63 protein-coding genes and 1 tRNA gene (1 of these 64 running past the window's edge) are annotated in these 115343 nt (G+C 42.8%); 13 read left to right on the forward strand and 51 right to left on the reverse strand.

Annotation, left to right across the window (positions count from 1 at the left end; genetic code table 11):
* Positions 1-5124: T9SS type B sorting domain-containing protein (locus tag WFY05_RS19410; RefSeq protein ID WP_340114587.1), on the forward strand; the 5124-nt coding region annotated here is incomplete at its 5' end.
* A 20-nt stretch (positions 5125-5144) separates the two neighbouring features.
* Positions 5145-6101, forward strand: coding sequence for a PorP/SprF family type IX secretion system membrane protein (locus tag WFY05_RS19415; protein WP_340114588.1), 957 nt, complete (start codon positions 5145-5147; stop codon positions 6099-6101).
* Between the two features lie 23 nt (positions 6102-6124).
* On the opposite strand, the gene WFY05_RS19420 is transcribed toward WFY05_RS19415, so the two are convergent.
* From WFY05_RS19420 to WFY05_RS19430, 3 genes are read right to left on the reverse strand one after another with little or no spacing between them, the layout of a single operon-like run.
* Positions 6125-6340, reverse strand: a complete 216-nt coding sequence (locus tag WFY05_RS19420; protein ID WP_340114589.1) for a (2Fe-2S)-binding protein — start codon at positions 6338-6340, stop codon at positions 6125-6127.
* Entirely contained in the window at positions 6340-6750 is a 411-nt protein-coding gene (locus WFY05_RS19425; RefSeq protein ID WP_340114590.1) for a secondary thiamine-phosphate synthase enzyme YjbQ, read from the reverse strand. Before WFY05_RS19425 ends, WFY05_RS19420 begins: the two co-directional genes overlap by 1 nt.
* The gene (locus tag WFY05_RS19430) at positions 6750-7532 is read right to left on the reverse strand and encodes an HD domain-containing protein (RefSeq protein WP_340114591.1); all 783 of its coding nucleotides are present in this window, start codon (positions 7530-7532) and stop codon (positions 6750-6752) included. The genes WFY05_RS19425 and WFY05_RS19430 overlap by 1 nt, the downstream gene beginning before the upstream one ends.
* A 195-nt stretch (positions 7533-7727) precedes the next feature.
* Between WFY05_RS19430 and WFY05_RS19435 the strand changes: the two genes are divergently transcribed.
* Positions 7728-7799, forward strand: a tRNA-Arg gene (locus tag WFY05_RS19435).
* Positions 7800-8041: 242 nt separating this feature from the next.
* On the opposite strand, the gene WFY05_RS19440 is transcribed toward WFY05_RS19435, so the two are convergent.
* From WFY05_RS19440 to WFY05_RS19510, 15 genes are all read right to left on the reverse strand, one after another.
* A complete protein-coding gene (locus WFY05_RS19440) occupies positions 8042-9625 on the reverse strand; it encodes a sulfatase family protein (protein ID WP_340114592.1) in 1584 nt (527 codons plus the stop codon).
* 193 nt (positions 9626-9818) lie between these two features.
* Positions 9819-11225, reverse strand: a complete 1407-nt coding sequence (locus tag WFY05_RS19445; RefSeq protein WP_340114593.1) for a sulfatase — start codon at positions 11223-11225, stop codon at positions 9819-9821.
* A gap of 175 nt (positions 11226-11400) precedes the next feature.
* Entirely contained in the window at positions 11401-12867 is a 1467-nt protein-coding gene (locus WFY05_RS19450; RefSeq protein WP_340114594.1) for a glycoside hydrolase family 125 protein, read from the reverse strand.
* A 52-nt stretch (positions 12868-12919) separates the two neighbouring features.
* The gene (locus WFY05_RS19455) at positions 12920-14935 is read right to left on the reverse strand and encodes a beta-L-arabinofuranosidase domain-containing protein (protein WP_340114595.1); all 2016 of its coding nucleotides are present in this window, start codon (positions 14933-14935) and stop codon (positions 12920-12922) included.
* A 17-nt stretch (positions 14936-14952) separates the two neighbouring features.
* Positions 14953-15948, reverse strand: a complete 996-nt coding sequence (locus WFY05_RS19460) for a glycoside hydrolase family 43 protein (RefSeq protein WP_340114596.1) — start codon at positions 15946-15948, stop codon at positions 14953-14955.
* Positions 15938-17800 (reverse strand): glycoside hydrolase family 127 protein, encoded by a 1863-nt coding sequence (locus WFY05_RS19465; RefSeq protein WP_340114597.1) that lies wholly within the window; start codon positions 17798-17800, stop codon positions 15938-15940. The genes WFY05_RS19460 and WFY05_RS19465 overlap by 11 nt, the downstream gene beginning before the upstream one ends.
* 428 nt (positions 17801-18228) lie before the next feature.
* Entirely contained in the window at positions 18229-19203 is a 975-nt protein-coding gene (locus WFY05_RS19470; protein ID WP_340114598.1) for a glycoside hydrolase family 43 protein, read from the reverse strand.
* 73 nt (positions 19204-19276) lie between these two features.
* Complete coding sequence (locus tag WFY05_RS19475) at positions 19277-20413, reverse strand: endo-1,4-beta-xylanase (RefSeq protein WP_340114599.1); 1137 nt, start codon at positions 20411-20413, stop codon at positions 19277-19279.
* 41 nt (positions 20414-20454) lie between these two features.
* Positions 20455-21909, reverse strand: coding sequence for an MFS transporter (locus WFY05_RS19480; RefSeq protein WP_340114600.1), 1455 nt, complete (start codon positions 21907-21909; stop codon positions 20455-20457).
* 97 nt (positions 21910-22006) lie between these two features.
* Complete coding sequence (locus WFY05_RS19485) at positions 22007-23917, reverse strand: endo-1,4-beta-xylanase (protein WP_340114601.1); 1911 nt, start codon at positions 23915-23917, stop codon at positions 22007-22009.
* A 27-nt stretch (positions 23918-23944) separates the two neighbouring features.
* Positions 23945-25699, reverse strand: a complete 1755-nt coding sequence (locus WFY05_RS19490) for a glycoside hydrolase family 43 protein (protein ID WP_340114602.1) — start codon at positions 25697-25699, stop codon at positions 23945-23947.
* A gap of 187 nt (positions 25700-25886) precedes the next feature.
* Positions 25887-27848: a carbohydrate binding domain-containing protein gene (locus tag WFY05_RS19495; RefSeq protein ID WP_340114603.1), complete on the reverse strand. Its 1962-nt coding sequence runs from the start codon at positions 27846-27848 to the stop codon at positions 25887-25889.
* A 36-nt stretch (positions 27849-27884) separates the two neighbouring features.
* Entirely contained in the window at positions 27885-29828 is a 1944-nt protein-coding gene (locus WFY05_RS19500; protein ID WP_340114604.1) for a RagB/SusD family nutrient uptake outer membrane protein, read from the reverse strand.
* 31 nt (positions 29829-29859) lie between these two features.
* Positions 29860-32925 carry a SusC/RagA family TonB-linked outer membrane protein gene (locus WFY05_RS19505; protein WP_340114605.1) on the reverse strand — a complete coding sequence of 1022 codons (3066 nt, stop codon included), beginning with the start codon at positions 32923-32925 and terminating at the stop codon, positions 29860-29862.
* A gap of 60 nt (positions 32926-32985) precedes the next feature.
* Entirely contained in the window at positions 32986-35136 is a 2151-nt protein-coding gene (locus WFY05_RS19510) for an alpha-glucuronidase family glycosyl hydrolase (RefSeq protein WP_340114606.1), read from the reverse strand.
* Between the two features lie 230 nt (positions 35137-35366).
* Between WFY05_RS19510 and WFY05_RS19515 the strand changes: the two genes are divergently transcribed.
* Complete coding sequence (locus tag WFY05_RS19515) at positions 35367-39440, forward strand: hybrid sensor histidine kinase/response regulator transcription factor (RefSeq protein ID WP_340114607.1); 4074 nt, start codon at positions 35367-35369, stop codon at positions 39438-39440.
* Here WFY05_RS19515 and WFY05_RS19520 read toward each other — a convergent pair.
* A complete protein-coding gene (locus WFY05_RS19520) occupies positions 39437-41056 on the reverse strand; it encodes a glycoside hydrolase (RefSeq protein WP_340114608.1) in 1620 nt (539 codons plus the stop codon). The genes WFY05_RS19515 and WFY05_RS19520 overlap by 4 nt on opposite strands.
* A gap of 294 nt (positions 41057-41350) precedes the next feature.
* Between WFY05_RS19520 and WFY05_RS19525 the strand changes: the two genes are divergently transcribed.
* Genes WFY05_RS19525 through WFY05_RS19540 form a run of 4 tightly spaced genes read left to right on the forward strand, consistent with a single transcriptional unit; the run spans position 41351 to position 51307 of the window.
* Complete coding sequence (locus tag WFY05_RS19525) at positions 41351-43621, forward strand: glycosyl hydrolase family 95 catalytic domain-containing protein (RefSeq protein ID WP_340114609.1); 2271 nt, start codon at positions 41351-41353, stop codon at positions 43619-43621.
* Positions 43622-43623: 2 nt separating this feature from the next.
* Positions 43624-45117: a sulfatase family protein gene (locus WFY05_RS19530; RefSeq protein WP_340114610.1), complete on the forward strand. Its 1494-nt coding sequence runs from the start codon at positions 43624-43626 to the stop codon at positions 45115-45117.
* Positions 45118-45162: 45 nt separating this feature from the next.
* Complete coding sequence (locus tag WFY05_RS19535) at positions 45163-48432, forward strand: DUF8487 domain-containing protein (protein ID WP_340114611.1); 3270 nt, start codon at positions 45163-45165, stop codon at positions 48430-48432.
* A 46-nt stretch (positions 48433-48478) separates the two neighbouring features.
* Complete coding sequence (locus WFY05_RS19540) at positions 48479-51307, forward strand: DUF8487 domain-containing protein (RefSeq protein ID WP_340114612.1); 2829 nt, start codon at positions 48479-48481, stop codon at positions 51305-51307.
* Between the two features lie 110 nt (positions 51308-51417).
* On the opposite strand, the gene WFY05_RS19545 is transcribed toward WFY05_RS19540, so the two are convergent.
* The 13 genes from WFY05_RS19545 to WFY05_RS19605 all read right to left on the reverse strand — a co-directional run bounded on the left by WFY05_RS19545 (position 51418) and on the right by WFY05_RS19605 (position 76427).
* A complete protein-coding gene (locus WFY05_RS19545; RefSeq protein ID WP_340114613.1) occupies positions 51418-52983 on the reverse strand; it encodes a sulfatase family protein in 1566 nt (521 codons plus the stop codon).
* Between the two features lie 98 nt (positions 52984-53081).
* Positions 53082-54725 (reverse strand): right-handed parallel beta-helix repeat-containing protein, encoded by a 1644-nt coding sequence (locus WFY05_RS19550; protein ID WP_340114614.1) that lies wholly within the window; start codon positions 54723-54725, stop codon positions 53082-53084.
* Between the two features lie 53 nt (positions 54726-54778).
* On the reverse strand, positions 54779-55987 hold the full coding sequence (locus WFY05_RS19555) for a glycoside hydrolase family 27 protein (RefSeq protein ID WP_340114615.1): 1209 nt from the start codon (positions 55985-55987) through the stop codon (positions 54779-54781).
* A gap of 15 nt (positions 55988-56002) precedes the next feature.
* Positions 56003-57382: an arylsulfatase gene (locus WFY05_RS19560; protein WP_340114616.1), complete on the reverse strand. Its 1380-nt coding sequence runs from the start codon at positions 57380-57382 to the stop codon at positions 56003-56005.
* Complete coding sequence (locus tag WFY05_RS19565) at positions 57379-58980, reverse strand: sulfatase (protein ID WP_340114617.1); 1602 nt, start codon at positions 58978-58980, stop codon at positions 57379-57381. The genes WFY05_RS19560 and WFY05_RS19565 overlap by 4 nt, the downstream gene beginning before the upstream one ends.
* A 15-nt stretch (positions 58981-58995) precedes the next feature.
* Positions 58996-60405 (reverse strand): sulfatase-like hydrolase/transferase, encoded by a 1410-nt coding sequence (locus tag WFY05_RS19570; RefSeq protein WP_340114618.1) that lies wholly within the window; start codon positions 60403-60405, stop codon positions 58996-58998.
* A gap of 108 nt (positions 60406-60513) precedes the next feature.
* Positions 60514-62223: a RagB/SusD family nutrient uptake outer membrane protein gene (locus WFY05_RS19575; RefSeq protein ID WP_340114619.1), complete on the reverse strand. Its 1710-nt coding sequence runs from the start codon at positions 62221-62223 to the stop codon at positions 60514-60516.
* A gap of 16 nt (positions 62224-62239) precedes the next feature.
* Positions 62240-65410 (reverse strand): SusC/RagA family TonB-linked outer membrane protein, encoded by a 3171-nt coding sequence (locus tag WFY05_RS19580; RefSeq protein WP_340114620.1) that lies wholly within the window; start codon positions 65408-65410, stop codon positions 62240-62242.
* A 392-nt stretch (positions 65411-65802) separates the two neighbouring features.
* Positions 65803-69879 carry a hybrid sensor histidine kinase/response regulator transcription factor gene (locus tag WFY05_RS19585; RefSeq protein WP_340114621.1) on the reverse strand — a complete coding sequence of 1359 codons (4077 nt, stop codon included), beginning with the start codon at positions 69877-69879 and terminating at the stop codon, positions 65803-65805.
* A 124-nt stretch (positions 69880-70003) separates the two neighbouring features.
* Complete coding sequence (locus tag WFY05_RS19590; protein WP_340114622.1) at positions 70004-71380, reverse strand: sulfatase-like hydrolase/transferase; 1377 nt, start codon at positions 71378-71380, stop codon at positions 70004-70006.
* A 7-nt stretch (positions 71381-71387) separates the two neighbouring features.
* Entirely contained in the window at positions 71388-73283 is a 1896-nt protein-coding gene (locus tag WFY05_RS19595; protein ID WP_340114623.1) for a sulfatase-like hydrolase/transferase, read from the reverse strand.
* Between the two features lie 117 nt (positions 73284-73400).
* Entirely contained in the window at positions 73401-74930 is a 1530-nt protein-coding gene (locus WFY05_RS19600; RefSeq protein WP_340114624.1) for a glycoside hydrolase family 28 protein, read from the reverse strand.
* A gap of 216 nt (positions 74931-75146) precedes the next feature.
* Positions 75147-76427: an outer membrane protein assembly factor BamB family protein gene (locus WFY05_RS19605; protein WP_340114625.1), complete on the reverse strand. Its 1281-nt coding sequence runs from the start codon at positions 76425-76427 to the stop codon at positions 75147-75149.
* A 237-nt stretch (positions 76428-76664) separates the two neighbouring features.
* Between WFY05_RS19605 and WFY05_RS19610 the strand changes: the two genes are divergently transcribed.
* Entirely contained in the window at positions 76665-77804 is a 1140-nt protein-coding gene (locus WFY05_RS19610; RefSeq protein ID WP_340114626.1) for a formylglycine-generating enzyme family protein, read from the forward strand.
* Positions 77805-77816: 12 nt separating this feature from the next.
* Here the strand turns inward: WFY05_RS19610 and WFY05_RS19615 are convergent, their stop codons facing one another.
* Genes WFY05_RS19615 through WFY05_RS19625 form a run of 3 tightly spaced genes read right to left on the reverse strand, consistent with a single transcriptional unit; the run spans position 77817 to position 81313 of the window.
* The gene (locus WFY05_RS19615; protein WP_340114627.1) at positions 77817-78698 is read right to left on the reverse strand and encodes a glycine betaine ABC transporter substrate-binding protein; all 882 of its coding nucleotides are present in this window, start codon (positions 78696-78698) and stop codon (positions 77817-77819) included.
* A gap of 13 nt (positions 78699-78711) precedes the next feature.
* Positions 78712-79632: a universal stress protein gene (locus WFY05_RS19620; RefSeq protein WP_340114628.1), complete on the reverse strand. Its 921-nt coding sequence runs from the start codon at positions 79630-79632 to the stop codon at positions 78712-78714.
* 31 nt (positions 79633-79663) lie between these two features.
* Positions 79664-81313, reverse strand: coding sequence for a BCCT family transporter (locus WFY05_RS19625; RefSeq protein WP_340114629.1), 1650 nt, complete (start codon positions 81311-81313; stop codon positions 79664-79666).
* Positions 81314-81907: 594 nt separating this feature from the next.
* Between WFY05_RS19625 and WFY05_RS19630 the strand changes: the two genes are divergently transcribed.
* From WFY05_RS19630 to WFY05_RS19645, 4 genes are all read left to right on the forward strand, one after another.
* Positions 81908-83512 (forward strand): arylsulfatase, encoded by a 1605-nt coding sequence (locus WFY05_RS19630; RefSeq protein WP_340114630.1) that lies wholly within the window; start codon positions 81908-81910, stop codon positions 83510-83512.
* 83 nt (positions 83513-83595) lie between these two features.
* The gene (locus WFY05_RS19635; RefSeq protein WP_340114631.1) at positions 83596-84585 is read left to right on the forward strand and encodes an HAD family hydrolase; all 990 of its coding nucleotides are present in this window, start codon (positions 83596-83598) and stop codon (positions 84583-84585) included.
* Between the two features lie 48 nt (positions 84586-84633).
* Positions 84634-85647 carry an META domain-containing protein gene (locus tag WFY05_RS19640; protein WP_340114632.1) on the forward strand — a complete coding sequence of 338 codons (1014 nt, stop codon included), beginning with the start codon at positions 84634-84636 and terminating at the stop codon, positions 85645-85647.
* A 24-nt stretch (positions 85648-85671) separates the two neighbouring features.
* On the forward strand, positions 85672-86928 hold the full coding sequence (locus WFY05_RS19645; RefSeq protein ID WP_340114633.1) for a BamA/TamA family outer membrane protein: 1257 nt from the start codon (positions 85672-85674) through the stop codon (positions 86926-86928).
* A 225-nt stretch (positions 86929-87153) separates the two neighbouring features.
* On the opposite strand, the gene WFY05_RS19650 is transcribed toward WFY05_RS19645, so the two are convergent.
* The 16 genes from WFY05_RS19650 to WFY05_RS19725 all read right to left on the reverse strand — a co-directional run.
* Positions 87154-89955, reverse strand: coding sequence for a bifunctional YncE family protein/alkaline phosphatase family protein (locus WFY05_RS19650; protein ID WP_340114634.1), 2802 nt, complete (start codon positions 89953-89955; stop codon positions 87154-87156).
* Between the two features lie 87 nt (positions 89956-90042).
* The gene (locus WFY05_RS19655) at positions 90043-90735 is read right to left on the reverse strand and encodes an L-rhamnose mutarotase (protein WP_340114635.1); all 693 of its coding nucleotides are present in this window, start codon (positions 90733-90735) and stop codon (positions 90043-90045) included.
* A gap of 33 nt (positions 90736-90768) precedes the next feature.
* Positions 90769-92733 carry a right-handed parallel beta-helix repeat-containing protein gene (locus tag WFY05_RS19660; protein WP_340114636.1) on the reverse strand — a complete coding sequence of 655 codons (1965 nt, stop codon included), beginning with the start codon at positions 92731-92733 and terminating at the stop codon, positions 90769-90771.
* A 78-nt stretch (positions 92734-92811) separates the two neighbouring features.
* Entirely contained in the window at positions 92812-95016 is a 2205-nt protein-coding gene (locus WFY05_RS19665; RefSeq protein WP_340114637.1) for a TIM barrel protein, read from the reverse strand.
* 5 nt (positions 95017-95021) lie between these two features.
* Positions 95022-96110 (reverse strand): sialidase family protein, encoded by a 1089-nt coding sequence (locus tag WFY05_RS19670; RefSeq protein WP_340114638.1) that lies wholly within the window; start codon positions 96108-96110, stop codon positions 95022-95024.
* Positions 96111-96122: 12 nt separating this feature from the next.
* Complete coding sequence (locus WFY05_RS19675; protein ID WP_340114639.1) at positions 96123-96770, reverse strand: DUF3826 domain-containing protein; 648 nt, start codon at positions 96768-96770, stop codon at positions 96123-96125.
* 47 nt (positions 96771-96817) lie between these two features.
* Complete coding sequence (locus tag WFY05_RS19680; protein WP_340114640.1) at positions 96818-100129, reverse strand: MGH1-like glycoside hydrolase domain-containing protein; 3312 nt, start codon at positions 100127-100129, stop codon at positions 96818-96820.
* Positions 100130-100135: 6 nt separating this feature from the next.
* Positions 100136-101068, reverse strand: a complete 933-nt coding sequence (locus WFY05_RS19685) for a glycoside hydrolase family 43 protein (protein WP_340114641.1) — start codon at positions 101066-101068, stop codon at positions 100136-100138.
* Positions 101068-102471: a glycoside hydrolase family 140 protein gene (locus WFY05_RS19690; protein ID WP_340114642.1), complete on the reverse strand. Its 1404-nt coding sequence runs from the start codon at positions 102469-102471 to the stop codon at positions 101068-101070. The genes WFY05_RS19685 and WFY05_RS19690 overlap by 1 nt, the downstream gene beginning before the upstream one ends.
* A gap of 3 nt (positions 102472-102474) precedes the next feature.
* The gene (locus WFY05_RS19695; RefSeq protein ID WP_340114643.1) at positions 102475-105651 is read right to left on the reverse strand and encodes a DUF6298 domain-containing protein; all 3177 of its coding nucleotides are present in this window, start codon (positions 105649-105651) and stop codon (positions 102475-102477) included.
* On the reverse strand, positions 105618-106283 hold the full coding sequence (locus tag WFY05_RS19700; protein WP_340114644.1) for a DUF3826 domain-containing protein: 666 nt from the start codon (positions 106281-106283) through the stop codon (positions 105618-105620). The genes WFY05_RS19695 and WFY05_RS19700 overlap by 34 nt, the downstream gene beginning before the upstream one ends.
* Position 106284: 1 nt before the next feature.
* Positions 106285-107982, reverse strand: coding sequence for a pectate lyase (locus tag WFY05_RS19705; RefSeq protein WP_340114645.1), 1698 nt, complete (start codon positions 107980-107982; stop codon positions 106285-106287).
* Positions 107983-107992: 10 nt separating this feature from the next.
* Positions 107993-109441, reverse strand: a complete 1449-nt coding sequence (locus WFY05_RS19710) for a pectinesterase family protein (protein WP_340114646.1) — start codon at positions 109439-109441, stop codon at positions 107993-107995.
* A gap of 2 nt (positions 109442-109443) precedes the next feature.
* Positions 109444-111237 carry a T9SS type A sorting domain-containing protein gene (locus WFY05_RS19715; protein ID WP_340114647.1) on the reverse strand — a complete coding sequence of 598 codons (1794 nt, stop codon included), beginning with the start codon at positions 111235-111237 and terminating at the stop codon, positions 109444-109446.
* Between the two features lie 29 nt (positions 111238-111266).
* Positions 111267-113111 (reverse strand): RagB/SusD family nutrient uptake outer membrane protein, encoded by a 1845-nt coding sequence (locus WFY05_RS19720; RefSeq protein ID WP_340114648.1) that lies wholly within the window; start codon positions 113109-113111, stop codon positions 111267-111269.
* A gap of 44 nt (positions 113112-113155) precedes the next feature.
* On the reverse strand, positions 113156-115343 hold the 3' portion of the coding sequence (locus tag WFY05_RS19725; protein WP_340114649.1) for a SusC/RagA family TonB-linked outer membrane protein. It continues 1043 nt past the right edge of the window; 2188 of the gene's 3231 nt are visible here — the last part of the coding sequence; the start codon falls outside the window, past its right edge; it ends in the stop codon at positions 113156-113158.

Consider the following 115343-nt stretch of genomic DNA (forward strand, 5'->3'; position numbering starts at 1 on the left):
GGTTCTTCTGACGCCTGCGGAGGTTTGACTTTCGATACAGATATTACTGCTTTCGATTGTTCCAACGTTGGTGATAATGCCGTAACATTAACCGTAACCGATGCGAACGGAAACTCATCGACCTGCTCGGCTACTGTAATTGTGGAAGATAATATTCCTCCGGTGGCATCCTGCCAGAATATTACCATTCAGCTCGATGCTTCAGGAGCAGCGGCAATAATTGCAGATGACATTGACGCCGGTTCAGACGATGCCTGCGGAATCAAATCGCTGGTTGCTAGCCAGACTGATTTTGACTGCTCAAATGTTGGAGCTAATACCGTAACACTGACCGTAACGGACAATAACGACAATGTATCAACTTGTGATGCTACCGTAACGGTAGAAGATAATGTTCTTCCCGTGGCAGTTTGCCAGGATATCTCAGTTCAACTGGATGCTTATGGCAGCGTGACCGTATCTGCCAGTGAAATAGACAATGGATCTAACGATGCCTGTGGAATTTCAGCATTAACCTTATCTCAAACCGAATTTGGCTGTGATGATGTAGGTGACAATGTTGTTACATTAACCGTTTATGATAATTCAAACAATACCTCAACATGCACGGCCACTATTAGCGTGGGAGATACGATCAAGCCCGAAGTTATTAGTGCGAGCGATCTTACTGTTGAGTGCGACGGAAATGGAAATACAGATGATTATAATGCATGGTTAGCCAATCATGGTGGAGCAACAGCTTCAGACATTTGTAATGGTGGAGTAACCTGGAGCGACAATGCTGATCAGCAGGTATGGATTGGTGACGATTGCAATAAATCAATAACTGTTACTTTTTCGGCTACCGATGTTAATGGAAACATAAATTCTTCTACTGCTACATTTACTATTGAAGATACATCAGCACCAACATTAACTATACCTGCTGAAGATCTGAGCATGGAGTGCTATGACTTCAGTAAAGTAGAAGATTGGTTGGCAACTGCAACTGCTTACGACACTTGTCAGGGTAACGTAACGGTTTCTAATAACTTTTCTGCTCCACAAAGCAACTGTAGTCAAACAATTACTGTTACTTTCACGGCTACAGATGGTTGTGGTAACACTACCTCAGCAACAAAAGCAATCTCTGTTAGTGATACTACATCACCGGTTCTTACTTTACCAGCTGATATAACTGTAGATTGTGATGCCAGCACCGATCCGCAAAATACAGGATCGGCCAGCGCAACCGACAACTGTGACGACAATCCGACTGTTACTTATTCTGATTTTGTAACTGAAGGAGAATGTGCCAATGGATCAGAGATCACTCGTACATGGACAGCTACCGATGTTTGCGGAAATACCGTATCACAAATACAAACTATTACAGTCCAGGATACAACTCCTCCATCATTCGATGGAACTTTACCAGCTGATATTACAGTTGAATGCGACGCTGTACCGGATATGGAAACGCTAACAGCAACCGATAACTGCGGAACGGCCACTGTAACGATGATGCAGGATTCAACTGAAGGAGATTGTCCAAATGAATTTATTATCTCCAGAACCTGGATTGCCAGTGATGCATGTGGCAACACGATTTCGCATACTCAGGTGGTTACTTTACAGGATACAAAAGCTCCGGAATTCAACGAAATTCTGCCGACTGATATTACAGTTGAGTGTGATGAGATTCCTGTTGCGGATACGCTTACTGCTTTTGATAATTGTGGTGAAGCATATGTTACTTTCGAACAGGATTCAACCCCTGGAGAGTGCCCGGTTCTTTATACAATAACAAGAACATGGACCGCCGTTGACGCCTGTGGAAATAGCACGGTACATAATCAGGTTGTAACCGTACAGGACACTAAAGCTCCTGAATTTAACGAAACTTTACCTGCCGATACGACCATTGCCTGTGGTGACGTTCCGACTCTGCATACTTTAACAGCTTCAGACATTTGTGGTAATGCTGTTGTAACGCTGAGTCAGGACACTTCAGTAAGCGAGAATTCCGGCGAACTGATCATTACCAGGACATGGACTGCTGCAGATGACTGTGACAATAAAACAACACACACACAAATTGTTACGATAAAAGGTTTTCCTGTTGAAATTACCGATGCGCAAAACCAGAAAGTCCTTTGTACCGGGTATGCGCAAACTGTACTGGAAAACTGGCTGGAAAATAACGGGGGTGCCACTGTATTAGAAGCATGTGGTGATGTTAGCTGGACTAATGACTTTACCGGTTTATCAGATGGTTGTGGCCCGACAGGAAGAGCAACTGTAACTTTTACAGCCACCGATGAATTTGGGAATGGTGCTTCAACTACAGCAACATTTGAAATTTCAGATCATATCAGACCTGCCATTACCAATCAAGCCTCTGATCTGACTGTAGATTGTAGTTCAGATGTTTCAGCTGCATTAGATGAATGGCTTGCAAATAACGGAGGCGCAAAAGCAGTTGACGCATGTAGCAAAGTTTCATGGGTAAACAACTTTACCGAACTTACTCATGGGAAATGTGGGGCTTTTGCAACTGTTACCTTCAATGCCTTCGATGCTTGTGGAAATTTTGTTAGCACTTCAGCAACCTTTACAGTCATTGACACTATTGCGCCTACATTCACCGTCCCTGCTGATGTTACACTTTACACCGATGAAAATTGCGAGTACGATGCAGGTATAGAGATAACCGGTGAGGTAACCGACGAATATGATGCTTGCGATACTGCTGAACTTGAAGTAACATATACCGACGAAGTTGTTCAGGGTGAATGTGCCGGAGAGCAGATCGTACTGCGCACCTGGAATGTTACCGACGGATGCGGAAATGCAACTACTGCTGTTCAAACGATCTCTGTTCGCGACAACATTGCTCCAACACTGAGCTGTAATCCAATGACGGTTTATACCGATGAAAGTGGAAGTCTGACACTGGGTAATACGGATATAGCAGAGCTTTATACCGTTTCTGACAACTGTTCAGCTGAAGAAGATATCACAGTTACCGTTTCTCAATACGAATTCGGATGTAACGACGCAGGTATGCAGGAAGGAATTACAGTGGTGATGACAGCTACCGACCTTTGTGGCAACGTATCGACCTGTTCTTCTGCAGTTACCGTGGTGGACACCATTACACCGATTGCAGTATGCAGCGACCTGACCATTGCTCTTGATGCTGACGGAAATGCCAGTATTACTCTGGAAGATATTGAAAACGGTTCGACTGATAATTGCTCAATCGACACAATGTACATCGACAAAACTGATTTTAACTGCGCCAACGTTGGTGAAAATGAAGTGGTTCTGTCGGTAGTAGATCACGCCGGAAATATTGGAACATGTACATCAACAGTTATCGTAATGGATACCATTGCTCCAACAGCTGTTTGCAGCGACATGACTGTTGCTCTTGATACAAATGGAAATGCCAGTCTAACCTTGGAAGACATTGAAAATGGTTCAACCGATAATTGCTCAATCGATACCATGTACATCGACAAAACTGATTTTACCTGTGCCAATGTTGGTGAAAATGAAGTCGTTCTGTCGGTAGTAGATCATGACGGAAATATTGGAACATGTACATCAACCGTTATTGTAATTGATACCATTGCTCCAACAGCAGTTAGCAGCGATATGACCATTGATCTGGATGCCAACGGTAATGCAATTATCACGTTAGAGGACATTGAAAATGGTTCGGCCGACAATTGCTCGATTGATACCATGTTTATCGACAAAACTGATTTCACCTGTGCCAACGTTGGTACAAATGAAGTTATCCTTACCGTTATCGATGCAAGCGGAAATGTAGCAACTGATACTTCAATTGTTACAGTAGAAGCTGGTGATGCAGACTGTGGAAAAGTTAGAGTATTAGCTGCTCCTGATACGCTCACCCTGGTTGTTTGTCCGGGTGGAATTGTGAACGGAGTGTTAAATCTGCTGGCTAACGACGAAGGCATTGGTACTTCAGGAGTAACAATTACTGCTGATAATCTTCCTGACAATGTACAGGTAAGTTTAACTGATGGTCAGGTATTGTATGCCAACGAAGAATCTTCGGAAGCTGTAATCCAGTTTACCTATACCATCTGTAGCAACACCGAAGGAGAAAATTGTTCATCCGCCGAAGCAACAATCTATGTTCAACTAGACTCAGATTGCGATGGTATTCCTGATGTAACTGATATCGACGACGATGACGATGGTATACCTGATGATGTTGAAAATGACAATGCATTAAATCAGTCAACGCTCGATTCTGATGGCGACGGTATTGTTGACCGCCTGGATATCGATTCTGACAACGATGGTATTGTAGACAACATTGAATGGCAATCAATGATTAAAGAAGGTGGTATTTATGATTACGTTGCACCTACTGGTAACGATACCAATGGTGATGGATGGGATGACGCCTATGATTCTGAAAATGGTGGAAATTGGTACCCGGCCTGGGATACAGATTTCGACGATATTCAAGACTACCTGGATACCGATACTGATGATGACGGAATTGATGATAGCGTTGAAGGTTGGGATGCAGCACCACATGATACCATTGCTGATGTACTACCTGCAGGAATTGATTCTGATAATGACGGTCTGTATGATGCCTATGATTCATACAATACCACAGATGAATGGTTAATCGGATTGAATGCAATCGGAAGTTTTGCTCCGCTTCAGGATATGGCACGTGACACAATAAATGGTATTCGCGACTGGCGTGATGATCTACCTCCTTTACCGAAAAGGAGGATTTCACCAGTAGAACTGATTATCCCTGAAGGATTCTCGCCAAATACGGATAACAAGAACGATTATTTCGAAATTCGAATGAATGAATCAGATCTAGACAACACCCTGTTTGGTGAAGAATATCCTGATGCACACTTATACGTGTACAACCGTTGGGGTAACCTGATCTTCGAAAAAGAGCACTATGGAAACTACGTTAAATGGGGAAGCAACAAGGCAGATGCCTGGTGGGACGGAAGGTCCGATAATTCAATGACCATTGGAAGTGGTAAAGTACCACCAGCCACCTATATTTACATCCTGATACTGGATAATGATAATGTTGAAAAAGGAACCTTGTTCATTAACTATTAATCCATAAAAACACAACAACAATGAAAACTTTAAATAACAAAAATCAAAAAGTGAATTTGAAAAATTGTGTACAATGGATAGTAGTATTCATGGTACTGATTTCAACAAATGTATATGCACAGCAGGAACCATCCTACACGCAATACATGTTCAATACGCAAACCGTTAACCCGGCCTACGCCGGATCGTGGGAAGCCATGGGATTTATGTTACTGGCACGCGAACAGTGGGTGGGCATCGACGGTGCTCCTTCGACCCAGACCTTTTCGTTCCAGAACCTGCATAAAAACGGTAAAACCGGTTATGGTCTGAACCTGATTAACGATAAATACGGTAAGGAAAAACGCTTTTCGGTATTTGGCGATTATTCGCACATGGTACAGGTAACAGACAACGTAAAGCTTCGTATGGGACTTAAAGCCGGATTCTCGGCCTATTCGAATAACCTGAGCAATTACCAGGTACTTACTCCTGACGATCCTTTTTTCCAGGGAGAAGTCGACTACAAATTCATGCCTAACTTTGGTATCGGATTGTTCCTGTACGACAAAGATTTCTATGCAGGGATTTCAATTCCGAAGATTGTGAACAATGAATTTGAGAACAACTACAACAACTACTCCAGCCAGGCCGAACTGCGCCACTATTACATCATGGGTGGATATGTTTTTGATCTCTCGGAAAAAGTTAAATTTAAACCAACCATGTTAGGAAAAATGGTTAAAGGTGCTCCGGCACAATTCGATTTCTCGGCCAATTTCCTGATTGCTGAAAAAGTGTGGTTGGGTGCGATGTACAGAACCGGCGATGCCTTTGGCTTCCTGGCTCAGTGGGTGATCAATAATAAATTACGGATTGGTTACTCAGTTGATTTTGCTTTTGGCGAGATTGGGGGTTATCAAAATGGGACACATGAAATCATGATTTCTTACGAGATCAGCAAAATTGCTGACGAGGTAATACACAGATATTTCTGATAATAATATGATTGATGTTGTGGCTAAAACCCGAGATCGAGCCTTTGTTGCTGGTCTTCGGGTTTTTTCTTTTTGTGTTCTTCCACAATGACATCGATTTCCATCAGGCAGCGGCCACACGAAGTTCCGGCCCGGGTATGTTCCTGTATCAACTCAATTGAATCGGCTCCTTTATCCAATACCTGCCGGATTTCTTTTTCTTCCACCAAATTACAAATACACACCAGTTTTCTCGCCATTATGCCCTGGAATTAATGAGGGTAACTATAATTCGACGTTGTTCGCGCGGACCATCAAACTCGCACAGAAAAATGTTTTGCCAGGTTGAAAGTCCCATTTTTCCCTGCACAACAGGAATTGTTTCGCTGGGTCCCACAATACCTGCCTTTAAATGTGAATCGCCATTATTGTCCTGTGCATCGTGTTCCCAAATTCCAGATGGCACCAATTTTCGAAATAAAGAAACCACATCATTCTGCACTGAATTATCCCAGTTTTCCTGGATCATTATTCCGGCAGTGGCTCCCTGAACATAAACATTAACCAATCCTGAATTGACTTCCGAACGTTGAACAATTTCGCGCACCTGCTCGGTAATATCAACTAAAACATCGTGTTCCTTTGTACTTACTCTAATAATTTCCTGCATTAATTCATTACTTTATTCTCTGCGTATACTTTTACAGAACGGAAGATCTGGATCACTGTATCGCTTTTCGGCAGTGTTGCATAGATCTTTTCCATAAACCGGCTTTCCATAAGAAACTGAAAAGACGGTTTAAAGTTCAAGTCGTATACCCACGAAAGCTGCATTACTTTTATATCGAGCTGACTGGCAACCGATGCTTTGTCCACCAGATCGCCTGCCAGCACCTGTTTGGCCACTGCAGGTGTTACCACAGAACCGACAGGCATCTCCCAGGTAAGCGTATGATTTGGTACCGATCGGGGCTTGGTATAATTATCGGTGATTACCTTTAAAATATCAAGTTTGTCAGCATCGCGAAGCAGTTTTGCCAGTTCCAGACCATCTCCTGTTACATCACGCGAAATTTCTCGTTTGTTGTGACTGAAAATAGCTGCAAGAACATCGGTTTGTTGTTGCTCCGATATATCACTTAAAAAATCATTTTCCCGAAGCACCTTAACCGAATATTCAGCATGATCTACGGATTTACTGTCGTTGAAGGTATTGAATTCAACCAACTGAGCGAAACGACCAATGTCGTGAAACAGCCCCGCACAAAAGGCCAGCGTTTGTTCGTCCTCCGATCGTCCGATTTTTTTTGCCAATGTTTTGCACAAATCGGCCACCCTTAATGAATGATCGTACTTAATTACAAAATTGTTCTGATGCTCCTGACTTAGTCCGGAAAACGACTCAAAATAGTTCTTGAAATTCGACTGTGTCCGGTTAACCCTTTCCTCCATTTATTCGCTTATAAATAATGCGCAAATCTAATCCAATATGTATTGCTGCGATATAACGCGTCGGGAAATTTATTAACACCTTAACATTTGACATGCATTTCATCGCTTATTTAGGGGCCTAACTTTAGCGATTCTGAATGAATGGAAAATAATGTTCAGGGATTGTGTAATTTTGCTATTTTTGCAGCCGATAAAGGTCCCATAGTTCAATGGATAGAATACAAGATTCCGGTTCTTGCGATCTGGGTTCGAATCCCGGTGGGATCACTTTTAAAACACTTAGCACGCACTGAACGAACACAATACATGTGTTCGTTTTTTATTTTGCCAATCACTGGTCAACCACTGCACAGTCAACTCCACATTTTCAGTTTTCCTTTTTATCTTTTTTCTTGAAAGAAAAATTTAGCTCCAATTCGAGTGCTGTATTGGACTTCAAGCGTAAAAGTAACTATCTACTAAACAGACTATTGGTTTTAATTTTCTGTGATACTAACTAAAACACTAATTTATTCCATCAGGTCAGCATCATAATCACTCTTGTTCACCCAATTAGTAGGCACTTCTTCACCTTGCATATAGCGGTTGTAATAGTTTCTGACTTCACCAAAATATTCATAATTATCGAAAACATCGCCATTGCCCAGTATCCTGGGATCGCCTTGCTTCCTCAATTTTTCAATCATCTCTTCATTCATACTGACTTTAAGTTCAGAAAAAGCTTCTTCTGATGCAAGATTTTTCATACAAAACGGATCCTCTTCAATGTTGTAAAGCTCTTCTGAAAGGCGTTTTCCAAAATTAAGTTGCCAGTACTCTAGTTGCCCTTTCATTCGGCGTGTATCAAGAATGTATGTCTTTGTTGGACTTCCATCGCAATTGAGATATCCGGTATCAGGATTTCCGGCCGGCCAACGTTCCGGTTTAAAATTGCGGATGTACAAATAATTATCCCGGATTATTCCCCGAATGGGATAGCCCTGATCATTTGGTCGGCCTACATCATGTCGCTCCTTCCCTATGAGCACAAAATCACGTTCGGGATTAATACTTCCGCCATTTTCTGAATAAAAAATATCAGTAAGGCTATTCCCTGTAATTGGCTGCATTCCAACTTGCTCTGCTGTCAATCCTGTTAATTCAAGATAAGTAGGAACAAAATCAATAAAATTCACAAAATCATCGACAACCCGACCCGGATTTTTTATGCCATCCGGCCAACTTATTGCCAGTGGCAAATGACTGGAATATTCGTATTCCTGCCCTTTAATTCGAGGAAATGGCATTCCATTATCGGCGGTTACAATAACAATGGTATTATCAAGTTCTCCTATTTCCTCCAGTTTTTGTAGCATCCGGTTCAAATGTGCATCAAAATGCTCTATCTCAAAGGCATAATCCAGCATATCTGCCCTTACGGTATCTCCATCGGGCCAGAATGAAGGAATTTCATCGATTTCGTCAATATTCTTGTTTCCCTTGTTTATTCCCGATTTAAACTCGTATTTCCTGTGTGGTTCGAAACAACCGTACCAAAAACAAAACGGTTTATCAGAAGGACGGGCAGCTAAAAATGCCTCAAAATTTGCCGCATAGTCATTGGTGGAAATGCCGGTGGTAATCGGGGGTGCTTTAAGTTCATCGAATTTGATTCCGGTAAGCTCCCTTTTTTTCCCATTTATTTGGCCCGGATTACCCGGAGCCCAGCCTTTCCCGACATTTCCAACGAAGTAGCCGTTCTCGCTAAGCACTTCAGTATAAGTTTTAAATTTAGACGGGAAATTGGGTGAATGGTTACAAGCTTCCTCCAGTTGCCATGTGTTTCGCCCGGTTAGTATGCACGAACGGGATGGCGCACATTTAGCATTGGGAGTGTAGGCCCGAGTAAACAGAATTCCATTTTGGGCCACACGATCAAATGCCGGAGTCTTGACCCATTCGCATCCGTAAGCACCAAAATGTTTCCAGGAAGCATCGTCAGCAATAGCGAAAAGAATATTGGGAGCTTGTTTTTCCACGGTTCCTTTACCTGGCTGACATCCACTCAAAATGATTACAACCAGAATTGCCGGTATTGAAATGAATTGTTTCATATTTGATTAGTGTTTTGTTCTCAATAACTCTATTTCTAAAATAGCTCTCGATCCAACATTAAGCTAAATTTCCTACTGAGCTTCTAATCCCTAAATTCGTATTAGATAGAAACAAGCAAAAGCTATTCATCTGTGCTTATTTATAAAGTACTTAATTCTATTCTTATATATTTTTTACCACCGACAGTTTTTTTTAGTTGCTTTGAAATTCAGGATTTAATGCTGTTGGTACCGGAGCCCCGGTTTCTTTTCTCCACCGTTCCAGCATTTCCAACAGCTCGTCCACTTTTTCGGGATTCGAGTTCGCCATGTTGTTTTTTTCCCCAATATCCTCTTTAAGGTTATATAATTCAATATCGTTATTTTCGAAATACTGGATCAACTTCCAGTCGCCATAACGAAGTGCTGATCCGGGACGAGTGCGAAATAATGGATCTTGAGTTGTCGTATCGTTTTTAACATACGCTTGCAAATAAATGGGGAAATGCCAAAATAGCGGACGCTCTTCAATGGTTTCATTTTTTGTAAGAACAGGTAACAACGATTCTCCGTCCAGAATTTTATCTTCTGGTTTCGAAATGCCGGCAACGGCCAAAATGGTAGGATAAAAGTCGAGATTCGTTACCGGGATTTCCGATTTTACTCCTTTTGGAATTTTCCCTTCCCAGCAAGCCACCATCGGTTCCCGAATTCCTCCTTCGTAGTATGATCCTTTGCCCGAACGCAATGGCCATTGTTTGGTAATTCCGTAGTGCCCGCCATTGTCAGAAGTAAACAGTATAAAAGTATTCTCTAACTTCCCCTGTTCTATGAATAGTGAAATAATTCTTCCAATTTGGGCGTCAACGTTTTCAACCATTGTAGCGTATTGAGCATTATTCTGCCCGTTCCACTCCGCTTTGTTTTCATACTTCTTAAGTAAATCTCTAACCGGCTGAATTGGTGTATGAACAGCATAAGGCGAGTAATACAGAAAAAAGGGTTCTTCCTGTACCGACGAGAGAAACCCGAGAGTTTCATCGGCAATAAGATTGGTTAAATAATAATCATTAGATGGAGGTGTTAGCGATGGAACACTTTTATAAGGCGGATAGTAACTTCCGGGGTTCCCGGTATGACTTCCTCCAATATTTACATCAAAACCACGTAATTCCGGATCATCAGTTAAATGCCATTTCCCGGCATGACAAGTGATGTATCCATGCTGTTTTAATATTTCAGGGATAAGCAGGTTATCATCAGGTATGTACTCGTTATTAGGTGTGGGAATCAGCTTGCGGTCTTTACTTTTTCCCCGGTCTGAATTACTTACCGTGTATATCTCATGACGTGGTGTCCACTGTCCACTCATTAAACAGGCCCTGCTGGGCGCACAATTCGAGGCACCGGCATATGCCTGGGTAAAAATCATTCCGTTTGCCGCAAGAGCATCAATATTGGGAGTTTCGTAGTATTCCGATCCCATGAAACCAACATCGCGCCAGCCCATATCATCGATATTAATCAACAAAATATTCGGCCGTTCTACTTTATCCTTTATCGGCGTACACTGAATATTCAGAACAAGAATGAATATAATGATTAAACTATAGTGTTTCATAAATCTAATTTTCTGCCTGAATTAGATAACTAGTATGGACAATTTTGGAGCCGAATGTATAATCGACTCTGTTGCCTTAACAGGATAAATCTTCTAGCAATTCTCCATTTCACTTGTTCAGAATACTTCTGAAAACATAATTCAAACTATCCAGTTAGCTGTTATCGCATTTAAATTATGACAAAATCTCTTCCTTGCCTTCATTAATTAACTTCAGCACCAGTTCTCCAAACAAAGTGTTAGCCCATGCAAACCATGAACGTGTGAATTTTTCCGGATCATCTTTATGAAAAGTTTCGTGCATAAAACCGGTGTCAGCATCGGTATTACGCAGCGTTTTTATACACCACCTGATTTCCTCATCTTCATTGCTGGTCATGGCACGCATAATAATACTCATCGGCCAAACCATATCGTATCCAACATGCGGGCCACCAATTCCTTCAGCAGCTTTTCCCTTAAAGAAATACGGATTATCCTCGCTCCAAACCAGGTTCCTGGTATTTTGATAAATCTTATCGTTTTTGTCAAGAAGTCCCAAATAAGGTAAAGCCAGCAAACTGGGCACATTGGCATCGTCCATAAAAGTACGGTTGCCAAAACCATCCACCTCAAAAGCATAAACTTCCCCGTGTCGTGGATGCTCAACAATTCCGTACTTTTCGATGGCTTTATCTACCTCATCAGCAAGCACTTCGCATTCTTTTGCAAAGGTTTTGTCTCCTGTTACTTCTTTACTTATTTCAGCCATCTGGCGAAGTGATACCACTGCAAATAAGTTTGATGGAATCAGGAATCCGTAAGTGGTCGCATCATCCGAAGGACGGAAAGTTGAGTTAATTAATCCTACCGGTTTAAGCGGACGACCGAAACCTCCGTTTGAAACGGTATCCAACTGACGGTCGGTTACCCGCAGAAATGAATATGGTCCCAATCCGTCCTTGCGTTGCTGTTCCTTGAAAGTCTTAACGATCAACTTAGCAGCTTTTTGCCAGTCGGCATCAAAAACAGAAGTATCGCCAGTCGTTTTCCAGTAATTATAGGCCAACCGAACGGTATAAGCCAGGGAATCGATTTCCCATTTTCGCTCGTGCAAACCGGGCTTCATGTCGGTATTGTCGCTCATCCAGTGCACTTCCTCTTCTTTGGTTTTGTTGAAGGCATTGGCATAGCGATCGAGCAAAATACATTGCGTTTGCCTGTTCACGACTCCGGCCAGCAAAGTCTTCAGTTTTTCATCCTGGTTGGCCAGCGGCAAATATGGCCATACCTGAGCCGTTGAATCGCGCAACCACATCGCGTGAATATCGCCGGTAATTACAAAAGTGTCGGGCTTTCCATTCAACGTTCCGTGTTCCACTGTAGTATCCAGTGTATTGGGGAAACAGTTTTCGAACATCCAGGCCAGTTTCGGATCTTTAATCTTTGTTTTGGCACTGACAATTGCGTCTTCCACAGCCTTCGATACAAAGTTACGCTCCCCTGAAGCCGGACGATTGCTAACGTAGTTTTTTCCAATCTTTGCTGCCCATACTGGTGAACTTCCGGCAATGCCAATTCCGGCCAATGTAACTGCTCCTGCTTTTATAAAATCTCTTCTGTTGCTCATATCAGTTTCTTTATTTTGTTCAAGTCGACTCATATTTGCCCAAATTTAAAATGAATTACGGGTAGTTTAGTTTTATGGTAATTCTTTATTTGTCCATGAGTTTATATACCGGGAATTGCGTAATTCTGAGCGTGGTGCAACCATAAGGAATTAAAGTGATCTCTTCCTCATTTTCATCCACAATTCGGTAGGGCCATGCCGGTGAGGGTGTTTTTCCTGCCATGTTCCGGTTTTCAGTCCAGATCGGCATTCTTCTCCCCTTTGTTTTTACAATGATTGGAGCATTCTTAAGATTCCATGGATTGGGTTGAATCTCATCAGCAATTTCGATGTGAAAATCGGTGTTTTCAACAGTCTTCTCCCAAATTGCATAATTCCATGGCGATTTTGGAAGCACTTCCCAAAAAGTATCATCGTAATCGTCTTTGGTCACTTCGCGCCACTCTTCCTTTATTTTGAGGGCATAAACCAGTGGTCCACGCTCAATCCCAAGCGACATTTCGTGCCAGTAACTAAAACGAAAATCCATTCCCAGGTGCAGTTCAACTTTATCTCCCGGATTCCATTCACGATTAAGAACGACAATCCCGTTTTGTGCTTCAACCTGCTGAGTTGCATCGTTTATTTTTATGCTGAACGATTTGCACCACTCCGGAATTCTCAGGTGAAACGGGAATTTTACCGCATCATCACTTTCAATGGTAAACTGAATTTGTTCTTTAAATGGATAGCCTGTTTCCTCTTTTATGGAAACCAACTCTCCGTTTGCAACCTTTGCAGTTACAGTTGTTGGACCATAAACCAGTGCTGCCAGTCCGTTGTCGGCAGTTGCATACCAGGTATTCTGAACGAACTTTGGCCAGCCCTGGTGCATGTTGGTCAAACAACAGGGATAACCCGTAGTAGTTCCAAAAACGTTTCGCCCTTGCCGATCGTTAAAGAAATTTCGTTCGTCATCGGAAACCTTGATCTGGTTTACCTGCTGAAAATATTGCTTACGCATGTAATCGTCGGTACTTTGGGTTGGCAGTACATTGTATGCGATCTTTTCAAGATAATCAGCATAATACACATCTCCTGTTATCGGCAGAATGTTTTCAAAACAAAACATCATTTCCACCGCTGAACACAATTCTGAACCTTGTGTCGGATCGTTTCCGTGCATGCGTTCATCGGCGCCGTACATTCCGTTTACAAAACCATGTACTTCCTTAATCGAATTCAGGCCTTTTTTTATCGATCCCAGGTATTTTTCTTCCGGATGTTGCTGATAATAAATGATCGGCTCTTTCAATCCCTGCGCAACATTCACACAGTGAAGATCGGGCAGCGGATTTAAACGTCGAATCTTATCACCGGCATAAACTCCTGTCCAGTCAAAAGTTTGTTTATGAATAATCTCCGCGAGGTCCAAAAGAAACTTATCGCCGGTAATGTTGTAGAGCCAGTACACCACAGCCAGGTTGTCGCCTCCCCTTCGGTTAGCCCAGTATGTCACGTAGCCCAACTCATTCTCAGGCAACATTTTCAGTTGGTAACGAAAATAGTTGGTCATCAAGGTAATTACACGTTCGTCACCCGTTGCAGAGTAATATTGCTGCAGCACTTTCAGCATCACCATTTTGGGCCACCAGTCGTTTCGCATTCCTTGTTGAGTACCCGGAATTTGTTCATAATTCTCAGGCAAAGGTCTTGGCCCGAAGTAACCATCTTCCTGCTGGTTTTCGATACTCCATTCGATCCATTTTTGAGCTTTGGCTTTTAGTTCATCATCATCAAGTAAATAAGCCAGTGGAACCAGCCCGTCGAGCCAGTATGGACCACGTTCCCAACCATCGCCGGTACCTCCCAACCAGCCGTTATTGTCGCCGCACACAATTTCGTAAATGCTATCGAGGTGACCGGTTAAACCATCGGCTTGAATTTTCAGCATTTCCTGCAGAAAGCCTTCTGCTTGAACGGCACCAATCGGTAATGCGGTGTATGGTTGTGCAACTAAAGGTGCCTGGTTGGTAATGTAATGCTCGTTTCTTTTTTCGTTGCCAAGCGTCACCTGAATGACAAGCAAAATGAGAACTGAACTAAGGTAAATCTGTTTCATTGGTATAGGATTTTTTATTAATCGAGTGGTCGCGACTGAACGCCTTCAAAACTAATTTTCACCGGTTTGATCAAACCGTTTTCGCCAAAGTACATGAGATCGATACAGGTTTCACGGTGGTTTCCGTCAGTTTCACCCAATGGCCGGCGATGATAAACAATGTAATATTCATCGGTTCCCGGAATATGAATTACGGAATGGTGCCCTGCTCCTGTTGCCACATTCGGATCCTGCTTCAATATCTTTCCAATTCTTTTAAACGGGCCAAAAGGCGAATCGGCAATGGCATAAGCCACACTGTAATCCGGGCCGGTCCAGCCACCTTCGCTCCACATAAAATAATACTTGTCATTGCGGATAAACATAAACGGGCCTTCAACATATCCTTCGGGCGTGATCTCCTTAAAAGTGATTCCATCTTCAAAGGGCACAAAGCCTGTAAAGTCGTCTTTCATTTTGGCAATATTGCAATGTCGCCAACCGCCGTAAATCATATAATACTGGCCGTCTTTATCGTGGAACACATACTGGTCGATAGGTTGTGCACCGTTATGAAATTTATCGAGCAGCGGTTTCCCGAGATAATCTTTGTAAGGTCCTTCGGGTTTATCAGAAACGCCAATTCCAATTCCACCTTCTTCATTATCGTTTTGAATATCGTTGGCAGCAAAAAACAGGAAGTATTTTCCATCTTTTTGAACAATGGCCGGAGCCCACATCGCACGCCAGGCCCACTTCACGGCAGTTGTGTCAATAATTCGTTCGTGTTTTTCCCAGCTTACCAGGTCTTTTGAAGAAAAGCAATCCATAAAAACCTGTTCGTTGTATGGCGCTGAGTACGTCGGATAAATCCAGTATTCGTTGCCAAAAACAATTCCTTCGGGATCGGCGTACCAGCCTTCAAAAACAGGATTATGGTTGTTGCCAACTCTCTTCTGAGCTTCTGTTTTAACAGACAGCAAACTCAAGCAAAAAAACAATAGTGCAAGGTTTCTCATATCTTTATTCTTCATAATCGAGCCAAACTTTCATTCTTCCTTCTTCTCGGTTATCCCACGCAAAATAAGGGATCATGGTAAAATTCGCATCACCGGTTTTTCCTTCAATTTCTAACATTCCATCCAGTTTTCCGGAAGCTTTCGTGGTTTTCAAAGTACTGGTTTTCGATAACTGAATTTTATCCCATTCTTTGTTGCTCTGATCGCTTTCTTCCACGCAATATACCAGCGGCCCTCGTTGGATGGCACGTTTGCCTACATTCGCTTCTACCCGTGGATCAGCTGCGACCACTTCCACCGGCATATCAAGAACAAGCGATAGTTTATCTCCCTTTTTCCAGTTTCTTTCCATAGCGACATAACCATTTTCTTGTTTACTTACTTTTTGTTTATTCCCATTTACTGAAAGCGAAAAACTATTACACCATCCCGGAATTCTCAAATTCACAGGAAAAATAGCTTCGTTATCAGGTTTAATCTCCATCTCGATGTTTCCGTCCCAGGGATAATTAGTATGCTGAACAAGCACAAGTTTTGTATTGCCAACTTTCATCTCAGCAGTACTTCCAACGTACAAGTTTACAAACACTCCTTTTTCATCGGAGGTGGCATAAATATAACTCCCCACAGAAGGTAAAAATCGCGAAACATTGCTGGGGCAGCAGGCACATCCGTACCAGGCACGGCGATGATGATGGCCTTCGGATTCCAGCGGATTTACATAAAAAAACAGGTCGCCTTCAAGTGAAACACCTGCCAGCACACCATTATACATCGAGCGTTCCATTACATCGATATATTTGGCATCCTGCGAAAACAGGTTCATGCGCTTGTTCCACAAAACCATCCCTATCGAGGCGCAGGTTTCACAATAAGCTTCCTTGTTCGGAAGGTCATAGTCCTTCGAAAAACCTTCATTCGATCCTGAACTTCCAATTCCTCCGGTGATGTACATATTCCTTTCCACCACATCTTCCCAAACACGTTCGAGTGCCGCAACATATTCCGGCAGATCCTTTTCAGCAGCCACATCCGCCATTCCTGAAAACAGGTACATAGCGCGTACAGCGTGTCCTTTTATATCCGAAATTTCAGAAACCGGAACATCATCCTGGCAATAAGCAGGGCCCCAATCCTTGTTGTCCCAAATAGCACCTTTGCCGTAACCATGACCGCGTTCTTCGAGCAGCCAGTAAGAAAGATCGAGGTATTTTTGATCTCCGGTTTCGTGGTAGAGTTTTACTAAAGCAAGTTCAATTTCTTCGTGCCCGGGCACCCAGTGCTTTTTTCCGGGACCGAACTTATTACAAAGGTAATCGGAAAAGTTGGTAGCCACAGTCAAGAAAGTGGTTTTACCGGTAGCTTTATGATGAGCAACGGCCGCTTCGATCATATGACCACCGCAGTACATCTCGTGTTTTTCCATGTCGGTCCACCGTTCATCCGGATGATTCAGAGTATAAAAAGTATTCAGATAACCATCCGGTTGCTGAGCTTTGGCAATGTAAGCGATCCACTTGTCGAGCAGCGCCTCAAGTTCCGGATTTGGATTATTTATCAGGGAATAAGCAATGCCTTCCATGGCTTTATATACATCCGAATCATCAAAATAAATCCCCTCGTGTCCGCCTTCCAAGAATCCGGCGGCCTTTATAAAATTATTGATGCGTTCGGTTGAATCCTGAGTTTGAGCGATACAGGTCACTAAAGTTGCATTCGCATGCGCTTTTAGGCGAGCATTCCAGAATTGATCGGTAATCTTTACCTGGTTAAACGGCACCGGTTGAGTAGAGTAAGATTGAGCAAGGGCATTTACACCTGTCAGAATGGCAAACAGAAACACTGCAGTTTTTATAAATATTTTCATTGATCAGTTATTTGAAAGATTAGTCCGTTGAATTTACAAATTACAACTGATTCTTCCCCTATTTCTCATTCGTTGTAGGTCCGTTAAAGATCAACTTGCACTGGCATTGATAAAATTTCATTTTTACTCTTCGCTATCCCAATTGCTGCTAAGAACGCTTAGATGGCCTTGGCTGAAGTAAAACATGACTCGGGATTTGAAATTGATTCCATTCTTTAAGCTAGCCAGTTATTTGAGCTACAAGTATAAACAAAAACAGTTTAAATCGAAATGATGGCTGATATTGAATATCTCACTTTTTAAAAACAAAGAAATGAATTATGGAATGCAACTTCTACACAACAGTCAACTAAATAACCCATAAAAAAAGGCTGCATCCACTAAGATACAGCCTACTACATTCTTGAGTAAATCCTATTTCCAACCAGTTACTTTATTCCTGTTCCTTCAATGGTTTGAATGGTACCATCTTCGTTATAATTTAACTCCACTACTTTCATACTGCGCAACCAGGTAAGGCCTCCCGATGGAACGCTGTCGTGGTGAAACAAATACCACTTGCCCTTAAATTCAACAATCGAATGGTGGGTAGTCCAGCCAACCACTGGTGTCAAAATCACCCCCTGATATGTAAATGGTCCGTATGGATTGTCGCCGGTGGCATAACACAGTTTGTGTGTATTTCCGGTGGAGTACGAAAAGTAATATTTTCCCCTGTATTTATGCATCCACGAGGCTTCGAAGAACCGACGGTCGTGATCGCCTGCTTTTATCGGTTCGCCATTTTCATCGAGGATAACAACAGCTTTTGGCTCTTCACCGAATTCAAGCATGTCGTCGCCTAATTTGGCAACACGCGCCGGAAGTGCCGGTTCATCATCTGCTGGTTCCTGACCGCACTCAATGGCTTTGTTATTGCGGTAACGCTGTAGCTGCCCGCCCCATAATCCGCCAAAATACATATAATGGCTGCCATCCTCATCTTCAAAAACACAGGGATCGATGGAGTAACTTCCTTTTATTGGTGCATCCTGCGGAATAAACGGACCTTCAGGTTTATCGCCGATTGCCACTCCAATTCTGAAAATATCGGTTTTATCTTTAAGGGGAAAATACAGGTAATATTTGCCCTTTTTATAGGCGCAATCGCTGTCCCACAACTGGCGCCCCGACCAGGGAATGTCTTTTACATCGAGCACCACACCATGATCAGTCACCTCGCCCTCAACATCATCCATCGAAAAAACATGGTAATCACGCATGTCGAAATGATCACCCAAATCGTTTTCAGGAATGCCTGATTCAATGTCGTGCGAGGGATAGATATAGATTTTCCCGTTAAAGACATGTGCAGCCGGATCGGCGGTATACAGCTTATCGACTAAATACCTTGGTTTCTTCATTCTAAACATCTTTAAAACCCGGGAGCCAAGGCGTACCATAGCTCCCGGGAAATCATAACTAAACTACTTACTACTAATACTCTGGTTTCTGTGCTTCTTCAATTAACTTACTTACTATGCTTTTGGGTTGATAGTCACGGTCGAACAAAAGTGGATAATCCGTGCGCCCCGGAACCGGGAAATTATTTTTCCACGAAGTGCCATCTGAAACGCCCCACAACGTTACACGTGAAATTACATCTGAGTGTTTCAGGAACAAACTAAAAAACGAAAGCATCCTGTTGTCCCATTTCTCCATTTCATTGTGCGGCACTCCTTCGGTGTAAGGATTGAGTTGTTGCTGATACTCGAAACTTGTGGCGATGTCGGCACCAACATCACGACGTGGATGTGGCAAAATCGACATGTCCAGTTCTGTGATCATTACTTTCATTCCCTCATTGCCATAGGCTTCAATAGCTGTTTCGTATTCGTCGAGCGAAGGACTGTCCATACCAATGTGTCCCTGCATTCCGATTCCATCGATACGAATTCCTTCGGCCTTAAAATCGCGAACCATTTTAACAACGGCATCTCGTCTTCCCGGATACCATTCGTTATAATCGTTGTAATACAGTTCGGCTTCAGGATCGGCTTCATGGGCAAACTGAAAAGCCAGCTTCACAAAGTCTTCACCAACAATCTGGTAAAATTTGCTTTTCCTCCAGCTTCCGTCTTCCATAAAAGCTTCATTCACTACATCCCAGCCTTTCACACGTCCTTTGTAACGTCCGACCACTGTGAAAATATGTGTTTTCATTCGCTCGATCATCACTTCACGCGAAACATCGTTTCCTTCGCTATCGGTAAAAAACCATTTAGGTGCCTGCGAATGCCAGATCAGGCAATGACCGGTAATGAACATATCGTTTTTTTCACCAAAATCGACAAACTGATCGGCCAATGCAAAATCGAACTCTCCTTCGCGGGGTTGAATCTCTTCGCTTTTCATGCAGTTTTCTGCCACTATTGCATCAAACTGCGTTTTAATTACTTCAACTCCGGCACTGTCCTTGCCGGTAATCTGCCACGCATTCATAGCTGTTCCAATGTAAAACTTACCCTTAAAAGCTTCTTTTAAAGTTTCGGGCGCTCGCATCGATGAAATACTGCACGACGTAAGTATGATCGTCATTAGAAAAGACAGTTGATACATTTTGATCCGTTTCATTGTATTTAGTTTTAGATTGATTTCTATTTATTATCTGTTTATCAAACTCTTTTCGACAACAAATCCTGTTGAATTTGAATTTCTTTGTTTTTATTGATCTCGTAGAAAAACAACAATACAACACCAATTAAAAATGGAATGGCGGGATAAATACTCACCAGCATTTTGGCTCCCTGTGCCACGCTTTCGGGCTGAACGAGTTCCTGCCCCGCTGAAACAGCATCTTTCGACACATAACCATAGAGTCCGAGAATTCCGGTAACAATCGCTCCACCAATTGCCAGTCCTGCCTTCAGACCTACCATCATGGCCGAGAAGATAATAGCTGTTGCCCGGCGGTTATTGATCCATTCGGAATAATCGGCCACATCGGCGATCATAGCCCAGAGAATAGGTGTTGTAACTCCGTAGAAAAACATGTGCAGGGCCTGTGCCAGAAACATCAAGCCAACATCTTTGGGATTGTAGAAAAAGAAAGAAATAACAAATAAGGTAGCAATAAACAGTGCAGTCCCAAAAACATCGCGTTTACCAAATTTGTCGGCTAGTTTTCTCGAAACAGCTATCCCAATCATTGAGAAAATTATTCCACCTGCATTAAATAAACCAAAGCCCGCAGACGGCACATCCGATTCAAAAAAGTTTAATCCGATACGGTTAAGAAAATCCAGGATGGGCTGAATAAAACTATGCAGCGCAACTTCATCAACGTAATTATTGAAATAGTAAACATACGATCCACCTTTCATGGCCAGTGTTATAAAAACCAGGATGGTAAGCGTTAGCATGATAATCCATGGCTTGTTTTTAAAGAGGTCGCTTAAATCTTCTTTTATAGTTGATGCCTGCTCCGGTTTGGGAATTATTCGCTCTTTCGTGGTAAGAAATGTGATCAGCAAAAGAACGGTTCCTATAATGGCCATCCAGGTCATTACGGCTTCAATCCCTGCGGCTTTATCGCCTTTACCTACATGCAAAATTATGGGCAACATAAAAACCTGCACAAAGAACTGGGCAAACATCACGGCTGCAAATCGGTACGACGACAAACTGTTTCGTTCCGACATATCGCCCGTTAAAACTCCGCTTAATGCCGAATATGGCAAGTTGTTAGCCGCATAAGTTAAGAGCAGAAGCGTGTAAGTTCCGGCTGCATAAATCAGTTTTCCTTTATACGAAAAGTTAGGCGTGGTAAAAGCCAGCAGAGCAATCACTCCCAAAGGAATGGCGGTAAACAATATCCACGGACGAAATTTTCCCCAGCGTGAATTCGTACGGTCGGCCAAAGCCCCTATTATCGGATTAAAAGCAAAAGCGGCTACCAAACCTACCACCAGCATAATAACCGATGCGTGTTCGTTCTGCAATCCATAAATGTCAGTATAGAAAAAAGCAAGGAAAGTAACCAGGGTTTGAAACACCAGGTTGGCAGCCAGGTCGCCAAGGCTGTATCCAATTTTTTCCAGTACAGAAACTTTCTGTGAAGTCGTATTCATTTCGTTTGGTTTTATTTTTCTATTCCATTCTACACATTTCTCGCACACTTTCGGAAAGGCTCTTTTGCTACTCTCCTTATTTGTGCTTACTCAATTCCTATTCAATCAATAGAATTTTCATGCTTGTAACCTTTTCTCCTGCAATAAAACGGCAAATATAAACGCCACCGTTCATCCTGTTTCCACTATTGTTTCTGGCATTCCAGGTATATTCATGTATCCCGGGATCCAGTTTATTATTTACCAAAGCTGTCACCTCTCGCCCGGCACTGTCCAGTATTTTTAAGCTAACACGCTCTTGTCGGTCTAATTTGAATTGAATTTTGGTTGAAGCGCTAAAGGGATTTGGAAAGCATTTAATCTCAACAGCATCCCGATGAGCAATTGCGTATTCATCGTCGGCGCTGAGCGGAGTATCTTTTACATATTCGGCCAGCCATGTTAATGCAGGCCGCCAACTTCCGTCTGCCCTCACCAAATAACAGGTTTCCTGCCACATCTCGTTTTCGATATATCCCCACAGGGTAATTCCTTTAATTGAAGGATGTTCCCATAGGAGCGGAAAAATTCTTTGATACAATTCCAATTGCTGTTGATCATCAGGTTCGCCCGTATTTCCGAGGTTCCCCAGATCAAGTTCGGTTATGTATATGGGCAAACCGATGGCTGCAATCCTGTTCAAATTAAAATTCAGCATCGAATTTGGCGTACCCTCCAGCGCAAATCTGTGCCCTTGAACACCCACTCCGTCAATTAATCCGCGATCGTTCAACAGGTTGATAATCTCGATATAGGAATTGGTGGCAGAGGTACTGTTTATGATCCCGTAATCGTTAAGCAACAGTTCTGATTCAGGAAAATATTTCCGGGCCAGTTCGAAAGATTTGATCACCCAATCCCATCCGGTTGTACCATCGCCCCCCAGTGCTTCTTTGTAGTTTGCCCTTCCGTTTAAACCATCAGGAGGATTATGACTTTTTAGCGGCTCATTCACCACGTCAACCATATCTGTTTCTGGATAACGCTCTCCACATTTCCTGATCCAGTATTCGATATATTTAAGCTGCTTATCCTGACCAAGACTCGATATCCAGGAGGGTTGTTGTGACCCCCAGATCAAGGTATGCTCCTTAAATAAAATGTTGTTCTCTTTGGAAAAAGCATAAAGTTCATCAAGCCCCGACCAATTCCAGTTTGTAGTATCTATGGTACCGGCAATACTTCCCCATTTCCCTTCATTTCCGGGCGTTAACTGATTCCACATTTTATCAAAAGAACGATCGCTTGAGGATTTCACGTTTCCAAGAAATTTAGGCTTTCCTTCGGCAAGAGGAGGACCGGGATATATTGGTTCTTCCGGCCATTCCACCGAGCCGGGAAGTTCATTGTCCAGTGCTTCAACCGTATAATAGAGATCAGCTTTTCCGAAAGCGATTTTATCTATTTCAAGCCCGTCTTCGCGACTGCCCAATTGAAAAGTAAGGGACAATTGGCTTTCCTCTACCACAAAAGGATCAACGGTGGTTCCAAAGAAATTGTGGGTAATATTTACCCATTTCCATAACTGCGAACCCGCACTTCCTGCTTCGTAAACTACATTTTTAATACCTGTAAATCCGGCACTGGCCATTCCGTTTACCATTACCCAATCGGCACCGTTAGTCAGACTTTTCTCGCCAAATCCCTTCGCACTGAAAAAACTGTCATCGTCGAAACCACCTGCCCCGACACGCATTCTCACAAATAGCTGGTACGACCCTGCACTCTGAAAATTTACCTGGCAAGTGATCACACTTTCTGCACCCTCGGGATAAGACTGGCCGGTGTAGTTTACATTGGTGGCCACGTATGTTACATCGCCATCAGTTTGAACCGAATAATTGCTCCCGACACTTCCCGATTCTGCTTCAACAATAACCGGTTTCTTCCCCAAATCACCGTCGCCTTGAGCAAATGCGGTGTAATTCAACAAAATCCATATCGATATTAAACTAAAAATGTACTTCATCTTCAACTATTTCTTCTGTATTTTATTTTAAGGTTGCAGATCGTTGGCAGCCGTAGCATGCAATCCAATCAGGCAACCGGTAAATCCTCCTGCAACATCGGTCGAAAGTATATCGCCCGAAACAATTCCTCCCAAATTCTTAAAATCAGTTCCATCGCTTGAATAAGCAAACTGATAATCATCTCCATCAGCTTTCACCTGCAAATTGATAGCGCCGTTTAACTCAATTTTTTCGCTGGCTATAAGTGTCGATTTGTGTTCTCCAACTCTTCCGGGCCATTCGTTGCGTACGAGCAAAATATAATATTCATCGCCCTTTTTGGTGATGCCAAATACATAGTTCGATTTTTCGTTTTGCAGACAAACCAGTCCGGCCAGGTCTTTCTCCGATTCCGGAATATATCCCATGGTCGTGGTAAACGAGAATGCTCTGTGCTGCTGACGGTAAAAAAGTGTGGAGGTGGGTTTTACCTCTGTAATGTTCACCTCAAAAGGATGTATCTGCAATCCTTTTTTCGTTTTGGAAATAAAATCTTCACGCGGACCTCTCAATCCAATCCAGCGATAATCGAGATTTTCTGACGAGAAATCCTCGGTGAAAGTAAAGTTTCCATTGGGCAAAAATCCATCTTTTCCCGTTTTGTTTTCAACTCCGTCAGGCATTTTTAGCCTGGGCTCCATCGGGATAAGTCCGTTTATAAAAACCGGGAAATCGCCCGACCAGTCGACCGGTAAAATAAATGTTTCGCGTCCTGTATTTACACGGTCTTTCTCGTTTGGTCGAACTGCCAGAAAAACACCGTAATAGTTATCGTCAGGTCCAACGACCAAATCGGCATGGCCGGCCCATTCAACCCTGTTCAACCTGTTTTTATTCAGGTAACGTTGTGATAATATCGGGTTATTTGGTGCAGGAGTATAGGGGCCGTCAGGTTTGTCGCTTACAAAAATGACTTCGCTGTGCCACCCGCCAGTTCCACCTTCGGCGCACATCAGGTAATAACGTCCGTCTTTTTTGTAAATATGAGGAGCTTCAATCCAAATTGGTTTTTTGGTGATGTCAACACCGCCATCGACAACAATTTTATCGGTGCCCTCTATCACCTGATCTTTCTCCAGGTCGTATTCCCGGATTTTAATCACACGGTGTCCCTGGTACAAGGTTTTCCCGGGATCGGGAGCATCGTTGTGTACCACATAGGCTTTTCCGTCGTCGTCGAAAAACAATGAAGGATCGATGCCTGCAAAGTTCAGTTTGTAGGGTTCGCTCCAACCTTTAAACGGATCTTTTGTTTTCACCACCATGTTACCCAAATCACCCGCCACCTGTGTGGTTATCATATAAAAAGTTTCGTTGTGAGGATTGTAACGGATTGCCGGTGCATACACTCCTCTGCTGATTCCCAGTTTGGCTATTCGCAGTTGTGATTTCCGATCGAGCACATGGCCGATTTGTTTCCAATTGACCAGATCTTTTGAATGAAAAATAGGTACACCGGGAAACATTACAAAGGATGAAGCGACCAGAAAATAATCATCGCCTCTTCTTGTTATGGAAGGATCGGGGTAGCAACCTTGCAGAATCGGGTTGTAAAACTCATCCGCCTCCAATGGGAATTCCTCATAAATTTTATCATTCCCCTGGTATATCGCCTCCAAAAAAACAGGGCTGTTTGTAACCTCGACTTTTGTATTATCCTGCCCAAATCCTATAACAGAGAAGGATAATACAAAAATGACGGTCAGCATCCATTTTTCCGGGCTGAATTCATTCTTCTTCATATAAAAAATAGCTTTCCAGTTTTTTAAAATGTATATCGTTTTGTTTCCAGACGTAGTGCTTAAATGACCACACAGATAAAAATGATTCTGCAGCCATCTTAAACGGTTCACTTTATTCCGGGAACAAGATTTAAGGAATAACTGCCGGTACCGGCAGTTATTCCTTTGTATCTAAAATCAGGTTTTATTATTCACAAGGATCACTGTACTCCGTAACAATTATATTATCGATATAAATTGTTTGAGTTGACTCCCCTGCATCAACTAAGACCCTTACATCCCCTGTTGATGTTTCTTTTGCCTCAAAAACGCGTGTATAATAGGCCCAATCGGTAGTGAGTTCAAAATTGCCCGAATAGAAGAAATCATCGCTTTGACCACTTGCCCATTGCGACGCCGACATTCGGAAGAATCCTTCTTCTCCGGCTGCTTTTGCCCAAAAACTTAATTTGTATTGCTGCCCAACAGTAAGTACTACTCCATCGGCGGCAATTTGTACATCCCATGGATTTCCACCTTTACCTACAACTTTCAACGACTTACTACCTTCATAGGCGTCTGCAGTTGTAACTTCAGCATTATCAGGTCCATTAAGTATGGTCCACCCTGTCATATCATCTTCGAATCCACCATTGGCGTACAGGCTTTCTTTAGGCACATATTCTTTCAGGCTTACTGCATCGATGTATAATGTTTGAGTTGACTCACCAGCATCTATCAGAACTTTTACGTCTCCTGTTGAGGTTTCCTTTGCTTCAAAAATGCGCGAATAATAAGCCCAATCGGTAGTGAGATTAAAATTGCCTGAATAGAAGAAGTCATCACTTTGGCCACTTGCCCATTGCGATGCCGACATTCTAAAGAAGCCTTCTTCACCGGCAGATTTTGCCCAGAAGGATACCTCGTATTGTGTTCCGACCACGAGTTCAACTCCATCAGCTGCAACCTGCACATCCCATGGATTTCCACCCTTACCTACAACTTTCAACGATTTCGAACCGCAGTATGCATCAGCAGTGGTAACTTCAGCATTATCAGGACCATTCAAAACAGTCCAGTTGTTCAGATCATCTTCAAAGCTTCCATTCGTTAATAATTCCGGAGAATCGCCAACAGGCACAGAAGCTCCCTGAATCAGGGTTACGTTGTCCACAATAAAAGGAACATCTGTGTATCCCATATCCAATACAATCCTGCTGCCACCTTCCAGTTCCTGTCCGGTAAATGTCCAGGCATATTGTGCCCAGTCGGTGGTAATCTCAACATCTTCGCCGTAGAAATAATCGTCGGGCCACTGAGAAACGGAAACCCTCATTTTGGCTCCATCCTGTTCTCCTTTAGCCAACAGAACAATGGTATATTCCGTATTTGGTATAAGTGCAATTGGATCGCTGGCAAACTGAGTTCTCCACGCATCGCTGGCAGCTCCCACAACTCTAACGGCTCTTCCGTAATAGGCATCTTCGCCGCTTACTTCGGTCATTCCATCGCCACCGTTCAATTTCGTCCAGTTGGCGAAATCATTGCCTGCACCGGCTTCAAGGTTACCGTTAACAATCAGGTTCTCGCCTGCGAAGAACGAGAATTTAGATTTTGAAGTACCATGCATGGTAGTTACCTCCACATTAGCCTGTTCGTAAGGTTCTAAATTAGGAACGGTTACTACAAGCTCGGTTTCAGTGTTTGAAGTTATGGTTGCATCTGCACCACCAATTTTAACCGTCGGGTTGTATTCGGTATTGAAAGACAATCCTCGAATGGTTAATTCCGATCCAACAGCCACTGCCGATGAGCTAATAGACTGAACAACAGGTGTTGGTCTTAACAGTACTTCAAATGCAGTTACCACACGGTATTGTGGCGCAATAACCAAAGTTATAAACGAATTACCAATTTTGGCATCTTCAGGAACAGTCAGGTTCAAGGTACCTCCATCGAAGGTAAACATAGCTTCTTCTGTACCGACAAAAGCAGACTGTACTGTTTCCAGGTTAGAACCCGAGATTGAAACCTCGTCGAGCGGATATGCAGATTCTACACTTAATCCGCTAATATTTACGGTAGCAAATTCATCGTCTTCTTTGCAGCCTGTTGTCAGTAAGGAAACTGACAAAATGCTTAGTAAAAGAATCTTTATATAATTTTTCATATCAAATATCTTTAATCGTTCTTATAAATGCCCATTCTAGTTATATCCCGGATTTTGGTATTCAGCTTTTTCTGCATCGGTCATTTCCAGAGCATCAAGTTGCCCCTGAGGAATTGGGCGCAGGTAGAGATAGTCAGGAATATCACGGGTATATTCAACCGGGGTATGATCACTGACTTCAGTTCCGCAAATAGTAAACGTTTCAGCAATTTCACTCCATTTTTGAGTGCGAACCAGATCGTACCAGCGATAACCCTCTCCGAACAATTCGCGAGAACGTTCTTCCAATACATAGTCGATATCGATGGTTTGAGGAGTAGCAGCGACCATTTCGGCACTGAAATCTGCTACCTTCTCAACGTTGTTTCCATTGTCCCATCTCCATTTTCCGGCACGAGCACGAAGTACGTTTAATAATTCCCTGGCCGACATGGAACCTGAAGCGCCTTTTACTGCTGCTTCCGCTGCCACGAGATACAGTTCAGAGAATTTAGCAATGTAAAACGGACGGGTAAGACCGGCGTTTGGTTGTCCCAAACCACCTTCATTATCGGTACGGTAGGTACCCATTTTCCATAGGCCGGGGTATGAACGACGGCTTATTCCGCTGGGCGCGATAACATAATCCGATCTGCCGGAGATTTCACCACCACCCATGTTGCCGCCATTATTGAAAGTTCCGCTGTAATTCGGAGTTTGGCTGTCATCCGGGAGGAAAGTTAGAATAGCATCACCCGGAACAACTTCCTGACCATTTGCATTGTACAACACGTCTACATCAGGAGCTGCACCATCCAGATTCCAGTTTCCGCGGTAACTGGTAACAAAAGTTCCGTCGTATCGCGAATCATGGGTTTTATCGGCAAAAGTTTCAGTAAATACTTCAATAGTCGGAGCCATACGAGTCCATGGACGACCATAGGATTGCTCAGCCGAACGCCAGAGGCTTTGAACCTGATCACCTGCTGCATCCAGTGCATTCATTACATAGATGTTACAGGTCACCATCCAAACCGCAAAGTTATCGGGTGCGCCACCACTACCATAAGTAAGGCTACCACCGTTGTAGTACTCGCTTTCCTGTGTATGATCGGCATACAAGAGATGTTCGCTGTTACGCTCATTTTGCGCGAGGTTTACATCGTAATAAGTTTCCTGCAAACCATAAGGTCCGGGATCGTTAATGGCCGCCATGGCAATATCGTAAGCCTGCTGGAAATACCATTGTGGATCATGTCCGTCAGGATCAACCCTGTCGGCTGCCGGATAAGTTGGAATATTATTAGGATTCTCTAACCACCATCCGTAAGTTAAGTAGGCTTTCGCCAGGAAAAGACGGGCAACAGTTTTGGTTACGGCGCCTGTTAATCTCGGATCGACAGGAAGATTGTCTACTGCATAATTTAAATCGGGGAAAATACACTTGGTATAAACCTCGGGAACGGTGTTGCGCACAGATATACGTGCCGGAGTTGCATTAAATTTTAACTCACCCGATCCCAAATCGAGAGGTACACCGCCAAAAGTCTGTACCAGCACGAAGTAATCGAATGCACGGAAGAAAGTGGCTTCACCAATTAAAGCATCCGAAAGGCCTACATCGGAAGCATTCTCAATGATTCCGCTGGCCGTATTGATATTCGTAAACATTACATTCCAAATGACATCCGAACGAGAGGTACTAGGCGTTAATTGTCCCTCGCCTGAATGATCATGATCTTTAAAGTTTGCATCGGCACTCTGTCCCCAGGTATACTCATCGGTACCTGTTTCACAGGTATTATAATAGTATGCCTGTCCGTAGATGTACCGGAGGTGCGCATACAAGGATGTTAAACCACCCATCACACCGTTTTCGGTTTTGAAAAAACCTGGCTCATAAATATTGCGTGGATGTTCATCAAGTATGTCAGTACACCCAACAACAAAGAACAGGGCTATAAAAGCTGCTCCTATTTTTGTGATTATTTTTCTTTTCATTATAGTATCTTCTTTAAGGTTACAAATTAGATTAGAATGTCAGGTTTATACCAAACAAATAATTCTTTGTGGCAGGAGTATTCGTACCAATCGTCAATAAACGTCGCTGGTAAGTTCCTGTAACTGCTGCATTCTCATTACCAAAAGAGTTGGTTTCAGGATCCATTCCTGATTCATCATGATAGGGTGAAAAGAAAACAAACGGATTTTGTGCCGAAGCATAAAGACGAAGTCTACTTATTCCTTTGTCTTTCAACCACTCGATATTTTCAAAATTATACCCTAAGGTAATTGTACGTATTTTCAGATAAGAGGCATCGAAGTAACCCAATGTACTTCCGTATTTAGGGTTGTCGTTACTTATCAATCCTTCCGGAGCAGGGTACTTTGCATCGTAATTTTCAGGTGTCCAGTAATCAACTTTTACATTGTTACGGCGACCTGTCATCATATTCAAATAACCTGATGAAGAATATAAAGTACTGATCAGTTTACCACCAACTTTAAAGGCTCCAACTATATTCAGATCCAAGCCCTTATAAGCCAAACGCGTATTAAATCCTCCCTGAAGATCGGGCTCGAGAGTAATGGGTTGACGATCGGCAGCTCCAATAGCTCTAACCGGCGAGCCGTCTTCATTGTATTCACCGGTATATTCTACTTTAATCATCCCCGGATTTCCGCCCGGTTCGTAAACATTCATGTACTCGTCACCTAATTGCCACAATCCAACTTTTTTATAATCATAAATTACATCAATTGGGTATCCGACAAACCACCAGTTTGCTTCATCTTTTTCCTGTCCCGAAGCAAGTGCTACCAGTTTATTACGGTTGGCATACAGGTTTACACCGGCTTCCCAGGTAAAGCCATCCAAATTATCGATGATGATTCCATTTAATGATAATTCAAATCCTTTGTTCTGGGTTTCTCCAATGTTGGCCATATAACTTCCTACCCCGGCTGTTGGAGGCAGGCTTAACCTCAAGAGGATATCTTTTGTATTTGTTACATAATATTCAGCGGTACCTGATAAACGTCCGTCGAATAAAGTAAAGTCGAGACCAAGGTTCACTGTTTCCGAATATTCCCAACCCAGATCGGTATTGGGCAACTCTGAAACGTAATAACCTACGCCGAATTCTTCGCCAAAGTTGTAAGGCCTTGTTGCCAAACGTCCAAGTGTTGCGTAAGGAGCAACTGCCTGGTTCGAAGTTTGTCCGTAGCCTGCGCGTAATTTCAACTGGTTGATGAAAGAAATACCTTGCATGAAACTTTCGTCGCCCAGGTTCCAACCCACCGAAACAGCAGGATAAGTGTGCCACTCTTTTCCATCGGCAAGTCGCGATGAACCATCAGAACGTACAGTTGCAGTTATCATGTAACGCCCATCGTATGAATACATTACACGGCCCATATACGACATCAATCCACTTTTTGAATATCCCTGATAATCGGGATTTATGGTGATCTCTCCATCAGCTCGCCCCAGGTTGTAAAATTGAAAATGATCGGCTGGAATGTCTCTTGCAGCAATGTATGAACTGTTGTAAGAATTTTCTTCGGCCGAATACAAAGCCACAACATTTACACTGTGTTTATCGGCAAACACACGATCGTAGGTCAACAAATTCTCTATTGCCCAATTCGTATTTATTGAATTGTTTATCGCTGCTGTTGATTCTGTTGTAGGGTTGATTGAAAATACACCCTGACCGGTGTAATTACCTCCATTAACCGTACGAAGGTTCAAACCAACATTTGCCCTGTATTTCAATCCTTCAACACCCGGGATTTTAAACTCACCATAAATATTATTGTACGTACCATATGCTTTGTCCTGGTCAATCCATTTATCTCCCAGGCCTTCTATAACTTCTTTGGAATACAAAAATTGTTCATCCGAAGGCATCTTTATGGTTCTCTTCCAGGTACCATCTTCATTATACGGATCGATAAGCGGCGAAGCACTTAATGTACTGTATAATCCCAGGTTGTTGCCGTCGGAAATAGAGAAACTGTTGTTGGATGAAAAACCTACACGAACATATTTTCCAATTTCCTGATCTAAACTGGCACGTAGCGAAATACGCTCATATTCCTGACCCGGTAAAACCGCCTCATCTTTATAGTATCCAACACCAAAACTGTATGAACCTCCCTGCGTACCACCTGAAACGCCCAGGTCGCTGCTGGTTACAATACCTGTTCGGTACAATAATTCCTGCCAGTTTGTACTGATATCGTCTGATTCCTCCAAAGAATTGGCATACTGGCCGCGTACTGCTCTAAGTTCAGCAAATTCAGGCCCGTCCATCATAGGGAATTCGATGGCATTTTTTACACCATAGTAACTGTTAAAGCTGAAGGTTGCTTTTTGGCCCTTGCTTCCTTTATTTGTTGTTACTAAAATAACACCATTGGCACCACGCGAACCGTAAATAGCTGTTGCCGATGCATCTTTCAAAATATCAATACTTTTAATATCGTTTGGATTAAGATCGCCAATAGAACCGGCAAATGGAATTCCATCGAGTACTACCAGCGGATCATTGCTTGCGTTCAACGAACGTGTACCACGAATACGAATTTGCATGGTTGCTCCCGGTTTGGTAGATGTTTGCGACATCTCAACACCGGCAACACGACCTTGTAAAGCCTGGGTGAAATTCGATGATGGCACTTCTCGCATCTGTTCTCCTCCTACTGAAGCAACAGATCCTGTAACAGCTTCTTTTCGTTGTGTACCATAACCAATAACAACAACTTCTTCCAAGCCCACTAAATCAGGTTGTAAAGTAACGTCAATTGTTGTTCTGCCGTTAACATCAACGATCTGTTGAATAAATCCTACATATCGAAAGTCCAGTTGTCCGTCACCGGGAACTTCCAATTCGTACTTACCATCAATATTCGTAACTGTTCCCACCGCGGTTACTCCAACAATAGTAACCGTAACACCGGGAAGCGGTTCCCCGGCATCATCTGTAACAGTACCACTAACCGTAACATTTTGTGCCAAAGCCACAGAATGTACGAGTAAAAAGAGCAATAGCATTAATACTACCTCTTTACAAAAAACACAGATTTTTTTCATAGTTAATAAATTTGATTGTTAGTCACTTTCTTATCAAAATAATGGTTCATATAGTTTATATTAATTGTGATGTGTCATATCGAATTTTAATTGCTTCAGCTTCTCCAACTGATGCACCGGTTTATCCAGTTCGACCGGTATTTCCTTTTCCGAGAATGTTTGGAAATACAACAAACAGGCATCGCGCCACCAAATGGCTTCTTTAACCTGAATATCAAATTTTTTACTTACCTCATCATAGCGTTGCTGATCAACGTATTTCGACATATTTTTCCAGGTTGCCTTGAAAAGTTTAGCCTGATCAACTCCTTCGCTGTACTTGTAGCAGAGTTCATCCCAAAGTTCCCGGCCGTTGCTCATGGTATAATCCCACGGAAGGTGATGAAACCACAGCAAATATTTATCGGGGCACAGTTGCGGATCGTCGAACATGATCTGTAATGGCTCGGCATATTGTTCAACAGCATTGCTCCCGGTTGACGAACGATTAAATCCGATTCCAAAATCGTCGGCTTTGTGGTAATATTTTGGCAGCCAGTCCGGACGCGCTCCGGGAATTTCGCACCAAGGTTCCGGCCCGTAGTGATGGCTCCATCCCATCAGGTGGTGTAGCCCCAGCGGAGTCATGTAGTTAACTACCGCTTCGCGCGATTCCATCATCACACGACTCATTTCGTGAATAAATCTTTTGTTTTGCGAAAAAGTCAATTCCAGCCATTCTTTGGCAATATCGCGTGCCGACAAACCGGGATCCCATGCCAAACGGCCAAAAACATACCAGTTGGCTTGTGCAAAATGATGTCCACACCAGTTGGTGTCCTGTCCGATGTTGGCTACTCCGGCAATGGCCGTAACCGGGTCGTTGAAAATATCGCCATTGGTAATTCGGGCTATTGTTGTATTTCTGCCTTTTTGATAGGTATCTGTATCCAGAAATTCTTCGAATAAGGTGCCAAGAAAAGCCAGATGATCAGAGAATCCGAGGTATTCTTTGGTAATTTGCAATTCGGGAACCAGCGTGGTTTGTTCCATTGCACCAAAAAGCGGGCTAAAGGGCTCGCGGGGTTGAAAATCAACCGGCCCGTTCTTCACCTGTATCAATACATTGCTGCGGAATTTTCCATCAAGAGGTTTAAATTCGTTGTAAGCTTGTTTGGCCCTGTCATCACCCGATGGATTGTATACAAATGCACGCCACATTACAATGCCTTTGTAAGGTTTTAATACATCGGCAAGCATATTTGCACCGTCGGCATGCGTTCGGCCGTAATCCTGCGGCCCGGGTTGTCCTTCGGAATTAGCTTTTACCAGGAATCCGCCGAAATCAGGTATCAGTTCATAAATCTCCTGAACTTTATTATCCCACCAGTTTTTCACCTCCGTTTTTAAGGGATCAGAATCAGGTAATCCGCCCAATATTTTTGGAGAAGAAAAATTCACCGAAAGGTATACCCGCATTCCATAAGGACGAAGCGCATCAGCCACAACTTTAACCTTTTGCAGGAATTCTTCTTTTAGTATGTCGGGGCTGGCATTTACATTATTTAATACCGTACCGTTAATTCCAACAGAAGCATTGGCACGGGCATATTCAATAATACGCGGATTAAGTTTTTCGGGCAAATCATCCCATTTCCAAATTGAATGACCTGCATAGCCTCGTTCAACGGTACCATCCAAGTTATCCCAGTGGTTTAATATTCGCCGATCATAGGCCGGAGTTTCAATTATTGGAGTTGAAGTAAGTTCTTGTGGATTTGTGCGTAATACACTGAGAAAATGATATGTGCCGTACAAACACCCTAAATCGGTATTAGCAGCAACCACTGTCATGTCTTTTTCAGGGAGATATTTAATTATATAACCTTCATTTCCTATTTCCTGAAAAGCTTCGGGATTGATTAACTCAGCAATAAAATCGTTTTTTATGGCACCAACACAGATGCTTCCGGCATCAGGTTCAGTCATAGAAGTGATTTCCTGATCAAATAAAATGCCCAGGCTGGATATAAGTTCTGAACGAATTAATGAAAAGGTGGGAGATTCTTCGGAAACAACCACAGATGAGATTTGTGGTCCTTCATATTCTGCCGGCAACAAAAAATTGGCAAACCATAATTTCGAGCCGTCTTCATTATTACCTGCCAAAAGGTAATTGGTAAATAACAGAAACAGTACAATAAAGACTTTTCTTTTCCGAAAAGAGTTCATCGACATAAATTTTAGGTTCGGATCGCTAGATCGCAGTTTTATTGATTAAATAACTGTAGGTAAAGTTACGGCGAAGGGGAAAAAGTAGCCTAACTCTTCTGTAACAGGTATTTTTATGCCTGTTACATCGCTTTTCTGTTCGTTACATATTGTTTATGATAGGTTACATGCACCAAAATCTAAAACTAAATTGCTACCTTTAAGCCATGTTCAGATGTGGTAATATGAATATGAGAAATTTCATTTTCGCACTGGCTTGTTTGATTCTTTTGCCATCCCTCGCAAACGCACAAAGCAACAATTTTTTTGATTACAACGAAGGCTTATCAAACAGCTTAATAAACGCAATTCACCAGGACCAAAAAGGATTTATCTGGGTGGCTACGGAAGATGGATTAAATCGTTTCGATGGCATTCATTTTAAAACATTTTTTGCAGCAGCCGACGATGACAACTCGTTAAAAAACAACTTTGTTACGGCATTGGGCGAAGACAATAAGGGCAATCTTTTGGTCGGCCAGATCAACGGGCTACAGATCTATCACCCTGAAAGTGAATCGTTTACCGAAATTCCTCTTTACGTTTCCGATGAACGTATTCACCTTTACATAACATCAATTATTGTTTGTGCCAATCGCTACATCTGGATGACAACTTCGGGTTACGGCCTTATTCGCCTGGATCAGACAACGGGACAGGTAGATTATAATGAATCGCTGAACAAACAACTTTGCAGCCCCTATTTAAGGGTAGTTTTTGAAGATTCGAATGGTGTACTTTGGATCGGCTCTGACAATGACGGGTTAAATGCGTACGACCCTGTAAGCGGAGAAATTCGCCTGTATACCGAATCGTCGGAAGATGGAAATGCCTTACCCAGCAATAATATTTCATCAATTTGTGAGGATGATCTCGGTTCGGTATATGTGGGCAGTTTAAAGGGAGGTTTGGTTCGAATAAACAAATCCGACGGGAAAGTGGAACCGATTCAATCGGATTTGCACGAGGAAAAGGAATTACCGGTAAAAAGTCTTTTGTTCGATTCGAAAAAACGCCTCTGGGCTGGAACAGACGGTTTTGGACTAAAACGCCTGAATCCACAATCCGGGCTCCTGGAAAACTATTCACCAAACACCTCTCCTTTCGATTTCTCGAAAAGTAAAATACATTCCTTAATTGAAGATAACGGAGGAAACGTTTGGGCAAGTGTTTTTCAGAAAGGACTGTACCTTTTTCCGCAAGCCCCCGAGATTTTTCGTCACTACGGTTATCATGCTTTTGGCGATAACAGCATCGGCTCGAGTTGTGTTACTTCCATCGTTGGTATCGACAATCAGCTTTGGGTTGGAACAGACGGCGATGGTGTTTACCGAATTGACCGATCTGATGAAAAGGTTCATCACCTGGTATTGAAAAACGAGAACGGTGAGATCGATGCCAATAACATTCTTACCATTCAACACGGTAGCGACGATTATGTATGGCTGGGAACCTATTTTAACGGCCTGCTGCGATTCGATAAAAAAACCGGAAAAATTAAAGTATACAAACACGATCCCGAAAATGACAACAGCGTGTGCAGCGATAACATTATCAGCATCGTTGAAGACCGGTCAGGAATACTTTGGCTGGGAACCCTGGGTGGAGGCATTTGCCGCTTCGATCCGAAAACTGACACATTTCGGCAGGGAATGACCGACAATGAAAAATTGAACAGCCAAATTCCCAAATGGGTCAATACCATTTTCATCGATCGTAAACAAAACTTCTGGATAGGAACCTATGTGGGCTTATTTTATTTTGACCCTCAACAAGAAAAGTTACGTCATTTTAATACGGCCAACGGAAATCTGAATCACAATACCGTACTTACAGTTCAATCGGATCATAACGGAAATATATGGGCGGGCACATACAACGGACTGGTAAAAATTAATGTAAACTCACTTGAAACGAGGTTCTACGATACAGGAGACGGATTGTGCAACAATGTGGTAAGCGCCATTAATGAAGACGAATTTGGCAAGATTTGGATAAGTACGCACAATGGGCTTTCGCGTTTTGACCCAAATAACAGCACGTTTACCAATTATTATGCTTACGACGGTATTCAGGCCAATGAGTTTTACCGGAACGCCACTTACAGAAGCGAAAAAAACGAATTGTTTTTTGGCGGAATTAACGGCATGACGGAAATTAAACGAAATTACCTCGACTATACCCGTAGAATTCGCGATGTTCTGTTAACCGAGTTTAGCCGTTTCAATAAACCTGTTGAAATTGGAGATAAATCAGGAAAACATATTATTCTGAACAAATCAATCGTTATCGCTGATACCGTTCTGCTGCACGAAAAAGACAATGTTTTTTCCATTGGATTTACTTCCGGGGAATTAGCCAATCAATCCCGAATATCGTACGAATACATGATGGAAGGATTTGATGAGAACTGGATAAAAACCACCTCGCTAAACCGGCGGGCCACTTATACCAACCTCAATTACGGCACCTACCTGTTTAAAGTCAGGGGCGCCGATAAAGGACTTTATTCCGATCCCCGTGAGCTTACCATTATCATTTACCCAAGCTGGTACAAAACCACATTGGCCAAAGTTTTATGGACAGTACTTTTCGTCCTATTATTTTTAGGTATCATCACCCTTTACCAGGAAATGATCAAAAGACGGCATTTAGAGAAAATGAATGAGATGAAAATGCAGTTCTTCATCAATATCTCGCATGAAATTAAAACACCGCTGTCTCTGATCATCGATCCGATTGAAAAACTGATGTTACAAAAAACCGACGAAAAAACCTCACGTCTGTATCAAATTATAGATCAGAATGCGCACCGGATTTCGCGTTTGGTGAATCAGCTAATGGATGTTAGACGTATCGATAAAGGAGTTATTCTTGTGAAATTTCAAAAAACCAATCTCTACAACTTTATTCTCGAAATTGCACAGTCGTACGAAATACTAGCCACTGAAAAGAACATCAATTTTAATATTCACGCGTCCGATGAATCGATTGAGGTTTGGATCGATCCGTTGAATTTTGAAAAGGTGATTCTTAACCTGTTGTCCAATGCCTTTAAATTTACGCCGGCAAATGGCACTATCGATCTGAACATAAACAGCACGGTTATGAAAACCGAGGACAAGAATTTTGTAGATGCGGTAAAGATAACGGTGAGTGATAGCGGCATTGGAATAAAAGAAAATGACCTCGAACGTATTTTTAATCGGTTCTACCAGGTAGAATCGAAAGATCCAAGCCACCGAGGCGGAACAGGAGTTGGGCTTCACTTATCCAGAGCTCTGGTCAATCTGCACAAAGGCACTTTAACCGCCGAGAACAGAAACGATGGCCCCGGGTCGCGATTTATTATTGAACTGCCACTTGGTAATGCCCACCTACCCGCTGAAGATCTGGTTAGCAGCGAAAATATACTACCTGCACCGATAAACCGTCTGCACCGGAATTTCTTCCCCGACTTATCGCAACTAACATCAAAAAACGGTAAGCGCATAAAAAAACTCAACAAAATTCTTGTGGTGGACGATGAGCAGGAAATACGCGATTATCTGGTGAATGAATTTTCTGATAAATACCATGTGATCAGCGCAGCCGATGGCAAACATGCCTTTGAATTGCTGATGGAGGAAAAACCCTGCCTGGTGATAACTGACATTATGATGCCCGAAATGGATGGAATAACCCTCTGCAAAAAAATAAAAAGTAACCTGCAAACCAGCCATATTCCGGTGGTTTTGTTAACCGCATTGTCGAAAGATGAAAATCGGGCGGAAGGCATAGAAACCGGTGCTGATATGTACGTAGTTAAACCGTTTAGCAGCGATTTTCTCAAAAAAATTGTCAGTAATATTCTTGAAAACAGAAGAAAAGTTTTTGAGCAGCTTAAATCCGAAAACGGGCAGTTTGATGTGGAACAGATCGAGTTGAAATCACACGATGAAATTTTGATGGAAAAAGTAATGACCATCATAAAAGACAACATCTCGAACGAGAAACTGAATGTGGAAATGCTTGCCGACGGTGTTGGCATCAGCCGGGTGCACATGCACCGTAAACTTAAAGAACTCACCAATCAGTCGGCACGCGATTTTATTCGTAATATCCGAATGAAACAGGCAACTTACCTGCTTACCAACAAAGACCTAAGTGTTAGTGAAGTGGCCTTCTCGCTGGGGTATTCCAACCTTTCGCACTTTAGTAATTCGTTTAAAAGCTATTATGGCGTATCACCCACCGAATTTGCCCATAAACAACGTGCAGATTAATTTCTAATTACCAATGTTTTTACAGAACTGGGACTCAATGTAAAATTCACTTCAGAGTTCGTAGCAGCCAGTTCCTCTTTTCCCCGGTTCTGAGAAAGCGATGTGGTATAAGTCGTTGCTGTTGAAAAACCATCAGGCAATTTAAAACTCATCTCAGCCGATTCAGTATCAGAAGCATTTACAAGAACCAATATTATTTCGTTTTCACCTTTGTAAGCAGTCACTGTAATACTTGCAGAAGCATTTTCCAATTGCGCATCAATACGCTCATACCCCGGCCTGATAAACTTTGAAAACTGCGACATGGCATAACCTCTTTTCAGAATAGTCCCACGGCTCGTTCCTTTTTCGCCATCACCCAAAAATGAATAATAGCGACGGATGTACCACCAAATGTAAGCGTTCCAGCTAAACTCCATGGCCGATTGTATTTCCGTGATCATCTCCATGGTTTCGTCCCAGATTATTTTCGGATCAGTATCAGCCGTCCAGTTGTCCGGATTATTTCCGCTATCCAGATTTAACAGGTGTTCCGTCATCCAGAGTTCTTTTCCATTTTGTGCCGCCAGCGGATAGGGAGTCAGTCCCGATCCATACAGGTGACCACCAACAATATCGAGATTCTGCTCAGCAACCGGATCATTCAGAATATCATCGGTGTAGGAATGTTTTGAATTCAGCGATTCGGCCGCCATTACTTTAGCTCCCTGAATGGTGCCGGCGTAATTTCTTACAAAGTCAAACATTTCTTCCGGCGTATACTCGCAGCCTTCATACGAAGCAGCCCAGTCCGGTTCGTTTTGAATAGATACCACATCGATTTTAGCTCCATTCTCGTCCATGAATTGTATAAATTCGTTGATATATCCGGCAAAATCGCTGTAATGTTCCTTCAGCAGCGATCCACCACCATTGGTGCTGTTGTTGCTTTTCCATTCGGCCGGCGGCGACCAGGGCGAAGCCAGCACTTTTACGCCCCGCTCATTCGCTCCTTTAATGCTGTTTACCAATCCGGCCCAGTCGTTCTTGATGGAAGAAAGGCGCACACGATACAATGAAAGTCCGAGTCCGTCATTGTCGGTACTGAATGCCAGATCCATTTCTGCAGAGGTGAGGTAATCCGTTCCCCAGATCATGTTAGCTCCACCAAAACCGGAAATGGTTTGATATGTAACTTCGGGATCGATAACAACAGAATTCTTGGGAATGGGTTTGCCTTCCTGTGCAATGATAACGGTGTCTGTGATATTTTCGCTTAGTGACTTTAATACAATTTGCTGACGATTTACGGTAGAAGTGCGATTTGTATTGTAATACACAGTTACAGTGGTTCGTGTGGTTTCACCATCAACCGCACCCGAACGAGCCGGTGTAACCGCGCTAATAAATTCCTTCCCTTCAATAGCGTCTTCGGCTTTAATGCTCCATTCTGTATACGCCCATTCCACTTCAATTTCGAAAGAACTGCCTTCATACGAAAGTTCCGATGTAGGAATAGTCGACTGAACAAACGAAAGTGAGGCCGTAACCGTGGGTTCATCTTCTTTGCTGCAGGAAAAAAGAACGGCTGAGATGACTCCAAATGCCAGAAATAGTTTTCTGTGAAATGTTTTCATAGTCAAGTTTGAATGTAAAAAGTACAATTAGATGCTAAAACTAATGGATATTTTTTAATCTATTGTATGATTTAAGTTGTGAGCTTTAATGTCAAGAAGAATAGAATTATTTTTAACAAGCGATAATAATATTTTCACCTCAACAGAAATACTTATGCTATTTTTTTAATATGTTTGAAATTATTTCAGAATATTATCCATTACTTATAAATTTCAACACTATCAAATTCCAATTGCTTATTTCGTTGCGATCATAGGAATTAGTACATTGAAAAATCAGATAAAACTAAATCGATGAAACTCTTTACTTTAACTCTTTTTATAGTTGTCTTATTTTCATGCCACGAACCTCAGAAGACTTTAAATACGACTGACCACAATTTGGTTTTCGATCAGCTTGCCGAAAAGTGGGACGAAGCCGTTCCGCTTGGCAATGGTATGCTGGGCTGTCTTATTTGGGAAAAGAATGGCAAACTTCGTTTTTCGCTCGACAGGGCGGATCTGTGGGATTTACGCCCAAAAGAAAACATCAACTTCAACGAATGGAAATTCAATGACGTATATAATTACTGGAAAACGGGAGACTATCAGACAGTGCACCAGCAGTTCGACCGCCCTTCGAATAACTACGCCGCACCGACAAAAATCCCGGCTGCTGCATTAGAGTTTGCTGTAGAAAAGTTGGGGAAAGTAAAACAAGTGACACTCGATTTACCCACTGCAAGCAGCACTGTTGAATGGGAAAATGGCACTATACTTAAAACTTTTATTCAGGCAGATAAATCGATTGGATGGTATCGCTTCGAAAATATTCCGGAAGAAATAAGTACCGAACTGATCGCGCCCGACTACCTGGGAGAGTTCGAAGAGAAACAAGGCGCTCAATCGCTCAGTCAATTAGGATACCCGGCCGGAACAATACAAAAAGAAGCCAACAGCATAACCTACAAGCAGAAAGGCTGGAATGAATTTACGTACGAAGTTCATGTTGAATGGCAAACCAAAGGACAGGTATTGGAAGGTTGCTGGTCGATTTCATCTCAGAAAGACCAAGCACAGAAAAGCGTTCCGGCTACAGAGTTGGTATCAATTGAAGGTTCAAAAGGATTTGATCAATCATTTAAAGAACACTTAAACTGGTGGAAAAATTACTGGGCTCAATCTTCGATTAGCATTCCCGATCCGCTTTTGGAAAAACAGTATTTCCTCGAAATGTATAAGTTTGGAGCAGCTGCACGCGAAAACACGCCTCCTATCTCGTTGCAAGCTGTGTGGACTGCCGACAATGGCCAGATACCACCATGGAAAGGTGATTTCCACCACGACTTGAACACGCAATTGAGTTACTGGCCTTCGTACGCAGGTAACCACCTTCAATTGGAAAAAGGATTTGTGGATTGGTTATGGAACAACCGCCCGGCATTTAAAAAATATACACGCGATTATTTTGAGGTTGAAGGACTAAACGTTCCCGGAGTTACAACTCTGGATGGAGAAGCTATGGGGGGCTGGATTCAGTATTCGATGGGGCAAACTGTTTCGGCCTGGCTGGGGCACAATTTTTACCAACACTGGCGATACTCCATGGACAGGGATTTTCTGAAAACGCGAACCTATCCATGGCTAAAAGACGTTGCCACCTTTTTCGAAAACATAGCAGTAAGTTCTGAATCTGGAGCTCATAAACTTAGGATGAGTTCAAGCCCTGAGATTCATAATAACTCTGCTAAAGCCTGGTTTCCTGAAACTACCAATTTTGACCTGGCACTCATCCGCTGGACATTTGAAAAAGCACAGGAATGTGCCCTGGAACTTGGTTTGAATGAGGAAGCAGAAAGGTGGAAAAAAGAATTGGAACTTTGGCCGGATTATGCCATCGATCCGGAAACGGGATTTATGTTCGCTCCGGGCTTTCCTTATGATGAGTCGCACAGGCACTTTTCTCACCTGATGGCCTTTCATCCGCTGGGATTGGTAGATGTTTCTATCGGAGAAGCAGATAAAACTACAATTGAAAATACACTCAAAAACCTTTCGAAACAAGGTTCTTCGGCGTGGGTCGGATATTCGTTTAGCTGGCAGGGTAACCTCTATGCCCGGGCATTCGACGGCGAAAAAGCAGCCGACGCACTACGCACTTTTGCTGAATGCTTCTGCTCAAAAAATTCATTTCACCTGAATGGCGACCAGTGCAAAGCCGGACATTCAAACTTTACGTATCGCCCGTTTACGCTCGAAGGGAATTTTGCTTTTGCCTCGGGGATTCAGGAAATGTTGCTTCAAAGTCACACAGGAGTTATTCAGGTGTTTCCGGCTCTTCCTGCCGGGTGGAAAACAGCCAGCTTCGACAAATTAAGAGCCAACGGTGCATTTGTTGTGTCTGCAGAACTGAAAGACGGTAGAACAGATAATGTCAACATCACATCAGAAAAAGGTGGCATTGTAGTCATTGCGAATCCTTTTAAAAGCGCTTTCAAGGTCAATCGAAAATACACGATGAAAGACAACATTATTTACATCAACACCAAAGCAGGAGAAACCATCCAACTAACTAAAAAGAACTGATTATGACTCATTCACTTAAACATGTATTTATTGTATTGATCGTTTTATCTTTTTGGGGCTGCTCCCCATCAGCGAATAAGGTAGAACAGCAGCAGCCGAATATCCTTTTGATCATTTCCGACGATCAGGGTTATGCCGACTTCTCCCCTTTTGAAAATCACTCTGCTGAGATTTCGACTCCCAACATGAATCGACTGGCAGAGAGTGGAATGATATTTACACAAGCTTACACAACGGCACCAGTTTGCAGTCCGTCGAGAGCGGGCTTGAATACCGGAAAATTTCAGTTTCGTTGGGACGAAAAAGCCGGCTGGGGACCAGGGCTACCCGACAGTGTACTTACCATCGCCGAATACCTGAAAGCTGCCGGTTACACCACGGCCAGAATCGGCAAAAGCGATTACGGTATAAACTACCACCGGTTCGATGTCAGGGAATATCCGTTGAACCATGGCTATGACCATTTTCTGGGTTTTAGTGCACATGCTCACGACTACTGGCTGAATTCGGAGGAGAGTGCCAAACGTACGCCCGATCCAAATGGAACCAGTGCACACCTTGGCCCGTTGATGAGTGACGAGGCATATAAAAGCTACGAAGATGGTTACCTGACCGATATTTTTACCGACGAGGCTATCAGCTATTTTAAGTCGAAAAAAGATCAGCCTTTCTTTCTCACGTTAGCCTACAATTCGGTGCATCACGTAATACACGAGGTTCCACAAAAATACCTCGACAAATACGAAGTGAAACCCATTCACAATTACGATCCCGACAGCATGGAAACTTTCGGAAATCAAAAGCCCGGTTCATATTCGGCCTATTACGAAAAATATACCCGGCTGGGGACAATTCAGGATGAGGATATGCGAAAATATTACCTGGCCAACCTTAACTGCCTCGATGATAATATCGGACGAGTTTTAGATGCGTTAAAAGCGGAAGGACTGGATAAAAACACGCTTATTATTTACATTTCCGACAACGGCGGTTCCCCGATCACAGGCGCTTTGAATGCACCGCTTTCGGCCGGAAAATATTCCTTATGGGAAGGTGGTATTCGTGTACCAATGGCAATTTCCTGGCCGGGAAAAGTAGAGGCCGGTAGTGTTCAAAAGAATTATGTTTCTGCCACCGATATTTTACCAACCATTACTGAAGCGGCCGGCATTAAGCTAACCGACCAAATGATTGACGGGAAAAACCTTTTAAAACCAGATACCGATCAGGAACGCCTAATGGTTTGGAAGTGGGGTAATACCTGGGCAGTTCGCAATGGCCCGTGGAAACTAACCAATACCAACGAATCGTGGGGAAAAGGACGTCCTTCGGCACAGTACATAAAGCCTGTTTCGAATAACTTTAGTCTGAAACTTTTCAACCTCGAAAACGATCCCGGTGAAAGGATAAATCTGGCTGAAGAAATGCCGGACAAAGTGGTAGAATTACAGAATTCATACAATAACTGGTGTTCCATAAATCTTGGAAAGTATTAGCCTCTCAAAAACCGGCCTTAACAACCATTTTTTAACCGTTTGTAAATGAACACAACAAAAAATCATAATCAGTACAAATTGAAATCTATTGCTTCATATAAAACTTTGTGCTTCCTTTTTACCTTGTTTCTACAAATTTCAGTATTTGCTCAATCCAATCAAATCAACCTTTCCGGAAACTGGACTGTAAAACTCGATCCCGAAAATGAATGGGTTAAAAAGGGAGATTGCAAAACCGAAGGCAGCATAATTCTGCCCGCTTCGCTTGCCGAATTTGGCTATGGTTTTAAAACCGACTCATCGGATTTTGGAATTCTGACACCATCGTATAAATACATTGGCAAAGCTTGGTATTCGCGCGAAATCGATATTCCTGCAAGCTGGAAGAACAAGCAGATTGAAGTATATCTTGAACGCGTTCTATGGGAATCGCGTGTGTTTATCGACGGAACGGAACTGAGCAGAAATGATGCACTCGGTACAGCACATGTTCATCAACTTGGCGAGCTAAAACCGGGCGTACACCAGCTGACTGTTTTGGTAGACAACGATATGATTCACAACATTGGCGACAAAGGACACGGCTACGGCGAATACACTCAAAGTATCTGGAACGGTATCGTTGGACGCATGGAAATGAAAGCATTTGATCCCGTTCATATCGCCGATGTACGCACTTTCCCTGAAATAAATGAAGATCTGCTGACACTGGAAGTGAACCTGAATACAGCAGCTAAAAAAGCAGTGGTTTTGAGTTACAACATTAAACCTCTTAATGAGAATTCGGAGGTTTTGCATGGAGAAAAAACCTTTCGACCAACACAGGGGCAACAGCAGTTTGAACTTGAAATACAGGCTGAGGGGAAACTTAAAAAATGGAGTGAATTTTCGCCAGAAGTGTATGAACTTGAAGTAAAACTGAGCACTGGCAAAAATTTGGATACACATGCTACCGAGTTTGGTTATTACGAAGTCAGCAAAAGCAAGCATAAGGTTCTCATCAACGGAAAACCCGTATTTCTTCGTGGCAACCTCGACTGTGTTCATTTTCCGATTACTGGATACCCGTCCTGCAATATTGAAGACTGGGAACGGATTTTCAATATCTACAAAGATTATGGATTGAACCACGTTCGCTTTCATTCGTGGTGTCCGCCCGAAGCCGCTTTTAAAGCTGCGAACCGTATTGGAATTTATATTCAGGCTGAATCATCAATTTGGATCGACTGGTGGATGAGCGTTGACAACACCGAACGCGGACGTCCCGAAATGAATACCAAAGGATTTCCAAAAGGACTGGGATACAATGTCTCGCGCGACAGTTTTGTGGTGGAAGAAATGAATCGAGTGATTGATTTCTATGGGAATAATCCCTCGTTTACCATGTTTTGTATTGGCAACGAGCTCGGTAATTCAGATTTTGATGTGATGAAAGAATGGGTGGCTGATCTGAAACAGAAAGATCCCCGCCGTTTGTATGCTGTTTCTACCGCCCGACAAATAACCGAAGTAGATGATTATTCAGCTACACACAGTCTGCATGGAATTGGCCGTACAAGAGGTTTAAACGGATCGCGAACCAATTGGGATTTCGAAGAAAATTACAGCAAAATGGATATTCCCATTATTGCGCACGAAATTGGTCAGTGGCCTGTTTATCCGCGATGGACCGAAATCGACAAATATACCGGAACGCAAATAGCCAGAAACCTGCAGGAAATGAAAGCACAGGCAGAAAAAAATGGCATTGCCGGTCAAAATGAAAAACTGGTACAGGCTTCGGGAGCACTCAACCAGATCATGTACAAATACGAAACCGAATCGTTTCTGCGGACCGAAAGTTGTGCAGGAGTCCAGTTGCTTAGTATGCAAGATTACCAGGGACAGGGTGAAGCGCTGATCGGCTGGCTGGATTGTTTTTGGGATAGTAAACAAATTACAACACCAGAGAAATTCAGGCAACATTTTACGACCACCGTGCCGCTGTTAAGAATGGAAAAAATGGTGTGGCAAAGCATCGAAGTTTTTACTGCGGAAGCTCAACTGGCACATTATGGCGATACCGATTTGAATGAAAAATGCAGCTGGACAATTACCGATAATTCAGGAAATGTTCTGGCTAAAGGAAAATTTGCACCTCAACAGTTTAAGCAGGGTTCTTTGAACGATCTTGGCAAAATCGTATTCAATCTGAACCAAATAACAACGGAACAGGAACTTGTGGTAAACATTGAAGTGGAAAATACCGGATTCCTTAACAACTGGAACCTTTGGGTGTATCCTGAAGAATTATCCGAGCTTGAAAATGCTGACGAAATAATGCTTTGTTCCGAACTCACCAACGAAGCACTGCAAGAGTTAAACGACGGGAAAATGGTACTACTAAACGCCAATAAACTGGGAACTGAAGAAAACTCGGTTGCGGCACATTTCTTCCCACTTTACTGGTCGCTGACCTTTTTCCCGGGGCAGGGAAAAACAAACATTGGCCTGGCTCTCGATGAGTACCATCCGGCTTTTTCTGAATTCCCAACATCCTATCATTCCGACTGGCAATGGGAAAGCATCAGCAAAAACAGCAAAGGATTTATTCTGAACGATCTGCCGGCGAAGTACACACCAATCGCACAGCCGGTTGATGATTTTCACCGAAACCACAAAATAGGATCGATATTCGAACTCAAAGTCGGGAAAGGAAAATTGTTGGTTTGTGGCTACGATCTGGGGACAGAACTCCCGGTTGCCCGACAGCTGAAACACAGTCTGCTAAGCTACATGCAGTCAGATGCATTCGATCCGAAACAAGCCGTGAGCAAAGAATGGCTGCAAAGTTTGTTTCCACGAATACCTACAGCCGAAAATGCACAGGTTGACAGCGATTTCGAAAATGCTATTTTCCACCTGAAAGCAGCGGCTAAGTTGGACAGCAAAAATGAAAACCTGCCATGGTCAAGAAATGAAGATCAGGTTATTGTAGCCAACGATATAAGCTATTCGGTAAAAGCCGACGGAATCTGGAAAGATGACCACATTTCGGCCTGGCACGGAAAAGAAATGGAAGTGAACCTGAAATGTCCCGACGGAATTCTTGGAACTTTGCTGGTACATTTCAGCGATTGGAACAACAACGGCAGAACCGGAGTGTTGGAATTTGAAGGTCGCAAAACAAAACTGGAAAAACATACAGGAGAAGGACAATGGGTGAAATTTCATGTGATGCGCGAAGATAGCAACGATGGCAGGTTAAAGCTTAAAACCAGTGCAATGACCGGCCCTAACTTAATGATCACTGAAATCATTTTACTAAAGGAATAAGTAAGTTCCGGAAAACCTGTAAATTAGGAGGACATAAACCAACAAAATGAAAACTAAACTAATCCTAATTCTTTTTTGTGCGGCTTCAATCTGGTCGTGTTCAAACCGGAAAGTTGCGCAGATTGACCTTTCTGGCGAATGGCAGTTCCAAACCGATCCGGACGATCGTGGTGAACTTGAAAAATGGTACAATACTGATTTACAGGAATCAGTCAGGCTACCGGGCTCGATGGTTGAAAACGGGAAAGGAAATGACATTACGCTGGAAACTAAATGGACCGGTGGTATTCAGAATCCGGAATGGTACAAGGATCCGAATTATGCGCCATATACCGATGCGGAAAATATACGTTTTCCTTTTTGGCTTCAACCCGATAAAAAATACACCGGCGCTGCCTGGTATCAAAAAACGATCACAATCCCGGCAAACTGGGAAGGAAAAAACATAAAGTTGAATCTCGAGCGTCCCCACTGGGAGTCAAAAATCTGGATCAACGGGGAGTATGTCGGCACACAGAACAGTCTGGCGACTCCACATGTTTACACGGTAAGTGCTTTACTTAAAATCGGAGAAAACACACTTACAATCTGCATCGACAACCGGATAAAAGAGGTTGATCCCGGCATTAATTCGCATAGCATTACCGATCATACGCAAAGCAACTGGAACGGTATTGTGGGAGATATTTCACTCCGCGCTTTTAATAAAATTTACATCGACGATATTCAGTTATTCCCGGATGCAACAAATAAAAATGTAACAATAAAAGCGACGCTAATCAACTCCGGAAATGAGTTACAAACATCCGATCTCAGTGCAGTTGCATCACTAAAAAGCACCGGAACCAAAAATGCAGCAAAGTCGCAAAGCTTTGAGCTGAATCCCGGAGAAAACGAAATCGAAATGATCTACCCGTTGGGTGAAGATGCACTGCTTTGGGACGAATTCAATCCGAATGTTTATGCCTTAACTGTAAATCTGAAATCAGGACGGGAAAGCGACAGCAGAACAGCTGATTTCGGACTGCGTGAATTTAAACCTGAGGATACAAGGTTTGTCATTAACGGGCGCCCTGTATTTTTGCGTGGAACACTGGAATGTGCCATTTTCCCCTTAACCGGCTACCCTCCCACCCAAACTGATTACTGGAGAAAAATATACACGGCCGTAAAAGCGCATGGATTAAATCATGTACGCTTCCACTCCTGGTGTCCGCCCAAAGCGGCATTCGAGGTTGCCGACGAAATGGGTGTTTACCTGCAGGTGGAGTGTTCGTCGTGGGCCAACCAAAGTACAAAACTGGGAAGTGGCCTGCCAATCGATAAATACATTTGGGACGAAAGTAAGCGCATTGTAAAAGCTTATGGAAATCATCCGTCGTTTGTGATGCTAGCCTATGGAAATGAACCGGGTGGTCCGAATTACAGGGATTTTCTCACTGAATTTGTGAATTACTGGAAAGCAAATGATAATCGCCGAGTGTATACAAGCGCAGCTGGCTGGCCGGCACTTCCGGTAAACCAGTACCACGATATCCCGGCTCCGCGTATTCAGGGTTGGGGAGAACAACTAAACAGCATTATTAATGGTCAGGCGCCAAAAACGGATTACGACTGGACAAATAAACTGCCCGGCGATGGAATCCCGGTAGTGAGCCACGAAATAGGTCAGTGGTGCGTTTATCCCAATTTCAAAGAGATAGAAAAATACACAGGTGTGCTGAAGGCCAAAAACTTTGAATTGTTTCAGGAAAGCCTGGAAGCCCATAACATGGGAGAGCTGGCAGACAGCTTTTTACTGGCATCCGGAAAAATTCAGGCTCTATGTTACAAAGCCGATATTGAAGCAGCTTTACGAACACCCGGATTTGCAGGCTTCCAGTTACTCGATCTGCATGATTTCCCGGGTCAGGGAACGGCACTGGTTGGTGTACTCGATCCATTCTGGGAAGAAAAAGGTTATATAAGTCCTGAAGAATACAGCAGATTTTGTAATCAAACTGTTCCGCTTGCACGACTTCAGAAACGGATTTTTAACGAAGGTGATTCTTTGCTCACCGATATTGAAGTAGCTCACTTTGGTGAAAAACCTTTGGAGGCCATCAATCCTTTATGGAAGCTTAAGGAGGAAGATAAAGTAATTGCGGAAGGTACATTGGGGCAACAAAACATTCCTGTTGGAAACTGTATTCAACTCGGAAAAATTGCTTATGAATTTCAACCCGAAAACCGCCCACGAAAAGTAACGGTAGAAGTGAGTGTTGGAGATTTTTCGAATAGTTGGGATCTGTGGGTGTATCCGGCTCAACTTTCCACTATCTCTGCAGAAATAATAGTGATTAATAAGCTGGATAAGCAAACCATTTCGGCCTTGCAAAATGGAGCTAAAGTACTGCTTTCAACAAAGAAAGGAAGCATTAAAGAAGGTTATGGCGGCGAAGTGGGAATTGGCTTTTCAAGCATTTTCTGGAATACCGCCTGGACAAACGGACAGAAGCCGCACACACTGGGGATTCTATGCGATCCCAATCATCCGGCACTCAAAGAATTTCCGACCGAATACCACTCGAACTGGCAGTGGTGGGATGCCATGAGTCATTCAAACGCTTTACGACTGGATGTTTTTTCAAAGCCCGTTCAACCGATTGTCAGGGTAATTGATGACTGGGTAACAAACCGCCCGCTCGGATTACTTTTTGAAGCCCGTGTCGGAAAAGGAAAACTACTGGTTTCGGGAGTTGATCTTACTACTGATCTTGAGAACAGGCCTGAAGCACGACAATTGAAGTTCAGTCTCGAAAAATACATGGCCGGCGATAAGTTCAGTCCTTCGGATGAATTATCGGTAAAAGAAATTCAGGAAATGTTTAACTAGTGTCTTGCCAAGTACAAACTGTCACTTGCCAAAACATCCCGATACATATCGGGATGTTTTGGCAATTTAAACAGCTAATAAATCCGTTGTATAATGTTATTGTCGAATAATTATTTTAGCTCCACCGCCTCGACATCCGAATTCGGGACACCAACAATGTCGGTGTATTCCTTAATCATTTCTTTCAAAACATCAGGATAGTTTTCTGCCACATTTTGCTGCTGCCCGATGTCATCACTTAAATTGTAGAGTTGATATTCAGGTGCGTTACCAATTTCAATGTTTACCGAAGTAATTTTTGCCGGGCCTTTGTACGGCGGGATCATCAGCCATTTGCCTTTACGGTAAGCTGTGCGTGATGTGGCTTCCAAAACCAGGTCTATCCGGCCTTTATCTGATTTTCCCATCAAAACATCGAGCATTTCACGACTGTCGGTAGAATTCACTTCTGTTCCGGTAAGCCTTGCAAGCGAAGCCAGCAGATCGATCTGGCTGATCAAAGCATCTGATTTAGCCGGGGTAATTTTCCCTTTCCAGTAAGTGACAAACGGCACACGTGTTCCAGCTTCAAACAAGCTGTATTTTCCACCTCTCAGTCCTGCTTTCGGATCGTGATCGCCAAGTCTTTCAACCGCATCGTCGTAATAGCCATCGTTCAACACGGGACCATTATCGCTCGAGAAAATAATCAGTGTATTTTCCAGGATTCCTTCTTCTTCCAGCGTTTTTACAAACTCACCAATACACCAGTCGGCTTCCACAATTACATCGCCACGCGGGCCAAGATCGGTACTTCCAACAAACCGTGGATTTGGCGTACGTGGAACGTGTGGTTGTTGCAGTGCATAATACAAAAAGAAAGGTTCGTCTATGTGCTGCTTCACATAATCCTGAGCTTTTGCCAGAAAATGATCGGCCATATCCACATCGCTCCATTTTGCCTTCTCTCCGCCCTTCATAAATCCGATCCGGGGAATTCCGTTTACAATTGAATTATTGTGTCCATGGTGCCAGCGCATGGTCAGTAACTCGGGATTATCTTTTCCGGTCGGCTCACCTTCAAAATTTTTCTGATAGTTCACCTCAATCGGATCGTTCGGATCCAGTCCTTCTACCAAACCGTTTTCAAGATATACCGTAGGAACCCTGTCCTGTGTAGCTGCCATAATGTATGAATAATCGAAACCTACTTCGTTTGGCCCCGGAGAAACATGCTCGTTCCAATTCACATGTCCGGTTCCCAAACCAAGGTGCCATTTACCCACGACTCCGGTGTAATATCCTTGTTTCTTCAACATTTTCGGAATTGTTACCTGTGCTGTGTCGATAATCAGCGGAGCAGTGCCGGGCAAGATCTTGGCATCTTTGTTTCGCCATGGATAAACGCCGGTTAAAATAGCGTACCGGCTCGGGGTGCACGTAGCCGAAGAAGCATGGCCATCGGTAAACATCACTCCTTCGTTGGCCAAACGATCCATGTTTGGCGTTTGAATTTCTGTGGCTCCGTAAGCACCTATATCTCCATATCCCAGATCATCCATGTAAATAATCACGATATTTGGTTTTGCGTCAGGCGACGTCGTTTCTTTTGTAGATTTACTATCTGTTGAACATGCAGCAAGCAGAATAGAAAATACCAAAATAACTGAATTAAAGGCAGTTCTGAGTTTATTCATTTTTATAAATTTTTCTGATTATACATTTTTAATCTTTGATCACTTCAAAGCGAAATCTCTTCTTTTTAATACGAGTTGGTTCATTACGGTGAATAGTATTATTTACATTGAATAGCTCCCAGATCCGGTAAGCCGTCAATTTTATTGCCAAAGTAATCATATTCTACATCTAACCCGATCGATAATCCAATTGGATCGCCCGGAATTGGTTCAATAGTTATCCCTTTATCTTTTATCAGATCAATATTATCAGGGATGTAATCCTCAGCGTTTAATCCACCAGGATTCTTAAATTGCGGATCGCCAAAAAAAGGCTGTGCATCCTGAATAATTACAGATTCCGGAATGATCCCACCTCGTTGATAAAGGTTATTCATAAATACTACATTCTGGATAGTTCCGGAACCGGAATTCACTGCTTCATTATCATTCACATCAATAGATTTACCCATGATGTAAAAAATGTTGTTGGCAATCAAAATCCCGTCGGTAGTTTTTGCAAACGAGAATCGCGTGTCGTATTCTTCTTTTACAAAAATGGTGTTATTATAAATGTATGAATTAAAAGGCCCTTTTCGTGGAGCTTTGCCCACATAGCCACTGGTCCACAAAACTTTACCGTCGTGAACAACACCTTTTACACCTTTTTGCCGATACCCGTCATTAATACTCACATTATACCGGTAACAGCAGTTGTGATCATTTCCAAGAATTTCGACAAATCCGCCCGAATTATTGACACTCAGGTTGTATTGAACCACCACATTTTTGCAATTGTAATCGATGTGGGCGCCATAGGAATCCATTTTCCCCCAGGCATTCATAAACTTGTTCTTCTCAATCAGTACGTTCTCACTTGTCCATGGCCAGATACCGCTTCCACGATTATGCATTCGAGGATCGGCATCAGAGCCGGTATAATTAGTAACATTTCCCCGTACCAATACATGTTTACACAGCCCCGGAACCATTCCGGGTCCGCCAATGTTTTCGAGTACATTATTTACTATTGTTAAGCTGTCGAGGTAGGATCGCTCGTCGTTTTTTACACTTCCAAATGCGCGTATTCCGGTGTGTCCGGTCATTTCAATTTTGCAATTTTCAATGGTTACATTTTTGATGCGCGCCTCGTTGTTTTTCATTCGAATGAATATGCCGTAACCCAGATTCGAAGTCGGATTCTGACCATCTTTCTCCACATTTTCAGTGGCAAAAATATGATGAATATGAAGATTGCTGAGTTTAATATTCGGATGAAATCCGGCATTTTCGGCTTCAATCAAAACACCGTATCGCAAAGTCTTAGCCTGTTCTTCAAAAGGTTCTCCGGCATCAGAGGTAAGTTCCAGGTTTTCGATTTGAATATTACTCGCATTGTTTAAATAAATGGCCGTTAAATAGCCCTTGGCATCAATTACCGGATTTGCTGAATTGCCGTCGTCAACAGCAGAATAAGAAGAAACAATAATCGGTTCATTAGTTGTTCCACTTCCTGTTATAACCAATTTCCCTTCAAATCTACTTCCTTCGGCAAGTAATACTTTCATACCCGGTTCAAGATGCGCATCATTTATCTTTGCCAAACTTTTCCAGGCCGTTTCAGGTGTCAGCCCGTCATTTAAATCATTCCCCGAACTGCTGTTCAGATAATACGCATTCATTTCCTCAGAGCTTTTAGCACAGCCGGCCAGTAATAGCGCCATTATCGAGAAAAATATAAATGCTCTCCTTTGTTTCTTCATTTTATATTCGTTTAGGTTATTTATATGATTTTCCTTAAATCAATCAGCTTAATTTATTCTACCAAAAGAAATTTGCAGTCGTGAGGATCAATTATAAATGCTGTTTTATCGCTTAAACGATACTTCTTTTCTGTATACACATCACGAGCATTGGCGCCTTTGTCAAATCCAAGTTCCGCCCGACTTAATCCTATATTCGTTTTTTGATCCGAAGTTGTATTAATGACCAGAATAGCGCTTTTTCCGTTTCGCAGATCTTTCTTCCACATCTCAACTCCATCTTCAGCATAAATAAACTTCCCTTGTTCCGTCGGATCCTGATTTATTGAAATGGCTGTTTTATTTGTAATCAAATTCTTCTCAGCTTTTGACATATTGCGCGGATCGTTACCTAAAAAAAGCGGGGAAGACATAATACACCACAATGCAAAATGCGATTGCTGTTCCGCCAGGTTCAGCCCATTGTCACCCACCGCCAGCATATCGGGATCATTCCAGTAACCGGCCCCTGCAAACTTCGCGGCTTCATTGTTAATGTGAGCTATTCCCATTACTGATCGGGTATATTTTGGATTGTTCCCTTTATCATTTACGGTAAAAAAGCCACCACCGGAAACTTTGGCTCCAATATCCCCGGTTGTTCTTGACATGTTACAGATCTCCGGATTCCATTCCCTGAATTTATAAGCACTGATACTTAAAACAATATCTCTTCCCTTTTCATCCAGAATCTTCCTCCATTTTCGGTAAATCTCCTCGGTCTTCTCTTCTGTCCAGCAGTTTCCCTCACAATCAAGTTCCAGTTTGCATCGGTCCACTTTCAGGAAATCAACTCCCCAGTCTATGAACTGGTCAATATGTAACTCTTCAATGTTGTATGCTCCTACCTCATCGCCACCGCAATCGTGAGTTCCTGGAACTGTGTGAAGGCCAAATTTCAATCCTTTTGAATGCGCATAATCAGCCAATGGCTTTATTCCATGTGGAAACTTTACAGGATGTGCCATCAAACTGCCATCATCTGCCAGTTTTGTATCTCTCCAACCACCATCGACAACCACAAAATTATAACCGGCATCTTTTAATCCCGACTCGGCAATGGCCTCAATACATTCGCGAACAATGTCCTCGTTGATGGAGTTTTTCCCAAAGTAGTTCCAGCTATTCCAGCCCATTGGCGGACCCGGGCACAGCGCTTTAAAATCCTGAGCCGTTGTAACAGAAAAAAACAAGGAAAAAACAATTAGTATCAAATTTTTCATGTTTTATACTTTGTGTCAATGTTGATTCACTTTAAAGTATTCTGAATCATTGTGTTCCGAAAGCATCAGATCAGTTAGTTCTTTTACAATCTCCGGATACTGATCAGCAACATCATTCTCCTCACCAATATCATTTTTAAGATTGTAAAGTTCTATGTCAGCATCCGGATTTTTATACAAATTCTTACGAACACCTTTCCAATCGCCCACTCTAATTGCTTCGCTGAGCAAATAATTTCGTGGATTGGTACTACCCGGCTTCCAACTGTAGTTATAATTAAAATATTCCCAGTACAATAATTTATGTTGTTCTTGATCTTGATTCAGCAAGGCAGGTAAAAAGGAGATGCCATCGATTTCTGTCGGCGCTTTGCATCCCACAAGATCACAGGCAGTTGGCAGAAAATCCCAGAATGCTGAAACATGATCCGATTTTGATCCGGCTTCGATCTTCCCGGGCCAACGCACAATTAACGGCGAACGGATTCCACCTTCATAACAGTCCGTCTTGTAACCACGAAATGGCCCTTGACTTCCAAAAAAGCTACTGATCTCTTTTACTCCCCCATTGTCGCTGGCAAAGAAAACAATGGTATTTTCATCCAGATTCAGCGAATCAAGCAAGGAAAATATGCGGCCAATATCCTTATCCATTCGGGTAGTCATGGCCGCGTAATTTTTTTGTTTCTCCGTCCAGCTTTCATTTGAATAGGGTTCATCATCAGGGACCTGGTATTTCCCGTGAGGGATAGTAAACGGCAGGTACAGAAAAAAAGGATTAGCTTTATTCTTTCGAATAAAATCGAGTGATTCCTCTGCAAACAGATCATGACTGTATTCTCTGTCAAGCATCACTTTTTCGTAATTCCACCAGAGATGATCGGGATAATATTCATGTGCCAACCGCTGATCGAGATAGCAAAACGAATAGTCGAATCCCTGTTTATTGGGGTGTCCCTCGTCACTTGGCCCTCCCAGTCCCCACTTTCCAATTATACCTGTTTTATAACCTGCTTCTTTCAACTTTTCAGCTACTGTTATGGTTTTATCGGGCAGTGGAAGATTTCCCTCGCTCGGCATGGCAAAGTTGCCTTTTACATAGCCGTGTCCTGTGTGATAACCGGTCATCAGTGTTCCACGCGAAGGCGCGCAAACCGTGCTACCCGCATAATGCTGTGTGAACAACATTCCTTCGGCGGCCATTTTATCAATATTGGGTGTCTTAATCTTTTGCTGGCCATAACATCCCAAATCATAAACGCCCATATCATCAGCCAGAATGTATATGATATTTGGACGTTCAGGATTTACCTTTTCTTCTGAATAAATTGGTTTGCTGCAATTTATAAACAGAATAGCAAACAATGCAATCCAGTATGTTTTTTTCGATGTCATTTATTGATTGTGTCTACAATTTCTAACATTTCTGCTTTTAACTCCTTCTTCCTGTCCTGATAATTTTTATCATCTGAAAGATTTGTCCATTCATAAGGATCTGTTGCATTATGGTACAGTTCTTCCGATCCGTCCAGGTATAAAATATAGCGCCAATCCTGCGTTCGATAAGAATAGGTTTGCTTCATTTTATCGCTTCGGTTTAATCCGTTGCCCACCATACTCAGTGCACCATTCGGACCATCCCATTCGTTTGTATCAGGATCTTCAAGAAAGGGAGTCAGACTGTGTCCGCACAAATTGATCCCATCAACACTTTTTTTGTTATCGCCTTCCAAATTACACAGATCAATCAAAGTCGGGAATATATCCACGAGTGAGGCAGGATGTTTTACTTTCGCTCCTTTTTTACTTTGCGGATTTCGCAGTATCATGGGAATGCGCGTACTTTCTTCCCACGGAGAATTTTTGAAAAGGTAATCCTTCTCTCCCATCTGCCAACCATGATCAGCGACCAAAACAATAATGGTGTTTTCCTTAAACCTGCTGTTATCAATGGCGTCAACCACTTTACCGATTTGCGCATCGGTAAAAGCGATACAGGCAAGGTAGGCCTGCAGAAAATGCTTCAATCCTTCCTCTGCATTACCATCATACGATTCCTTCAGGGTACGGTAATAGCGCAGGCCTTTCATTTCCGCCGGGTAAATGTCTTTATAATGCGTATCTGTATTATCGCCCGGTTTTATTTCTGAAAGCTGTATTTCATCGATGGGAAACATATCGAAATACTTTTTCGGCGCATAAAGCGGTGTGTGTGGCCGTACAAAGCCAATTCCCATAAAGAAGGGTTTTTCGCTGTTTTCGGCATCTAATTCTTCAATACGTTTTACCGCCCATTCCGAATGCATTTCGTCGGGCATCAGGTCGCGGACATCTTCTGATTTGTATTCGAGAAAATCTTTTTTCCCACGCGAATAAATCCACCCCGTTTTATTCCCGTGTGAAATGCTATCAGGGAAAGTAGGAACATCGGATAAAGGAGCAAACGAACCATCTATTGGCCCGATATTGCGATAGGGTTCAGGTACCGATGGATGACCGACCGGCTCGATACCATTAAAAGCCAGTGGGCCGTAATTGTTGATGTTGATTCCCCACTCCTGCCAGAAGTCTTTTCTATGGTGGTGAAGCAATTTACCACTTCCCATCACATGGTAACCGTTCCCGGAAAAGCACTCCATAATTGTTTTATTGTTCTGAAGTTCCGGAATATCTTTTAAGGCAGTCCAGCCGAAATCGCCCGAGGCAAAAGGATAAACTCCTGTAAATAAACTGTTGCGGGAAGGTGCACAAACCGGGCAGTTACTGTGTGCGTTGGTAAACGAAGTACCCGACTTCGCCAGTTTATCGATATTTGGTGTTTTTACCTGCGGATGACCGCCAAATGCTCCTTCATAGTCATTCAGGTCGTCGACAATAATAAACACCACATTGGGCTTTGTATTCGTTGTGGCCGGTTGAGCCTTTATCCGACCGATCCCGACTACAACAAATACGCCTGTTAATGCAAAGGCAAGAAGTTTATTAAGGTTCATTTGGTTTAGGTATTCTTAATCCTTTAGTTTTTCAAATCTGTCAGGATGCAGTTCGTTATACTTTTTATCCTCCCTTAAGCCCATAAATATCGGATCCTGCATTTCTTCACTCCATTTCCGGAACTCTTTTGTAAGTTCATCGACACGATCAGTATTCGATTGACTGACATTTTGCGCTTCTGAAATATCTGTTCCGAGATCAAACAGCATATTTGTTTCCCCTCCTTTTATCAGCAGTTTATCATCTCCCCGGCGAATGGCATAATCCTGTGCATCAAATTTTCTCCAAAATAACTTATCATGCGGGAGCGACTTGTTCTGGCCATTTAAATAGGGAATCAGATTTGTTCCGTCAATCTCATTTTTAAGTGATATTTCCTTACCGGTTTGAGCAATAATCGTTGCAAAAATATCAAGTGAGATTACAGGATTATCGTACACTTCACCTGCAGGAATCGTTCCGGGCCATTTCATGGCAAACGGTACCCGAATTCCCCCTTCAAACAAATCGCCTTTTTGTCCGCGTAAAACTCCGTTGTCCGAAGCGTTGTGGTTTTCCGGTCCACCATTGTCAGATAAAAATACTACAAGTGTATTTTCATCGAGATGCAATTCTGCCAGTTTATTCAATATGAGTCCGACCCCATCGTCAACTGCGCTTACCATGGCGGCGTAGGTTTTTCTTTTCTTCTCACTGATATTGTCGAACCTGCTTAGGTATTTTTCGGTTGCCTGTAATGGCGCGTGTGGAGCATTGTAGGCCAGGTAGATAAAAAACGGATTGTCCTTGTTTTCTTCGATGTACGAAACAGCTTCTCTCGAAAAAGCATCGGTCAGGTACTCTGTTTCATCTACTCGTTCGTAATTTCGAAGCAGCCGTGTTTTGTAACCATCGTATTGCGACTTTGCCTCGAAAGGATCATTCAGTGTCAATTCTTCAGGAAAATAACGATGACCTCCACTCAAAAATCCGTAAAAATCGTCGAATCCTCTTTTTAACGGGTGCAACGATTCATGAGCTCCCATGTGCCATTTCCCAATTGCCAGTGATTTGTATCCTGCTTTCCCCAATGCATCGGCAAGTGTTTCTTCGCTAAGTGGCAGACCCATTTCCAGATCGTTTGGTGCAAATAACGGATTTCTACTAAAACCAAAACGGTCCTGGTACCTGCCGGTGAGAAGACCGGCTCTGCTGGGACCACAAACGCAGTAACTTACATAGCCGTTGGTAAAGCGCACACCACCTTCTGCCAGTTTATCGATATGAGGCGTTGGAATATCGGTACAACCATTAAAACCCACGTCGGCATAGCCCATATCATCCACCAGAATCACTATCAGATTTGGAGGAACAGTTTTCTTCTCCTGGGTGCACGCTGCAGAAACAGCGGTGAGAAATAACATGTAAAGCAGCACTCTTTTCATATCAGCTCTTTGTGTTATTTAATTTGGACCTTGAATTTTTGTTTTAAGCTGTAAAGCCAGGGACCAAAAGTTATGGCCCCTGGATTCATCTAACCAAACAAAACTATACTAGTATCCCGGATTTTCCACTAAATTCGGATTATCAGCCAATCGACCTAAACCCATCGGAAAATAGTAGTTGCGCTCTGTGAAAGTTCTTATGTTTCCAAAATCGGCATCTTTAATTTTAAGGGTATACATACCTTCCTCAATATAGTATTCCCATGTTACGCCGTTAAATCCCTTGCCGTTTAATTCTTCTACAGCAATTCTCCAACGACGGATATCCCAGTAACGGTGTTCTTCGTTATATAATTCCACAAATCGCTCATTTCGAATATCTTCTACGGTAAGTGTTTCCTTATCAGGCATTCCTGCACGGTTCCTGATTTCATTTATCAGAGGCTTGGCTTCATCAGCTTTTCCCATTTCGAATTTGGCTTCAGCTGCGTTCAGGTACATTTCACCTGTGCGGAATACAATCCAATCGGAATCGTCTTCGCCATTATAAAGCCCTATAAGAGATTCGTTTACACGCTTTTTTAACAGGACACCGGCTTTAATTCTGTTCCTCCTGGGTGCTACACTAGGCCAGTCCGATCCATCAGGAATGGTTCCAATAGTTTTATTATGAACGTAAACTTTACCATCTCCCCACGGAGTTTCGGGATAGAAGGCATTGGCAAGGAAACGCGGATCTTTGTTTAGGATAATCTCATCCAATGAAAACTTATGATTTCCATCCAACATACTTCTGTCCCAAACAGCCGAAGTTCCGTCGTTGTACTCGTATTTTTCCCATGATTCCAGGTACATCCAGTGATTCGATCCCCATCCGGTTTGGAAACCATCGGGCATGCAATAGAATGTCCAGCCATGTCCTTTTAACAAACCGTAATCATAGACTTCTGCAAAAATAACCTCCGAGTTACCGTCGGTAATAAAAAGGTTGTGGTAATTTGTTTCAGGATCCGGATCTTCTCTGTACAACGGATGCATTCCACCGTTGATTACTGCCATAGATGCATCGTAAGCTTTCTGATAGTAAGAATCGGCTTCGCCAGAAGAGAATCCCAGAAGGCCATTTAACTGTTGCATGCCATATTTTGCAATACTACCTGCATACAACATCGCACGGCTTTTTAAGGCGTAGGCAGCCCATTTTGTCGGACGGCCAAAATTATCAGAACCATAACTTTCCGGTAAAATAGTTACCAGGTCATCCATTTCAGAAGCAATAAAATCATAAATTTCTTTTTCAGAATTACGTTCAACATACAACTCTTCAATGGGCTGATCAATACTCTGAGCTTCAGTGATCAATGGAACGCCACCATAGCGTTTCACCAGTTCGAAATACATAAAAGCTCTTAACCAACGTGCTTCCGCCACTTTTTGTGTTACCTCGTCCGGGTCGAAAGTAGCTTCCTGAAGGATCTCCATAATTTCGTTACAAGAACGAATATTTCCGTATGGCCAATAGTCGAGTCCGCTGTGGGCTCCATTTTCATCCATAATATCCATGGCCACATTATAAGGTGTCTGCCAACCGGCAAAAACATTTTGTTCTCCTCCAGTTACACCGAGATTTGCATGTCCCTCTCCTCCCGACTGAAAGCGTACATTGGCATAGATTTTATTCAGATAGGCGTCCACCAGGACCGGATCATTTTTTACCGCATCTTCTGAAATAATATTGGTTGGAGCAATGTCCAGTATATCACTACAGCTAAACAGAAGAGCGAATAATGGTATTATAAATAATATCTTTTTCATCATCTTATTCTTATTGAGTTTATAACGTTAATCTTATGCCGAAAGTTGCTGTTTTAACCGGCGGGTAATCACGGTTATTGGCACCGGTGATTTCAGGATCAAATGAATGTTTGTAAACACCCAGATTACTGATTGAAAATACATTTGAACCACTGAAATACACTACACAATTTTTAATTCCAATATTGTCCAATAATGATTTTGGCAAAGTGTAAGATAAATTGATGTTCTTGAGCCTCAGATAAGCGGCATCTAAATTCCAAAAATCATTTGCTGTATTGTTATTTGCTGTTGTTCCATTCTGAGTCACCGGAGGTAACTTAAAATCGTCGGGATTGGTAATATAATCCATTCCGTCAGCATCCTGACCAACAATCGCACGATATTTATAGTGATAGTCGATCGGAATTGATTCGTTGGAGAACGGTGCTCTTGCCGAGCCGCCAATCGAAACGATATATCCACTTCCTCCCTGCCACAGCATTCTTAAACTAAATCCTTTCCACTGAGCTCCCATATCGAGACTGTACATGGTATTAGGCAATCCGTTTTTACCAATTACTTTCTGGTCACGCCAGTCGATATAATCATCACCGTTGAGGTCTTTGTAAATGAGGTCACCAACTTTTATCGTTTGGTTTCCGGCTTGATCCTGGTCAATGGTATGGTTATCAATTTGTTCCTGGTTCATAAAAAATCCGTCTGTTACGAATCCCCACTGCCGGTCATCCCACTGGCCTTCATTTACATACCTGGCATTCCAAAGCTTATTGAATTCCAATGTTTCTTCATCCAGATCACCTGTTTCCGGCAACACATCTTCATCCAGTTCAACATATTTTCCCCTGGTCCATCCGATCATTGGTGAAATATCGTAGGAGAAGTCACCAATTTTGTTGTAATGTGTTAATGCAACTTCAATACCGCGGTTATCTCTTTTATTTAAGTTAGTTCTTGGCAAGCTTGCACCAAAGGTGCTTGGAACCTGTTCGGTCGGCTGTGCCAGGATATTTTCCCTAAGGCGGTAGAATGCATCAATCTCAAAACCCAAAAGGCCATCCCAGAAATTTCCATCCAATCCAATGTTACTCATTTTCATAGTTTCCCAGGTAATATTAGGATTAGCTAATCCTGCTGAAGCAATAATAGGTGCGGGAGCTGTACCAAATACATAAAAATTAGTAGAGATGGTGTAGCCCGTTAAATAATCGAACGAGGAAACTGCATCGTTACCTAATATACCGTATGAACCTCTTAACTTGAGGTTGTTTACTGCACTGAAATTCTCTTTGATAAAAGATTCTTCCGAAATCCTCCAGCCAGCACTAACACTTGGAAAGTAACCCCAGCGTCCTTCCGGCGGATATTCACCCGATGCATCAGCACGCATCGAAACCTCGAGCATGTATTTGCCGGCATAATCATAGTTTACACGACCGATGTAACTTACACGAGCCCTTTCATTAAAGTTCTCATTGTTGTCTTTACCTTCTTCAGAAGCATATTTTAGGAATGGTGCTTCAAAAGAAAGAACGTCTTTCCTCGATCCGGTCAAATCTGTATTTTTGTAAGTCCATGCTTCACCTACGAGTACAGCACTGATATTATGATCACCAATTACTTTGTCATAATTCAAGCTGATCTGTGGCAACATCTCATTCGATCGGTATGAATACACGCTCATGTTGTTCGAGTTCTGTGTTCCCCATTTTATCCATGGATCTTCTCCGGCCTGAGCTGCTATCGGATCGTACTCCCAAACATCGAAAGGTTTGGAAACGGTTTTTCTCCAGGTAAAACCATCTTCAAAATTTAAGCGTCCTTTAAGAACCAAGCCTTCAACAAAGGGGATATTGTACTTTAACTGAAGAGCTCCCTGGATCACATTATCTTTCTGATCGCGGTAACCATTGAAATCTGCCAACATTTGGTAATAAGGCGACCTTTGAAGAAATCCTGATGTTGCTGCTCGGGTTGGATCGGCTTCGTGTATTACAGGATATACCGGCTTCGCTGTTTGTAAACTGTTATACATATTATCAGCCGTTACATTAGTTCTGTAAAATTTGGTAGCCCTGTAGGTTAAATCCATGGTTACCTGTAAATCATCAGTAATTTGAGCATCGATGTTTGAACGAACGTTGTAACGGTTAAAATCGTAGTCTCCCGCTTTAAAATTACTCTCCTGATCCGTAAAGCCGGCAGAGACATAATATTTAATCTTTTTTGTACCTCCAGTAGCACTTATATTATGCTGTTGTTGCGGAGTCCAGTCACGATAAAGCTCATCACTCCAGTCGTAGCTTTTATAATCGGTGTTGTCCATCGTATTTATGAGTCTGTTCGCGTCAGGATCGTAGTGTACATGACTGGGGCTGTAATCATCCGGATTTAATCCGGATTCATGCAACAATTCCGCCCATTCTTTTGCGCCGACAAGATCGGGCAAGAAAGTGGGTTGCGTAAAAGATACATTCCCGTGATATGTAATTGTCGCAGGTTTCTCTGTCCCTCTTTTTGTTGTTACAAGAATAACACCGTTACCTGCACGTGCTCCGTAAATTGCGGCGGAAGCATCTTTTAATACACTTATAGATTCAATATCGTTTGGATCGACGTTAGCCAGACTACTTTCTATCCCATCAACCAGCACCAAAGGATTAGTTCCATATCCCCTGATATTTAAGGTTGTTCCATCTTCTCCCGGCAAACCACTGGTCTGACGTGTGTAAAGACCGGCCACCTGCCCTTGTAAAAGCTCGGTGGTGTTTGCCACCGGACGTTGAACAAGTTCTTCCGATTTAACATTACCCACAGCTCCGGTTAAAGTTGCTTTCTTTTGCACACCGTAACCTACGGCAACAACTTCTTCCAGCCCTATGGCATCCACCTTCATGGTAACATCAATTGTTGTTCGTCCATTAATAGGTTCACTTACACTTTGCATACCAATAAATGAGAACACTAAAGTCTCATTTCCGGAAACCTCAAGCGTGTATGCACCATCAGTATCGGTTATGGTACCAATGGTTTTTCCCTGCACAGAGACAGCAACTCCGGGAAGCGGTTCTCCGGCATCGTCTACCACTTTACCGGTAATTGTTTGTTGTGCCCAAACTGCTGAAGCCATAAAGATGGCCACGAACACCAAACACAACTTTCTAATCAAAATTTGATTTGTTTGTTTCATAAGTATTGATTTAGTTATATTAAAGAAACATAAATAGAAGAATCACGATTGCGATAAGTACTATGTATAAAATGACATTGACCGCTCGAAAAGAGAACAGGCTTTTGGGATAGTTTTTCTTCTTATCCATAAGCTTTGGTTTAGTTACAATAAAAACAATACCTCAAAGCTCAATATTTTGAATTTGCTTGAGGTATTTACATTGGGAAATGATGGGTGAAAATTCAATCAAACCTAACTTATTATACTTTTCACAAGAAGGGGAATAATCGGTCAACACAACACACAAAACGCTGATATTTAGAATATTGAAAAATCAATATCTGATCAATTCACTTATTTAAAATCTGTGTCGCAGTGCGAATGAAAAAATGGAAATCGAAAACATGCCCTTATAACTTTTGACGGTATTCGGTAGGTGTACATTTAAACTGTTTTTGAAAAACGGTCCGGAAATGTTTTACGTCGTTGAATCCAACATCGTAAGCAATTTCGGTGATTGTTTTTTCTTTATCGGCCATTAACTGAGCCGCGCGTTTTATTCTCAGCGATCGAATAAATTCTGCGGTAGAATATCCTGTCAAACTTTTCAGCCTCCGATATAATGATGATGTGCTCATGTGCATTTCGGAAGCGAGTGCATCGGAATTAAATTTCGAGTTTTGCAAATTGTCCTCAACAATGGAAATAGCATTTTCAATAAACATTTCCTCCGAAGAAGTTATCTCAACATCAGAAGGTTCCAAACGGACCGATTTACTGTATTTCTTTTGTAACTTTTTGCGTCGTGAGAAAATATTCTTGACTTTCTCGGTCAATAAAACCGGATCGAAAGGTTTAGAGATAAAATCATCGGCTCCGAGTTGTGTGCCAAGGAACCTGAACTGTTCATCATCTTTGGCGGTAAGAAAAATAAGCGGGATGGTTGATGTACTGTCATTTTCACGCAATTTCTTACAAAATTCAAAGCCGTCCATCTCCGGCATCATTACATCTGAAACGATGAGATCAGGTTTTAGTGTCAGTGCTTTCTCATATCCCTCTTTTCCGTTTTCAGCAGTTTCTACATGATATAAGGGAGCTAAAATGGTAAGCAGGTACTCTCTCATTTCCCGGTTATCTTCAACTACCAGTATACATTCATCCGAGGCAATTGCTTCAACAGGCTTATCCGGAAAGATATTTTTCATGACCACATCGCTAATGCCCGAGCGCTTCTTTTCGGCTTTGGGTTCAATAATTTCATCGGGTTTTAAATGTCCGGTTCCCTTTGGTATTGCAAGTGTAAACTGAGTAAGTTTAAAAGGCTCACTTACTACCGATAGATTTCCCTTGTGCAGTTCAGCAAAGTGTTTTGCCAGGGCCAGACCAATGCCTGAACTCCCATCCTTTTTGCTATCGGCTCCCCGGTAAAAGCGGTCAAAAATAAACTCAAGTTCGCTTTTGGGGATTCCGTGACCATTATCAGAAACCGTAAGCAAAACCTCCTCCTCTTCTTCATACAGCGCTACTTCAATTTTGCCATTTTCCTGCACGTGGTTAAAGGCATTGGATAATAAATTATTAAAGATGATCTCAATCTTATCCCTGTCGATCCAAAGATCAGTAGTATTAATCGCAAAATTAGTTTTGAATAGAATGTTGTTTATCTCGGCAAGTTCCTGAAATGGATAACATAATTCGGTAACAAACTCCACTAAGTTTGTTTTTGAAGCCGCCAATTTTTCGTTTCCTGTTTCCAGTTTTCTGAAGTCGAGCAACTGGTTGATCAACTTCATTAGACGAACTGAATTGTTATTGATGATTTTTATTTTGTGCTCGGTCTCTTCTGATAGCTGATATTCCTCTTTTTTGCGCAATAATTCTTTAAGCGGAGCCAGAATCAAGGTTAAGGGTGTGCGAAATTCGTGGGACAGGTTAGTAAAAAACCGCAGGCGCAACTCATGGATTTTCTGATCCTGCCGATGCTTCAGTTTCTCCATTTCGAGACTATTGGCAAGACGTACCTGTTTCACCGCATTCCATCTGATCACCGTAACAATTCCAACAATAGTAATGATGTAAAACAACAGTGCATACCAGGTTTGCCAGAACGGTGGTAGAATTTCAATGGTCAAAGTCGTCGGTTCTGTGTTCCATACATTATGGCTATTGGCACTCATCAACAATAATTCATATTCTCCGGCCCTTAAACTGTTAAAGTTCACAAACCTCCTGGTACCAAGATATTGCCAGTCATTATCATACTTCTCGAGTTTATACTTGTATAAATTACCGCCCTGAGCACGGTAATCGAGCGCCGAGAACCGTATTTCAAAATTGTTAAACCGGTAGGGAACTACAATTTTATCCTCATGAATTATGGACTGATCCATAACCACTTTCGAACCATACTTCTGATCAATGGAAACAGGTTCATTATGAATTCTCAGCTCCGTGAGTATAGGCTTATGCGCGGTAGGAAGCGCTTCTATTTTTCCGGGATTAAAGTAGGTAAGCCCATTTGAGCCACCAAAAAATATCTCGCCCTCCTGGTTTCGAAAAACTGATGCTTCTGTAAAGTTCTTTCCGCCAACACCATCCGTTTCCTTGTAATTTCGAATAGCAAGCTCCTGATCCTGATCTTCGATTCTGGAAATACCAAGGCTTGTACTAATCCAAATATTTCCATCCGAATCTCCTGAAATTCCTTTGATGAAATTACTGGCAAGTCCGTCTTTTTCGGTATACAATTTTAACGTAAAACGGGAATTCTCAGACTCTGATAATTTATTGAGCCCGTTTGGAGTACCGATCCACAAATTTCCGCGAATATCCTGATCGATGCAGGTGATGATGTTTCCGGTAAATTCTCCGTCAATCTCGAAGTTTTCTTCCGCCAGAATAACTGTGGTATCCGAAGGATCATAAAAGTGCAAACCATTATAAGTTCCCACCCAAATTCTTCCGCGGTTATCTTCGTACAAATAACTTATCCTGTCGCTGTTTAAATTACCAGATTCCTTGTCGTTTATATTGAGGGACTTAATCAACTTGTAGTCATTGGTTTTGTCCAGGATATACAATCCACTCATTAAACTGCCTAACCACAGTTTATCCTCTGCATCGATAATTGAAACGATCTGTCGCCTGTTCTCATAGTCCGGGTCAAGTTTTGGCCTGATCATTTGCGGAACATTATCTCGGAACCGGATTACATACAATCCCAGATTTGTTCCTACCCAAATAACACCGTCTTTATCCTCGTATAAATATTTTATGATTAGGAATCGGGACTTATTCACGCCCTGCGGATAAGGTACCGGATAAAAGTTTTCGCGATCGGGCGACCATACCAGGCCACTTCCGATAGTTCCCAGCCACAGATTTTTCTTCCTGTCGTCGACCACCGTCATTATGCGAGTATTCCGAAGTCCTTTAAAGCGTTCCGGATTAAATCCAACAGTTTTAAAGTCCAATTTAGGCGTAAGCACACATATTCCACCACCATTTGTTCCCAGCCAAAGGTTATGGTCTTTGTCCTCGAAAATATTTAAAACGGCATCATAATCCTTGTTCAGCGTTGCCCTGTTCTCAGGATAGATCTGATAGCGCTGAAAAACCTCCTTTGCAGGATCGAAATAATAAAATCCGTTACCCCAGGTTCCCAGCCACACCATACCATTATTATCTAAACATATCGATTCGTAGGCATTAACGTTTTCAATTTCATAACGTGTTCGTTCGTAGGTGTGCAAATCGAATCTGGTCAATCCTGACTCAGCTATCCACAAAACATTTCTTTTTGGGTCATATTTTATTTCATGACATACCATCGAAATATTCGGCTGATCTGCCTGTACGACACTTTCTTTTGTACTGGAGAATCTGTAAAGTCCACCACCGGTACCTACCCAAATATCTCCATTCAGGGTTTCAACAATTGAATTTATTGTTCCGCTTAAGTATCGAATTGATGTTTTCTTATTCTCATCATAAATAATCAATCCGTGGTTCCAGGTCCCCATCCAAATACGACCGTACTTATCTTCATAAAACGACAAAACCCGGCTATCCGGCAAAACTTCACTTTTATTCTTATAATTTGAAATGATATTTGAGAAGACCTCTTTATCTGCATCGTACTTACTTACTCCACCCGACTTGGTTCCAATCCAAATGTTCCCTTCACTATCGACAAACAGCGATTCAATGGATGGATTTACAAGGCTGTTAGAATCACCCGGAACCTGGTTAAAGATCTTAAAATCGTAACCATCGTAACGATTCAATCCGCCACGCGTTCCGATCCAGATAAATCCGTCGTAATCCTGAACGATCGAAGTTACTTCGTTATGCGACAAGCCATTATCTACAGTATAAAAGTTTTTAAGTAATTGTTCGGGCTGAGCACTAATTACAACTGACAAGTACATCAGAAAGAGGGTAAGCTGATATTTGATCAACCTTGTCATATCAGTTAATCTCATTCTTTAGTTCAAACAGTTTTTGTTCAAGAAACTTTCTAATCCAAAAGCAAAGCATCAACTTCAGGTTTTGCCAATATACTAATTCTATTGAATATGCCTGCCTGAAACTGTAATCTAAATATTCCTATTCAGGCTGAACCAACTGATAATGATTGTCATAAAGTTTTAACTGGCGTGCTTTCCAAACGGCACCTTCGAGAAATACCGGATGCGGAAGCGATACGTCCCAATCTCCCAGCTGTTTTAACAGCGATGTGGTAACATCGAGATGATCCAGCGCCACATTATTCTGTTCCGAAATATCTTTTGACAGGTCGAAAAGCAGGGGAAGTCTATCGGGTAAACGCACAAGTTTCCAGTCGCCCTGCCGGATAGCGGCACTGATGGTAAACCGCCAGTTAAAAGATTCATGAGGCGCACCGCTGGCTTTATCCTTCAAATAGGGCATAAGATTAACTCCATCGAATTTTACTTCGTCAGTTTTCACTCCTCCTGCCAGTTCGAAAAAGGTGGCAGCCAGATCGAGTGAAATTACGGGATTTTCATAGGTTTCTCCACCGGGCAAGTTACCGGGCCAACTCATTACAAAAGGAACATGAATACCTCCCTCGAGCAAAATGCCTTTTTGCCCGTTAAAGGGTGCATTGATCGATCCGTTAGAATCACACGGACCGCCATTGTCGCTAAGAAAAACGACCAATGTATTTTCGGCCACTCCATTCTCTTCCAGCGCCTTCATAATGCGTCCCACGTTAACATCGAGTCGGTGAACCATGGCACAATAAGTCCGTCGTTTTTTATCTGTAATGTGTTGGAATAATTCGAGGTCGGCGGCTGTGGCCTGCATGGGTGCATGTGGTGCATTAAACGAGGCGAACAGAAAAAAAGGTTCGTCTTTGTTTCGTTTGATAAAATCAACACATTCATCGCCTTTATCATCGGTAATATAGGTAATTTCCTGGGGTGTTTTGTAATTGCACTCAATCGGAGCTTTGTAACCTTTTCCGTCAGATAAAGCCGCAAAATAATCGTGGCCTCCGCCGGTGTAGCCCCAAAACTGGTCAAATCCGCGTTGTAATGGATGAAATTTTGGCAAGGTACCCAGGTGCCATTTCCCAACCAGTCCGGTGGTGTAATCCAAATTTTGCAGGCGTTTGGCAATTGTTGTTTCCGTGAGTGGCAAACCGTTATATTCTTCATCAAATCCCGGTTGAACACCACCCAGATTATTATCATGACCAAAAGTAACCTGGTTTCTTCCGGTCAGCATTCCCGCCCGTGAAGGACTGCATACCGGTCCCGAAACATATCCGTTAGTGAAATTGACACCGTTTTCAGCCAATCGGTCGATATTTGGCGTTGGTATTTGCGTGCTGCCATTCAAGCTAAGATCAGCAAATCCCAGATCATCGGCAAGTATGATGATAAAATTTGGCTTTTTATCCTGCGCCAATGCGGGTAAAACAAATGCTATCAATAACAATACTAACAAATTCTTCATTTTGGTTTTAGTTTCGGTTTTCGTAATTATTTGGAACAAGATTTAAACTCCCCAGGAAATCCATACAGGCGGCTTTTACATTGTAATTCCTGTCCGGCATTTCGTAAACTTCCCTGATGGTTTCGATAAACGGTTGCTTGTTATCGGTGTACATTAAAAAGTTTATCGCAAGCAAGGAGATATCGGGATTCGAAGATTTACAGGCTTCCATCAGTGCCTGTTCGGCGTTCCTGCTTCCCCAGTTTTGAAATGCAATCGCTGCAGCAGCTAACGAAACTGGTGGATATTCATCGCTGATGCTCTGTTCGATTTGAGGTTTATAATCTTCCAAAAACCCGGGAGGCTGGCTGCGTAATCCCATAATTGCCCAGTAGCGCACCACTTTGTTTTTATTTTGAAGTAACTGAATCTGTTTTTTAGTGACTTTCTGACCTCTAATTCCTGATAGCTTTGCAGCATTATAAATCTTTTCGAAAGGATAAGCTTTTTCGTTTAGTCGAAATTCGTAAGGTGTTTGCTTTTCCGAAATCAAACCGATCTCGTATTCGGGCAGAAACATGACATCGCGCGCTTTAAGCAATTCATCATCCAGTTGTTTTCTCATTCTTTGCAATACTTCCTTGTATTCCGGATTTCGGGCCAGATTATTGGTTTCCCACAGATCGTTTTCAATATCGAACAGATATTCCTCCGGTCGAGGTTCGAAATAACTTTGCTGAAGTGAGTCGAGCAGATGATTGTCATAATCGCTTCGCATCTGTTGTACTATCTCGGAAATGTACATGTAACGGATGTAACGCCCTTGTGGAATGAACGGCAAATAGTTGCGCGAATACAAAAATCGACCGTCTGAAATCGTTCGCACCATATCGATTCCGTTATCGGCGCGATCTGCCGACAAAACCAGGTGATCAACCGGTTTCGATCGGTCCTCACCCATTAGCACCCGTCCTTTAAGGTAATCGGGCATTTCTCCACCTGCCAGCGCAATAAGCGTGGGCGCAAGGTCTTCGAAACTAATCAATTCTTCGGTAACTACACCGGAAGTACCCCAGGGCGAAAGGTGCTTGTACATTTCAGGAAACCAGACAATAAAAGGCACACGGTAACCATAATCGATACCGTTTGTCTTTCCCCGTGGCTCTCCCTCGCCATGATCGGCATAAAAAAAGATGATGGTGCTGTCGCGCAGGTGGTCACCGTCAAGCCGGTCGAGCAATTCGCCAATCCTTTTATCGGTCAGTGAAATGGAGTTGTAAACACGTGCAAAGTGTTTACGCATCTCAGCACTTTCGCGGTAAATAGGTGGCATTTCAAAATCGGTTTCGGCAATTCGCTCATCCTCATCGAGTTGATCCCACACGTTTTTGGTGTACCATTCATAAGGCATCGTCATGGTCCGCGACTGATGCGATTCGTTAAAATTGAAAACCGCAAAAAACGGCTGGCCGGGCTTTCGGTTCCACCATCCTGCTTTTCCCGAACTCTCATTCCAGGCTTCTCTTATAAAAGCTTTTGGATTGGCCAAATTGTAATCGGTCTTCGAATTGTTGGTAACATAATAACCTTGCTGTTGCAGATAATACGGAAATCCCTTGATATAATCGGGAACCGGGTAATTACTTCGGTGATTGCCGGTACCGGTCTTAAAAGTGCGCACACCGGTTATTATAGTACTGCGGCTTGGCGAACATACGGTCCCGGTTGAAAATGCATTGGTAAAACGCACGCCCTCATCAGCCAGTTTATCAATTACGGGTGTATGTGCCACTACGTTCCCGTAACATCCAAAAAACTGAGGCGATGAATCCTCGATCGTTAGCCACAAAATATTGGGCCTTGTCTGTGCCTGAAGCGATAGCACAAAAAAAAGGAGACTGAAAGCAAGTATAGTTTTGTTCATTTTTAAGCCTTGTTAGTTTGATTTATTCCAAGTCCGCAGTCGAATAATCCCACAGGATAAAGATAGAACTATCAGCGCCTCAAATGAACAATATTTGTTTCAAATAAGGGGTGTTTTCTATTCTTTCAAATACGGTTGTTTTACAAGGTTTAGATAATTATCGCCGATAAGTACTTTACTCTTAGTGATTTTGGCAAAAATATCGGCAGGTACCATCTGAAAACAATTATTGATTAAAACTTGTGTTGAAGAATCTATCTCAACAATTGCTTTCTTTTCGAGTGGTTTGCCCGATCGAACATTATCAAGGATCAATCCATGGCAATCGGTAAACGAAAGTGAAGGTCCATCTTCGGTCGTAATATCAATGTTAGAGAAACTTAAATTTTTTCCGGTATGTGCAATAAATCCCAGTTCGGCTTTCATGTTAATATTGGTTAGAGACACTTCGTCGACCGGCATTTCTTCAATACCGGTTAAAGCTCCTGCTTGGTTCACATCCACTCCCGTGACATCGCTGATGTGGATATTTCTGAAAATGGGTGTGCGCTCGCTAACCGGCTCAACGCTGGTGCCTTTATCATAAAACAGATTAAAAATGAACGCCGTTTTCTGAATGTCGCGCATCACGATGTTGTTCACCCTGATATTTTCAACCACTCCCCCACGCCCGCGGGCCGATTTCAGGCGAATGCCATTATCGGTGCCATCGAAAACGCAGTTAGAAATGGTTACGTTTTTCACGCCACCCGACATTTCGCTGCCAATAACCACTCCGCCATGACCGGATAACATCACACAGTTGGTAACCGTGATATTCTCGCAGGGCTTACCGTAATCTCTGCCGAACTCGTCGCGTCCCGACTTGATTGTGACACAATCGTCGCCCACGCTGATAAAGCAATCCGATATACGAACATTGCTGCATGACGATGGATTTACACCGTCGGTATTATAACCGTCGTGCGGATTCGAAATGGTAATTCCATGCACGCGAACATCGTTACATCCAACCGGATTTACGGTCCAGAATGGTGAATTTTTTATAGTGATTCCTTCAATATCCACATTCTCGCATTCTATAAACTGGATAAAGGGAGGACGAAAAAAATGTGCTTTCTCATATTTCGTTCCTACAAGTTCGCGATTTTCATCGGCCCAGAATTCCTGGTAGGGTGTCAGGTCGACTTCACGGTCGCCTTCGTGTTTAAAATTCATGGTCTGGCGCACTGCTGCCCACCAAACTCCTCCGTTTCCATCGATTGTCCCTTCGCCTTTTATGGCAATATTTTTTGCGCCGTTGGCGTAGATCAGCGGCGAAAAGGTTTTCATAAAATAACCTTCATAGCGTACTTTTACGTAAGGCAAATAATCGTCAAAATTATCGGAAAACTGAATGTACGCACCCGCCTCAAGATGGAGTGTAATGTTACTTGCCAGATGAATGGGTCCGGTAAGGTAATTTCCGGCCGGAAAAAATATCGTACCTCCTCCCTGTACTGATGCAGTTTGTATGGCTTCGTTAATTACCTCTGTGGCTTTTTCGTTCCCTCTGGTATCGGCTCCGAGTTCAGCCACGTTGTACACTTTTGACTTTATATTCGAAATAAAAAGAAAAAGGATTAGGAATGATGTAATATTATTCATGACAATTGATTTTTTTATGCCGATTACCAAAAACAAACGGATAACTGTTTTATGTCCTAAATATACTATTAATAAGGCAATCGCTTAAAGCAATTCTTTGCGCCTGAAATTTAGTGACCAGACGTTTGAATTGCACGTTTAGATCGCTTCCGATACTTTTTTATATTTTGCCGTAGGCAATTACTCTTCCCGGAAAAACAAACTCTTTATTCTCAATTAGTTTTCCGATAAATCGGCACAAATCAATTTATTATCGTTGCGAATAAATACATGCTTATTGGCAAAGGCAGGATGTGACCAGGTTACGCCGCGAGGCAATTGCTTTTTTGTGGGTTCAATTAATTTTGCCCGGCTGATCTCGGTAAATCCTTCGGGTGATAATTCAGTAATAAGCAATTCTCCCTGTTCATTAAACATCCAAATTTTATCGTTGTGCTGAATAAAATGGATGTTTGCCCAGCGGTTCCTTTTCACGGCAGTTTGATCTTCCCAAATGCGGTCGCCGGTGAAAAAGTCCAAACAGCGTAACTCGCCGTAACTGTCGACACCATAAATGTATTTACCCAAAATTACCGGGGTGTTCATCACGCAATGTAAGGCATCAGTTTTACGTTCGCTTTCGCCACTCCGCTGCCACACTTTTTCGGCGCTGGTATAATCATCGCCCAGTTTTACCAGAATCGATCCACTGTAAAAGGCACTAACAAAAATATGATCGTTTGCTAAAACTGGTGTGGCAATACTCATTCCCGAACCCGTTTTCCAGGGAAAGCGCCAATAAACTTCACCGTTTTCAGGGTTTAAACCCGACAAACTGTGTTCGGTCCAGTTGACCACTACTTGCTTACCGTTTTTTTCGATTAACAGGGGTGCCGAGTAACCGGCTCTGTCCTCTAAATTGCGCCAGATTTCTTTGCCGGTATTTTTATTAAAGGCTACAATACATGCATTATTACTGCCACTTACATGGACAATAATCTTATCGTCAACAAGCAAAGGAGTAGCTGCGATTCCCCAAATCGGCATTACAATTTCGTATGCTGTATTGAGATTTTTTTTCCAAACCACCTCTCCCGAAGCCGCATCGAAACAAAATAAATGCCCCATGGTTCCCAACGAATAGACTTTTCCATCACGAATAACCACCGAAGCTCTCGGGCCGGCAGGGTAACCAACGCCGAAGTATTCGCAATCGTATGCAAATTCCCAAAGTTTAGCTCCGTTTTTCTCATCGAAACAAAGCACACGTTCTTGCTGAACGGGTTTTTCAATCCGGTCGCTTACATAAACTTTGCCATTCGCTACTGTTGGTCCCGAATAGCCCGGGCCAATAGTTACCGACCATTTTATTGGAATCGTATCCGATTCAAATTCGTTCAGAATTCCGGATTCATTCCAGACGGCATCGCGCTTAGCTCCGCGCCAATCGGGCCAGTCTTGTGCAATTACCAATGAACTTGCAATACTAAATATCAGAAATATAAGTACTCGTTTCATCACTGTTTATTTCCAGCAAATTTAATTTTTTATCTAACTCTTTAAAGGAAAATGCAGATGGAAAGCGGGCCTTTAATGGCAACTAGATTAGATAGGCTGAAATAAAAACTTCAAGACCTTTTCGCCTGCAAATATCAAATATGAAGCTACTTCGCCACTGTCTTATTCTGCCAATAAAATACCTTTAAACCTTTCATTGCGAATTGGGTTATTATCACTGATACAAATATTCCTGAAATGATAAAATCATTACTACACTTCCTCATAATTGCATTCATCTTTTTCTCCTGCTCGCCATCGAAAAGTAAAAAAGCAGAACAAGTTGTTGTCCGATCCGACACGATACAGACACAAAACAAGGAATTGAGTTGCTGCGAAGTAAATTCAAAAACACGATTTCTGACGGGTGCCGACACCACTCAGATAAAAGTTGATGCGGCAGGCCACGAAGGAATGGTTTTTATTGAAGGCGGTACCTTTGAAATGGGGGCCGATAACAATCAGGCACGCCCCGATGAATATCCAAAGCATCCGGTAAAAGTGAACAGTTTTTGGATGGATGTGCACGAGGTAACAAATGCGCAATTCTCAAAATTTGTAGAAGAAACCGGCTATGTTACTGTTGCCGAAAAGGACATTGACTGGGAAGTGATGAAAACCCAGGTTCCGCCGGGAACGCCCAAGCCATCGGCTGAAATGCTTAAAGCCGGTTCGATGGTTTTTACGCCACCTTCGCAATCTGTTCCGCTAAACGATTATTCGCAATGGTGGTCGTGGGTGGTTGGCGCCAGCTGGAAACACCCCGAGGGCCCCGAAAGTAATATTGATGGCCGGGAAAATTACCCGGTAGTTCATATTTGCTGGAACGATGCCGTGGCTTACTGCAAATGGGCCGGTAAACGTTTGCCCACCGAAGCTGAATGGGAATTTGCAGCGCGGGGCGGATTACAGAACAACATTTACCCCTGGGGAAACGAACACATTGAAGACGGTTCGCCAAAAGCCAATTCCTGGAACGGACACTTCCCGAATATGAATACCCAAAAAGATGGATTTTATGCCACCTCACCTGTGAAATCTTATCAGGCGAATGCTTATGGTTTGTTTGATATGGCAGGAAATGTGTGGGAATGGACACAAGACTGGTACGACATGAATTATTACCAGAGTTTGCCAACTGACAAAGTTACGGTCGATCCAAAAGGCCCGGATAAAAGTAACGATGCCCGAAATCCTTACGACGAGCGAAAAACCATTCGTGGTGGTTCGTTTCTGTGTAACGACAGCTATTGTTCGAGTTACCGGGTAGCGGCGCGTATGCCTGGCGAAATTTACACCGGAATGAGCCACACCGGATTCAGGTGTGTTAAAGACTAATAGCGATCTTGATTAGTAAATTTTTTTCCGTTCTTTGGTCAGGTTTTTCATCCACTGGTTAACCACAAACTCATTTTGCTCCATCCATTTTTTCACCCCGTTTACAGGATCCTCACTCACCCTGATTTCATAAACAAGGCTATTTAGCTGCTTTTCGGTGAGCTGCATACGTTCGAAGAAACGAACGGCGTTCGGATGTTTTTCTTCGAGGTTCTTACGACCAACAGTGTAGATCTTTTCTCTCTGTCCAAAGATATTATCCGGATCTTCCAAAAAACGAACATCATAGCGGGCAAAAATCCAGTGAGGTTCCCAACCGGTTACAACAATTTCTTTTCGGCGTTTAATGGAATCGCCCAGCTGTTCCACCATTTCTTCTTCGGAAAGTGCCAGCAACGAGTTCGGTAAGGAATATTTATCAATGGCTGCCTGTGCTTTTTCCATTACACCGGCTCCAGCATCGATTCCAACAATCGGGTGAGGATAATTTTTCAGATCGTCTATCGATTCCAGTTTACTGTAAGCCGGAACAACCAAACCTGTGCGCGCTTCAGGATAAGTAATCCCAAGCATTTCGAGTTGATTCTCGTTTGCTTCGATGTATCGTTTATGCGTTTCGGGCAACCAGGCATCGGTAAATACATCAGCCTCGTTATTGGCCACTTCATTATAAGCTGTTTCAACATCCGTCAGTTTTAACACCACATCATAATCCATGTGCTCCTCAAGCAAAACATACGACAAATAAGTGATGGCAACACTTTCCGACCAATCGGTATAAACAATTTTTAGCGAACGCTCGTCTTCAGGCTTAGTTCCCGTTTGGCACGACGAAAAAAATGCGAGCAGGATCAAAAGTGCTGTTGCTTTATTCTTTGAAAAAAATGGTATCATTTTATTGTTGGTTTTATTGGAAAATTCTTTTAAGAAATACAATGGCTTTGCTTCTGTCGTTTACAATCAGTACCGGAATATTTTTATCCGATTCAGCCAGTTTTTCAGATGTGGTATCGAGAAGGATATCCGCCAGTCCCGATTTCATGGAGGAGCCAATAATAATCATGTCTGCGCCGGTATTCAAAGCCTTTCTGTATAAAATCTGATCTTCTTCATTTTCGGCATCTACCGAATACGAAAATGCAATGTCCTCTGTATCGCGCTGGTATTGTTTTATAAATTTATTAAACTCTCTTGTACTGATTTTCTCGACGTACTTTTTAAGCTTTTCATCCGTTTCGGGGTCAACCTGCGGGAAGTATCCCACCGGCAATTTATGAGTATGATGACAAGCCACCTTGGCACCCGTTAACTCCTTTAAGCGAAAAGCTATTTGTAAAGCCATTTCGCTGGCTTTCGAAAAATCCATTCTTACCAGGAGGTTGTCGATGCGCTCATAAACCGATTCAGAAATCAACAATACCGATGATGGAATAATACCGATCACTTTTCGGACAATACTTCCGTTTCCCTGGTACCCCATTTTCTTCCCTAATAAAGTAAGCGTAATGTTGTTTTTCTGGGTGAACTTAACAATCGTTTCCATAGGATGACCTTCCTTTACTTCCACGTTGATGTTAACATCGGCATCCGAACTGCATTGCTCGTTAATTTTGTCCTGCAGTTCTTCCCGGATAATTTCAGGAACGGGTTTATCCAACTCAGGAAAAGCATCGAACAATTCTTTGGGAATATCGTAGGGCTTCATCACATGCAGGAAGGTTATACTTTCCGGTTTAATTTTATTTACCAGAAACCGTGCATAACGAATGAGCGAGTCATCCATCTCAGAGAGGTCGAGGCAGACCAGAATATGATTTAATCGATACATGCTTTAACTTTTAAAGGATTATAAATTGTCGTTATTCTTTTTTTGATTTTGAAACGCGTTGTTCTGTTCCCCGTTTTTGGATCATTTTTGAAATGGTTTCCAAATATTCTTTATGTTCTTTTTCGCGTTGTATTTCCATTAATCCCTGGTGCTCTTCGCGTAATCCTTTTAACAAACTCCAAACTACGATGAGCAAAATAATAGCAAAGGGCAAACCGGTTGAGATGGCTGCGGTTTGCAGTGCTCCGAGCCCGCCACCAATCAGTAAAACGGCTGCAACAGCTCCCTCGGTGAGCGCCCAAAAAATACGCTGAGGTACCGGAGCATCTAATTTTCCACCGGCTGTTAACGAGTCAACCACCAACGAACCCGAGTCGGAAGAGGTAATAAAAAAACTGGTTACCAAAATCACTCCAACTGTTGATGTTACTGCTGATATCGGGAATTGTTCCAGCAATACATAAAGAGATGTGGCAATATTATCGGTTACCGCACCTGCAATATCGGCCATTGAATTTAACTCGAGAAACATGGCACTTCCGCCAAATGTTGAAAGCCATAAAAACGTAAGTAAAGTGGGCACGATTAATACACCCAGCACAAATTCTTTTAGTGTTCGTCCTCTTGAAATACGTGCGATAAACATGCCCACAAATGGCGACCAACTCACCCACCAGGCCCAGTAGAAAACGGTCCAGTCGCGTTGCCAATCCGACTGCTGGTAGGTTTCTGTCCAGGTCGACAACTCAAAAAAGTTCTGAATATATCCGCCCAGGTTCTGAATAAACGAATCGAAAATAAAAAGTGTTGGTCCCACAATAATCATAAAAAGCAAAAAGACCGCTCCAATGAGCATGTTCAGTTCACTTAATCGTTTTACACCGCCGCTTAATCCGGCAATTACCGATCCTGTGGCGGCAAGCGTAATGACGGTAATCAAAATAACCTGCGAGGTTATGGTGTCGGGCATGTTAAAAAGGTGAGCGAGGCCGGCACTAACCTGTTGTACGCCCATACCCAGCGATGTTGCCAGACCAAAAAGTGTAGCCACAACAGCCAGCACATTAATTGCTTTTCCCCATGGGCCATATATTTTTTTCCCTAACAGCGGATAAAAAATGGAGCTGATGGTAAGCGGTAATTTCTTATTGAAAGTAAAAAAGGCCAGGGCCATTCCTACCAAAGCGTAAATACCCCAGGCATGCAATCCCCAGTGCAGAAAAGTAATTTCCATCGACAAGCGTGCTGCTTCCACGGTTCGTTCTTCGCCCCCCGGAGGATGTATAAAGTGATTAATAGGTTCACCAACACTCCAGAATAGGATACCAATTCCCATACCTGCACTAAAAAGCATGGCAAACCAGGCTCCTTTCGAAAATTCGGGTTTGGCTTTGCTTCCTCCCAATCTAATTTTGCCAAACTTACTAAAGGCTACATAAAGCACAAAGAAGAGAAAAACGTTCACGGTGATTACAAAAAACCAGCCGCCATAATCCGAAATTGAAGTTTGAATGGTTGAGAAGACCTTATTCATGGGTTCGCCAACAATCAATGTAATTGCAATAAAAAGAACAATTACTATCGCTGCCGGCCAAAAAACGGGTCCGTCTACATCAAAATACTTCTTGGTGCTTACCAGGTGAGCTTCTCCTTCGTGAGGTGCTTTTTCTTTTTTTGCCATAATGAAGTGTTAAATTACAAGCCTATTCTTTTCCTGATTGGTTTATGTTTTTAAAATCTCATGGATTTTCGTAAAAGACCACTCCAAATCATCCGGGATATTTAACAAGCAACGTTGTTTAAATCGTACACCTGTTCACAAAAAACATCCAATAAACATGTGCAAAGACGAAATTTCATTTGGTAGCAGAAAGCCTTTACAATAAGACTTTTTTTGGTGAAAAGCAAATATTACAGGGAATTGTAATTAAACAGCACTTTGGAAACTACCTAACAGATTGGCACAACAAGAGTACATTTCGCTTAAAAACAGTCCAATTTTTTCGTGAACGGCAACTAAATTCTTTTTGCAAGCTCAAAGAGTCAATGAAGAATTCTACTGTAATAATGACAGCATTTTCTATCAGATACGTGCCTGTTTATATTTCCATAGAATCTTCTTTACACTAACTCAAAGAGCATTTATCAGAGATGAGTAAAAAACGAATTCGAAGAACAGCTTATTAAGACCATATTTAAATTGCATTTTTTTCAAAATACACTTAACTTGTAATGAGACAGATAAATGTTAACATAGAATTTCCAATTTGTAATTATGAAAAATTTAAAATTTTCTTTTTTAAGAATGTCAGGTATTGGAGTGTTTGTAGTTCTTCTTGCCATGACCTCATTTGTAAGCCCCAAAAGTTTAAATGCACAGAACACCGAAAAACCAAACATCTTAGTGATTTGGGGTGATGATATCGGTACATGGAACATTAGCCACAATAACCGGGGAATGATGGGTTATCACACACCCAACATCGATCGTATTGCCAACGAAGGTCTTGCATTTACCGATTATTATGCTCAACAAAGTTGTACTGCCGGACGAGCAGCTTTTATAGGCGGAAATGTTCCAGTTAGAACAGGTATGACAAAAGTTGGGTTACCCGGTGCTAAGGAAGGATGGCAAAAAACGGATGTAACCATTGCAACAGTGATGAAAGGCCGAGGCTATGCTACCGGCCAGTTTGGTAAAAACCATCAGGGCGACCGTGATGAACACCTCCCAACAATGCATGGCTTCGACGAATTTTTTGGGAACCTTTACCACCTGAACGCTGAGGAAGAACCCGAAAACGAAGATTATCCGGGCGATATGGTACTAAAGAGCGGCAAAACTTTTGCAGAAACCTACGCTCCACGCGGGGTATTAAAATGTAAAGCCGATGGTAATGGTGGTCAAACCATTGAAAATACAGGCCCTCTTACAAAAAAACGCATGGAAACCATCGATGATGAAACGGTGGCTGCAGCTGTTGATTTTATTAAACGTCAGAACGAAGCAGGCAAACCATTTTTCTGTTGGTGGAATGGAACCAGAATGCACTTCAGAACTCACGTAAAAGAAGAACATCGTGGAATTTCAGGACAGGATGAATACAGCGATGGAATGGTTGAACACGATATGCATGTTGGACAGTTGTTGCAGGTACTGGATGAACTGGGAATAGCCGATAACACCATTGTTTTTTATTCAACCGACAATGGTCCTCATTACAATACCTGGCCCGATGCCGGTACAACTCCATTCCATGGTGAAAAGAACTCGAATTGGGAAGGAGCTTACCGAGTCCCGGCATTTATTCGCTGGCCCGGTCATTTCCCTGAAGGAAAAACGCTGAACGGTATTGTTTCGCACGAAGACTGGTTGCCTACTTTCGCCGCGGCTGCCGGTGATACCGATGTAAAAGAACGCCTGAAAGAAGGAACCACTATAAATGGCAGATCATACAGAAATTACATTGATGGCTACAATCAACTCGATTACCTTTCAGGTAAGGTTGAAGAATCACCTCGCCACGAATTTTGGTACGTAAATGACGACGGTCAGGTTGTTGCAGCCCGTTACGACGACTGGAAAGCTGTATTTCTTGAAAACAGGGGCGAGAAGTTTGGCGTTTGGATAGAACCCTTCGTGGAATTGCGTGTGCCTTACGTTTTTAATTTAAGACGAGATCCGTTTGAAAAGGCACTGCATAATTCAAATACTTACTATGATTGGCTCCTGGATCATGCCTTTGTACTTGTTCCCATTCAGCAACTGGCTTCACAGTTTCTCCTTACGATGAAGGAATATCCGCCATCGCAAACACCAGGTGCTTTCAATTTGAGCAAAATTGAAGAAATGCTTAATAATCCGGGTGGAGGCCATTAATTACATAAACTAATAAAATAGTGATTGCTCTGCTGTAAGTGTTCAGCAGGGCAATTATTTTAATTCATCAAAACTGAATCAAAATGAATAAATCCGTATTAATCTGGGTATTAATTGCTTTCATAAGTTGCACATCCCCTTCCGAGCAGGCAACAACAACATCAATCGTTGAAAGCGATCCTCTTTCACTTTGGAACGATAGCGAAGTAAAGACTGCAATCTCAGATTTTGTAAAGAATGTAAGTGATCAGAATTCCGTTGACTTTGTAAAAGTTGAAGACCGTATTGCTGTTTTTGATAACGATGGTACTTTGTGGTGCGAAAAACCGCTCTATATTCCGGTGGAGATCGAATTTGCCTATATAAAAAGTGAATATCCAAAGCACCCTGAATGGAAGGACGATAAGCTGTTTGCCGGTATTGTCAATAACGACCTGTCGGTTTTAGCGGATTATGATACAGGCACATTAATTGCCAAATTATTCGGAACACACGACGGACAAAAAGAAGAAGACTACAAAGATTTTGTATATCAAACATTATCTACTGTTCAGCACAGCAAGTTTAACCGCCCGCTAAAAGAAACAACTTTTTCGCCAATGGTTCAGTTGGTTCACTATCTGCAAGCTAACGACTTTAAAGTGTACATCGTAACCGGTGGCGAAATCACTTCTGTACGTACGGTTTCGGAGGAAATTTACAACATCCCGAAAGAGAATGTGGTTGGCAGCAGTGTTGTGCTAGAGTATGTTAGCAATGATACAGGTAAATATCTGGTCCGTACCGGAAAAATCCAGTCGGCGAACGACCAACAAATAAAACCACCTAACATAGAATTGCACATTGGCCGCAAACCTATTTTTGCTGCCGGTAACAGCGACGGCGACTACCAAATGATGGAATACACGCTTTCGGGCAGCGGACCATCAATGGCAATTTTGGTGCATCACAACGACGAAACACGCGAATACAGCTACATGCACGGCACTGAAAAAGCTGTTGAAGATGCTGACCAAAAAGGCTGGTATGTGGTGAGTATGAAAGACGATTTCAAAGAAATTTTTGGGAACTAAGTACACAGTCCTAATTTTAATATCTGTCGAATTAATAATAAATGCAAAATGAAATTTATTTATCTTCTGACCCTTATCTTCATCATAGTATCCTGTAATACAACAAATGAAAATATTTATTGGGTGAACAGCTACCAGGTAGATTGCGTTGGTGTTGGCCCGATGAAATGTATGTTGATCCAAAAAGGAAAAGCTATTGAAGATGGAACCTGGCAAAACTTCTACTCAAAAATTGAAGGTTTTGAATACGAGCCCGGTTTCATTTACAAACTAAAAGTAAAAGAAGAACAGCTCGAGAATGTACCGGCCGATGCTTCGTCAATTAAATATATATTGGTTGACGTACTTGAGAAAACAGAAGACTCAAAGTTAGGTCTTAACGGAACCTGGAATGCCCAGAAAATAAATGGCTCGATAATAAAACTGCCTTCTACACGCGGAGCAGGTGTTCTGCCAACCGTCTATATCGATATTACTAAGATGCAGATAAGCGGAATCGATAACTGCAATAATTTTACCGGAAGTATCAGCAAACTTAGTGAAAGTACAATCGAACTCGGTCCGCTGGCAGCCACTCAGAAAATGTGCCCCGACATGGCAATTGCCACTGCATTTAATAAAGCGCTTCAGGCTGTGAAGCAATACGAGCTTTCGGAAAACACGCTGACTTTTAAGGATGAAAACGGCAACGATTTGCTTGAGTTTACCAAAGGAACAGAAGCCAAAATTTTGTTGAACGATATTTGGGTAGCCGAAGTGGTTGAAGGCGAAGCAATAAATGATGAGGGGAAAGCCCCCCGCCTCGAAATCAACAGTACCGAATTAACGGTGTCCGGAACGGATGGATGCAATAACATTTCCGGAAAAATTTCCACGCTCACCAATTCAGAACTTGTTTTTGGGATGCTGGTCGGAACAAAGAAAATGTGCATGGATATGAACATTCCTGATAAGTTCAACAAACTTATTCCGCAGGTTCGTGGCTATAAAATTACCAACATGAAACTCTCGCTTTCAGATGAACAAGGCGAAGTTTTAATAATCATGAAAAAAGTAGATTAAACCAATAAATGAGTGATAAACCATATGACAAAAACAACATTAGCAATACTACTGACCATTTTTACATTCGTAGCTTTTGCCGAAAACACAGAAAAAGAAGATAAGAAAGAGAACAAAGAGAAAAACCTTTCGATCATTCCACTTCCTGTAATTGCATACAACCCAACTACAGCGTGGATGTTTGGAGTAGCACCTGGAGTAAGTTGGTTTATGGGTGATGCTTCAAATACAAGTATCTCTTCAGGTTTAGGCACATTAATTTATACAACAAAGAAACAGTTCATGTTTACCGCCAAAACGAATGTATTTCTGGAAGGAGACGACTGGAACCTTTTGGGCGACTGGCGTTACTTTATAACATCACAACCCACTTATGGCCTTGGAACCGGACCGCAATCAACAAAACCTGTAGGTCAGGGAATTGAATACGACGATGGCCAGTTTAGTGAACCAATCCCGGATGCGCAAATGATGGAGTTTAATTACCTGCGATTCCATGAAACGGTGTTGAAACAAATCGAGGATACCCGTTTTTTTGCCGGATTGGGTTATCATCTTGATATTCATTCTAAAATAAAGGATAATTTGCTTGATTTAGACGCTGATCCACCAATTATCACGAGTCATTACGGTTATCAGACACTCACAGGTTTCTCGAGTGAGAAATATACTTTATCAGGAATTTCCTTAAATGCTTTATATGACAGTCGCGACAATGCCATTAATCCGTATAGCGGAAGATATGCTTTTGTGAATTTACGTGTTAATCCGGAATTTTTAGGTAGCGTTAAAAGCTCCTCCATACTTTGGATGGAATATCGAGACTATATCCACTTGAATCCGGAACGCCCACGTCATTTAATAGGATTTTGGACTTATGGATGGTTTGTAACTTCAGGAGATGTACCTTACCTGGACTTGCCTGCCGTTGGCTGGGATCAGTTTGGAAGATCAGGACGCGCATATACACAGGGTCGCTTCAGAGGTCCGGATATCGTATATGGTGAGATTGAATACCGGTTCCCATTGCAAAAAAATAAAGAAACTTTTGGTGGAGTTTTATTTATAAATGCAACATCAGGAAGCAACCGAGCCGGCTCTAAAAATACAACAGGAAGCAACCTGGCTGACATTAACCTGTTTGAGTATCTGGACTACGCTTATGGAACAGGATTGAGAATAATGTTAAATAAAAAATCGAGAGCTAATCTGAACCTTGATTTTGCCTGGGGAAAATATGGCGCAAGTGGATTTTACCTCGGTATAAATGAAGTATTTTAACAATGTGAGGATTCAATTATTGAACCAGCACATGGTCCAACATGAATTTTCTGTAGATTATAATGTTACTAAAATTTTCTAAAATATGAAAACAACTTCGCTTGGAATCTTATTTAAATTAGTAATTCAACACTGAATTTTTTCATTGATATTAAAGTGTATAAATAAAGGCCGGAATTTAAAAGAAACGGAAGAATAATTATTCTTCCGTTTCTTTTAACCTGGTTAGTCATCTTTCTCACGATTCTCCAAACGGTACTCATCGCGTTCCTTACTTTCGCGTATCATATCTTCCTTATCATCCATTACGGGTGATTCCTCCAGTGTTTTCCAGTCGAAATTCTCATCAAACGGATCAAGTGCTTTTTGCGGATCAAAAATCCGTGAGTCGACTGCGACAGCACGGTAAGGTGTATAATCGGGATCAGAACTGAAGAAATCGGCAAGATCGTTTGCCCCGGCATCATACTGATTTAAATACGGCAGACCAAGGATATTCCAGAATGTTTTGAACAGGCTACCGAAACTGTAATGTACGTGGCTCACATAATCGCGTTTCACCCAGGGTGAGATCAACATCAGCACACTGCGGTGCGCATCTATATGATCCACGCCATTTTGTGCATCGTCTTCAGTGATCACGATCAACATATTTTTCCAGTAAGGCGTTTGCGAAAGGTATTCAACAATCCTACCCACAGCCAGGTCGTTATCGGCCATGTAACTTTCGCGGAAAGGATAACCGGCTTCAGGTCGATCACCTGCACCGTGATCATTCGGAAGAATCACAGTCATAAATGCAGGCATGGTATCCTTGTCGTTCATCCATTTCTCCTCAAACTCTTTTTTAAACTGATCGACACGGAACTGATCGGGTATCGCCATGTTATAAGTGGGATAATGTTTCGAAGTTCTATCCCAGATCGGTTGTGGTAAAGGATAATTGATATAGTGATGAATTCCTGCGTACTTGAACTCCTTCTCATAAAGTCCCGGCTCGAACATGATGCTGAAACCAAAGTTGTAAAAATCCACATCGTTACGTTCGAGGTGATCCCACATAGAACCGGCTTCGTTATAATCTTCCGGGTAAATGGCACCGGCCGTTCCATTCATGGCATAAATACCTGGCGCTTTTGAGTTGAATTTAAAACTTCGGTTTCCACCGTAACTGGCGGCAGTGCATGTTTCAGTCCACTCGTTCGGATAAGTATTTACCAACCAGCGATGACCGTCGGCACTCACATCCGAATCTACATAAAAATTATCCGACATGGCAAAATCCCGAGCGATCTTCAGGTGGTTTACCATTACATCAGCATTCTGAACTGAATCCGTTTTCTTCCAGTTATGAAAAGATACACCTTTCCCGTACCGGGCCAGTCCGGCTTCACCGTTTCCATTTTCAACCTGACCAAAAACCTCATCGTATGTACGGTTTTCCTTTGAAATAAATACAATGTGTTTTATCGGACTCTCCTTTTCTCCCGGATATAACGGAACCGGATTTTCCTTCCGTTTGGCAAATCGCGAATCTGAAGCTTTTTTAAAATTAAAATTATTGGCAATCACTTGAGCCGTCATGTTTTTTAGTTCTTCATTATTTGGAATATCTAGTACCTGAACTGTTCCTTTCATAAGCGATCCGATGTAACTTCCTTCATGGCCACGTTTAAAAGTGGAGCCTCCGTTTGGTCCGCTTCCAAATCCTTTGGCGTTAGAAACGATCAGTTTTTTTCCATCATTACTCACTTTTAGTTTTGCGGGAAACCATCCGGCAGGAATGTATCCCAACACTTCAAGTTTCTTCGCATCGACTACCCCTACAGCATTGATGCCGGAACAGGCCACAAAAAGTTTTTCCTGATCAGGTGAAAGCGCCAAACCAAAAGGAATTACGCCCCTAAACTGTTTGATTCTAGGATCAGGTTTAATGTATATGGTGTTGACCACGGTATCTTTTTCGATCGAGATCACTGAAATATTGTCGTTGGTTCCGTTGGTTACAAAAACAAAATCATCAGTAGCCACCAGCGAATTCGGACTGGCGCCTCCCACTGCCGGAATTCCTTCGACCAAATCGCCCACCAGATTTCCGGTTTTTGTCTTGGCAATCACTTCCGGTTTGTTCTGATCTTCAATATCGATTGTAAAAACCGAGAAAGCTTCCGGCGAGTTCATATCTCCCAGCCCGGGCACCGTTAAACTATCTTCGGTTACATAACCTTCCTTCATATCTTCACTTCCGTAGGCCGAGGTCGGGTATCTGCGTGCTTTTTCGCCGACATTTTCAGCTGTAATACCTTCGAGCATGCTGTACTGGAACATTCCAACGTTGGCCACATACACCTTTTTTTCATCGGGCGAAAGGCAAATACCAAAAGGATAGCGACCAACTGGGACATTGTGCTCCAGTTTGCCGCTTTCGGAATCGATGATCAGCATTCGAAATCCAATTTGATCAACAGCATACAGTTTTTTCCCGTCTTTAGACATTGTCAGATCTCCGATGTAACCATCAGAATAATCTTCTTCATCCGAAACAAAACTGCAATCTATACTTCCCGTCTTTTCGCCGGTTTCAAGGTCGAAAATATAAATGCAGTTTTCCTGCCCGCCGGCAACATACACCACGCTATTATCGTTGGAAACCGCAAGACCCATAAAGACCGAAGCCAAAACTCCTTTGTCGGTGGATGAACCGGGTGGAATCTGCTGAACTTCCGGATTATCGGAAAGAATATTCCGGATGATGGTGATCGACAGTGGATTAGTTCCAGAATTCGCTGTTATGGCTGTATTTCCATCTGGACTAAGTGTAAGCCCAAACGGATGTGGCGCCACCAAAATACTTTTACCTTCAGGTGTTAAAATCCGACCGTTGGGAATGATGGTTTCACCTTCGTTATCGATCTCTACATAACGATCGTCTGCAGGTGCATTTGCAATCCATGGATGGCCCTGTTTATCTTTTGAACAAGAAAAGAGAAGTACTGCAGAAAAAAGTAGTAAACAAAGATTTTTCATTTTCAGCTTGATTTATGCCGAATAAAAGTAATTAACTCAGCTGAACCGGTCTTTAACAAAAATCAATAAATCACTATTTGAGGTGGTTTATTCCACTTTTTCCAGAAAAACCCAGGTTTCATACGGAGCTGTTCCTTCAATTCCTTCCTGGTAAGTGGACATAATGTTATTCCATTCCATCATCCTAGGATTATTTTCCAGGGTAAGCGGATCCAACTCATCCAGAGTTTTATCAGCCGGAACTGAGATCACCAACAACAACTGTCTTCCATTTTTATAAACCAAAAGCTGCTGAAAATTGGCATTGCAAAAACCTTGAGCCACTTCCGGCCACTCATCAAATTGCGCGGCATGATAGTTCACATATTCTTGCTGAAGCGCGCTATCCTCAACCAGGTTAGCCGTCAGCAAGTAATTCTTCCAGGGTTTTGGTGCGGTAGTTGTATCAGGGCAACGACTGGCTTTGTCGAAAATGTACATGGGCGAATTGTAGCGTTTTATTTTAGCAGTTAAACCTGACTGTTTTATGGATGGCACTATCCCGGCAGTATCCGCTGCATTTCCAAACAGTACAACATGGTTTTTCCACTGGTAGCATTCCATGGGAGTCGCTTTCAGAAGATTCAGTAAGGCATTTTTTCCTACTTCATCTTTAAGGATAAATTCAATAGCAATACTGTTTGACTTTGACAGAACAATTTCTTCGTCCGTTTTTTTTTGATTTTTCTGACCACAGGCTGCAGTGATAAAAACGACAAGTAGAACAGGCAGGTATTTCATATTTTTCTTGATAATTAAATGTGTACAATTCTACTAATGAAACACATCTCTTTCTTTAAAATCCGCCGGATGGATATTGATTTTCTCCGGTTCTGATGCGGGGATAATATCCTTAAATTCATCTTCAATACCTGCATTTTCCATGATCTGTTGGGCTTCCTCTGAAAATTCATCTTCACGGAACGAATACGTTTCTTCAATGGTATTGTTGGTGCCATTGTCCATCAGCAGGTTGTTTTTCACGTAGTTTTCGCGGGCAACAATATCGTGGCATCTTTTGGTCCACAGGTGCAGCCACATCCATTTATAACTCGGATTTCCGATCACGTTTCGTGTGATGGTCAGGTAGGCCGATCCATCATCGGGATAAATACAACGTGGCCCGTTAAAAACATAGTTACCTTCCACTATGGTGCCGGGTTGCTCTCCTAACAGGTACAGAATTCCGCCATCGTCCAAAACCTGGTGCGTATCGCCGGCTTTGTTGTAACTGATGCTGTTGTTTTTAGCCAGTTTAGAAGCCGGAATACCTGAGTTCCCCCACCACCAGCCACAGACTATTGCACCGTATGGAGTGCCGGCAATATCGTTGTGTTCTATTTTGGTATTGGCAACAAAAAAGGAAGTAATGCCTTCCACCTGTCTAAAATCGAGGCTGACGTTACGAAGGTAATTGTTACTGACTGTATTATTCTCACAAAGGCCTTCAACACCTTTACCGTAAATGGCTCCATCGCCAATTTCGTAATGTTGCGGGTGACCAATACTTACGGCATTTCCCAACATATCGTGAAAATAGTTTCCTTCAATAAGACAATCTTTTACGTCATTCACCAGATTGATCGCAATGGCAGAACTGATGCCTTCAAAGCGGTTTCTGATAAATTGGATACTCTCTGCATTTTCAATTTGTACTGTACCTCGCGGAACATCGGTACTGTTGTATTTTGTGGGATGCCAGTTTCCTCCCGGAATGTATTTTACAGCCAGTCCTAAACTCTGAATCCCGGCAAATCCGTACGAATCAGCAACCTTCATAAGTGGCCAGTGATCGTTTGAAAAAGTAATGCCCTCAAAACGAATGTTTTCCGCTCTCTTCGCGTTCGACTCTCCTTTGACATGAATCAAACCTTCAGAGGTTGGGGCTATGATTTCTGCCTTTGCCATGTCTTCACCTTCGCTGTAATAAAATAGCGTTTTAGTTTTCCGATCGAAATAAAATTCACCCGGCGAATCGAGCAATTCTAATGCATTTCGAATCACGAAGCTTTTTTTATAGTTGATTTTCCCGGCCCAGGCCATTGTTGTAGCTATGGCTCCATAAGGTTGTTGCAATTTTACTACAGTTGTATCGCCAATCACTTCAATATCTCTGGCACACAATATTTTTTCAGTCCAGATATTGAATTGTACCAGCTCAATGTCTTCAGGATTGGAATAGGCTTTAATATCTTCAGAGCTAAATTTTATCCCATCGATGGCCGAACCGGCTCCAAATGCCCAGGGTTCATTTCCTTCAACAGTAAAACTACCCCAATCGCCTAAACCGTTAACAGGAATATCAGTACCCGCCATGCACTTTCTTTTGCCGTTGACAAAAAGCGTTCGAAGCTTAGTATCCCGATCAAGTGTTGCTTTGTAAAGATTTCCGTCAACCTGCTGCCAGTCCGATACTTTTACGCCACCATTTATTACAACCGTTGCATTCTCTTCAGCCATATAAACTGTTGGCGAATTATCAGTGCCTGAATCATCAGGTCCAAAGATTAGGGGCTCTTGCAAAAAATAATTACCTGCTTTAATTATTACCCGAATACCATCAATTGCGGTATCATTCCCTCTTAATTCCCTTGCTTTTATTTGCGCCTTTTGAAGTGTCTTTAAAGGCTTGGCTTTTGTACCGGGATTATTGTCGCTTCCGGTTGTCGACACCCAAATTTCAGTGGCATCGACCTGTAAAAACAGCATTATAAAAATTATAAAGATCAGGTACTTCATGGTTCTATTGGTTTTTATCCCGCTAAGACGCAATGATTTTAGCAACATTTCTTTGCGACTCTGCGTCTTTGCGTGAGTTTATTTTTTTTGAAAGATCGATTTTAAATATCGTGTGTTGGCTCCAAAATTCCCAACCACATCGCGCACATTGTTGGCATCGCGCGAACGTTCAATCACCAACCAGCCCGACCAGCCCATTTCGTCGAGTGTTTCTTTTACTTTATGCATATCGAGCCGAGTATTGTTCTCCAGCAAAACACCATCCGTGTCGGTACAGTGAATCTGGCAGATCCGATCCTTCCCTAATGTTTTCAACTCCTGATACAGATCTCTTCCGGCTTCCAGCGGATTCTGAAAATTGTAATATATTTTGATGGCCGGTGAGCCAATTTCTTCCAGTAATTCAATTTCACCTTTGGCATCGAGCGAAGTTTCAATACCGATTACCACACCGGCTGCTTCTGCTTTTTTACCTGCCATTTTTAAGCGCTCAACAATGGCTGTTCTGCGCTCAGGAAATTTGGTGAGATCACCTTCAACACCCAGTGGAAGGAAGGCAACTTTCACTCCTATCAGGTTCATGGTGTTGATGCAGTCATCGATCAATCGCTCAACACCATCGCGTGTTGGAAACGACTGTGAGTAAAAACCCGACATCGCCACCGACGAAAATTCAAGATCATATTCTTTTAACTTGTCCAGAAAGATCTTCCTTTCTATCGGATTTAGCATTTTATTGTCCCAGGTCGGTCGGATCCCCAATCCTCCCATATCGAGTTCAATTCCGTCGGCACCAATCTCAGCAGTGCGTTCAAAAACGCCCAGTTTCTGGCGTTTAAGGATCATCCAGTCGCAAACCGCAATTTTAAATTCACCTGATTTTGGTTTCCTCCCTGTTTCCTGATTGAATACCTGTACCAGTTCATCAAAACTTCGGATGGCGTTTTCAGGAAGCTTCTCTCCTTCCGTGCCAAATATTTTCATGTCATCAGCGGTTTCAACCTTAATGGCCGACTCATCAAGTTCGCCGTTTTTAGCAAATACTTTTGATTTATCCAAATTCAGTTGTTCAGCCATAAAATGATACATGGCTGTTCGTTTCGATGGACCGTAATCGTGATTCTCTTTTGGAAAATGTGCATTCTTAACGATGGCACCGTCATAAAATCCGTAAATACGTTTCAGAAACGGAAATTCCAGGTCAGGAACATTGGCCGTCCAGTCGCCGCCATCAGAAATGACCAACTGTGGCTTCGGTGCAAACATCCCGGCAAGTTCTACGTTATTGGTACCACCTCCGCAAAAATGAATCGGATTTCCACTTTCGCACGGACAGCCGCCATAATGAATCGCCGACATCATTACTGTTGGTACACTCACATCAATTCGATCGTCGATGGCTGACATCAGAATTGTATGGCTTCCACCGCCTGAACCTCCGGTAATTCCTACACGATCGGGATCAGCATAATCAAATGACAACAAATAATCAAGCATCCTGAAACTGTTCAGAGCCTGAATAGTATTGGCCATACTGGTCTGGTGCGATTCGTAACCTACCTGCAAGGCTGATTCTCCCCAGCCAAACAAATCGTAATTAACGGCCACGGCACCCATTCGCGCAAGGCCGGCACAACGCTTCTGAATTTGCTCGTTATATCTTCCATCCGGGAAATGACCATTCGGACAAAGTACAACAGGAATCTTTCCTTTTATTTTGGTAGGACGATAAATGGTACCCGCCACATAAAATCCGGGGAGTACTTCCAAACCGATGTTCTGCACCGAATATCCGTCCATTTTTCTTTCGTCTGAAAGAATTGGCTTAGAACCGGGCGACTCCGGCATTTTATCCAATCGAATGGCTTCCTCAATACATTCTTTTAGTTCATCGCGACGCGTTTCCCATTTACTTTTATTGCTGTAAAGCGAAGCCAGATAATCCAGCGTCTCTTTGGCATCGTCAACCGAACGTTGATGATAACGATAGCCCTGAATCTTGAATTTATTGGGGGCCCCGTCAGGAATAAAAATCAAATCGAAAGGTGCCAGAACATTGGTCAGTGTTTTTTCCACATCGGGGCGAAAATGCCAGTTGGCATAATCGAGCATCAATCCATCGATCGGATCTCCCGAAATGCGGAGTTTTACATCGTAGCGTTGTTCAATATCTTTCAGAACATCTGTTAACGGACGAGCATATTTAGTATCGGAAGTTTGCGCCAGAACCAATAAAGCAAACAGATTCAGCGTAAAAAGCAATATTGTTTTTCTAACAGCCATAACTTTTAATTTTCAGGCCACTTTTCATCGGTTATCGCTTGCGTTTTCAGTTTGGCAGGATCGATCACAACGTGTTTGATCCGCTCACGGCGCCAGGTGTAAACCACATGCACCATACCATCAGAAGCCTGAATAACCGCAGGATAAGAATACTGACTGATCTCAGAATCCTCCAACACAAGCGCGGCTTCCCAGTGTTTACCATCTTTAGAAACGGCTACATTCAAGGGTGTACGGTGTCCTTTACTCGCGCCAATTGGCGTTGCTACGTGGTTATATACCACCAGTTGCCGGCCATCCTGTAATGTCACGGCATCAGTTCCTGAGTTGTTGTTGGGTAATCCTGAAGGCTGCGTAAGCGACCAGCTTTTTCCATTATCGTCTGACCACGAAGTTACCAAAACACTGTTGCGGCTACGGCACAAAATCTGTAAACGTCCGTCCTCATGTTTCAAAATGCTGGGCTGAATAATATTATGGACTTTCGGATTATTGATCGCCTCGGTTTTCTCCCAGGTCTTTCCCCAGTCTTTGGTCATTTCAAAATGAACACGCCAACCGTCACCTTCCGTGCTGGTCGGGCAGATCAGTGTTCCGTCATCAAGCAAAACCGGTTTGTTTTTTACGGGTCCAATGTATCCTTCAGGCAATTTCTCAGGGTCCGACCATGTGTGGCCATTGTCGGAAGAACGCATCATCATTCCCCACCATGTGGATGGACTGGGGCCAACTTTATAGAATAACAGTAAATCGTCATCTGGAACCTGATACAAAACCGGATTCCAGGTCGGGTAACGCAGTGTATCATTTTGAACTCCGTTGGCCACTTCAACCGATGGTGTCCATTTCCCGTCTTCCAAATGGCTTACCCAGATCCCCACATTCGGATGTCTTTCATACTCTCCTCCAAACCAAGCGGCTACCATTCCTTCAGGCGTTTCGGCAATGGTTGATGCATGACACGATGGATAGGGCGCTTCAGTGTAGATAAACTCATCTACGATAATTCCCGTTTTCCATTTATTCTCACTGGTCACAGACTGACAAGCTGCCAATAAAACAAGACTGATCACTCCGACTATCAAATTTTTCATATCCATCACCTTTTAGTTATTCTTTTTCTCTTCCTGATTTCGCTTTACAAAATCCTTATAAAGTTGCCTCCAGTTGCGGCCATTGCTGTTCAAGTACTGCTCACATTTTGTTTTATAAATTTCAAAAATGGCTGAAATCTCCTTCATGTTCTTATAATCTACGGCTATTTCACGGGCTTCCTTGAGATAAGCCAGAATTTTAGCTTCCTCTTCTTCTGTAAGGTCGGGAACAATGGCATGATATCCTTTCATGGTGAACTGCACTTTGCCAATGGTATATTCATCCAGAATGGCTTCAACCTGTTCTTCGCTCAGATCAGCCCTCAATCCGTTCATCAGGTTTTCATGAATGGATTCCGGTTTAGCCGAATGTGAAATAATCATGCGATCCATTTCTGAAAGTTTTTCGCCCGTGCGAGGATTAATGCCTTCAGGAATTTCAGAAACCGGATGATCGTTGTGGTAATTTCGAACCGCCGTTAAATGCGTAGAAATAACTTTGACCAACCGTTGTTCTTTCTCCTGGTCATCCAGATTTAGCGATTCTACCCATTTAGTAGCTTTCTTTTCCTGATCGTTTAATTCCTGGGCTGACAGATTAAAAACAAAAAGAAAAGTAAAAATAAAGATGCTTAAGTATTTGATTACAGAATGATTCATGTACAATTTTGATTCGTGTTTAAACAATAGCAATAGATTTTCAAAAATTATAAATTACAAATCAGTCGGCCAATATTTTCAGTTTGTCCGACAAGTTTTCCATCTACCATGATTGACAGTCCTTTTCCCAGTTCGTATTTATCACCGGTTTTATCCCAAACGATCGTTAGTATTTTTCCGTGGTAAAGAATATTATCCAGGCAGAACCAATCCCATTTATCTTCAGGAATGAGCGGATTAACCTCAATTTTATCGTCACTCCGTGGTCGCAGACCAGCAAGTCCGGTAATCAGTAAATCATTAAATGTTGAATGGTTGTAATAACGGCTACGTTCCTGATCGCCTTTTAACCAGTAGCCTGTGGTTTCGTCGAGGTACTCGCCAATGTAGGGGCGACCGCGGTAGTACTGCGACTCCACGTAGGTTTCCAGCAGGTCGAAATACACTGAATCATTTACAATATTCTGATCGTAATTATTCAGCAGATTTGCCATTCCGGTAAGTGTTTGCGAGGTGGCAAAGGGCCAAACTGCCCCATCCCATTCACATTTACAACAACCATGTGTGCGAAATTCGGGGTGCCGGCGTTCGGCAGTTGTTAATCCAAACGGCGCTAAAAATCCTTCGGGATCAGCAATCTGCTCCCAGGCTGTTTCGTAACCTTTCTCAGGTAGGTTGAAATACCACGGAATGTATCCGATCGCCTCGCGAACATTGGCAAAACCACCCTCCTCTTTCACCGTTTCAAAAAAGTTACTTTCCGGGTTCCAAAGGTTTTCCTCCACAAGTTGCTTCATTGTATCGGCTTTGGCGGCATATAATTCTTCCCACTCCGAATTTCCGGCAAGTGCTGCCATTTTCGAAAGTGCCACTGCATTTCCGTACATATAACTGTTTATGGTTGGTCTGTCGTTTTTCACCCGTCGTCCACCAGAGATTTGCTCTTCCATGCCATCTTTTACATCCTCTTGCCAAAACATTCCCGTAGGTTTCCGTCGCTCCTCTTCCCACTTTCTGTAATCCACTTCCAGGTCGGGAAGCATGTCGAGAGCAAACACAGTATCGCCTGTTAACAAATAATAATTGTAAACAGCATCGGGTGTCCAGCTACTGAATTTGTGTAATTTATTCATCGGGCCGCCATCATTTCCGCGGTACCACACATTCAGATTTTCCTTCACATACTTCGGATTGTGCAGCCAGCGCGATTCATAGGTATGGTGTCCGATAGCACAGGCTATTAGGTTGTATTTATCGGAATACGACCGCTGCACCAAAAATTCGGTCATGGCCAGCCCCAATGGTGTCTCTTTAATGTGCTTACGGAGGGTCCACCATCGGTAGTAGAACATCTCTTCGAAATTATCCTGCGGACATTCAAACAGCGGAATATTCTTTTTCATCCATTCCCACGATTCCGAGTTTGGAATGAACTGAACGATGTTCTCATCTTCCATCCGGTTGAAATAATCCACGTAATGTTTGAAATCGCCGGTTTTTAAAATAGCCGCCGATTCTGCTTTTCGTGTATTCAGGCTTTTGATGTAAAAAGCTGCTTCCTCAACCGGTTTTCCTTTTTCGCTTTGTTCCACATCAAAATCCTGATCGGTTGGCGTGTCGGCATTAGGAAAACGTCGAACGTCACCCGTTCTGAAAACAATTTTATCGAGCTCGTGAACCGGTGCAAAAAACAAACGCCGAAGTACCTGCTCTCCGTTGAGGAAAACATTGTAGAAACGATCTTTGGTGGTTGCTTCAATCCTGATCGTGTATTCTTTCCCAGCTTCGTATTCCTGTAGATTATTAACACGGTATCCGGCCTTGTATTTCAGGTAACCGTCGTTATCAAAGATCAGTCGAATGGCCGCATTATTCTCAGCATCCTGTAACTCGATATCGAGTTTTCCAGTATTGTTCTGACCTGTTTTTATCGTAAATTCTACATCAGCTTTTTTAGTGGATGGAAACAAACGAGTGGCTTTGGCAAAGTCGAATTCATCTCTATCTTTTAGAGCAAGCCAACGATCGCCATCCTGCTGAACTATTTTAACAGGTGCCCAAAACGGACTGTAAATGTTCCAGCGATCCAGTTCGTTTCCCATTTCCATTTCAGAAAAAACGTCGTTTACCTGTTGTGCTTCACGGTCGAGAACAGGAACTTTGATCCGCGAAATCCACATGTCTTCTTTGTTCATGCTGTAGCTTACCCAGGCATTTCCGTCGGGCGGAGTTCCGTTTCCTTCCTGGATACCCCGAACATATTGCGGCCCGTACGATTTGTAGTTTCCGCCATATCGCATGGTGGTAATCTCGCCATTAACAAGCAATAACTTATCATATTCAAAACCGTCGTCGCTTAACGAAAGTGCCAGTGGCCAGCGAAATTCAGATGGGTTATAAACCGTTATGTATTTCCCGTCAGACATTTTTTGCCCCCAGATTTTTGCATTGGCATTTACGAAACCCGGTGCCCGCAGCGGAACCGTCCACGTTTTACCGTCGTCTTTACTTATTGCAGTAAGTGCATGTTTCCAGAGTCCCACTACTGTTCCGTCGGGAACGTGATAAAAGTTAAAGGCTTTGTACTGTTTCTGAATGGGAATGAGCGGATCATCGCGATCAGCTTCTTCCACCCACTGCTGCATTTGTAGCGGATCGGAAAGCAATTCGTCGCAGGCAGCAATAAAACCGTTATCAGAACTACTTTTATAGAAAGGAAAATCGGTATTGTCTTCATTCCAGCCGTGGTTGTACCGGATAAAATAAATCGGGCCAAACGTACCATCGTGGTAAATCTCGCGTACAACACGACCAATTCCATTACCGTCGTTAGGGCTGTCTTTTTCATTCAGCGAAATACCATAATAAGCCAGTGTCAGCAGGCGATCGTCGGAAGACACATAAAATCCCATCCGCTGGTGCATCACCGATATCAACTTTCGGGCTTTACCTTCCACACCCTCTTTTGTGGTTCCGTCGGGCACTTTATATTCCGGGAAAAGCGTTACTGGCTTTGTCCAGTTATATCCATCTTCCGATCGCAGCAGCATGGTTCTGCCGGGCGGAATGTGTTCTCCTACCGGATCGTTGAGGTAATGGTAGAAAAAGGTGTTGTTCCAGTAAGCCAGATTGGGGGCGTGATTGTAGGTCCAGCCCAAATCATCAGCCATTTCAGGCTGTTCGCGATTGGCTCGCATTACCTGAATGTTGTGCACGCCCAATGCCGGACTGAGCTGCCCGTGATGATAATCGATGTTCACCTGTTTTGTGCCCACATAATGGACAGTATCCTGCGAAAATCCCGGCCAAAAGGCTAATACCAAAACTAAAAGAATGCTATTTCTAATCCCTGTCATCATATCCTCTTACTTTTTCTCTTCCGATAGTTTGATCAGATTGTTCAAAACCTTTACATCCGCCATAAAAACTGTACCGTGCTTGTGTCCTTCGGGGAAACTTACCTGATCAGAAATGTCTTCGAAGGTTTTAAAATCCTTTGTCATTTGTGTTGAATAAGTCTTTTCGCGGTATGCATCGTAATAAATCAACCACTCATCCCCCAAATTCAATACAGTTGGTCCTTCGGTGAAATTATCAGTAAAAGGTTCCGAAATATTTTCCCACGGGCCAAGTGGAGTTTTTCCAAAAGCCACTTTCAGGTTTCGTTCGGGGCGTGTATTGTCTTTCAATACCAACACATAATCGTCCTTTCCCCGTTTCACAATCACACAATCGATCACACTAAATCCGGGATCGAGGTACAATTTTGTATCGGAAAAAATTTTGAAATCCTTTGTAGTTGTATAGTACATCCGGTGGTTATTGCGCTCTTCCTCAATGCCTTTTTCGAACTTAAATGGAATGGTTGATGCCCAAATGATGATGTACTCGTCTTTTTCATTGTCGTAGAAAAGTTCGGGCGCCCAAATATTTACGGTTGATGTATCGTAATCCATCACCGGAATAAATTCCTGCTCCGACCAGTTCACCAGGTCTTTTGAATTGGCATATCCAAATCCGAGATCGCCGCGCCACGAAGAAGTCCATACCATGTGAAAAGTTCCATCGGGGCCTTTTACCACTGAAGGATCGCGCATAACTTTTTGCTGCCCTACTTCGGGTGCCAGCCACGGACCACCGAGATCATTCCAGGTGTAACCATCGTAACTGTAGACCAGGAAAAGTCCTTTATCGGCCGGTTCGCGAAAGGTGCTAAACATGTAAACCTGCTTTTCGTTATTGCAGCCGAAAAGCAAAACAATAAACAACAGCGGAATTATATTTTTTAGTATTCTCATTATCCAATAGAATTTAGTACCAACACCCAATCGTTTCCATCGGCTACCTCCCCCGGAGGATCGAAAGCCTGTACACCTGTATTTTCAAAATCGCCAATGGTTGTTAACTCTCCGTTTCTTGGATTGAACCACCAGGCATTTACATTTTCGCCGGCAATTTTACCCATGGCTACATGAATTTCCCTTCCGTTGTACGTGTAAAGCATTGCATAATTTTTACCCCGGGTCGCTACCTGGTAATCGTATTTTTCACCCTGTCCTGATGCAATCAGCGACTGATCGGGAACACGCTCGAAAAACGGTTTCGAAAGCATCAGGGTTTTCAGGTACTGCATTTGACCGGCGCCCGGCATATCAATAGCCTCATCCCAATATTCTTTGGCACCGTATGCTGCACCTTCATCTTCGAGTCTATAAAACTGCATCACTGCACTGTTCCCATAGGTGTAGCCAAAAGCGCCTGCAAAAACCGACCAATAAGCGTAACGTCGCGCATCAGCATCGTTCCAAAAAGGTTGTAAAGTATCGTGCAGACCCTGCGGAATTCCTTCGTAAGAAGGTTCACCGTCGATCGTAGGTTTTAGTGGTTCCATGGCCAGATCGTGTTCCACATAGCGCCAGTTATCTTCACCAAAATTCCATTCAGTATCGTCCTGATCATAACGGCGATGTCCACTTTGGAACATATTGAAATCGAGCCAGTCCTCGTTATGAAACCATATTGAAGAGGTTGTACGACCACGCGGATGAAAGGTGATCAGCTGACGGTCACCAACAACAGCGTCTATTCCGGCTCCAAGGGCATTCCATGTTCTTGTGGAATCGCTGCCAAAAGTATCTCCTCCGTTTAGCCAGATAACATTGTCATTGTCCTTATATCTGTTGGCGATCCATTTGGCATAAACAGCTGCCTCTTCGGTAGAAACTCCGCCGTTTTTCACATTCGATCCCCAAACCGGAACCAATCCAACATACAGGCCTTTTTCTGCAGCCAGGTTAATAACATAATCAGCATGATCCCAAAAATCATATTGTTCCGGATCGTTAAAATCGCTGCCTTCTGTCACCAGCGGTTTGGCCACATTATTATCGATCAATGCTTTGTCGCCATAATAACTCTCGTATTCAAGCGAATGAAGTACCATGATCTGAATGACATTAAATCCTTTTTCAACTCTGTCCTGCAGATATTTATCAGCCTCCTCGCGGCTCAATTTGCCAAATAACAACCAGCCGGTATCTCCCAGCCAAAAGAAGGGATCTCCATCTTCTGTCATCAGGTAGCGGTTATTTTCTGAAACCTTCAGCAAAGGCAATTTTGTTGATTCATCAACCTGCTTTTTTTGAGGTTGTGAGCAAGCAAAAATTAGTAGTAATGCCAATATAAACAGACTTTGTTTCATGATTTACTTCTTTTGTATCCAGACAATTAGATTTTTATTTTCAGGCAAGTTTACTTCAGCCTTGCTACCGCCTTTCAATTCCAGTTTTTCATTCGATAATTTACCTGTTTCAGGTTGAATAAACTGAACTGAATACTCCCCCTTATATTCGCTGAGGTCAAGCTCAACCTGGTTTGAATTTTGAACGTAAAGAATCATTCCATTTCCTTCATCTCTCAAACCAAATGTCTTGTCATTACCTGTATCAAAAGGAAGCATATTGCATGCAGCTTTCATCAAGCCAGCATCAGTTTCTGCCGGGATAACCGGCATTGATCCACCCCCCATAAAAATAGCCCAGCCGAAACTTGGGTATCTTCCTTCAGAATAGATCACCGCTTTTTCGGGGAATTTCGTCCGATACTCGGAAACAGCCCTGTATACACTTGCAAACGAACGTTTCCCAGGTTTTACTTTACGGGCATGCTGACGAGGTGCCAGATTCACACCCCCCGGAGGTGCATACTCTGTGCCATCAGGACGATATGCCCAGTAACGAATATCGATGATGTCGATAACTTTTGAGCGAACCGGATCGGCTAAAATCGCATCCTGAACGTCTTTGGTGCAACTGAGTGCCACCAGCGCATCTTCACCGGTCTCTTCCTGCCATTCCGCAATCACATCAAGCCAGAATTCCATAAAATGCAAAGGCCCTGTATATTCTGCGCTTATGCTCTGAATTACATTCGACTGTCCTCTAAAATTGTCGAGGCACTGACGAATGTACTGCTTGTGCAATTCGCGGCGCACCGGGTGATTTATATCGTAAAACTGTTCGGCCAGGTAAATGCGTTTGTCGCCCGCATAAGGCGGTGGTTCCGGGAAACCGGTGTTATTGATATTGTTCGCCGGACGCCAGGGTGAATCGGCCCAGTGTGCACCGGCTTCTAAAATATTGTGCTGAAAATAGTTCTGATGAAATAACAGTTTCCCATTCCGGCCCGCCAGCTCAGCAAACTGCCTTAAGCGATCCCAATAAAACGGATCCGGTTTAGTAAGATCGTATTTGCTCAGCCGGTCCCAGGCTTCACCTTGTCCGCTGCGCGAAAATGGCTGTTCATAAAAAGGGGCCCAAACTTCTCCATCGAGGCGTTTTACCCGCTCATGATCATCGCGGCGACGATCGTACCACAAACCATAATTGTGGTGCATCATAAGCACATTGTTGGCTACCATTCCATCAACCACCTGCTGCAAATCGTCTGTATAACCACGTCCTACCCTACCCGGAACAAACCGAGTGATCGCAGGTTGTGCTTTTTTTGCCTCAAAGGGACGAGGATCACCGCGCCACCAGGGAACATTCATTCTACGGCCGGAAAGAACTTTTTCATCAAAAGTTAACCACCCGTTTTGCATGGTTACTTCTGTGGTTTTAGGTGCATTGGCAATGTCTTCACCTACCAATTCCTTTGCAAAAACTGCTCCGGCATGTTCCAAGGAAATTGGATTTCTGCTTGCTGCATCAGCAATATAATCTTTTAGTTGAACAGGTGGATTTAGTGATTGAGCAGTAAACTTTGCAGCCTGTTCAATCGTTGGGCTTGATGTAGATTCCCCTTCAAAAGGCAGAACTTCTTTTCGAAAATCTTTAATGTCTTTATTCTGTCTCTCGGCCAATTGGGCGAAGAACAAACTTCGCGGACTTATGTGGCTGTTGGCCTCGTACCAGAGGCCGTCCCCCGCAAATTGTCCCCATGCACCGTAGGCCCAGTTTTGAGTTGTGGGCGGTGCAAAGCATTCGATACGAGCTGCCGAGCATTGCCAAAGCATAGAACCTCCGGCATTCCATCCGGCGCCCTGGCCGTCCTGTCCGCGGTTTTTAAACCCAAGAGCCTGACCGTCGATGCTAACTATATCGTATAAAGTACCTGAAGCCCAACTATCAATACCACCGCTAAAATCGTGGGGATTCTTAGCTTCGCATTGTACAAAAGCATTGGGTCCGGCTGCCATAAAACCCGTGGCAAAGTCGTGTCGTCCGTTCTCGGCGTAGCACCTCAGAAAAAGCGTTTGCTGCCCCATCGTATAAAATGTGTTTCGGCGCTGACCGGCAATTTCAGAAACCGGTTCGCTTGAAATACAATCCTCAACCGTTATTTTACTTGCTGTTTCGTAAAGTGCCACAGCTGAACCTGCAAAATGCTTAAACTGAACTTGTCGCACCCAGGCATCCTGTAAATTCTCCATGGTAATGGCAAACCAGCAATGGTTTTCGTCTTTTATATTTTCAGGATTGAATTCCGATTCGAGTGTCAGATTCTCAATTCCGATATTAGTAATTCTTCCAGACCACGAAAATGTGTGTACCACTCCTCCACCAAATCTCTCGTCGATAGCAGTAGTCAGCGGCGCATCAACCGTAAGCATATTGTTTTGAACTCCGGTAATAGTGCGTTCCCAGCGAAGTATCCGCTCGCCGGGTTTCCAACCAAGCCAACTGGTTTCTCCACCATATTCATTCATTCCGAGCTCGTCGATCCATTCCTGGGTACAGGGCCGTTCAATAATTACTTTCATCCCTTTTGTAAATGCAGAAGCATCTTCCACGGGAATCTGATTGGCTCCCACAGGTATGTAAGCAGCAGCGATTGCGGTAGAATTTTCAAATTGAATATCTGATTTACCGTAAACACGAAAAAGTGTCGATCTGTCGGTACCGGTAGCTCTGACAATTGTTTTATTCCCACTGCCCCGAATAACAACTCCCGAAGCTGAGAGGGTAAATCTACCGGAAACGTCAAAAACGCCTTCTTCCAAAAGAACAGCACCACGAAATCTGTTTTCGTCCATCGGTAAAGCAGAAACATAGTTGATGGCATTCTGGATATCGGCAGTAGCATCGCCTGTTGTTGAAGAAACTACGACTTTTACCGGAACCGTTGAAATGGCTTCGTTTGATGCTTTGTAACCGCACCATGAATAATCGGGGATGGAATTGCCCAAACTATCGCTTGTATAATTTAGTTGTCCATCGCCCCAACGAAGCGATGGCAGCTCTGGTTTTTGTGCAAACGACAAAAAGGAAATGAGCATAAAAAAAGCAAGCAACACAGTAAAACTGTGTTGCCTCTTGAACTCTGTATTTGATCCTATTAGCGGTATCACTTTTTCTCTTCTTTCAATCGTTCTTCCCATGCTTTTCGTTCGGCCTGCAAATCGTAACCTCTTGCTGAAAGGTAATTGTTAATTCGCCCTTTGTATTTTCCGAACCAACCATGTTTTTCACGCGACGAACCACCATCGATGGCATGCTCTCTCGCTTCCACCAGCCAAACATATATTTGGTCTTTTTCTTCCTCCGTTAAGCTGGGGATCATATCCTGCATGGCTCCGTATGTCACATTCAGCACGTTGTAGGTTAATCCATCTTTCACCTGGTCGATCTTTTCCTCAGGAATTATTTGTTTTAACTGAGCTAAAAATGCAAAATGGTGGTCTCTTGTTTTCAGTTCCTGCTCGGCTTTACGGAGATCGATCTTTGCATCACGTAATTCTTTGTTGTCGGCATATTCTTCACGGATCTTCCCTACATCAGCATTCCGTGCTTCTTCTGCATCGTTCAAAAAACGGTAGTGTTCAACAATAATGTCGCGAACCTGAAACTTGATCGCATTATCCTCAAATTCCATTCCATCAACAATCTTATCGGCTCTACCAGTTATTACTCTGGTATATTCGTCATCGGCGGTTTCCTGGGCTTTTGCCTGAAAACCCGCAAGCAGGAGTAGAACTCCACTCAATATTATTATCAGTCTTCGCTTTATCATCCTATCTTACTCCTCCTTTTTTTGCCAAAGTATCGTGATTGTTTTCAAGGTCGGTCCAATCCACTTTTTTGGTCGGATCAATGCCATTTATGTATTTTTCGATGTTGGTGTAACCATCGTCATTACAATCTTCAACGGCATCGGAAGGATCGTTCGGATCAAGACCGAGTTTGGTATATTTTTTCTCCCATTCATCGGGCATACCATCATTATCCGAATCAGAATAAGGTGTTCCTTCATATTCGGGATAACCTCCCACCTGACGAATATCGGTTATGATTCCTTTCTTCCAGGAATCTCTTCCCAGGCGGCGGTGTTCAAACTGATATAGCGAGTCAACTTCGGTGTAATCATCAAAATTAATTTCATTGGTTTTTACCTGACGAAGAATTCGCTTATCAACCGGATCACGCTTAGGCAGGTTTGCACCAGCGTTTTCAACTACAAAATCATAAGCCTCGTTTGCATCCATAAGGTGTACATAAGGCATTTTGAACGGTTTGTTCGATTTTAATTGCGGCAGGAATTCTCCGGCACCGTCCATGTTTTCAATCTGAATTCCCTTCCAGTTGTTATTTGTGATTTCGGGATAACCTTCCATGATATTTCCTTCGACCCAAACCTTACCGTAAATTTTTGTTCCACCCAGTGTATAACGCGATTCGGGCTTAACAAAACGGTGACCTACCGGTTGATCTTTGGGTGTTACCGGACCCGGTTTGTAGTAGTTATTAATCAACTGGTACCTGGTACTGTAATCTCCTCCGTCCATTGTGCGGTGATACCAGTTGTTCACTACATTATTCACGAAATTGAAGGTACCGTTCATCCCCACCGACGGGTTACGTCCGGTATTATTGGTCCAAAGGTTGCGGACAAACATAGAATTCTGGCCCCCAAGCGTACTTCCAAAGGCATGATTATAGGTATCGAGTCCTTCAGAAAAAATGGAGTTCTGGATGGTAATATTTACGGTTGAAAGTTTATGCCGTGTTGCTTTCGGATTATTAGGAGCATCGGTAAACATGTGTCGATACAGGGTCATGTTTTCATCCAGTCCCCAGGAAGCTGAAATGTGATCGAGAATAATATTTCCTACCGGATTTCCACCAATCGCATCATCACGACGTCCTACCCATGTTGCGCCTCTACGGAAACGCATATGACGTATAACCACATCGTGCGTATTGATCAGGAATGATTCGCCTGCCATACACACACCATCTCCTGGTGCAGTTTGCCCGGCAATTGTTATGAACGGAGCATTGATATTAATCGGACGTTCGAGGTGAATAACACCAGCAACGTTAAATACGACAATACGAGCTCCACCGGCATCGCAAGCTTCACGCAAAGTACCGGGGCCGCTGTCAGCCAAACTGGTTACAACAAATACTTTTCCACCACGGCCACCGAAGGAATACATACCACCGCCTTCAGCTCCCGGAAATGCCGGAATATCAGCCTGAGGCAAATCATCGGCACGCTGTGCCCACTGGTTGTATGCTTTATTGTTCTGCATGTCGTTATAAATCGTTGGCCATGCTTTCTCCCACGCTTCTGCATCCTGTTTATCCCAAACCCTGTTCAGCGAATCAACTTTTGGCTGCACTTCAGCCATATCAGGATACTGTGCAATTGATATTTTACTCACAAAACTTACAATAGTAATGATCACTAATAATCTTAAAATCTTCATAACAAATCCTCTATTTCAATATTTTTCTTATTTCTAAATCACCTAATTTATTTGAGGACTTAACGATATAAACACCAGAACGCTCGTTGCTTATATCCACTTCATCCCCTACTCCTGTGCGAATCAAAGAGCCGGAAACATTGTAAATCCTGAATGTAACAGGTTCTTCGAATTTAATAATGCCTTTACTATAAGTTCGAATCAAATTTGCATTTTGAGCAGGAACTATTACGCCGGTTTCAACAGACTTTTTCCCTGTGCTAAGGGCTCCGTTTTTAGTAACTGATTTTACCTTGAAGTTGCTGATTTCGCCATTTACGGCTTCATTAGTGTACGACTCAAGGTCTGCAAAACCCAATACCACATCGTCTTTCAGAATAACATACCCAATGGCACCATCCACTGCGTCCCAGGTTAATGTATTTCCATTCAAACTAAGTCCGTATGGATCTGACAAGTTATCCGTCAATCTTGTGGGATCCCAGTGTTCGCCAAACGTTTTGCGAAAAAAGAAATCGAGCTTGTACAGATTGGCAACTATTGCAGAATCGAGTTGTGAACTCCAGTCTACACGTTGAGAGACATCGACAAGTGAACCACCAGGAGTAATATTCTGGTACTCGGCAAAAACAGAGCTTAAATGGTTGTCGTCGTTCCAGGTAGACCAACCCTCCGATTTAATGTGATCGCCCAACGTACACTGGATATATACCGACGAAGAATTGGGTTGCCAGGGACGGCCAAGATAATAGCTATTGTCCGGCACATCGGCATCTGCAGTTACATCGCAATAACGAAAAAGCAAACCATGCAAAAAGATATTTCCGGCAATGTTGGTTGTTAATTTGGTGTCGGCGGGAGCTGTGATGTAGCTACCTCCTTTTACACAATTAATTCTACAACTGTCGAAAACAGTAGTGGCATCGCCATAGATAAAATCCGTTGCTCCTTCAACATAACAATTCAGGTTGTACTGCCTGCGTTTGTGGGCATAATAGGTATCCTGAAAACCGAGGAAACGGCAATTTTTAAAAACCATGGTATCGCCGGTAGTTCGGATGGCAATCGCCTGTCCAACATTTCCCGATGTATTTTCAACAGTAATATTCTCGGCGTAAAAACCGGCTGCATCGGCATGCAAGGTATAGGTGTCGGCCGGCGAAGTTCCTTTCTGCGGATTATCATCGTAAGTCAGAATTACACCATCAGCACTTTGTCCGATCAAACTAACGTTCATTTTCGATGCAGGAAGCAGGACTTTTTCGTAGTATGTTCCGTTTTTAACGAATATTAGTGTGCGCTCACTGCTGTTATCAGGTGCCGAATTTATAGCCTTCTGAATATTATTATAATCACCGGTTCCGTGTGCATCAACCACCAGATCGAACACCTGGCCCCATCCTGCATTAACGAAAAGCACAAGCAATAACAGCAGCAAGTATTTACCGGATAATTTCATAGTTATTTTTTGAAGACTTTTTGGCTGTATGTTCTTTTTATACCAATAGCCTGAAGCATATAAATGCCGTTTGGCAAAGTTTGAATTGAAAGCGAAGTCACTCCCTCTTTATTCTCGCTTGATATTAATTTCCTTCCGTTCAGATCGAACAATGAAACCTGTGCCAGTTTATCGGCCGTTTGGAAATAGAGCGTATGATCAGCCGGATTCGGGTAAATTCTAAAATGTGAGTCCGACCTGATGTCATCAACAGCAACGGTAAGCGTAAGACCATTCAGGTAATTTTCAAGATTACTGTATCCATTTTCAGCAATTAATCTTCCGTCGGTAATGTCATTCGGATCGAGTCCGTTATCCATCTCCCACTCATCAGGTATTCCATCGTGATCGGCATCAACAGGCGCTTCGGTTGATTTCGTGTACACATCCCAAGCTGTAACCGAGTCCTGTTTGTCTTCGGGAACCAGGTTCTGCTGTGTATCGATAATCCCTGATTCAACTCCTTTTTTTGGAGTCACCTGATCATCATCTGAAATATGCTCATACCGGACAATTTCTATCATTCCTTGTGCTTCGGTAATAATACGTCGATCGATTGTATCGCGTTTGGGCAAGGTTGCTCCTGCTTCGGCCAAAACATCTGATAATGCCTCTTCAGCAGATTGTGTATATGCATCGTAATCCTCGAGTGCACCATCACTTTTCACAAATTCTTCTTCGCTACGAATATTTTCTTTGCCACCCGGAATATTACCACCGTCAACACCCAACCAGTTATCGTTGGTCATAGCTTCGTAGCCTTCCATAACATTTCCGTTGAAATACCACTGGCCGTAACCATCAACCTGCACTCCGCTTCGGTTATACGACGGCCGTGCAAAAATTACGTTTGAAGAAGTAGCCGGTCCGGGAATAAAATAGTTATTCACCACGTTGGTGTGGCAAAATCCATTCCCGTCGGTTCCTTCAAATTCGCCACCATAAAAAGCTCCGGTGCTACTCCAGTTGTAGTTTACGTTGTTGCGGTAATCCACCAAGGCATTGATGTCGTTTTTGTTCGATCCGTTAATGCGAGGCATCCTTGAATTGTGGTGTGCCAGCAAATTATGATGGTAGCTGGCATATTGTCCTCCCCATTGTGTGGCATAACCACGCTCTCCTTTTTTATGTATTGAATTGAACAACGATTCGCTGATTATACACCACTGAACCGTAGTGTTGGAATTACTCGAAAAGTGCGTGGTTTCTTCAATCGCCCAACTCATTGAACAGTGGTCGATGATAAAATTACTGCCATTTTCTATGCGGAAGGCAGATGTTTCTTCACCCAGTTCATCGCCCGGACGAAATCGAATGTACCTTACAATAACATTGTTCGATCCCGAAAAATTAACGGTTGCACCGCGGATACAAATACCGTTTCCGGGTGCGGTCTGACCGGCAATGGTCATTCTGTCGCGTTGAACACGCAATTCACCTATCAGGTTTATAACGCCACCGACTCGAAACACAATGGTTAGCGGCAATTTAACAGTGTATTCAATTCCTAATATCGGATCGATTCGTTTTTCGGTAGCCTGTGAAAATGCCCAGCGCAAACTGCCTTCGGGCGGATTTTCGAGATCGTCCTCCAGGTTGGTTACTTCAACCACTCGTCCGGTTTCTCCGTTACCACGTCCACCGCTTGCAAAACGCCCATATCCTTCAGCTCCGGGAAATGCCAGTTGTTGTCCGCTGGTAAACAATGCAACAGACACTCCAAAAATTGCAAATAAAATTTTGCTTAATCGAATCATAGCTAATTTGTTCTTCTATTATTCCTGTTTTATTCTGCCAGAGGATCAAACGTACCATTTATCCAACCGGCGGTTTGTTCCACTGCCGGACTTTTCTCGATCATCGATGAAGGAACAGCAAAGAAATCGTAAAGCTCGAGATAATCAATTTCGGCACTTTGTCCGAGATAGATATCGAGGTTTTTATCTGATTTGGTAAAATACTCATCAGAACTTTCCGTGTCATTCAAGTCAAGATCGCCTTCAGCCAAAGCCTGGTCGATATTCAACTGGCCATAGTAAGGCGACGACTGGTCGGTTATTTCGCGTCCCCAGATACCTTTCGCCCGGTAGGTAAATCCACCGCGCTGCGTTCCGTTGAGTTTTGTTACGTATTCACCCAAATCCTCTCTGAACATCAACCGACGACGAAGATCCCAGTATCGTTTGTTCTCGAAGGCAAACTCCACCTGGCGTTCAACCATAATAATCTGACGAAGCTTTTCTTTTGATACCGAATTTTCAATACCATAAGTACCGCCGCCGTCTTCGATACCGGCGCGGGCCCGGATCGCTCTAATTTGCTCGAGTGCTTCACCGGTTTCACCCAGTTCGTTGGCACATTCGGCAAAGTTAAGCAACACTTCAGCGTAACGCAATTCAATCCATGCCGTACTGGTTTGATTGATGTCTTCGCGTGCAACAGTGGCATCAGAAGCTTTTTTGTTGTAGAATCCCGAACTCGGAACACGGTTCAGTTCTTTACTGTTCCTGAAGGTCCATACATTTACCTCATCGCGTCCGCTCATTTCCCACTGGTCGCCATTGTAAGCAACGGTGGCATAGAGTCTCGGATCGCGGTTTTGCCAGAAGTAGGTAGGATCGTAGCCTGAACCTTCTTCGTTGGTTAATTTACCGTTAGCCATCGGGAAAGCCTGAACCAGCTGCCAGGTAGGGCTATAACCTCCGTTTCCGCCTCCTGACGGGGGACGAACACTGTTTTCCCAGCCAATGGTATAGGATGTACCGGCTCCCAGGCTAAAACGTTTGTAAATAATCGCTTCAGGATTTGTAGTTACATCAGTGGTAAATATGGTGGCGAAATCGGGATGCAGATCGCGGGGCATATTCATTTGAGCTAAAAGATCGATGGCCTGTTGATTAGCATCGTAGGCTCTTTGCCACCGCGCCTCATCATTATTACGATTAAACAACGGGCTGGCCCAATTCAACAAAATGCGACCTTTAAAAGCAGCAGCAGCACCACTTGTAATCCGTCCTTTATCGGCATCCAGAATATAATCAACCGGTAACAAATCGATGGCCTCATCCAAATCGGCTACGATCATGTCGATCGATTCGGAAGTTTTGCTTCGCGGAACATTTAAGTCTTCTGAATAAGGATCCTGAACGGTCATAACCATTGGTACTCCGCCGTATAGCTGCACCATTTCCCAGTAACGCCATGCCCTGAAAAACAAAGCTTGTCCGCGTAACGGAGCAATCTGTTCATCACTAAGTGCCGATTCATCCAGTCCTTCAAGCGCAATATTAATTCTCCTGATCAGCTCATATTTATCCTTGTGTAACACAGTTACCGCATTGATATCGCTTGGAGTTTTAAATCCATACAGGAGGTCGGCGTATTGCAGATCGGAAGAATAGGTTTCGTCGGATAACTGACTGTTGGTCCCAAAATACGATTTTGGCATATTATCGTTATACAAATTGTTAATGTATAAAGTAGCCTGATCTTCATCGTCCCAGATTTTATCGGTAAGTGCGTTCAAATCACTTTTATCCAGCACATCCTTGCACGACGGTAACATTAGCACTGCCATTAATATAATCAAAGCTAAAGGAAGTGTTCTTGTTTGTTTTATATTGATGTTCATCTCTTTTCTTTTTAAAAGTTATTCAATTACTTTCCCTTTACTTTCTATATTTTAAAGCTTAATCCAAAACTAAAAGTCTTCAGTAACGGATAGGTGTTATACCTTGCAATAGCGTCTTCTTTATAGTCGAAAGTTTGAATTGGCGACCATAAATTTGTTCCCACAAAATATACCCTCAACTCAGGTATACCCCATTTAAGCGATAAGTCTTTCGGAATGCTGTATGAAACATTCAAGGTTCTCAGCCTCAACTGGTAAACATCTTTCATCCAGAAAGTAGATACCCACTGATCTGAACTTGCATAATACGGGCTTGGATAAGCTGCATTCGGATTTTCAGGCGTCCAAAAATCACTCCAGAACTCGGGTGAACTTTCGCTTGTGGTTGGCACTGTTCGTGCCAGTTTATCAACTACCTGGTTACGAATACCGTATTCCATAGTCCACAATGTTGTAATTTTCAGATCTTTCCAGCCTCCGCCAATATTAATACTGGTAGGCAACATGTGTTTCCAGGTAAATTTATCACCAACACGTTCCACATATTTTTTATCGTATTCGTTAATCACACCGTCGGGTTCGAAAACCGTGCGGGGTTCGCCGGCCGCTGTGTTTCCTGGGCGGCCAATATCTTCAAAAATCATTGCTCCCAGATCTACCGGTCGTCCTTCAATCTGATAATCATGCCCCCAAAGAGCCTGCCATTGTGCGTTCAACTCCTCCATTTGTTGCTGAGTACGGATGATTCCGTGAGTAATAAATCCCTCTTCACGTCCAGCTGCTATAGTACTTTGTCCGATCGGGTACCTGAAATCTTCAGGAATGTACTCGGTAGGACGTTCGATAATGCGGTTGGTACCGTAATTGAAAATACCTGTTATGTCGTAGTAGATATCGTCTGTAATTCTTCCGCGATAATTGATCGACATGTCATATCCCCAGGCTTCCAGTCGTCCAAGATTTTCTCCGGGTAACTGACCAAGTCCACCTGTTTCAGGGAACTCAACCGTTCTTTTGTCTAAAATATCGTATTGATAGGTATAGTAGCCATCGAGTGAAACACCAAGTTTACTGTTGAAAAATTTCATATCAATACCGAGGTTATGCATCAGGGATTTTTCCCAGCTAACACCTGAACTAACCACATCGGTTTTTCCTCCAATTCCGATTCCACCAACCGGCGTATCACCACCAAAGAGGTAACGATCGTCGCTTTGTTTAACCGAATACTGAAGTTCATATTCGTATGGCGATACTGAAGCATATCCGGTTAATCCCATAGAGAACCTCAACTTAAGAAAGTTAATGGCATCAACATTGTCTTTCATAAAGTTTTCTTCAGAAATTACCCAACCTACTGAGCCCGAAGGGAACAAACCTTCGCGTTGTCCGGGAGCAAACCTGGTTGTGGTTTCGTAGCGCATGGCCGATTCGAAAAGATACTTGCTGGCGTATGAATAATTCAAACGGAAAACAGCTCCAAGATCACCACTTTCGTAGTTGCCTCCACTGGTGGTTTTGGTTTGAAATGCATTCTGATTTTCCAGTCCGTAAACTTCAATGTTCTCGCCAATTGCTCTAAAATCGTTTGACTTTCCTTCCGACTGCTCGTAGGTAAGGAACGCCGATACATCGTGTTTACCGAAAGTACGTGCATAATTTAAACTTGCGTTGAACTGGTAATTCTCGTTGTATCCATATGATTCCGAAATACGGTTGTTATTTTGTATTGTAACAATTTCCTCAATTTCGTTACTTAAGATGTATTTGTAACCGTTTCCGCGTGGCTTAAACTGATAAAGCTCATAAGGAACCAAATAGTCTTTGTTGTATCCGTGACCTTCTCTCCGGCTAAAAGATACCGAGGCTCTAAGTCCTTTCACTTGCTTAATGTCGTACGACAGGCTCAGGTTAAGTGTATGTCCTTTATCTACCGATTGCTTATAACTGTTGGTTTCGAACAGATACAATGGGTTAAAGTCGAGGTTGTTTGCTACCGGATAACCATCGATGTAGGCAGGAGTCCATTTAGGTGCTTGCAGCAACTGCTGGAATAAATCCTCGAGGGTGTTGTTACCAACTCCGGAAATGTAAGGGCGTTTAAAATCGCGGCTATCGATTGAAACCGTAGCTGAAGCTTTTAACTGATCAGTGATATTGGCATCCAGTCCAAGACGGTAAGAATATTTACCAACCCCCATTTCAGGAAAGTTTCCTTCGGTATACATGTAA

Source organism: Maribellus mangrovi (assembly GCF_037646455.1).
Taxonomy (GTDB): Bacteria; Bacteroidota; Bacteroidia; order Bacteroidales; family Prolixibacteraceae; genus Draconibacterium; species Draconibacterium mangrovi_A.

What these genes read in the sequence shown, in the direction of transcription:
- WFY05_RS19415 (WP_340114588.1), top strand. Translation starts at nt 5,145, where the DNA reads ATGAAAACTTTAAATAACAAAAATCAAAAAGTGAATTTGAAAAATTGT.
- WFY05_RS19420 (WP_340114589.1), bottom strand. Translation starts at nt 6,340, where the DNA reads ATGGCGAGAAAACTGGTGTGTATTTGTAATTTGGTGGAAGAAAAAGAA.
- WFY05_RS19425 (WP_340114590.1), bottom strand. Translation starts at nt 6,750, where the DNA reads ATGCAGGAAATTATTAGAGTAAGTACAAAGGAACACGATGTTTTAGTT.
- WFY05_RS19430 (WP_340114591.1), bottom strand. Translation starts at nt 7,532, where the DNA reads ATGGAGGAAAGGGTTAACCGGACACAGTCGAATTTCAAGAACTATTTT.
- WFY05_RS19440 (WP_340114592.1), bottom strand. Translation starts at nt 9,625, where the DNA reads ATGAAACAATTCATTTCAATACCGGCAATTCTGGTTGTAATCATTTTG.
- WFY05_RS19445 (WP_340114593.1), bottom strand. Translation starts at nt 11,225, where the DNA reads ATGAAACACTATAGTTTAATCATTATATTCATTCTTGTTCTGAATATT.
- WFY05_RS19450 (WP_340114594.1), bottom strand. Translation starts at nt 12,867, where the DNA reads ATGAGTCGACTTGAACAAAATAAAGAAACTGATATGAGCAACAGAAGA.
- WFY05_RS19455 (WP_340114595.1), bottom strand. Translation starts at nt 14,935, where the DNA reads ATGAAACAGATTTACCTTAGTTCAGTTCTCATTTTGCTTGTCATTCAG.
- WFY05_RS19460 (WP_340114596.1), bottom strand. Translation starts at nt 15,948, where the DNA reads ATGAAGAATAAAGATATGAGAAACCTTGCACTATTGTTTTTTTGCTTG.
- WFY05_RS19465 (WP_340114597.1), bottom strand. Translation starts at nt 17,800, where the DNA reads ATGAAAATATTTATAAAAACTGCAGTGTTTCTGTTTGCCATTCTGACA.
- WFY05_RS19470 (WP_340114598.1), bottom strand. Translation starts at nt 19,203, where the DNA reads ATGAAGAAACCAAGGTATTTAGTCGATAAGCTGTATACCGCCGATCCG.
- WFY05_RS19475 (WP_340114599.1), bottom strand. Translation starts at nt 20,413, where the DNA reads ATGAAACGGATCAAAATGTATCAACTGTCTTTTCTAATGACGATCATA.
- WFY05_RS19480 (WP_340114600.1), bottom strand. Translation starts at nt 21,909, where the DNA reads ATGAATACGACTTCACAGAAAGTTTCTGTACTGGAAAAAATTGGATAC.
- WFY05_RS19485 (WP_340114601.1), bottom strand. Translation starts at nt 23,917, where the DNA reads ATGAAGTACATTTTTAGTTTAATATCGATATGGATTTTGTTGAATTAC.
- WFY05_RS19490 (WP_340114602.1), bottom strand. Translation starts at nt 25,699, where the DNA reads ATGAAGAAGAATGAATTCAGCCCGGAAAAATGGATGCTGACCGTCATT.
- WFY05_RS19495 (WP_340114603.1), bottom strand. Translation starts at nt 27,848, where the DNA reads ATGAAAAATTATATAAAGATTCTTTTACTAAGCATTTTGTCAGTTTCC.
- WFY05_RS19500 (WP_340114604.1), bottom strand. Translation starts at nt 29,828, where the DNA reads ATGAAAAGAAAAATAATCACAAAAATAGGAGCAGCTTTTATAGCCCTG.
- WFY05_RS19505 (WP_340114605.1), bottom strand. Translation starts at nt 32,925, where the DNA reads ATGAAAAAAATCTGTGTTTTTTGTAAAGAGGTAGTATTAATGCTATTG.
- WFY05_RS19510 (WP_340114606.1), bottom strand. Translation starts at nt 35,136, where the DNA reads ATGAACTCTTTTCGGAAAAGAAAAGTCTTTATTGTACTGTTTCTGTTA.
- WFY05_RS19515 (WP_340114607.1), top strand. Translation starts at nt 35,367, where the DNA reads ATGAGAAATTTCATTTTCGCACTGGCTTGTTTGATTCTTTTGCCATCC.
- WFY05_RS19520 (WP_340114608.1), bottom strand. Translation starts at nt 41,056, where the DNA reads ATGAAAACATTTCACAGAAAACTATTTCTGGCATTTGGAGTCATCTCA.
- WFY05_RS19525 (WP_340114609.1), top strand. Translation starts at nt 41,351, where the DNA reads ATGAAACTCTTTACTTTAACTCTTTTTATAGTTGTCTTATTTTCATGC.
- WFY05_RS19530 (WP_340114610.1), top strand. Translation starts at nt 43,624, where the DNA reads ATGACTCATTCACTTAAACATGTATTTATTGTATTGATCGTTTTATCT.
- WFY05_RS19535 (WP_340114611.1), top strand. Translation starts at nt 45,163, where the DNA reads ATGAACACAACAAAAAATCATAATCAGTACAAATTGAAATCTATTGCT.
- WFY05_RS19540 (WP_340114612.1), top strand. Translation starts at nt 48,479, where the DNA reads ATGAAAACTAAACTAATCCTAATTCTTTTTTGTGCGGCTTCAATCTGG.
- WFY05_RS19545 (WP_340114613.1), bottom strand. Translation starts at nt 52,983, where the DNA reads ATGAATAAACTCAGAACTGCCTTTAATTCAGTTATTTTGGTATTTTCT.
- WFY05_RS19550 (WP_340114614.1), bottom strand. Translation starts at nt 54,725, where the DNA reads ATGAAGAAACAAAGGAGAGCATTTATATTTTTCTCGATAATGGCGCTA.
- WFY05_RS19555 (WP_340114615.1), bottom strand. Translation starts at nt 55,987, where the DNA reads ATGAAAAATTTGATACTAATTGTTTTTTCCTTGTTTTTTTCTGTTACA.
- WFY05_RS19560 (WP_340114616.1), bottom strand. Translation starts at nt 57,382, where the DNA reads ATGACATCGAAAAAAACATACTGGATTGCATTGTTTGCTATTCTGTTT.
- WFY05_RS19565 (WP_340114617.1), bottom strand. Translation starts at nt 58,980, where the DNA reads ATGAACCTTAATAAACTTCTTGCCTTTGCATTAACAGGCGTATTTGTT.
- WFY05_RS19570 (WP_340114618.1), bottom strand. Translation starts at nt 60,405, where the DNA reads ATGAAAAGAGTGCTGCTTTACATGTTATTTCTCACCGCTGTTTCTGCA.
- WFY05_RS19575 (WP_340114619.1), bottom strand. Translation starts at nt 62,223, where the DNA reads ATGATGAAAAAGATATTATTTATAATACCATTATTCGCTCTTCTGTTT.
- WFY05_RS19580 (WP_340114620.1), bottom strand. Translation starts at nt 65,410, where the DNA reads ATGAAACAAACAAATCAAATTTTGATTAGAAAGTTGTGTTTGGTGTTC.
- WFY05_RS19585 (WP_340114621.1), bottom strand. Translation starts at nt 69,879, where the DNA reads ATGAGATTAACTGATATGACAAGGTTGATCAAATATCAGCTTACCCTC.
- WFY05_RS19590 (WP_340114622.1), bottom strand. Translation starts at nt 71,380, where the DNA reads ATGAAGAATTTGTTAGTATTGTTATTGATAGCATTTGTTTTACCCGCA.
- WFY05_RS19595 (WP_340114623.1), bottom strand. Translation starts at nt 73,283, where the DNA reads ATGAACAAAACTATACTTGCTTTCAGTCTCCTTTTTTTTGTGCTATCG.
- WFY05_RS19600 (WP_340114624.1), bottom strand. Translation starts at nt 74,930, where the DNA reads ATGAATAATATTACATCATTCCTAATCCTTTTTCTTTTTATTTCGAAT.
- WFY05_RS19605 (WP_340114625.1), bottom strand. Translation starts at nt 76,427, where the DNA reads ATGAAACGAGTACTTATATTTCTGATATTTAGTATTGCAAGTTCATTG.
- WFY05_RS19610 (WP_340114626.1), top strand. Translation starts at nt 76,665, where the DNA reads ATGATAAAATCATTACTACACTTCCTCATAATTGCATTCATCTTTTTC.
- WFY05_RS19615 (WP_340114627.1), bottom strand. Translation starts at nt 78,698, where the DNA reads ATGATACCATTTTTTTCAAAGAATAAAGCAACAGCACTTTTGATCCTG.
- WFY05_RS19620 (WP_340114628.1), bottom strand. Translation starts at nt 79,632, where the DNA reads ATGTATCGATTAAATCATATTCTGGTCTGCCTCGACCTCTCTGAGATG.
- WFY05_RS19625 (WP_340114629.1), bottom strand. Translation starts at nt 81,313, where the DNA reads ATGGCAAAAAAAGAAAAAGCACCTCACGAAGGAGAAGCTCACCTGGTA.
- WFY05_RS19630 (WP_340114630.1), top strand. Translation starts at nt 81,908, where the DNA reads ATGAAAAATTTAAAATTTTCTTTTTTAAGAATGTCAGGTATTGGAGTG.
- WFY05_RS19635 (WP_340114631.1), top strand. Translation starts at nt 83,596, where the DNA reads ATGAATAAATCCGTATTAATCTGGGTATTAATTGCTTTCATAAGTTGC.
- WFY05_RS19640 (WP_340114632.1), top strand. Translation starts at nt 84,634, where the DNA reads ATGAAATTTATTTATCTTCTGACCCTTATCTTCATCATAGTATCCTGT.
- WFY05_RS19645 (WP_340114633.1), top strand. Translation starts at nt 85,672, where the DNA reads ATGACAAAAACAACATTAGCAATACTACTGACCATTTTTACATTCGTA.
- WFY05_RS19650 (WP_340114634.1), bottom strand. Translation starts at nt 89,955, where the DNA reads ATGAAAAATCTTTGTTTACTACTTTTTTCTGCAGTACTTCTCTTTTCT.
- WFY05_RS19655 (WP_340114635.1), bottom strand. Translation starts at nt 90,735, where the DNA reads ATGAAATACCTGCCTGTTCTACTTGTCGTTTTTATCACTGCAGCCTGT.
- WFY05_RS19660 (WP_340114636.1), bottom strand. Translation starts at nt 92,733, where the DNA reads ATGAAGTACCTGATCTTTATAATTTTTATAATGCTGTTTTTACAGGTC.
- WFY05_RS19665 (WP_340114637.1), bottom strand. Translation starts at nt 95,016, where the DNA reads ATGGCTGTTAGAAAAACAATATTGCTTTTTACGCTGAATCTGTTTGCT.
- WFY05_RS19670 (WP_340114638.1), bottom strand. Translation starts at nt 96,110, where the DNA reads ATGAAAAATTTGATAGTCGGAGTGATCAGTCTTGTTTTATTGGCAGCT.
- WFY05_RS19675 (WP_340114639.1), bottom strand. Translation starts at nt 96,770, where the DNA reads ATGAATCATTCTGTAATCAAATACTTAAGCATCTTTATTTTTACTTTT.
- WFY05_RS19680 (WP_340114640.1), bottom strand. Translation starts at nt 100,129, where the DNA reads ATGATGACAGGGATTAGAAATAGCATTCTTTTAGTTTTGGTATTAGCC.
- WFY05_RS19685 (WP_340114641.1), bottom strand. Translation starts at nt 101,068, where the DNA reads ATGAGAATACTAAAAAATATAATTCCGCTGTTGTTTATTGTTTTGCTT.
- WFY05_RS19690 (WP_340114642.1), bottom strand. Translation starts at nt 102,471, where the DNA reads ATGAAACAAAGTCTGTTTATATTGGCATTACTACTAATTTTTGCTTGC.
- WFY05_RS19695 (WP_340114643.1), bottom strand. Translation starts at nt 105,651, where the DNA reads ATGGGAAGAACGATTGAAAGAAGAGAAAAAGTGATACCGCTAATAGGA.
- WFY05_RS19700 (WP_340114644.1), bottom strand. Translation starts at nt 106,283, where the DNA reads ATGATAAAGCGAAGACTGATAATAATATTGAGTGGAGTTCTACTCCTG.
- WFY05_RS19705 (WP_340114645.1), bottom strand. Translation starts at nt 107,982, where the DNA reads ATGAAGATTTTAAGATTATTAGTGATCATTACTATTGTAAGTTTTGTG.
- WFY05_RS19710 (WP_340114646.1), bottom strand. Translation starts at nt 109,441, where the DNA reads ATGAAATTATCCGGTAAATACTTGCTGCTGTTATTGCTTGTGCTTTTC.
- WFY05_RS19715 (WP_340114647.1), bottom strand. Translation starts at nt 111,237, where the DNA reads ATGATTCGATTAAGCAAAATTTTATTTGCAATTTTTGGAGTGTCTGTT.
- WFY05_RS19720 (WP_340114648.1), bottom strand. Translation starts at nt 113,111, where the DNA reads ATGAACATCAATATAAAACAAACAAGAACACTTCCTTTAGCTTTGATT.